Here is a 115,343-nt window from a genome sequence, read left to right on the forward strand (position 1 = left end):
TGTTCGAGGGCGTGCCGACTTATCCGGACGCTGGCCGTTTCTGGAAGATGATCGACGATCACAAGGTCACCGTGTTCTACACCGCGCCGACGGCGATCCGCTCGCTGATCAAGGCGGCCGAAGCCGACGACAAGGTCCATCCGAAAAGCTATGACCTGTCGAGCCTGCGCATCATCGGCACGGTCGGCGAGCCGATCAATCCGGAAGCGTGGATGTGGTACCACAAGCACGTCGGCCACGAGCGCTGCCCGATCGTCGACACGTGGTGGCAGACCGAAACCGGCGGCCACATGATCACGCCGCTGCCGGGCGCCACGCCGACCGTGCCGGGCTCGTGCACGCTGCCGCTGCCGGGCATCACGGCCGCGGTGGTCGACGAGACGGGCCAGGACGTGCCGAACGGGCAAGGCGGGATTCTCGTCGTCAAGCGGCCGTGGCCGGCGATGATCCGCACGATCTGGGGCGACCCGGAGCGCTTCAAGAAGAGCTATTACCCGGAGGAACTCGGCGGGCGGCTGTATCTCGCCGGCGACGGCACCGTGCGCGACAAGGAGAGCGGCTACTTCACGATCATGGGCCGGATCGACGACGTGCTGAACGTGTCGGGCCACCGGCTGGGCACGATGGAGATCGAGTCGGCGCTGGTGTCGCACGAGCTGGTGGCCGAGGCGGCGGTGGTGGGCCGTCCGGACGACACGACGGGCGAGGCGGTGGTGGCGTTCGTCGTGCTGAAGCGTTCGCGTCCGGAAGGCGACGAAGCCGCGGCGCTCGCGAAGACGCTGCGCGACTGGGTCGGCAAGCAGATCGGGCCGATCGCGAAGCCGAAGGACATCCGCTTCGGCGACAACCTGCCGAAGACGCGCTCGGGCAAGATCATGCGGCGCCTGTTGCGCTCGCTCGCGAAGGGCGAGGCGATCACGCAGGATACGTCCACGCTCGAGAATCCGGCCATCCTCGAGCAGTTGAACCGCTCGATGTGACACCGCCCGCCACGGCGGGCGTATCGCTTCACCGCGGTGCCTCGGCACGACCGCAAGCCCGCTCCCGAGCCGGGCTCGCGGCCGCCTTCGCGCCGGCGAGAAGCATCGCCATGCGTTCCCAAACGGCACGGCATGCAGGCGGCTCGCATCGCTTCCGCCATGGAAGTTTTAATTAGTCGTACGTATTACAACACTCACAAAACGGAGACAAACGATGAAGAGCAAGACATGGACGATTTGCGCGGCGCTGCTCGGCGCGGCGGCAAGCACGAATGGTTTCGCGCAGAGCAGCGTCACGCTGTACGGCGATCTCGACGCCGCGTTGCTCTATACGAGCCGATCGCTCGATTCGGCAACCGGCGGCAACGCCGGCCGCCAGTTCGCGCTGACCGACACGGGCATGACGCCGACCAACTTCGGCATCACGGGCACCGAGGATCTCGGCGGCGGGCTGCACGCCAGATTCAAGCTGGAAAGCGGCTTCAACATCACGGACGGCGCGTTCGGCCATTCGAACGGCAACTTCTTCGGCCGCCAGGCGTGGGTCGGGATCGACGGCGGATTCGGCGAAACGAAGGTCGGCCTGCAGTTCTCGCCGTTCGTGCTCGCGATACTCGGATCGGATCCGCGCAACGTCTCGCACTTCGGCGCCGCGCTGGTTCCGTATGTCGACAACGTGCTCGTCACCGGCCTCTTCAACCCGAACGCGATTTCGTACACGAGCCCCACGATCGCCGGGCTGACGGCCAGCGCGATGTTCGGTCTCGGCGGAAAGGCCGGCGACTTCCAGGCAGGGCGCCAGTATTCCGGCAGTCTCACCTATACGAACGGCGGCTTCATGCTCAACGCGGCGCTCTACGACGGCAACGGCGGCACGTCGCCGACGCCGGTGCCGAGCACGGTCGCGTTCGTCGGCCGCACGATCGGCACCGCCTATACGTTCGGGCCGGTGACCGGCAAGGCATCGTTCACGAGCTACAAGGTCGCCGGCTCGTTCAGCAACAACGTGTATAGCGCCGGCCTCGACTATCGCGTCACGCCGGCTCTCGACCTGAACACCGGTGCGTGGTACACGACCGACCGCAACGATTCGCACAATCATTCGCTGCTTGCCGCGATCGGCGCCGACTACAGCCTGTCGAAACGAACGGGCCTGTATGCACAGGTTGGCGTGGTCAACAACCACGGTGCGATGAACACGGGCCTCGGCATCACGGGCGGCGCGCTGTACGGGTTGCCGGGCACGACGGTCGGCGTCAACGCCGGCATCCACCACGTGTTCTGACGCAGCGCTTGCGGGCGGGCGCCGCCGCGCGCCGCCCGTCCGGCCCCACATCGGAGCGGCGCCACGGAAACGTGGCGCGAACGCATCCCACCCGGCATCGGTCCGGCCGTCCGGCATGCCGATCTCGATGTTTACCCGACCTCAAGTCCGCGGCCGTGCGGCCGTCAAGTCAGGAACGCACGCACAACATCCGCCGGGAACTCGGCGCGCGTGCCCTCAAGGAGACCCACCAACGTGAACTTCTTCGGAATCGGCCGCGGCCGCCGTTCGTCGCGCGCGCTCGTCGGCGACATCGCCGAACAGGCCGGCAGGCTCGGCATCGAGATCTGCGACGTGTCGGGCCACGTCGAGGAAGTCGCGGCCCGCGTCGCGCGGCAGGCGCAGGTGTGCCATACGCTGCGCGAATCGGCCGCACTCACGCTGCGCGGCAACCACCGGATCGCCGAGACCGCGCAGCAGGTGCGCGACGTCAGCGCGAATGCGTCAAATGCGGTCCGGCAGTCGCAGCAGACGATCGAGGCATCGCTCGCCGACATTCACGGTCTCGTCGAGGGCGTCACCACGATCAGCGACCAGATGGGCGCGCTGCGCGACGCGCTCGATCACGTGCGGGCCGTGTCCGAGGAAATCTCCGTCATCGCGCGACAGACCCACCTGCTCGCGCTGAACGCCGCGATCGAGGCCGCGCGCGCCGGGGAGTCGGGACGCAGCTTCGCGGTCGTCGCGGCCGAGGTCAAGAACCTGTCCGCGAAGACCGGACAGGCGACGGCCCAGATCGAGACGACCCTCGCGCGGCTCGCCGAGCAAACCGAACACCTGATCGCGGAAGGCACCGACAACGCCGCCCGCGCGCATCGCGTGCGCGAGGGCACGCGCACGATCGGCGAGGTCGTGCACGCGACCGGCCACGCGATCACCGAGCTCGCCGGCGAGGCCGAACAGATCGCGTCGCTGACGGACGAGATCGAGGCGCAGTGCCACCGTCTCGACGAGCAGGTGGGCGAGATGGCGTCCGGCGTCGAGCACTCGGCCGACAACTTCTCGCAAGCCAAGGACCGGCTCGGCAATCTGCTCTCCGTTTCCGAGACGCTGATCGAGCTCACGGCCGCGACCGGCATCGAATCGCCCGACACGCGCCTGATCGACACCGCGCAGCGCACGGCCGCCGCGATCAGCAAACTCTTCGAGGAGGCGGTCGGCCGCGGCGATATCGCGCTCGACGCGCTCTTCGACGCGCACTACGAACCGATTCCGGGCACCGACCCGCAGCAGTTCACGACGCGCTTCACCGCGTTCACCGATCGCGTGCTGCCCGCCATCCAGGAGCCGGTGCTCGACATGGACGAGCGCGTCGTCTATTGCGCGAGCTTCGACCGGCAGTGCTACCTGCCGACCCACAACCGGAAGTTTTCGCTGCCCCAGCGCGCGGACGCCGCCTGGAACGCGGCGAATTGCCGGAACCGCCGGATCTACACGGACCGGACGGCGCGCATGTCCGTCTCGCACAGCAAGCCGTTCCTGTTGCAGACCTATCGGCGCGACATGGGCAACGGCCAGTTCGTGCTGATGAAGGACGTGTCCGCGCCGATCGTCGTCGGCGGGCGGCCATGGGGCGTCCTGCGGATCGGCTACAGCGTCTGAACCGGCGCGGGGGCCGCGCCTACTGCTCCAGCCCCACCCCCAGCGGCCGCTGGTCGCTGCGCCCGTGATCGTCGACCACGCGCACCGTATAGCTGCCGGCCGTGCGCGGCTGCCAGAACAGCGCGTCGCCCGGCGCGCTGCGGCCGACATACGCGTCGTTGACGAACCAGTAAAGCGCATGCGCGCTCGCATCGGCGCTCGCGTTGAACGCGATGCGGGTTTCGTCGGCGCTTTTCACGCGCATCGCATACGTACTGCCGCGCAGCGGCGACGTGATGCGCGGCGGATCGCCTTCCACCTGCCCGGCATCGCGGCAATCCGCATTCTGCGGCGGCCGCCGGCGCGGAATGCCGGCCTGCGCGAACACCTGCTGCAAGTCCGACGGCCAGAACTCGAAGACCTCCGTATGGGTGCGCTTGACGTCGTACGGCGGGCAGGCGGCCTTCCCCGTCGCGTCGTCGATCACGACGGGCCGGTGCACGGTGCTCACGCGGATCGGCGACGTGCCCGGGATGAACCACGTCCAGCCCTGCTGCGGGCACCATTCGTTCGGCAGATCGCCGCTCGCGAGACAGACCCGCACGCGCTTCAGGTTCGGCGGCACCGCGCGCGGCGGCTCGACGAGCGGGCGCTCGGCGTTCATCGCATCGACGACCTGAAAGAACAGCGGCGCGGCCGCATCGACACCGACGAACGCGGTATTGGTCGAATTGTCGAAATTGCCCACCCACACGACCAGCACGTACGGGCCGAACACGCCGGCTGTCCACGCGTCGCGGAACGACCACGACGTGCCGGTCTTCCAGTACACGGGCACGCTCGACGGCTGCGCGCCGCTCGTCTCGTCGGGGCGCAGATGCTGGCGCAGCATGTCCATCGTCATGTAGCTCGCTTCGGCGCTCAGCAGGCGCCGGCCGGGCAGCGCCGGTTCGTCCGCGCGCAGCCGCAGCGGCCTGAACTCGCCGCGATTCGCGAGCATTGCATACAGCGCCGCGAGATCCTGCATCGTCACTTCGCCGCCGCCGAGCACGAGCGCGAGCCCGTAGTGCTGCGCGCTCGCGAGCCGGCGCACGCCGGCGTCCTGCAGGAACCGGTACAGGTCGGGCGACTTGAGCTGCGACGCGACCCACACGGCCGGCACGTTGCGGCTGCGATTCAGCGCGTCGGTCGCCGTGATCGGCCCGAGGAAATGACCGTCGAAATTCTCCGGCGCATACGGGCCGAACGACGTCGGCACGTCGCGCAGCACGGTCTGCGGATGCAGCACGCCCTGGTCGAAGCCGAGTGCGTAGATGAACGGCTTGAGCGTCGAGCCCGGCGAGCGCCGCGCAAGCGTGCCGTTCACCTGCCCGTCGATCGTCCGGTCGAAGAAGTTAGCCGAGCCGACCAGCGCCTTCACGCCCATGTCGCGCGTATCGACGAGGATGGCCGCCGCGTTGCGCACGCCGCGCGTATCGTTGCGCGCGACGTAGCGCGAAATCTGCCGTTCGAGCGTGCGTTGCAGATCGAGATCGACGGTCGTCGCGAGCCGCGCGCCGCCGTCGCCGTCGCTATCGGCAGCCGCCGTGCCGCCCGACGTCGTGCGCCACGCGCCGCGCGCGGCGAGCGCCTGGTCGACCGCATGCGGCGCATCGAACGGCAGCGCGGACAGCGGCCGCATCGCGAGCGGCAACGCGAACAACGGCTGAAGCGACGCATCGCCCGGGTGCTTCGTCAGCCAGCGCGCATACAGCCGGTTGCGCGACGCGGCCAGCGCACGGTTGATCTCTTCCTGCCCGCCGCGCACGCGTCGCGCCGGGTCCTGCGGAATCACCGCGAGCGCGAGCGCCTCGGGCAGCGTCAGCGCGTCGGGCATCCGGTCGAAATAGACGACGCTCGCGGTGCCCGCGCCTTCGACGTTGCGGCCGTACGGCGCATCGTTCAGATACGCTTCGAGGATCTGCCGCTTCGAGTAGAAGAGTTCGAGCTGCACCGCGCGTGCGACCTGCTCGAGCTTGCCGGCCGGCGTGCGCGTGTTCAGCTTCCACAGCGAGCGCGCGAGCTGCATCGTCAGCGTCGAGCCGCCCTGCGGATTGCCGCCGCGCACATACGTGATCCATGCGCCGCGCGCGAGCCCGTACGGATTGAAACCCGGATGCCACCGGAACCAGCGGTCCTCGTGCAGCATCACGGCTTCGACGAGCTGCGGCGACATCCGGTCGAGCGGCACCCACAGCCGGTAGCGCTCATCCTTCGCCAGCGTCAGGCGCAGCAACCGGCCGTGCGCGTCCGTCACCGCGACCGATGACGGTTTCCAGTCGCGCAGCGGCGGATGCGGCCACAGCCGGCACGCGGCCAGCGCGCCGAACACGAGCAATGCGCCCGCGAGCCAGTTCTGCCAGCGATGCAGCCAGCGGCCGGCGCCGTGGCGCGCGCGCCGGAGCATGGATGCGTCAACCACGCCCGGTCGCTCGTTGCTTTCGACGTGGCAGGCAACGCCGGCGCCCGCGCATCGTCATCGCACGCGTTCCACCGTCAGCGCCGTGCCGCCCGGCGCCTGCGCCTGCACGCGGCGGTCGTACATCGATTCGCCGTAGGCCGGCGGCGCGATGAAGCGGCCTGCGTTGCTCGCCTTGATCCGGTAGACGAACTCGCGCACGTCGGTCGTCGCGGTGCCGTAGATCACCACGCGATCCTCGCGGATATCCGCGAACTGCGGCTGCCACGTCGAGCCCTTCACGCCGATCGGCGAATGCCACGGCGCATCGGCCGCCGGCGCCGACGCACCGCCGTCTCCGTTGCCGTCTCCGTCCTGCGTATCGGTCACGGGCGGCGGCGCGATCACCGGATCGAAGCCGCCCGGCAGCAGGTCGACGATCGCGACGTTGCCGACGTTCGCCGAACCGGTCGCACGAATCTTCAGATGCACGTCGATCTCCTGGCCGAGCGTGATCTTCGCAAGCGGCTTGCCGTCCGTATCCGTGTAGTCGCGCACGATCTCCAGCCCGTTCTTGATCGCCTTCGTCGACGTGCCGCGGTCGTAGCCCGACTGGCTCGCCACCCACCACGCCGGCAGCGCGCTGGCGTTCACGAAATCGACGCGCGACGCGCCGGCCGCCCACGTGCCCGAGCGCACGAGGTTCGCCTGGATCGACGACACGTCCTTCGGCGCGGCGCCCGCCCGCACTTCATTGATCGCGAGCTGGTCGAGCTGGCCCGCGTTCGATGCCGCATACGCGTCGAGCGCGAGAATCGTCATCGCCGACGACAGCGTGTTGTAACGGTTGTCGACGAGCGGCGCGGCGAGGTTGTCCATCGCGCGCGGCGACAGCTTGCGCACGCGCTCCGGGAAGTGCTTCGCGAGCAGGTACAGCACGCTCGCGTCGCGCGTCAGCGGATCGATGTAGTAGCCCGTCGAGTCATCGCCGTCGGACGCGCGCTTGCGTTCGAGCAACGCCTGCGGGCCCGCGATCAGCGCGGCGGCCTCCTTGTCCTGCTTGAGCAACTGATACGACGCGGCGAGCCACGCCGCCGCGAGATCCTTGTTCCAGTCGTTCGGATAGGCCGCCTGCAGCCGCTTCTGCACGGCCGCGAGGCTGTTGGTCGTCACGTTGCCCTGGCGCGTCAGCAGGTACACCGCGTACGCGCGCTGCCGCAGCAGGTCGAGCGAGCCGAGCGAATCGTTCGCGGCGAGCCGCTGCAGATACGCGTTGCCCGCGTCGAGCATATCCTTCGGCACCGCGACGCCACGGTCGCGCGCATCGAGCAGCACGTGCATCGCATACGCGGACACGAACGGATCGGCATCGGGCGTCGCGCTCCACAGGCCGAAGCCGCCCTGCGCGTTCTGCCGGCCGCGCAACACGCCGAGGAACTGCGCGATCGCGCTCGCGTTGGCCGCATCGGCGCCGGCTTCGGGCGCATGCATCGCGCTCGTCAGCGCGCGCACCGACAGCCATTTCGCCGCGAACACGCGCGGCACGGCCGCGCTCACGATCTGCTCGCTGCAGAAGTGATCGAAGTTGACGAGATACGACGACAACCCTTCGGACAGCACCAGCGGCGCGGTCGAAATGCTCGCGTCGCGCGACGCATACGCGTCGTACATCGACCGCAGGTTCGGCACGCCCGCCTTCTTGCCCGGATCGAGCCGCGCGATGTCGAGCTGCGTGCGGAACGCGGCGGCCGGCCGCACCGACACGTCGACGCGCTGCTGCGCGCCCTTCGCGCCGTAGCGCGCGCCGAACGACAGCGCCCCCGAGCCCAGCGTGTCGGTCGCCCTCACGCGGAACAGCGCGACGCCTTCGTGCTGCGGCGCGAGCGCGACGTTCCGCGTCGCCGGCCCGATCACCTGCAACTGCGGGCCCGTCTTCAGCGTGACCGCGACCGGCACCGGCTGGTTGCCGACGCCCGTCAGGTTGTTCGCGACGCCGACGCTGACGTCGGCCTCGTCGCCCGGCGCGAGCGTCGTCGGCACGTTCGGCGACAGCACGAAATCGCCGCGCACCGTCGTCGCGCTCTCGAACGTGCCGACCAGATCGGGCGACACCGATACGGCCATCACGCGCAGCTTCCCGTTGAAGTAGTCGGGCACCGTGTAGCTCAGGCGCGTCTCGCCGTTCACGTCGACGATCCCCGACCAGTAGACGACCGGCTTGTCGCGCTTGCGCTTGAACGGGTTCAGCTGGCGGCCGATCGCGTCGTCGGCGTCGCCGCCGGGCGCGGCCATCGCCATCAGCTTCTCGAAGTCCGGCAGGATCAGGTCGAGGATCTGCGACGTGCCGACTTCGAGCATCCGCTTGCGGAAGAAGAACTTCAGCGGATCGCCGAGCTTGTAGCGCGCGACCTGCAGGATGCCTTCGTCGACCGCGAACACGACGACCTTCGCGGGCTTCGCCGAATGCACGGTGAAGTTGACGGTGTCGCCCGGCTTCACGAGCGCCGGCGCATCGACGCTCACCGCGTTGCGGCGTGCGTCGAGGTTCACCGAGAACGGCACGACGCCGTAGCTCAGCGGGCTCATGAAGATTTCGTCCGACGACGGATCGCGAATGTATTGCACGTTGATGTAGCCGTTGCCTTCGAAACCGGCCGGCACCGTGATGTGCTGGATCGAGCTCGTCGTGTCCGCGTGGAACCACGCGTGCGCATACACCTTGTCGCGCTCGATCGTGATCAGGCCGCTGCCCGCGTAAGGCGCGCGGATCGCGATCTCCACCTGCTCGCCCGGCTTGAAGTCGTGCTTCGCGAGGCTCACCTGCAGCTCGGCGTTGCGGTCGAGCGAACGCGTGACGTTCGCGGCGCCCGTGACCGAATACTCGATCCGGTTCACCGCGGCGCCATCGGCGCGGCGGATCACGAGCGCATAGCTGCCCGGCTTGTCGGTGCGCAGCGCGTAGTCGAGCCCGGCCGCCGAAATCGACAGCGGCTTCTCGTCGACCGGCACTTCCTTCAGCCGCGAATCGTATTTGTATGCGCCGGAATCCTGTTTGGTCAGCACCGACACGTAACGCTGCTCGACGAGCTGCGCGCGCAGGTCCTTCACGTCGATCGCCTTCGCGCCGGGGTCGATCGCGACGAGCCGCACCGTACGCGGGCTGCCGCGCTTCACGTAGCCGAGATCGTCGACCGACTTGTAGCCGACGAGCCAGTCGTTGTTCGACACGAGCGCCTGCGCGTTCGCGGCGACGTTACGGCCGCCTTCCGCTTCGTACGCCTTCGCCTGGAAGTAGAGCTGGTAGGTCGCGTCCGCGTACTTGTCGAGATCGAGATCGAACTCGGCATGGCCCTTGTCGTCGGTCGTGCTGTCCTGCAGCGTAGTCGTGTAGCCCTCCTTCGCGCGGCGTGCGTCGAAGAAGTGATACCCCTGCCAACTGCGGAACGACGGCCACACGGGGCGCAGCGTCAGCGTCGCCGCCACGCGGCGCTTCTCGGCCGGCGTGCCGAACAGGTTCTGCGCATCGACGATGCCTTTCAGCCCCTTCGGCTTCACCCACCCTTCGACGACCTGCTGCGACAGCTTCGCGTCGACCTTCATCCGGTCGGGCAGGAATTCCTTCACCTGCACCGTCGTGCTGCCGATCGGCTCGGCGCCCGGCTGGCCGTCCTTGACGATGTACAGGTTGACGGTCCACGCACCGGTCGGCGCCGTTTCGGCGGTCGTGTAGCCGAGTTCGGTGAAACCCGTCGCGTCGACGGTCACCGGTTTGCGCTCGACGGTCATCCCGCGCGGATCGACGATCTCCGCCTGCAGCGGCACGCCGGCCGGACTGCGTGCCCAACTGGCCGCGCGCACGATCAGGCCGATGTGGAACGGATCGCCGGGCCGGTACAGGCCGCGATCCGAGAACAGGTACGCGGACAGTTGCCCCTGGCCCGTCGCGTTGCGTTCGCCGTCGACGTCGAAGCGCGAGAAGTCGAGCTGGCGGTCGCGGCCGGCCACCGGCAGGAACGACAGGTCGGTGTCCTTCTTCACGACGTACAGCTGCGGACGCTTCTCGCGGTCGAGCCCCTTGAACGCGGGGAAATGCACGATGCCGTCGGCGCCGGTCGTCTGCGTGAACAGCGCCTGGCCGTTCACCGCGAGCACCGACACGGTTGCGCCCGCAACCGGCTTGCCCGACCGGATCGACTGGATGAACACGTCCTGGCTGCCGTCCAGCGCACGCTTGACCAGCATCCCGAGATCGGTCACGACGATCAGGCGCGTGTCGCCGAGCGCGTTGTCGCCGTCGTCGCCGTTGCCGCTGCTGTCGCCGGAATCGGCGTTGTCGGACTGATCCTGACTGCCGCCGTCGGACGATGCATCGCCGTCCTTCGCATCGTCGGCCTTCTTCTCGGCGGCAGGATCGTACTTCGACAGGTGCAGCAGGAACACGCCGCGCTTGCCGCCCTTCAGGTACTGGCCGAGATCGATGCCTTCGTAATGGGCTTTGCCAGGGTCTCCGGCCGGGAATGCGCGCGTCTGCACGAAGCGCTCGACGATGTGATCCTCGCTGAACGAATACGACAGCTCGGGCCGCGCGTACGTGCCGTTGTTGAAGCTCACGAGATGCTGGATCTGGTCGGGCAGCACGCGGCCGATCTCGATCTTCATGCCCGGCAGGTTGCGCGACACGACCGACAGCCGCTTGCTCCCGCTCATCGACAGCAGCGAGCCGTCGGCCATGAAGCGCAGCAGCTTCGGATAGTCGGGCACCGTGAATACGTTCGTCACCGCCTCGCCGAGCCGATAGCCGCCCGCCGATTTCAAATCGCGCTCGAACCGCACGACGACGCGCTCGCCCGGCGTCGCGTGGTACTTGAAGCTTTGCAGCGTCGCGAAGTCGTCCTCGGTCGGTACGACTTCGAGCGGCAGCGGCTTCGACTGCTTCAGCACCGCGTCGCTGACGTCGGCCAAATTCCATTCGTACGGCGGATCGTCGTCCGGCTGATCAACGCCCGGCTTGCGCTTCGGCAGCACCCACGCCTTCGCGCGCGCGGCCAGCTCGGCGCCGCGCACGCCGTCGGAAGTTTCGGCGACGAGCACCTGCTCGGGCTCGTAGCGCTCGTTGTCGACCAGGGTCGGCGCGATATTGTCGATCGACAGACTGTACAACCCCGGCACGCCGACCGACGCGTGCAGCACGTCCGGCGTGCCGTTGCCGCCGCGCGCACTCTTCACGCCCTTGTCGACGTCGAGCCGCACCGACAGCGGATCCTTCGGAATCTCGAGCGGCTGCGAGTGGACCCACGCGCTCGTCTTCATCTTGTCGTAGTTGACCGTGTAGCGCAGCGGCGACACGGTCTTGCCGTCGCGGCCGACCAGCACGAGGCCGATGCGCTTCTCGAACTCGGCCGGATCGACCGGGTAGTTGAAATGCAACTGCAGCAGCGCCTGCTTCTCCGCCGGATTGTCGGGATTCTGGTAGAACTCGTTGTTGCCGAACGTCGCGGCGAATGCCGGTACGTCGAACGCGAAACGGTCGTCGCGCATCGTCACCTGCGGCGCGAACACCCGATGCACGGCGAAGCGCACCTCGACGTGTGCGCCGACCGGCCAGTCGGCCGCCGGCGTGAAGCGCAGCGTCTTGTCGTCGGCCCACTCCCACGCGCCCTTCAGCGCGGGCGTCATCTCGATGCCGTCGCCGGCCGGCTTGCCGACCCGTTCGATCGGCGCGGCCGATTGCGAGAACGCCACCTCCAGCGGATGCACGGTGATCTTCGGCTTGTCGGTGTCGTCGACCTCGTAGGTCGTGATCGCCGGCGCCTTCACGGTGAAGCCGACGGTTTCGGGCTCCGGCGGCTTGGGGCGATGCTTGAACCAGTAGCCGCCGTAACCGAGCGCGGCCGCGAGCAGCACGATGCCGCCGGCATGCCAGGGGCGGCGGCGCACGGCCGCGGCGGTGACGCCCATCCACGCGGGCGCCGTCCACGACACGTTGCCGACCAGCGGCCGCAGTGCACAGCCGAGCAGCCACCAGACGAAACCCGCCACGCGAATCGGCAGGAGCAGCAGGAAGCGCAGCAAATCCATTTTGTTATTTCCTTGTCAAGGACATGCTGCCAAGCGGCAACCTTCCCCGAATTGTTATGGGTCTGTGACGGCGCGGCCCGGTTGCGCCGTGAATACTTGATATGTTCGACCGGATGCTGGGCGCCATTATCGACCAGACCCGAAACGATGGAAATATCGGCGTGCCGGCGCGCAACGCCGGCCGACCACCAGCCGGGCGGGCGGATTTCGGGGGGCGGCGGGCCGCCGTCCAACCTCTGCACGCGCTCGCGCCGCGTTCGCTAGAATGCGCGGCTCGGCAGGATCGAATCGAAATGAAAGGAAACCGCTTGAAACTCCCGTTCGAATGGCGGATCGGGCTGCGCTACGCGCGCGGCGGCCGGCGCTCGGCCGGCGACGGCTTCGTGTCGTTCATCGCCGGCGCCGCGATGGCCGGCATCGCACTCGGCGTGGCCGCGCTGATCGTCGTGCTGTCGGTGATGAACGGCTTTCGCACCGAGGTGCGCGACCGGATGCTGTCGGTGCTCTCGCACGTGGAAATCTTCTCGCCGTCCGGCTTGATGCCCGACTGGCGGCTGACCGCGCACGAATCGTTGCAGAATGCTGCGGTGCGTGCCGTCGCGCCCTATGTGGACGCGCAGGCGCTGCTGACGAACGCGGGCAACGTGACGGGCGTCGCGCTGCGCGGCATCGATCCCGTGCTCGAGCCGCGCGTGTCCGAGATCGCGCGCAAGCTGAAGACGGGGCGCCTCGACGCGCTCGTGCCGGGCGAGATGGGCATCGTGCTCGGCGCCGCGCTCGCCGACGCGCTGCACGTGACGATCGGCGACCGCGTCACGTTCTTCGCGCCCGGCAATACCGCGCGCCTGGGCGATGCGCTGCCGCGGTTCCGCCAGTTCAACGTGGTCGGCACGTTCGAATCGGGCCACTACCAGTACGACAGCTCGCTCGCGTACATCCACATCCGCGACGCGCGGCAACTGTTCAACGTGCCCGCGCCGACCGGCATCCGGCTGCGCGTCGACGATCTGCAGCGCGCGCCCGACATCGCATTCGCGCTGTCGCGCACGCTGTCGGGCAGCCTCTATATCCGCGACTGGACACGGCAGAATCGCACGTGGTTCGAAGCCGAGCGGCTGCAGAAACGGATGCTGTCGCTGATCCTGATGCTGATCGTCGCGGTCGCCGCGTTCAACCTCGTGTCGTCGCTCGTGATGACGGTCACGCAGAAGCAGGGCGACATCGCGATCCTGCGCACGCTTGGCGCGCCGCCCCGCGCGATCGTGAAGATCTTCGCGATCCAGGGGATGACGATCGGCCTCGCCGGCACGCTGGCGGGCGTCGCGCTCGGCTGCGCGATCGCGGTGAGCATCCCGGTGGTGCTGCCGGCGATCGAGCAGGTGCTCGGCATCCGGTTCCTGACGCCGTCCGTGTATTTCCTCAGCTCGCTGCCGTCGAGGCTCTCGGCGATCGACGTGATCGAGATCGCGGCGGCCGCGTTCCTGATGTCGTGCGTCGCGACGCTGTACCCGAGCTGGCGCGCCGCGCGGGTGCGGCCGGCCGAGGCGCTGCGCGACGAGTAGGCGCGACCGGCGCGGCGTTACGCGATCTCGTGGAAGCCGACGCTGTTGCCGCCGTCCGGCGCGTACGCGGCGAGCACGTCGAAGCCGACGTTGACGAGTTCCACGCGCATGCCGTAGGACTTCTTGCCGGACGAGTCGACGAAAATCGCCGCGCCCGACGACAGCTGGCGTGCCGTGTCCAGCAGCGCAAGCGTACCGCGCGCGCTGCCGGCGGAGGGCGCGATCGTCAGCGTCGTGCCGTCCCGCGTGGTGAAGTGGCCGCCGGGCGGCACGGGCGGCGGGTTGTCCGCCACCGACCGGTTGAGCAGGCTCATGAAGTGAAAGCGCGCATCGGCGCCCTGGCTCGCCGCCGCGCGATCGCCGTCCGTGAACGTGTCGCCGCGCACGGCCGCGCCTTGTGCGGCGATATCGACGGCCTGCTCGTGAAAAGCGCGCGTCGCGAGCACGAGGCCGGCGTTCGCGTTCAGCGTCGACTCGATCCATGCGCGATCGCCGTCCGTCAGCGTCTTCGACACGACCTTGATCCGGCCGTCGTCGGTCATGAAGTCGAATGGTGCATCGGCCAGATCCGGGCGCTTCGCCACGATGTCCTGGAGGCTCGTCGCGAGCGCGTCGGTGACGCCGCGCAGCTTCATCGACAGGTCGCCCACCATCGACAATTGTTTCGTCATCGCCGCCTGCATCGCTTCCGGATCGAGTGCCCGGACGCTGAGCGGCTTATCCTGCGGCGCTCCGGACACGGTCGTGTCCGTCTTCCGGCGCCCGTCGAGCGCCGCCTGCGCCATTTGCGCGAGCGAAAGGCCGCCCGCCGCCGTGACCGGAATCGTCATTGCCCTCTCTCTCGTTTTGAGCCTGTTTTTCACTGCTGTTTTTCACTGTTTACGGATGGATTTCGGGGAAGTTGAGATCGCCCGCCGCCCGCATATCAAAACTTTGTTTGACCCAAACTAAAAAAGTTTGACACGAGCATTTCACTGAGATAACTTTTGCGCAAGCTTCCGGAAAGCAATCCGGCCAGCGTGCCGACTCGCGTCGCGCTTTCCTGCCGTTGCAGCACCGCCGTTCGCAACATTCCCGCCTCATCGCATCGTGCCGTTCCGTTTCATCCGAAACCTGAAGGAAGCTCGGGCATGCCCGCATTTGATTCGCACTCCTGCATTCACAGCGTTCGCAGCGACCCGCTGCACTGACGATTGCCGTTCGGGGCGATGCACTCGCCTCGGTACCCGCCGGATGCGCGCCGCCTGACGCGCACCGGCATCAGACGAGCGTCCCGTACGTCTCGCCCGCCGTTTTTTGATGGTGCAGTTCCGCTTCATCCGACGCAGCACCCGGCCAGGCCGCAGGGGGCGTATCGCGAGCCGGCCGGTTCCAGACAAACACAAGAGACGAGGTCGATTCAATGAACATTCATCGAACCGGAGTGCGGCGCGCATGGCTGCCCGCGCTCGTGGCGGCCGCGACGCTCGCCGCGTGCGGCGGCGGCGACGACGGCGGCAGCGTGGCGGGCGTGTCAGCGCTCGCGCAGGGCCAACAGGCAGGGGCCGCCGCCGCGGCCGATACACCCGATACGCAATCGTTCGGGTCGCACTTTTCGCCGTCCGGCGTCCCGTACGCGAATCCCGCGAGCAACGGGCGCTACAAGCCGGTGATCAGCAACGGCCAGGTGCAGCCGTCGCTGTCGGGCGGCACGATCGAGGAGAACGCGTGGGTCGACACGCCGGTCGATTCCGACGGCGACGGCACGCGCGACCGCATCCACGTGCGCATCGTGCGGCCGTCCGAAACCGCGAACGGCGCGCGCACGCCGGTCATCGTGCTCGCGAGCCCGTATTACGCGGGGCTCGCCGACAGCCCCGACCACGACGTCGACGTCGAACTCGACGGCACGCCGCATCCGGCCGCGGCGGCCGGCGCCGCGGCGTCGGCGTCCACCCGCATCCTGGCCGCCGCGCCGCAGTCGCGGATGCTGCAGCAGGTCGAGGCCGCCGCGGCCGGCCGCTCGTGGATCGAAAGCTACTTCGTGCCGCGCGGCTTCACGATCGTCTACGCGGATTCGCTCGGCACCGCCGGCTCCGACGGCTGCCCGACGATCCTGACGCGCGACGAATCGGTCGCGATGGCATCGGTGATCCGCTGGCTCGGCCGCGATGCGACCGCGAAGGACGCGAGCGGCAAGACGGTCGTCGCGAACTGGTCGACCGGCCACGTCGGCATGTACGGCGTGTCGTACGACGGCACGCTGCCGAAGATGGTCGCGAGCCTGCGCACGCGCGGGCTCGACGCGATCGTGCCGATTGCCGGGCTGTCGAACATGTACGGCTACTACCGCTCGGGCGGCCTCGTGCGCGCGCCGGAAGGCTATCAGGGCGAGGATGTCGACGTGTACATCAAGGCGCTGCTGACGAACGCGCATCCGGAGCGCTGCACGCACCTGATCGACGAAGCGCTGCAGCAGGAAGACCGCAAGACCGGCGACTATTCGCCGTTCTGGGCCGCGCGCGACATTCCGACCGCGTTCGCGGTCGCACCGGCGCTCGTCGCGCAGGGGCTCACCGACGACAACGTGCGCGTCGACCAGTCGACGTCGTGGTATCTGGCGATGCGACGCCAGGGGGTGCCGACCCAGCTGTGGCTACATCGCCTGAAACACACCGATCCAACCCGTGTGCCGGCGATGGCCGACGCATGGACCGCGGAGGTGAACCGGTGGTTCACGCGCTACCTGATCGGTTACGACAACGGCGTCGAGCACGATCCGCGGGCGGTGATCGCGCAGGCGGACGGCACGCTGCTGAAGGAAGCCGACTGGGCCGCGCGGCACGCCACGCCAGTCACGTACTTCGCGGGCGGCGACGGCGCCGGCACCGGCACGCTGCTGCGGCTGCCGAGCGGCGGCCCGCTCGCACGCTTCACCGACGATGCGCGCATTCCCGCGCTCACGCTGGCGAACACGCCGACGGGCGAAAACCGCAGCCGCTTCGAGACGGCCCCGCTGACGGCCGCGACGCGCCTGTCCGGCGCCGCGACCGCGCGCGTCAGGCTGACCTTCACGGGCGTCGCGAACGTGACGGCACTGCTGGTCGACCGCGCGCCGGACGGCACGGCGACGATCGTCACGCGCGCGTGGACCGACCCGCGCAACCGGTTGTCCGAGTGGGTGTCGCAACCCGTGCTGCCCGGCATGCCGTACGACCTGAAGCTGACGTTCATGCCGCGCGACTACAAGCTGGAAGCCGGCCACCGGCTGGGGCTCGTCGTCCTCTCCAGCGACTACGAGGCGACGCTGCGGCCGACGCCCGGCACGGGCCTGACGCTCGATCCGGCCGGCACGTCGGTGACGGTGCCGCTGGCTTCATCGGCGGCGGGCGCCTAGTCGTGCGCCGGCTGCCGGCGTAACGACACCACCTCCCCCGCCTGCATGCGCGTCGATGCGGGCGGGGGAATCGCTGCACGAAGATAGTGCAAGGTCGATCGTCGTGAAATCGTGCCGAGCGACGAGCACGACCCGTTCGGCCGGGTCGATCTCGACGCCGACAAGCCCGCGAACCTGCCGGATTTCTACCGGGTATTCAGCAAACAGGCGGACTGACTCGACGCCGCCGCCCGACGCTCACACCGGCGTCAACACCGGCTGCCCGGCGAAATGCCGCGCCGCATTGTCGAGAAACTGCCGCACCGAACGATCGAGCGCCTCGGGCGACCAGCCGCCCATGTGCGGCGTCAGCACGACGCTGTCGAGCTCCGTCAGCGCACGCGGCGGCTCCGGTTCGCCTTCGTACACGTCGAGCCCCGCGCCCGCGATGCGGCGTTCGCGCAGCGCATCTGCCAAAGCAGCGGTATCGACAACGCTGCCGCGCGACACGTTGACGAGAAAACCGCCGGGGCCGAGCGCGTCGAGCACGGTGCGATCGATCAGGTGCCGCGTGCCCGCGCCGCCCGGCGTCGCGACGATCAGGAAATCGGCCCACCGCGCGAGTGCGTCGATCCGGTCGAAATAGCGGTACGGCCCCGGCTTCTCCGACCGGTTGTGATAGCCGATCTCGATGTCGAAGCCGGCCGCGCGACGCGCGCACTTCTCGCCGATCTTGCCGAGCCCGACGATGCCGAGCTTCTTGCCCGACACGTTCGGCGGCATCGACAGCCCGTCGCGCCACACGCCCGCGCGGGTTGTCGCATCGAGCTGCACGACGTTGCGCACCGCCGCGAGCAGCAGCGCGAACGCGTGATCGGCGACGCAGTCGTCGTTGGTGCCGGCGCCCGTGACCACGGCAATGCCGCGCGCCTTCGCGTGCGCGACATCGATATGCTCGTAGCCCGCGCCGAGCGCGCTGACGAACGTGAGCCGCGGCAGCCGGTCGATCTCGGCGGCGGTCAACCCCGTGCTGCCGTTGGTCAGCACCGCTCGAATCGTGCCGCCGTGTTCGGCGATCGCGCGTTCGCGCTCGTCGGGCGTCGGGGCGTAACGCACGTCGAACGACGCGGCGATCTCGCGATGCGCGTCGCCGCGCAGGGCGATGAGGACCAGCAGCTCGGGCTTCATGTCAGCAAATGTCCGCAGGCGGGGAACGAATTTCAGTGTAACAAGCCCGCATGACGGGTGCGGGTTATCCCCACACCGGCTGTGGACACGCCGCCGCACGCGGTTTGCCAAAGCCGGCTCAGTCAAGTAACTTTCGGCGTACGCCCCCGTCCTGGAGATTGGCCCCGATGAAGCTCGCCCTGCCCGCCCGGATCCTGGGCCTCGCGTTCGCCGCCGCCATCGCGGCGCCCGGCGCGCACGCCGACACGCCCGTCGTGGTGTCGTCGAAGATCGACACCGAAGGCAACCTGCTCGGCAACCTCATTTCGCAGGTGCTGAAGGCCCACGGCATTCCTGTCACCGAAAAGATCGCGCTCGGCACGACGCCGATCGTGCGCAAGGCGCTCACGAGCGGCGAGATCGACATCTACCCCGAATACACGGGCAACGCCGCGTTCTTCTTCAACAAGGCCGACGACCCGGTGTGGAAGAACGCGAGCCAGGGCTACGACACCGCGAAGAAACTCGACTACGCGGCGAACCATCTCGTCTGGCTCGCACCGGCGCCCGCGAACAACACGTGGGGCGTCGCGCTGCTCGCGCCCGTCGCGCAGTCGCAGCACCTGAAGACCTTCTCCGACTTCGGCAAGTGGGTGGCCGGCGGCGGCAAGGTGAAGCTCGCGGCGTCGGCCGAATTCGTGAACAGCGCGTCCGCGCTGCCGTCGTTCGAGAAAGCGTACGGCTTCAAGCTGAAGCCCGAGCAGCTCGTCGTGCTGTCCGGCGGCGACACGGCCGCGACGATCAAGGCCGCCGCGAACCAGACCGACGGCGTGAACGCCGCGATGGTCTACGGCACCGACGGCGGCATCGCCTCGAGCGGCCTCACGGTGCTCGACGACGACAAGCACGTGCAGCCCGTCTACGCGCCGGCGCCGGTGATCCGCGAAGCCGTGCTGAAAACGCATCCGCAAATCGCCGAGTATCTGAAGCCCGTGTTCGCGAGCCTCGACCTGAAGACGCTGCAATCGCTGAATGCCCGCATCCAGCTCAACGGCGAGCCGGCTGGCGGCGTCGCGAAAAGCTACCTGAAATCGAAGGGTTTCGTGAAATGACGGAGGGCGCGGCAGCGTCCGCGCGGCGCGTCACGCTCGACAAGGTCGGCATCCTGATCGGCGTCCTGACGATCGTCGCCGTGTTCGGTCTGTCGTTCGCGGTGCTGCGGCCGAACCGGATCGCGGCCGGCACCGGGCTATCGGTGTTCGCCGCGCTGCCGGCGATGCAGGGCGCGGCGCTCGCCGCGCTATGGACCGTCGGCGCGCTGTGGGCGATGGCGGCGAGCCGTCCCGCGTGGCGGCTCGCGGCCGGGTGCGTGGGGCTCGCGACGCTCGCGTATGCGGTCGGTGCGGCCGCCACGCATGTCGTCGCACCCGACGACATGCTGGCCCGTGTGTCGCCCGACGCCGGCGTCTGGCTGCTACTGTTCGCGTGGGCGGTGCTCATCGCCGACGCGCTCGCGCGCCTCGCGTTCGGCCCGTGGCGGCGCCTCCTCGCGCTCGCCGTCGCGATCGCGGCGGTTTCCGTGCCGCTCGCGAGCGGCTGGTGGGACGGCCTCTCCGTGATGCGCGAATACGCGGTGCGCAGCGACGATTTCTGGCGCGAAGCGATCCGTCACGTGTCGCTCGCGGGCGGCTCGGTCGCCGCCGCGCTCGTCGCGGGCGTGCCGCTCGGCATCGCATGCGCGCGCGTCGCGACGGTGCGCACCGTCGCGATGCCCGTGCTCAATATCGTGCAGACGATCCCCAGCATCGCGATGTACGGGCTGATGATGGCGCCGCTCGGCCTGCTCGCCGCGCACGTGCCGCTCGCCGCCGCACTCGGCATCCGCGGCATCGGCGTCGCGCCGGCCGTGCTCGCGCTGTTCCTCTACTCGCTGCTGCCGATCGCATCGAGCGTCGTGGTCGGCCTCGGACAGGTGCCGCCGCACGTGACCGAAGCGGCGCGCGCGATGGGCATGACACGCGCGCAGCGGCTGCTGCGCGTCGATCTCGTGCTCGCGCTGCCGGTGATCCTGAGCGGCGTGCGCATCGTGCTCGTACAGAACATCGGCCTGACCGCGGTTGCCGCGCTGATCGGCGGCGGCGGATTCGGCACGTTCATCTTCCAGGGGATCGGGCAATCGGCCGCCGATCTCGTGCTGCTCGGCGCGATCCCGACGATCGCGCTCGCACTGACGGCCGCCGTCGTGTTCGAAGCCGCGACGTCGCTCGCGAAGGGGCGTGCAGGATGATCGAGATCGAACGGGTCGGCAAACGCTTCGGCGACGTAGTCGCCGTCGACGACGTATCGCTGACGATGCAGCGCGGCACGATCACCGCGCTCGTCGGCGCATCGGGCAGCGGCAAGTCGACGCTCCTGCGCATGATCAACCGGCTGATCGCGCCGACCAGCGGCACGATCCGCATCGACGGCATCGATACGGCGACCGTTGCACCCGAGCAGCTGCGCCGTGGCATCGGCTACGCGATCCAGGGGCACGGGCTGTTTCCGCACTGGAGCGTCGCGCGCAACATCGCGACCGTGCCGCGCCTGCTCGACTGGCCGGCCGCCCGTATCGACGCGCGCGTGAACGAACTGCTCGACCTGTTCCATCTCGCGCCGGCCGAATTCGCGAGCAAGCTGCCGCACGAACTGTCGGGCGGCCAGCAGCAGCGCGTCGGCGTGGCGCGCGCGCTGGCGGCCGAGCCCGCGATGCTGCTGATGGACGAACCGTTCGGCGCGCTCGATCCGATCATCCGCAACAAGGCGCAGGACGACCTGTTCGCGCTGCAGCGCCGCCTCGGCATCACGGTCGTGATCGTCACGCACGACATCGAGGAAGCGCTGAAGCTCGGCGACACGATCGCGGTGATGGACGGCGGCCGGCTGCTGCAGGTCGCGCCGCCTGCCGAGATTCTCGGCAGGCCGGCAGCGGGTGTCGTCGAGCAGCTCGTCGCGGGCGTCGACCGTCCGCTGCGCCTGCTCGCGCTGACGCCGATCGACGCAGTGGCCGAAGCCGGCCACGCCGACGGCGAGCCGATCGCGGCGACGCGCACGCTGCGCGATGCGGTGTCCGAATTGTTGTGGCGCGGTGTCGATGCGCTACCCGTCGACGATGCAGCCAACGGCAACGCACACGGCCCCCGCCGCATCACGCTCGACGCGATTCGCTCGCACGCGAGGCAGCCCGCATGACGACGCTCGGCAGCGTGCGGCCCAAGCGGTCTTCGCTTCCCGCGTACGTCGCCCGCGCGGCCGCGCTCGCGCTGCTGCTCGTGCTGCTGTTGCGCCCCGCGTGGCTGCAGGGTCTGTTCGCGCCGTTCGCGGACAACGGCGCGCCGGTGATCTACGATCGCGCGAGCCTGCTCGATCTCACGCTCGCGCATCTCGGCACGGTCGCGCTGTCGAGCCTGATCGGCACGATCGTCGCGGTCGCGGCCGGCATCGCGGTCACGCGGCGGTTCGGTGCGGATTTCCTGCCGCTCGCGCGCAGCGTCGTCGATATCGGCCAGACCTTCCCGCCGGTCGCCGTGCTCGCGCTCGCCGTGCCGGCAGTCGGCTTCGGATTGAAACCCGTGCTGATCGCGCTCGTGCTGTACGGGCTCCTGCCGATTTTCGAAAGCACGATCGCGGGGCTCGAGGACGTCCCGCGCGACGTCGTCGACGCCGCGCGCGGGATGGGAATGAGCGGCTGGCAGCAATTGGTGTCCGTCGAGCTGCCGCTCGCGTTCCCGGTGATCGTCAACGGCATCCGCCTCGCGGTCGTGATCAATCTCGGCACCGCGACGATCGGCTCGACGGTCGCCGCGCGCGGGCTCGGCGACGTGATCATCGCGGGCCTGCAGACATCGAACACCGCGTTCGTGCTGCAAGGCGGCGTGATCGTCGGCTTGCTCGCGGTGCTCGTCAGCGACGCCATCGGCGCGATTGCGCGGGTGGCGAGCGCGCGGCGCGCCTAGCATCCGTCACGGAATTTTTCGAAGGAGCCACCATGTCTGTCCTGGACGCCGGCCCGTTTTTTCATGGCACGAAGGCGAATTTGCGGATCGGTGATTTGCTGACAGCGGGCTTCAGATCGAATTATCGGGACGACGTGGTGATGAATCACGTTTATTTCACGGCCCTGCCCAAAGGCGCCGGCCTGGCTGCGGAAATGGCCAAGGGCGACGGCCGGCCGCGCGTCTACATCGTCGAGCCCACCGGGGAATTCGAAAACGACCCCAACGTCACGGACAAGAAATTCCCCGGCAATCCGACGCGATCGTATCGAAGCACACTGCCTTTGAAGATCGTCGGCGAACTCGATAGCTGGGAACCCTACGATCCGGCGTTCATCCAGCAACTCAGAAGCCGAATCGAAACCGGCATCGGCGAGATCATCAACTAGCGATCCGTTCGGCCGATTCGCGAACAAAGCCGGGACGGCGGCCAACGGAACACGCGAGGCAACGACACGCCCACGTACCGTGGGAGGAGTCGCACGACAGGACGAAAGCGCCGGGTCTATCCGGACTCCGATGCGTGTGCGTGCAACGATCGGCTCGTCGGCCCCGCCCGAATCGACACAAGCCTACATCGCGCTTTCATTCGAGCCGGCGCTCGACCATCGGCGACGATTGGCCGATATACTGTGCGCCTCCCATTTCCCCGCATTCCACCATGCGACGACGGTTTCTCTGGCTGATCGTGCTCTCGTTCGGCATCGCGCAACAGGCATGGGCGCAGCAAGCGCCCGCAGTGCCTGCATCCGCGTCCGACGCGCTGGCATCGGCGCCGACTGCCGCCTCCGCGCCGCTCGCGAGCGACAACGATCAGCCGAACGAAGCAAACCGCCGCATCACGTCCTACCTGACGAAGAAATTCGGCGTCGCGAAGGAACGGGCCGCGAAGCTCGCCGATATCGTGAGCGTGACCGCGACGAAATATTCGCTGCCTCCGGCCCTCGTTTACGCGATCATTTCGATCGAATCGCGCTTCCAGGAAAAGGCGCGCGGCCAGCACGGCGCGACCGGGTTGATGCAGGTCGTGCCCGCCGCGCACCGCGGCATGCTGCGCAACGTGAAGGATCTCACCGAGCCGAATGCGAACGTCGAAGCCGGCTCGCGCATTCTGTCGGGCTACGTGAAAGCGGCCGGCGGCAACGTGCAGGCCGGGCTGAAGAGCTACAGCGGCGGATCCAGTGCGTATGCGGCGAAGGTCATGCAGCGGGTCGAATCGTTCCGGTTCGTGCTCGAACCCGAGGACGGCGCGAAAGCCACCACCGATACGAACGCGCACATGGTGCCGGTCAGCGATCCGTCAGGTTCTGCGCCCGCCGCGAACCGCAACGCGAAGTAAGCAATGGGCACTCGCGTTCGCCCTGCCCCGGCCCGACGCTACGCGGCCCGACTGCTCGCCATTGCCGCGCTGTCGGCCCCTGCCGTATCGGCATTCGCTGCCGTTGACTGCGAGCAAGCAGGACTGACGATGGAAGCCGTACGGCGTTGCGTACTCGATCAGCAGCAGCGGCAAGTCGACAGTGCGTACCGGTCGCTTGTTCACAAGCTGCGCCAACGCGACCCTGACGCTGCCGCTCGACTCACGAAATCGCAGACGAGCTGGGCCGGCTTTGCAGACGATACTTGCGACTACGTGAAAGCGGCCAATCCTCGGCAAATGATCGCGGACGACGCATGGATGAACTGCCGGGTCGATTTCGATCAGGCGCGCGTGCGCATCCTGAAGAAGTGGGAAACGGAATTGACGCAGCCGAACTGAACCGCCGCCCCGTACCGTATCGCCCGTCATTCCGGCACGCAACGCGCGCACCGGCGATCGGTGTCGATACGGCATCGGCTCCCCGCATGTCGAAGCAGTACGGCTCGTCAGTCAGATCGCCAATTGTTCTTATATTTCAGGAATAAAAACACCAAAGACCGGCAGCACCTCATTATTCTCATATTTCAGGAACTATAAACGCGTGCGGCGGCACATCCGTGCCGCCGCGCCCGCCGGGTTTGCCGGATCACCTCTCTCGTGCCTTGATCCGGCCCCCTCTGATCAAAGCTGCCCCGCCGCCCCCGTCCACCGCAGGTAATCCCCCCGCGTCCAGTCGAGCGACACGCCCACGCGCTTCGTCCCCGGCCGGATCTTCGGCTTGTACATCGACAGCGTCAGCGATTCCAGCGCCGGCCATTCGCGGAACGACAGCACCGCGAGATCGGCGACGAGCGTCTCCAGCAGCCGCGTATGCGGCTTGTGCGACAGGAACGACGCGACGCGCGCGCAATAGCCGTCGTAATCGATCCACTCGCCCTGCTCGCTCGGCTCGCAGCGATACCCGAGCCGCGCATCGATCACGATCGGCTGCGGCGCTTCATGCTCGTGCGCGTGGATGCCGATCCGCGCGGGCACCTTCAGTTCGTCGACGAACACGCTCCAGCCGCGCCCGCGCAGGCGCGGCGCGTCGATCGCCACGAACGGTTCGTCGAACGGCTTCATGATGCGAGCGGCGCCGCGGCGTCGAGCATGATGCGCACGAAATAGTCGGCGAAGCTGCGACGCAGGACGATCTCGAACGACTCGTCGCCGGTCGGGATCAGCGTGATCGGCGACTTGAAGTAGTGCGACTGCGCGCACTGGCCCGGCTTGAACACGCGCGGATGCAGATCGAGCGGGCAGCCGCGCGCGATCACGTCGCGCACGCGTTCGCCGACGACCTCGACGACCGTGTAGCCGCTACCGACGTCGACGGCCGCCGCATACGAGCCCTGCACGGCCTCCGCCAGCTTCGCTTCGAGCACGCCGGCCTGAACCGGCCCGTTCGACCGCACGAGCCATTCGTCGGGGCCGAGCCACAGCACGTCGTACTCGGCGCCGCGCGCCACCGTGTTCGGCTCCGCGGGCGGCCGGCAGCCGACCACACGCTCGAACGCGGCCACGAATGCCGGGTCGCTCAACTCGCCGCGCACGTTGACGAGATCGAGGAACGGCCGCTCGCGCAGCGCGAATTTCTTCGATGCGCGCGCCTGGTGCGCCTTCAGCACGTCGGCGGCGCCGACGAACGGCGATTCAAGCGTCACGCCGCCCGCACCCGCCACCTGCGTCTGGTTTCTCGTTTCATTCCACATGCTGACGCACCCCTTCGGTATCGTAGAAAACCGGGCTCGAGATCTTCGCGGTGATGCGCTTGCCGTTGGCCAGCGGAATCACGACGCTCTCGCCCATCTTGTTCAGGCCGCCCTTCACCACCGCGAGCGCGATCGAGCGCTTCAGGATCGGGCTGTAGTAGCTCGACGTCACGTGGCCGATCATCGGCGTCGGATCGACCGCCGACACCTGCGTGTCCTTCGCGATGATCTGCGCGCCTTCCGGCAGCACGAACTGTTCGTCTTCGGTCAAGAGGCCGACGAACTGCTTGCGGCCTTCCTTCGCGGTATCCGAGCGCGTCAGCGAGCGCTTGCCGAGGAAGTCCTTCGACTTCGCGACGAGCCCGCCCATCCCGAGGTCGTACGGCGTGATCGAGCCGTCGGTATCCTGGCCGACGATGATGTAGCCCTTCTCCGCGCGCAGCACGTGCATCGTCTCGGTGCCGTACGGCGTGATGTCGAACTCGGCACCGGCCGCCATCAGCGCTTCCCACACCGCGCGGCCCGCATTCGCCGGCACGTTCACTTCGTAGGCCAGCTCGCCCGAGAAGCTGATCCGCATCACACGCGCCTTCGCGCCGGCGACGGTGCCGTTGCGGTAGCTCATGAACGGGAACGCTTCATTGCCGAAATCGATGTCCTGGCACACCTTCTGCACGACCTTGCGGCTCTTCGGGCCGACCACCGCGAACGTCGCCCAGTGATCGGTGACGGACGCGAGCCGCACCTTCAGGTCGGGCCATTCGGTCTGCAGCCAGCGCTCGAGCCACGTCAGCACGCGCGCCGCGCCGCCGGTGGTGGTCGTCATCATGAAATGCTGATCGGCGAGGCGCACGGTCACGCCGTCGTCGAACACCATTCCGTTTTCGTCGAGCATCAACCCGTAGCGGCACTTGCCGATTTCGAGCTTGTTCCACGGGTTCGTGTACATCCAGTTCAGCAGCTTCACCGCATCCGGACCCTGGATGTCGATCTTGCCGAGCGTCGACGCGTCGAGAATGCCGACGCCGTTACGCACCGCGAGGCATTCGCGCTTCACGGCCGCATGGAGATCCTCGCCGTTCTTCGGGAAATACCACGGCCGCTTCCAGTTGCCGACGTCCTCGAACATCGCGCCGTGCTCGACGTGCCATTCGTGCACGGCCGTCTTGCGGATCGGGTCGAGGAAATCGCCCGTCTCGCGGCCCGCGAACGTGCCGAACGACACGGGCGTGTAGTTCGGGCGGAACGTCGTCGTGCCCGTTTCCGGAATCGTCTTGCCGAGCGCGCCCGCGAGGATCGCCATCCCGTTGATGTTGCCGAGCTTGCCCTGGTCGGTGCCGAAGCCCATCGCCGTATAGCGCTTCACGTGCTCGACCGACTCGAAGCCTTCGCGCGCGGCGAGCAGAATGTCGGCGGCCGCCACGTCGTTCTGGAAGTCGACGAACTGCTTCGGTCCGCGCGCGGCCGCCTCGCGGCTGCCGACGAGCCACAACGGCTGCAGCGCGCCTTCGACGGCTTCGGCGACCTGCGGAGCGGCCGGACGCTGCGCGGCCGTGAAGCCCGCGGCCTTCGCCGCTTCCACGCCCGCATCGACCGCGAGCCGCAGCGCACGGGCCAGCCCGAATTCGCCGGCCGCCGCACCGATGCTCGCCTCCGCCTGCACGGGCTTGCCCGGCAGGAAGCACGCCTTTTCGTCGTTCCAGCACGCCTTGCCGCCCGATTGCGCGAACAGGTGCAGCACCGGGCTGAAGCCGCCCGACATCGCGACGAGGTCGCACGGCAGCGTCTGCAGCTTGCCGCCGGTCTGGCCGTTCGAGTAGGACGCGACGTCGACCGACGATACGCGCCACTTGCCCGATGCGGCCGTGACGACCGCGCCGCTCATCACCGTCACGCCCTGCCGCTTGGCCGCGGCCGGCAGCGCGCCGTTCGACGACGCGCGCGAATCGACGACCGTCACCTTCGCCCCGCACGCCTTCAGGTCGAGCGCGGTCTGGTATGCACGGTCGTTGTTCGTGAACACGACCGCGTTGCGGCCCGGCAGCACGCCGAAGCGATGCACGTAGGTGGATACCGCACCCGCCAGCATCACGCCCGGCAGGTCGTTGTTGCCGAATACGATCGGCCGCTCGTGCGCGCCGGTCGCGAGAATCACGCGCTTCGCGCGGACCTTCCACAGCAGCTCGCGCGTGCCCTTGCGCATCGACACCGGCAGGTGATCGGTCAGGCGCTGCGTGACCGTCACGAGGTTGTGGTCCTGATAGCCGAACGCGGTGCTGCGCGACAGGATCGTCACGTCGGGCAGCTTGCGCAGCTCCGCCTCGATCTTCTCGACCCATTGCAGCGCGGGCTTCGCGTCGATCTCCGCGCGGCACGACAGCAGGCTGCCGCCGAGTTCGCGCTGGTCGTCGACGAGGATCACGCGCGCGCCGGCCGTGGCGGCCGCATGCGCGGCGGCGAGGCCCGACGGGCCACCGCCGACCACGAGCACGTCGCAGTGCGCGTAGCACTTGTCGTAGCGATCGGCGTCGAGCACTTCGGGCGCCTTGCCGAGGCCGGCCGCTTCGCGGATCTTCTCTTCGTACTTCGGCCACATGTTGCGCGGCCACATGAACGTCTTGTAGTAGAACCCGGCCGGCATGAAGCGCGAGAACTTCTGGTTGATCGCGTACTTGTCGTTCTCGAGCGTGGGCTCGGCGTTCACGCTCGTCGCGACGAGCCCCTGGTACAGCTCGATTTCGGTCGCGCGGGCGTTCGGCACGGTGTACGGGCCGGACTCGAGCTGCACGACGGCATTCGGTTCCGCCACATCCGCCGTCACGATCCCGCGCGGACGGTGGTACTTGAAGCTGCGCGCGACGAAATGCACGCCGTTCGCGAGCAGCGCGGACGCGAGCGTGTCGCCCTGGAAGCCCTGGTACGTGCGGCCGTTGAACGTGAACGTCAACGGAATCGCGCGATTGATCCGGCCACCGGTGCCGAGGCGGTCTTTCTGGCTCATTTGCTCGTACCCTCTTCGTGTGCGTTACCGGCAGCCGCGCCGCTGATGGCAGCCCTGCCGAACTTTTCGTAGCCCTTGATATCGTAGGTCACCGTATCGCGCGTGACCTTGAACCAGCGGCGGCAGCCCTGCGTGTGCAGCCACTGCTCCTTGTGCAGCCCACGCTTGTTCTCGCGCATGAACACGTATTCGCCCCATTCGCGGTCGGTCATGTTCTCGTTCGCCACCGGGCGCACGATGTCGGCTTCACCGCCGCATGAGAACTCGGATTCGGCGCGCGGCCCGCACCACGGACATTCGATCAGCAACATGTTTCTTTCTCCAATGGTGGTCAGTGCGCGACGGCGGCAGCGCCGTGCTCGTCGATCAGATGGCCCGTATAGAAGCGGTCGAGCGCGAACGGCGCGTTCAGCGGATGCGGTTCGTCGCGGGCGATCGTGTGCGCGAACACCCAGCCCGAGCCGGGCGTCGCCTTGAAGCCGCCGGTGCCCCAGCCGCAGTTGAAATAGAGGCCCTTCACGTCGGTCTTGGTGATGATCGGGCACGCGTCCGGCGACACGTCGACGATGCCGCCCCACTGGCGGTTCATCCGCACGCGCGAGAACACCGGGAACATCTCGACGATCGCCTGCAGCGTGCTTTCGATGATGTGGAAGCTGCCGCGCTGGCCGAAGCCCGTGTACTGGTCGATACCGGCGCCGATCACGAGATCGCCCTTGTCGGACTGGCTGATGTACGCGTGCACCGCGTTCGACATGATCACCGAGTTCACCACCGGCTTGATCGGCTCGGACACCAGCGCCTGCAGCGGGTGGCTTTCGATCGGCAGACGCACGCCGGCCATGTCGGCGAGCGTCGTCGTGTTGCCGGCGGCCACCACCGCGACCTTCTTCGCCTTGATGAAACCCTTCACCGTGTCGACGCCGACCACCGCGCCGCCTTCGCGGCGAATGCCCGTCACCTGGCAGTTCTGGATGATGTCGACGCCGGCGCGGTCCGCGCCGCGAGCGAAGCCCCAGGCCACCGCATCGTGACGCGCGACGCCCGCGCGGCGCTGGATCGATGCGCCGAGCACCGGGTAGCGGCTGTTCAGGTTGATCGTCGGCTCGATTTCCTTGATCTGCGCGGGCGTCAGGAATTCGGCGTCGACGCCGTTCAGCCGGTTCGCGTTCACGCGGCGCTCGGTGTCACGCACGTCCTGCAGCGTGTGCGCGAGGTTCATCACGCCGCGCTGGCTGAACATCACGTTGTAGTTCAGATCCTGCGACAGCCCTTCCCACAGCTTCATCGCCTTCTCGTACAGCGCGGCCGATTCGTCCCACAGGTAGTTCGAGCGCACGATCGTCGTGTTGCGCGCGGTGTTGCCGCCGCCGATCCAGCCCTTCTCCAGGATCGCGACGTTCGTGATCCCGTGCTCCTTCGCGAGGTAGTACGCGGTCGCGAGGCCGTGGCCGCCGCCGCCGACGATCACGACGTCGTATTCCTTCTTCGGCTCCGGGCTCTTCCACTGCTTTTCCCAGTTCTCGTGATACGAGAGGCCGTTGCGGAACAGGCTGAATATCGAGTAGCGGCTCATGTTTGGATCCTTCGTTAGCATTCGATGACGTTCACGGCGAGGCCGCCGCGCGACGTTTCCTTGTATTTCGTCTTCATGTCGGCGCCGGTTTCGCGCATCGTCTTGATCACGGAATCGAGCGATACGTAGTGCTGGCCGTTGCCCTTGAGCGCCATGCGCGACGCGTTCAGCGCCTTGATCGCGCCCATCGCGTTGCGCTCGATGCACGGGATCTGCACGAGCCCGCCCACGGGATCGCAGGTCATCCCGAGGTTGTGCTCCATGCCGATCTCGGCCGCGTTCTCGACCTGGTCGGGCGTGCCGCCCATCACGGCGGCGAGCGCGGCGGCGGCCATCGAGCACGCGACGCCCACTTCGCCCTGGCAACCGACTTCCGCGCCGGAAATCGACGCGGTTTCCTTGTAGATGATCCCGATCGCCGCGGCCGTCAGCAGGAATTCGACGATGCCGGCTTCGTTCGAGCCCGGCACGAACTTCACGTAGTAGTGCAGCACCGCGGGAATCACGCCGGCCGCGCCGTTGGTCGGCGCGGTGACCACCCGGCCGCCGGCCGCGTTCTCTTCGTTCACGGCCATCGCATACAGGTTGACCCAGTCGAGCATCGACAGCGGGTCGCGCAGCGACTCTTCCGAACGCGCGCGCAGGTGGCCGTTCATTTCGGCCGCGCGGCGCTTCACGCGCATCGGGCCCGGCAGCTCGCCCTCGACCTTGCAGCCGCGCTCGACGCACGCGGCCATCGTGCGCCAGATCGCGAGCAGCCCGGCGCGCACTTCGTCGGCCGGCCGCAGCGCGGATTCGTTGCGCAGCATCAGCTCGGCGATCGACAGCCCATGTTCGCGGCACTGGCGCATCAGGTCGTCGCCGGTGCGGAACGGATACGGCACCTCGACCGCCGCGCGCACGCCGTTCACGCGATCGCCGTCGCGGTTCACGACGAAGCCGCCGCCGACCGAGTAATACTCTTTCTCGACGAGCAGCTGGCCGTGTTCGTCGAATGCCTGGAAGCGCATCCCGTTCGGATGCACGATGCCCGTGCCGCTCATCAGCTTGCGATAGAAGCCGATGTGTTCCTTTTCGTCGAAGCGCACCGTCTGCTTGCCGAGCAGCGTCAGCGTCTTCTCCGCGCGGATCGCGGCGAGCCGCGGCTCGATCAGGTCGGGATCGATCGTGTCGGGCAGATGGCCCTCGAGGCCGAGCAGCACGGCCTTGTCGGTGCCGTGACCCTTGCCGGTCGCGCCGAGCGAGCCGTACAGCTCGACCCGCACGCGGCGCACGAAGCCGAGCAGGTTCGCGTCCTCGACGTGCGACGCGAAGCGGCACGCGGCGATCATCGGGCCGACCGTATGGGAACTGGACGGGCCGATGCCGATCTTGAACAGGTCGAACGCGCTGACGTTCATCTGGCTTCCTTTGGGTTGCATGCGTGAAATGTCGTTGGGCCTCAGTACATCAGGGCGTAAAATCGGCCGATAGAACAAAAACGGCATCGGCGTGGGATAGCGCCGCCAAGCGCCGCGCCGGCCGCCCGGAAAGTGCGTTTTGGCGATGGTTCGCGACGAAAAACCACAAGTCCGGCCGCGGCCGATCGGCGACGCTGGCTGCATCCGTGCCGCCCCGGCAGCCGTAGCCCGCAAACAGAGTGAAACGAGTGAGACCGCCTGCCCGGCGTGACGAGATTGGCCGCGATGACCCCCGACGTACCCGCTTCCCCCCTCGCAGAACCCGCGCCGCGGCGCATCCGCTTCGGCATCGTGCTGCTGCCGAACTTCACGCTGACGGCCTTCTCGGGCTTCGTCGACATGCTGCGGCTGTCGGCCGACGACGGCGACTACAGCAAGCCCGTGCGCTGCGCATGGAGCGTGATCGGCGAGACGCTCGCGCCGGTGCGCGCGAGTTGCGGGATCCAGATCACGCCGTGGGAGACGTTCGACGCGGCCGAGCCGTTCGACTATGTGGTGGTGGTGGGCGGGCTGCTGCATTCGGGGCCGCAGGCCGGCCCTGAAACGCTCGACGTCATCCGCCGCGCGGCGGCAGGCGGCGCGACGGTCGTCGGTATCTGCACCGGCGTGTTCACGCTGATGCGCGCCGGCGTGCTCGACGGCTACCGCACCTGCGTGAGCTGGTTCCATTACTGGGATTTCATCGAGCGCTTTCCGTCCGCCGATCCCGACCTGCTGATCGCCGACCGGCTGTTCGTGATCGACCGCCGCCGGATCACGTGTTCGGGCGGCCGCGCGTCGATCGACGTCGCCGCCGCGATCCTGCTGCGCCATTTCGATCACGCCACCGTGCAGAAGGCGCTGCGCATCCTGCTCGTCGGCGAGATGCAGAAAGGCAACGCGCCGCAGCCGCATCCGCCGGGCCTCGAACCGGCGACGCATCCGAAGGTCAAGCGCGCGATTCTTCTGATGGAACAGCACGTGGGGCGTACGCTGCCGCTCGATGAACTCGCGTGCAAGCTCGACCTGTCGACGCGGCAGCTCGAACGGCTCTTCAAGGCCGAGACCGGCAAGAGCCCGCAGGCATTCGCGAAACAGGTGCGGCTGCGCACGGCCGCCTGGCTGCTGACGAGTTCGGACCGCACGGTCGCCGATATCGCGTCGAGTTGCGGGTTCGCCGATGCGTCGCACCTCGGGCGCGAATTCCGCAAGCAGTTCGGCGTGCCGCCGGCGACGTATCGCGAGCGCGGCGGCGACGTGGCCGAAGTCGCCGCGACGCCCGATGCGTCGGCCGACGCCGTCGAGGACGTCGCCGACTGACGTCCCCCGGGGCGCCCGCCCCTTTCCCGACCCATTGCGGAACCGCACACGTTCGCCTCGGTTTCGACGCTTTTGGAACCGGTTCCAGTCAATTTGGTCGACGTTGCTTGCCGTAAACGAGGGTTATCCCGGATGCTGATGTGTGTTCAAATTTGTATGATGACCACATCACCTTACAAACCTGAGCATCATGTTCGAGAAAATTCCGGCCCGCGCGATGAGCGACCATGTCGCGCAGCAACTGCTCAAGCAGATCGAAGTGGGCAGCTTCTCGGCCACCGGCAAGCTGCCGACCGAGGCCGTGCTCGCGCAGGAATTCGGCGTCAGCCGCACCGTGATCCGCGAGGCGATCTCGCGGCTGAAGAACGAAGGCGTGGTCGAGCCGCGCCAGGGCAGCGGCGTGTTCGTGAACCAGCACGGCGCGATCCGGCCGCTGCGGATCGACTACGCGGAAGCCGTCGAGGCGAGTTCGCTGCCGCACCTGCTCGCGGTGCGCCGCGCGATCGAGGCTGAAGTCGCGGCCGAAGCCGCGCTGCACCACACCGCCGACGACATGGCCGACATCGACGACGCGCTGCGCAAGATCGACGAAGCGGCGGCCGAAGGGCGCGACGGCGTCGCGGAAGACGTCGCGTTCCACCGCACGATCGCGGCCGTCACCGGCAACCCGTATTTCCTGAAGACGCTGCAGTTCCTGAACCAGTACCTCGAAGCCGGCGTGAAGGTCACGCGGGGCAACGAAGCGACGCGCGACGATTTCTCGCGGCAGGTGCGCGAGGAACACGCGGCGATCGCCGACGCGATTCGCGCGCGCGATCCGATGGCCGCCCGCAACGCGGCGCGCACGCACATGTACAACGCCGCTCGCCGCCTCGCGGAAGCCGGCATCTGCTGAAGCCGGCGGCGCCTGCCGAGCCGGGCGCCGCCGTTGTCCGGAACCTCTCCCGAATCAATCAAGGTTGACCATGTCACGAAATGTTGGAGTCATCGGCCTCGGCGCGATGGGCCTCGGCGTCGCACGCTCGCTGCTGCGCGCCGGCCTGTGCGTACATGCATGCGACGTGCGCGACACCGTGCTGCAGGCGTTCGCCGCCGAAGGCGGCATCGCGTGCGCGACGCCGGCCGAACTCGGCGCGCGGTGCGACGTCGTCGTCACGCTCGTCGTCAATGCCGCGCAAACGGAAACGGTGCTGTTCGGCGAACACGGTGCGGTCGCGGCGATGAAGCCGGGCGGCGTCGTGATCGCGAGCGCGACCGTCGCGCCCGAATTCGCGGTCGCGCTCGGCGCACGCATCGAAGCGGCCGGCCTGCAGATGCTCGACGCGCCCGTGTCGGGCGGCGCCGCGCGCGCGGCCTCCGGCGAGATGACGATGATGACGTCCGGCCCGGCCGCCGCCTATGCGGGCTGCGAGGACGTGCTCGCCGCGATCGCCGGCAAGGTGTACCGCCTCGGCGACGCACACGGCATCGGCTCGAAAGTGAAGATCATCAACCAGTTGCTGGCCGGCGTGCATATCGCGGCGGCGGCCGAGGCGATGGCGCTCGGCCTGCGCGAAGGCGTCGATGCCGATGCGCTGTACGACGTGATCACGCACAGCGCCGGCAATTCGTGGATGTTCGAGAACCGCGTGCCGCACATCCTGAACGGCGACTACACGCCGCTGTCGGCCGTCGACATCTTCGTGAAGGATCTCGGCCTCGTGCTCGATACCGCGCGCCGCAGCAAATTCCCGCTGCCCCTGTCGGCCACCGCGCATCAGATGTTCATGAGCGCGTCGAGCGCCGGCCACGGCGGCGAGGACGATTCCGCCGTGATCAAGACTTTCCCCGGCATCACGCTGCCGCCCGCCCGCTGATTCGAACGACGTTCCCGCCATGACCGCTTCCGTTTCCCGTCCCCTGCTCGGCTGCATCGCCGACGATTTCACCGGCGCGACCGATCTCGCGAACATGCTCGTCAAGAGCGGCATGCGCACCGTGCAAACGATCGGCGTGCCCGCCGATGGCGCGGCTGCCGACACGATCGTCGACGCCGACGCGATCGTCGTCGCGCTGAAGTCGCGCACGATTCCCGCCGCCGACGCCGTCGCGCAATCGCTCGCCGCGTATGAATGGTTGCGCGCGCAAGGGTGCCGCCAGTTCTTCTTCAAGTACTGCTCGACGTTCGATTCGACCGACGCAGGCAACATCGGGCCGGTGGCCGACGCGCTGCTCGATGCGGCCGGCGGCGATTTCACGATCGCGTGCCCGGCGTTCCCCGAGAACGGCCGCACGATCTATCGCGGCCACCTGTTCGTCGGCGACGTGCTGCTGAACGAATCGGGGATGGAGAATCATCCGCTCACGCCGATGAAGGATGCGAACCTCGTGCGCGTGCTCCAGCAGCAGACGAAGTCGCCGGTCGGCCTGATCCGCTACGACACGATCGCGCTCGGCGCGGCCGCGGTGCGCGCGCGGATCGACCAGTTGCGCGCGGAAGGTGCGCGTTTCGCGATCGCCGATGCGCTGTCGGACCGCGACCTCTACGTACTCGGCGAAGCGTGCGCGGGCCTGCCGCTCGTCACCGGCGGCTCGGGCATCGCGCTCGGCCTGCCCGCGAATTTCCGCCGCGCGGAGCAACTGCCCGAGCGCGACAACGCGGCGTCGCTGCCGCGCATCGACGGCTTGTCGGCCGTGCTCGCCGGCAGCGCGTCGAAGGCGACCAACGCGCAGGTCGCCGCATGGCGTGCCACGCGGCCGAGCTTCCGCATCGATCCGCTCGCGGCGTCGCGCGGCGAGCCCGTCGTCGATGAAGCGCTTGCCTTCGCGCGTTCGCACCTGCCCCAACCCGTGCTGATCTATGCAACGGCCACGCCCGACGAAGTGAAGGCCGTGCAGCAGGCGCTCGGCGTCGACGCAGCCGGCCATCTCGTCGAAAGCACGCTCGCGGCGATCGCGCGCGGGCTGCGCGAACTCGGCGTGCGCAAGTTCGTCGTCGCGGGCGGCGAGACGTCCGGCGCGGTCGTGCAGGCGCTCGACGTGAAGTCGCTGCAGATCGGTGCGCAGATCGATCCGGGCGTGCCGGCCACGGCCACCGTCGACGCCCAGCCGCTCGGCCTCGCGCTGAAATCCGGCAACTTCGGCGCGACGGACTTTTTCGACAAGGCGCTGCGCGCGCTGGACGGAGCCGCACGATGAGCCACGAAGCAAAACTGCGCGAAGAGATCTGCGTGGTCGGCGCGAGCCTGTATGCGCGCGGCCATGCGGTCGGCAGCGCCGGCAACATCAGCGCGCGTCTCGCGGACGGCTGGCTGATCACGCCGACCGACGCATGCCTCGGCCGGCTCGATCCGAACGACATCGCGAAAGTCGGCACCGATGGCCAGCCCGTCTCGGGCGGCAAGCCGTCGAAGACGCTCGCGCTGCATCGCGGCATCTACGCGCGCAACGCAGAGGCAAACGGCGTCGTCCACACGCACTCGACGCATCTCGTCGCATTGACGCTCGCGGGCGTGTGGCGCGACACCGACGTGCTGCCGCCGATCACGCCGTACTACGTGATGAAGGTCGGCCACATTCCGCTGATTCGTTACCGCCGCCCCGGCGACCCGGCCGTCGCGGCCGAAGTCGCGGCGCTCGCCGCCCAGGTGCGCGGCGTGCTGCTCGATCGCCTCGGCCCCGTGATGTGGGGGCCGTCGGTGTCGCACGCGTCGTACGCACTCGAGGAGCTCGAGGAAACGGCGCGGCTGTGGCTGATGACGCAGCCGAAGCCCGAGCCGCTGTCCGACGCGGCACTCGACGAACTGCGCCAGACCTTCGGCGCGCGCTGGTAACGCGGCGCGCACCCGTACCGATTCACATGCTCGCCGTGTGCGCGGGCCCTTCCGTCAGCACACACATACGATCCGGCGGCCTACGCGCCGCCGGCACACGACGTCCTTGGAGACACGACGATGACTGCTCTCGACGCGGCCGCAAGCCGCTCGCCCGCCGCGGCCGCCCAGTCGGGCGAACTCGACCGCACCTACAAGAAAGTGTTCTGGCGCATCGTGCCGTTCCTGATGCTCTGCTACGTGGTCGCGTATCTCGACCGCGTGAACGTCGGCTTCGCCAAGCTGCAGATGTCGCAGGATCTCGCGTTCAGCGAAACCGTGTTCGGGCTCGGCGCGGGGATTTTCTTCCTCGGCTACTTCCTGTTCGAACTGCCGAGCAACATGCTGATGCACCGCCTCGGCGCGCGCATCTGGATCGCGCGGATCATGATCACGTGGGGCCTGCTGTCCGCGCTGTTCGCGTTCGTGAAGACGCCGACGCAGTTCTACGTGCTGCGCTTCCTGCTCGGCCTCGCGGAAGCCGGCTTCTATCCGGGCGTGATCCTGTACCTCACGTACTGGTTCCCGTCCCATCGCCGCGCGAAGATCATCGCGGTGTTCATGTCCGCGATTCCGGTGTCGGGCATCTTCGGCAACCCGCTGTCGGGCTGGATCATGGAGCGCTTCCACGGCGGCTCGGGTTTCCACGGCTGGCAATGGATGTTCATGATCGAGGCCGTGCCGGCCGTGCTCGTCGGCATCGCGACGATCCTGTATCTCGACAACAGCATCCGCGGCGCGAAGTGGCTCGACGAGCGCGAGAAGCAACTGCTCGAGGACGAAATCGCCGCGCAGCCGCAGGAACAGCAGAAACACGGTCATTCGCTGAAGGCCGTGTTCTCGGACCCGCGCATGTGGTGGATGTCGCTGATCTACTTCGCGTTCGTCACCGGCCAGTACGGGCTCACGTTCTGGATGCCGACGCTCGTGAAATCGACCGGCATCACCGATACGCTGCAGATCGGCCTGCTGTCGGCGATTCCGTTCGTCGTCGCGATCGTCGTGATGAACCTGTTCGGCCACAGCGCGGACAAGCGCCGCGAACGCCGCTGGCACCTGATCGTGCCGGCGCTGATGGGCGCGCTCGGGTTTGCGGTCGCCGCGTCGTACTCGCACAATACGGCCGTGTCGATCGTGTTCCTGTCGCTCGCGGCGGGCGGCGTGCTGACCTGCGCCCCGCTGTTCTGGTCGCTGCCGACCGCGTTCCTCGCGGGCTCCGCGGCCGCGGCCGGGATCGCGATCATCAACTCGGTCGGCAACCTCGCCGGTTTCGCGAGCCCGTACGTGATCGGCTACCTGAAGGACGTCACGCACAGCACGTCGTCGGGCATGTACGTGCTGGCCGCGATGCTCGTGATCGGCGCGATCGCCGTGTGGCTCACGCCCGCGAAACTCGTGAACCGCTGATCCGCCGCCGGCCGATTCATCATTCGACGCGGGAGCGCACGGCGCCCCGCCCCATTCATTCACAGGATCTGCTGCCATGCCACGCTTCGCCGCCAACCTCTCGATGATGTACACCGAGCACGCGTTTCTCGAACGCTTCGCCGCTGCCGCTCACGACGGCTTCAAGGCCGTCGAGTACTTGTTCCCGTACGACTTCGCCGCCGAGGAGATCCGCGCGCGTCTCGACGCACACGGCCTCGAACAGGCGCTGTTCAACGCGCCGCCGGGCGACTGGGCCGCGGGCGAACGCGGCATCGCATCGCTGCCCGGCCGCGAGGACGAGTTCCGCCGCGGCATCGACCAAGCGCTCGACTATGCACGCGTGATCGGCAACAAAAAGCTGCACGTGATGGCCGGCATGGTGCCATCCGGCGCCGATCGCGCGCGCCATCGCGACACCTATCTGTCGAACCTGCGGCATGCGGCGCAAGCGGGCGCCGCGCACGGCATCACGATCCTGATCGAGCCGATCAACCAGCGCGACATGCCCGGCTATTTCCTGAGTCGCCAGGACGACGCGCAGGCGATCCGTGCGGAAGTCGGCGCGCCGAACCTGAAGGTGCAGTTCGACTGCTACCACTGCCAGATCGTCGAAGGCGATCTCGCGATGAAACTCGAGCGCGATTTCGCGGGCATCGGCCATATCCAGATCGCGGGCGTGCCGGAACGCCACGAGCCGGATGTCGGCGAACTCAACTACCCGTACCTGTTCGCGCTGATCGACGCGCTCGGCTACGACGGCTGGATCGGCTGCGAATATCGGCCGAAGGCCGGCACGTCCGAAGGCCTCGGCTGGCTCGAGCCGTACCTGTAATCCGAATTTCCAAGAGGCAAAGAACATGAAAGTACTGATCACCGGCGGCGCCGGCTTTCTCGGCCAGCGTCTCGCGCGCAAGCTGCTCGAGCGCGGCGAACTGACCGGCCCCGACGGCCGGACGGAGAAGATCGACGAACTGGTGCTGCTCGACGTCGTCCAGGGCAGCGATTTCGGCGATGCACGCGTGACGTCGATCGTCGGCGACATCGCCGATCGCGCGGTGCTCGAAAGCGCGATCGACACGCGCACGGGCGCGATCTTCCACCTCGCGGCGATCGTCAGCGGGCAGGCCGAAGCCGATTTCGATCTCGGCATGCGGATCAACCTCGACGCATCGCGCACGCTGCTCGAAGTGTGCCGTGCGCGCGGCCACCAGCCGCGCGTCGTGTTCACGAGCTCCGTCGCGGTGTACGGCGGCGCGCTGCCCGACGTGGTGCAGGACGACACCGCGCTGAACCCGCAATCGTCGTACGGCGCCGAGAAGGCGATCGCCGAACTGCTGCTGTGCGACTACGCGCGGCGCGGCTTCGTCGACGGCCGCGTGCTGCGGCTGCCCACCATCAGCGTGCGGCCCGGCCGCCCGAACGCGGCCGCGTCGTCGTTCGCGAGCGGCATCATCCGCGAGCCGCTGAACGGCGAGGAAAGCGTGTGCCCGGTGCCCGGCTCGACGCGGCTGTGGCTGCTGTCGCCACGCGGCGCGATCGACGCGCTCGTCGCCGGTTGCGAGATCGACGGCGCGAAGCTCGGCAACAAGCGCGTGATCAACCTGCCGGGGCTGTCGGTGTCGGTCGACGAGATGATCGCGGCGCTGCGCGAAGTCGCGGGCGACGAGGTCGTCAAGCTGATCCGCCATGCGCCCGACGAACGCGTCGAGAAGATCGTCGGCAGTTGGCCGGGCCGCTGGGATACGTCGCGTGCGCAAGCGCTCGGGCTGACGGGCGACACGTCGTTCGCGGACGTGATCCGCAGCCATATCGCCGACGAGCGGCACTGAATCCCGCCGCGTCGCGTCGGGCCGCGTCAGCGCGGCCCGGCGGATTCCCGGGCAGGCAACGGCGCGCGTTTCGTTTCACCCGGCCGGTTCGCCGAACCCGCCGCCCACTGCCATGCGAGCAGCCCCGGCAGATAGAACAGCAGGTCGCGCACGCGGCGCGCGCCGGCCAGCGCGAGACAGGTCGGCGGGTCGAACCCGAGCAGCCCGCCGATCAGCACGAACCCGCCCTCCTGCACCCCCAGGCCGCCCGGCATCAGGAACGCGATGCTGCTCACGAGCTGGATCAGCGCCTCGATCGCCAGTGCCTGCGCGAAAGTCGGATCGGCGCCGAGGAAGTACAGCGCCAGCCAGATTTCCAGCGCATAGCCCGCGAACTGCAGCGTCTGCCAGATCCCCAGATAGCGCACGACGACGCCCGTCTTTCTCCAGATCATCCGGATCGACTGGTCGGTGCGTGCCGATTCGCCGACCAGCGCCACCACCTTGCCGCTCGTGACGCGGTTCAGCACGCGCATCGCGCGTTCGAACGGCCGCGCATGCTGCACCAGCGCGAACAGCAGCAGCACCGGGACCAGCGCGGCCATGCCGATCGCGAGATTGGCCGCCACCCGCGCGGCATCGGACGACACGCGTTCGAGCACATAGCCGATCGCGACCAGCGCGAAGAACAACTGGCTGATCAGCGTGAGCTGCATGTCGGCGACGAGGCTGGCCACGGCGGTCGCCGGACGCACGCCCGCCTGCCGCAGCAACCCGAACGACACGATCTCGCCGCCGATGCGCGCGACCGGCAGCAACCCGTTGATCGATTCGCGGATCCACACGAGTTTCAGCATCGCCAGCAACGAAGGCCGGCGCGGGCCGCGGATCAGCATCCGCCAGTCCCACGCGTTCGCGAGCATCGGCAGGACGTGCGCGAGCGCGGCGACCAGCAGCCCGGCCCCGGCGCTCCGCAGGCGATGCAGGATGTCCTGCGGATGCTCGCGCCAGACCAGCCACACCGCGAGCGCCAGCCCGCCGAGCGCGACCGCCCGCCCCGCATGGCGAAGCCGTGCGTCGCCGCGCATGGCGACCGGGCCCGCCGCCGCGTCGCGGTTCGGCTCCGTCGTCATGACTCCCCCGCCGGCGACAGCAGGCCTTGCCGGTCGACGCGAAAGCGCGTGCCGCGCCACACGACATGCGACGAGAAGAAGCTCGATATGAAAACTGCGAACTGCAGGAGATCGACGAGCGGCAGCCAGAATGCGCCGCGCAGGCTCGCGCCGGTCGCGCGGCTCGTTCTCAGCATCAACCATGCGCGCGACGCCAGCGCCGCGACCGCGAGCGCACACGCGGCGGCCGTGCCGCCGGAGAACAGCACCGCCAGCAGCGCCAGCGGCACCGGATGCATCAGTACCGAGCCGAGATGACCGGGCCGATCCGCCGCGCGGATCGTGCAGCTCCAGCGCAATTCGTGTGCGTACAACCGCGCGAACGTCTCTTCGACACACGCATGCCCGACGACGAGCGACGGAATGACGACCTGCGCGCCCGCTTGCCGCACCGCTTCGCCGAGTGCGTGATCTTCCGCCAGGTGATGCGCGAAACGCACCAGCCCGCCGATGCGTTCGAGCGTCGCGCGCGTGATGGCGATCGTCTGACCGAAGCAGGGCCGCGCGCGCCCGATGAAGAGCCCGGTGATCACGCCCGGCAGAAAATGGTAGTTCGTCATCGCCGCGGCGACGCCGGGCCAGAATCCCGGCGATGCGACGCCGCGATACACGCTCGTCACGATGCCGACATCCGGCTGCTGTAGCGCACCGACCACGGCGCGCAGATAATCGCGCTCGACCAGCACGTCGCTGTCGGCGAGACAGAGCACCGAATACTCCGCGTGTTCGAGCATGTTCACGAGATTGGCGATCTTGCGGTTCGGCCCGTACAGCCGCGCATCGGCGACGACCTTGACGTTCGCGTCCGGATATCGCGCGCGCAGCGTCTCGACGGCCGCGAGCGCCGCGTCGCCCGCATCGTGCACGCCGAACAGGTGCTGCACCGGGCCCGGATAATCCTGCACGAAGTAGCTTTCAAGATGCTGTACGAGATCCCATTCGTCGCCGTGCAGCGGCTGCGCGACGGTGACGCCCGGATACGTGCGCGGCTGCGCCATCGCCCGGGAAAAGAACCGGCCGACCAGTACGCCCGCCGTGAGCGTGTACGCGATGCCCAGCGCCACGCCGAGCCCGCAGACGACCGACATTGCGTCGGCCAGCGCGTGCAGCACATGCAGAAAAACCATGCTTTCCCCCGGTGATGACCCGTACGACCGCAATTGCAAGGAACGGCGGCGCACACGCGGGCTCACCCGTGCACGCCGCCGTACCGGTTCCCGTTGAGCCGGATATGAAGGACGACCAGCCGACGGTACGCGCAATCGGATGACACGACTACCGTGCGGCGATCGATTCCGGTCATACGCACGTAATCGCACGCCATCGCGGCCTTGAACGCCGCGTCGGCAAGCTTACGGGCCGTCAGGATCGCGGTGGCGAGCGCAACGACGGTCCAGATGCGGAACGTCATCGTGGTGAAAAATGCTTCGGGTACGCGCCATGCAAGCAACGAAACCAGCACGAAGCATTGAATGAACATGCCGGCCAGTGCGGCGATCAGCAGGTGGGCGCGCCATTGCCCGATCGTCGAGGATGCCATCAGGATTGAACCTCCCGTACGGGCGACGCGCATCGAACGGACATCGGTCGAACGGGTCGCGGATTGGCGCTCGGGTGCGGGCGGCTCGCGCCGGACACGCCGGAGCGGTTCGGGATCGGGGGAAGCGGAACACCACCCGGGAAACGTCGTGGCCGATGGTAGCGGGATTGCCGGCGCCAAACCTTAAGCGTTCTTCAGAATCGTCCGACATTTGCGGTAGCGCAATTACAATCCGTTTCACGGTGCGCACGGTCACGCTCGTACAATCGCAGACGCCCGCACCCCGAATCGACCATGCGACTCCTCCTTGTTGAAGACGACGACCTGATCGGCAGCGGCCTCGAGATCAGCCTGAGCCAGGCCGGCTATCACGTCGACTGGTTGCGCGACGGGCATGCGGCCGCGACCGCGCTCGCGACGACGCGCTTCGCACTCGTCGTGCTCGATCTCGGGCTGCCCGGCAAATCGGGCACGGAACTGCTGCGCGCGCTGCGCGACGCCGGCGATACGGTCCCCGTGCTGGTGCTGACCGCACGCGGCACCGTGGCGGACCGTGTCCGCGGCCTCGACGACGGCGCGGACGACTATCTCGCGAAACCGTTCGAACTGTCCGAAGTGCTCGCCCGCTGTCGCGCACTCGTGCGGCGCTCGCAGGGCCGTGCCGGCGACGAGATCGTATGGCGCGACATCACGATCGACCTCACCACGCATACCGTGACGCGCAATGCAGCGCGCATCGCGCTCACGTCGCGCGAGTGGGCGATCCTCGTTCAGCTCGTCACGCACCCGGGCATGCCGCAGTCGCGCGCACGTCTCGAGGACGGCCTGTACGGCTGGCAGGAGGGCATCGAAAGCAATGCGATCGAGGTTCATGTGTCGAACCTGCGCAAGAAGCTCGGCGCGGAACTGATCCGTACCGTCCGCGGTATCGGCTACGTGGTCGAGCTTCCGTGATCGCCGGCTCGATACGACGCCGCGTGTCGCTGATGGCGATCGGCTGCGTGACCGTCGTCTGGCTCGTCGCCGTGTTCGGCAGCTTCCGGCACGCGACGCGCGAGATCGGCGAATGGGAAGACGCGCGCCTCGTCGAATATGCGTCGCTGCTCGTCGATCTGTCGGCGGCCGACCTCGACCGTCTCGCGCACTTCCCACCCGACGCCCGCGTCGAACTGGCCCGCGGCGATGCGAAATCCGGCCCCGATGCCGACGGCGATCGCCTGCCGCGCGACGTGCTGTTCGAGGTGCGCGACGCGCAAGGCAACGTCGTCGCGTCGAGCCTCCCGGCCGACGCTACCGGTTTGCCCGACCCGCGCGGCTCGACCGACGTACCGGAAACGATCGTCATCCGCGACGTGCAATGGCGCACGCACACGCTGCGCGCGCCCGAGTCGGGGCGCCGGGTGCGCGTGATGGAGATGTCGAATACGCACAGCGATCTGGCGACCGGTATCGCGCGCGGCATCGTCCAGCCGCTGGTCATCGCGCTGCCGGTGCTGGCGCTGCTGCTGTGGGTGATGATCGGACGCAGTCTCGCACCGCTGAAGATGCTGTCGACGCTGATCGGCGCACGCGATGCACGATCGCTCGAACCGCTCGGCATCGCGACCGTGCCGGATGAAGTACGCACGCTCGTCGACTCGATAGACCGCCTGCTCGCGCGGCTGCGGCAATCGATCGTCCGGGAGCGCGCGTTCACGTCCGACGCCGCGCACGAACTGAAGACGCCGCTCGCCGCGATCAAGGTGCAGGCCCAGGTGGCCATCGCGACCGACGATCCCGCCCACAAGCATCTGGCGATGCAGCGCGTCGTGCAGGGCGTCGACCGCAGTGCGCGGCTCGCCGAACAATTGCTGCTGCTCGCGCGGCTCGACGAGTACGAACGCATTCCGGCGCGTGTGCTCGTCGTGCGCGAACTCGTCGATGCCGCTGTCGACCGCCATCTGTCGAAAGCCGCGGACAAGGCCATCGACATCGTGCGCGGCGACCTGTCCGCGCGGACGATCGACGCCGATCCGATCCTGATCGGCATCCTGCTCGACAATCTCGTCGACAACGCGATCAAGTACGGTCGCCCCGGCGGCCGCATCGAGCTCGGCGTACACGACGACGGCTCGCTGCAATGCATCGTCGTGCGCGACGACGGCCCAGGCGTCGCGCCCGGCGAGCGCGAACGGCTCGGCGACCGGTTCTATCGCGGCAGCGGCACGCCGTCGCCCGGCAGCGGGCTCGGACTGTCGATCGTGATCCGCATCGCGCAATACTTCGGCGGCACCGTCCGGTTCGAATCCGGCATCGGCGGCCACGGCCTCGGCGTGGCGATCACGCTGCCGTCGACGGATGCGGGGCGAGCGGAGCCGCGCGCTTAACGTTTCGTTAAGGATTCGGCCGTAGAATCCGCCCGCACCATGCCATCCCCGTGGCCCGTCAGGAGTCTTCATGTCCGCACCCGCCCGTTATGACGCCGTTGCCCGTTCTCTTCACTGGCTGATCGTGGCGCTGGTCGTCGCGCAATATGCGATCGGCTGGACGATGCCCGACGTGCATCGCGACACGCAGCCGGTCGGCCTGATCGCCGCGCACTTGATCGTCGGCACGGCGCTGCTCGCGGCGATGGCGTGCCGCGTGCTGTGGCGTGCGACGCATCGCCCGCCCGCCAGCGATCTGTCGCCCGCGATGCGCGCGCTGTCCGGCATCACGCACGGCACGCTCTACCTGTTGCTGATCGCGGTGCCGCTGCTCGGCTGGATCAACGCGTCGTCACGCGCGTGGGCGGTAACGCTCGTCGGCATCGTTCCGTTGCCGGCGCTGTCGGCAGCCGGCTCCGGATTCGGTCACGCGATGGGCGACGTGCACGGCATTCTCGCGTGGGTACTGTTCGCCGGCATCTGCGTGCACGTGGCAGCCGCGCTGATGCACCGCTTCGTGCTGCGCGACCAGGTCGTGCAGCGCATGATGCCGTGGTGATCGATCGGGCCGCTCATCGGAACCGGTTGACGCGTTGATCGCGACGCCGCGCGAAGCGGCGTGCAACGACCGGCATCGCGGCCGGCGCCCGTCGGGCACGTCGCGCGGTGCGAAGCGCATGCGATTTGCCGTCCCGCGAACACGGCGGCCAGCCGTGACACACGACCATGTCGGCACCTAGTTGCTGGTTTGCGCCGGCATGCCGGCATCCGGTGCCTGCGCGGCCGACGTCGCCATGCGCGAGCGATCCTGCTCGGCAAGCTTCGCTTCCGCCGCCTGGATATCCGCCGGATACTCGCCTTCGTCGCCCTTCGCCGGGTCGTACCCGGCCGCTTCCAGACGCATCAACTCCTCGCGAACTTGCGCGCGCGTCAGCGGCCCGGCCGATTGCGCGAATGCCGCCTGACCGGCGATCGCTCCGGTTATCATCAGTAGTGCGATATATGTTTTCATCATGAACTCCTTCAATGTGACGTATCGATCAACGACGGAATAGGCGTGACCTGCGGATGCAGGCAGGTGGATCAGCTTCCGAAATAGATCGCGCAGAAGCTTGCGGGGCCGACGCATGCGGCGGCGCCTCGACGCGGCGACATCGCCGCCGGCTTGCCCGCTTCGGACGACATGGCCGGATCGCTGCCGACCGCCGTGCTGGCCTGGCGCTGCGGCATCCGCTCGGCCTGGTGCTGGAACAGCGGGCTCACGTCCGGATACGACGTATCGGTCACGAAGCGCAGCCCGTCGTTTTCGGCATCGATCAGTTCCTGCCGGACCTGCGCGCGCGTGAGCGCCTGTGCGGACGCTTGCGTCGCGACACCCGCGAAAGACATCGCCGCCACCGTGGCGGCCGCCAGCCAGTGCTTGTTCATGTTCCACTCCTTCAGAAGTCAACGAGACGACGTGCTACACCCGTATGACGACGGAGGGGGCGGGTTTATTCCCGGCTTGTCGGGCCACCTTTGCCGGACCTTCATCGAACTGTCATTCGTTCGTCAGCCGGCGTAACCTGACGTAACGCAGCGCCCGTCGCGCTTCGGGCAGACTGACCACCACTTCATCCGGACCGCCCATCGATCGACCATGTCCGCCGCTTACGACCATGCAGCCGCCCTGCTGCGCACGCTGTACGACCGCCATATCGACAGCGGCGCGGTGCTCGACACGGCCGCATTCCCGGATGCCGAGCGTTTCGTGCGCGCGTGGCCCGCGATCCGCGCGGAGGCGCTCGACGTAGCACGCGACATGCCGCGCATCCCGCGCTTTCACGAAATCATGCGCGAGCAGTACGACATCTCGGCCAACGATGCACGCGACTGGCGCATGTTCATCATGCAGGCGTACGGCCAGCCGTTCGCGCGCAACCTGTCGCGCTGCCCGACCGTCGCGTCGCTCGTCGCGGCGTCGCCGGACGTGCTGTCCGCGTCGCTGTCGTTCCTCGCGCCCGGCAAGCACATCCCGCCGCATCGCGGGCCGTTTCGCGGCATCCTGCGCGGTTATCTCGTGCTGTCGATGCCGAGGCGCGCGGACGGCACGCCGGCCGCCGTGCTGAAGGTCGACGGCCACGAATATCGGCTCGACGAAGGCCGCTTCCTGCTGTGGGACGACACGTTCACGCACGAGGTATGGAACGACAGCGACGCCGTGCGGATCGTGCTGCTGCTCGATATCCGCCGGCGCGGGATGCCGCGCTGGCTCACGTGGCTGTCGAACGCGGTGATCGGCGTCGTGCGGCTCGGGATCCGGATCAGGGGGCGCTCGATTCCGGTTTAGCCGCCGCGCCGCGCACGGCGCTCCGTTCCGCCTTTCGGCACCCGCTGGATCGCCTAAACTACAAGCCATCCCTTCGTGCGGCTCCTGCCAGCTACCGCCATGGCTCACCTCTTCTTCGCCGCATCGATCCAGCGGCATGTCGAAACGCCGGAGCGCGACATCGACGCGCATACGGTCGGCGAAGCATTCGACACCATTTTCAGCGAGCAACCGCGCCTGCGCGGCTACATCGTCGACGATCAGGGCGCGCTGCGAAAACACCTGGCGGTGTTCATCGACGGCCAGCCGATCCGCGACCGGCAGCGTCTGTCCGATGCGCTCGGCGACGCCAGCCGCGTATATGTTGTACAGGCGCTGACAGGCGGATAAAGGGATCGATGCACGGGCGCATCCCCCCATACCAAGCGCCGTCGCGCCAAGGCGGACCATCCGGAGACATGGCACATGAACGATCGACTGCTCGTCGCCACCCGCAAGGGCCTGTTCGTCCTGCAACCCGACGGTAAGGACGGCTGGACGCTCGGCGAACCGCATTTCATCGGCGAGCCCGTGAGCATGGTGCTCGCCGACCCGCGCGACGGCACGCTGTATGCGGCGCTCAATCTCGGCCATTTCGGCGTGAAGCTGCATCGGATGCGCGCCGGCGCCGCCGACTGGGAGGAATGTGCGGCCCCGGTTTATCCGCCCCAGCCCGCCGACGCCGACGTCGATGCGCCGCCCGCCCGTGCCGATACGCACACGGGCGGCAGCGACACCGACGACGAACCGCCCGGGTCGCCGCAGCCGCCGTGGACCCTTCAGCAAATCTGGTCGCTCGAAGCCGGCGGCACGGACGAACCCGGCGTACTGTGGGCCGGCACGATTCCCGGCGGCCTGTTCCGCTCCGACGACCACGGCGATTCTTGGGTACTCAACCGCGCGCTGTGGGATCGCCCCGAACGCGCCGAATGGGGCGGCGGCGGGTACGACGCGCCGGGCATCCATTCGGTGATGGTCGATCCGCGCGACAGCCGACACGTCGCCGTCGGCATCTCGTGCGGCGGCGTCTGGCAGACATTCGACGGCGGCGCAACGTGGCGCGTGACCGCGCAAGGCATGGAAGCCGACTACATGCCGCCCGAACGGCGCGGCGAGCCGAACATGCAGGATCCGCACCGCGTCGTGCAGTGCGCGGCCGATCCGGACGTGCTGTGGACGCAGCATCACTGCGCGATCTTCCGCTCGACCGACGGTGGCGAACACTGGCGCCGCATCGAAGCGCAACCGTCGAGCTTCGGTTTCGCGGTGGCCGTGCATCCGCACGAACCGGATACCGCGTGGTTCGTGCCGGCCGTGAAGGACGCGTGCCGGATTCCGGTGAACGGCCGGTTCGTCGTCACGCGCACGCGCGACGGCGGCCGCAGTTTCGAGAGCCTGTCGAACGGGTTGCCGGCCGCGCCCGCGTACGACCTCGTGTACCGGCATGGGCTCGCGGTCGACGATTCCGGCACGCGCCTCGCGATGGCGTCGACGACGGGCGGGTTATGGACGTCAGTCGATGGCGGCGACAACTGGCGACAGGTATCGGCGCATTTGCCGCCGGTGTATTGCGTCAGGTTCGGGTAGCGACGCGAGAATCGGCGGGCGCCATTCGCGCCACCGCATCGCGCGTCCGCGCGATTTCCGCTTCGAGCCAGTCGAGAAACCGCCTGACCTGCGGCTCGCGCTCCCGCCCCGGCCGGCACAGCGCGACGAAGCGCGCGCCGTCGAGCCGCACGGCGGGCTCGATCGGCATCAACGCACCGCGCTCGACGTGCTCGGCGGCCAGCACCGAACTGAGCAGCGCGATACCCTGCCCGTGCAGCACGGCCTGCAATGCGTAATGCTCGTCGTCGTAATGGCGAAACACCGCGCGTTCGAGCCACGCTTGCCGGGCCGCCGCACGACACCACGACGCCCAGTCGACCGACACGGGCAGCGGTGTATCCCACACGGTCTCGATCAGGTCGAGCGGCGCGTCGGTGCGATGCGCGTCGAAGCCGGCGGCCGCATACGCGCCGAAATACTCGTCGATCAACGCAATCTCGTGCAGCGCCGGAAACTTGCGCGACGTCGCGCGAATCGCGAGATCGATCCTTGCATCGCGTTCGAGATCGACGAGCGCGTTCCCCGTTTCGACCTTGATGTGCAGGTGCGGATCGACGCGGCGAAACGCACCGAGACGGGGAATCAGCCACATCGCCGCAAAGGCCGGCGTGGTGGTCAGCACGAGCGGGCGCGCGTCGGCCGCATCCGGACGCACGGCGTCGAGCCCGCGGCTCAATGCCAGCAACGCATCGTGACTCGCGCGAAACAGCCGCTCGCCTTCTTCGGTCAGCCGCACGCCGCCCGCGCCGCGCTCGAACAGCAGCACGCCGACGCGGCTCTCCAGCGACTTGATCTGGTGCGACACGGCCGCCGGCGTCACGGCGAGCTCGTCCGCGGCGGCTTTGAACGTGCCGAGCCGTGCCGATGATTCGAATACACGCAATGCGGTCAGGGGGAGTTTCGAGAACACGAAGCCTCGCGGGCCGGATGCGGCCGGGTTGAATTGGATTCAATCGGGATGAGATTAGGTGAATTGAAGCGGGCGCGCAACGCGGGTAGCCTTGCGGGACGTCGCGGCATGGCGCCGCGATGGTTGCAGTCGAACCGGAGGGACCCCGTGCAAGGCCTACCGCGCAGGATCACGCAGGCGGTGCTCTACGAAGCGATCGCCATTTCCTGCATTTCGCCCGTGATCGCGGCGCTCTTCAAGCAGGATCTCGTCTACTCGGGCGCGCTGTCGGCGACGATGTCGGCGATCGCGATGCTGTGGAACATGATCTTCAACGCGCTGTTCGAGCGCTGGGAAGCATCGCGCCGACAACCGGCGCGTACGCTCGGGCGGCGGATCCTGCACGCCACCGGATTCGAAGGCGGGCTGATCTTCATCCTCGTGCCGGTCGTGTCATGGTGGCTCAACATCTCGTGGTTCGATGCGTTCGTCGTCGATATCGGGCTGTTCGCGTTCTTCTTCTGCTACGCGTTCGTGTTCCAGTGGGCGTTCGATCGCGTGTTCGACGTGCCGGCGGCGACGAAGGGGTCGTGAGTCGGGCGCCTACGCCCCCGCGGCGATTTTCGGCAACTGCCAGCCGAAGCGCACCGCCGCCATCCGCAACGCAAAGCACGCGACGCCGCCGAGCACGGCCGCGACGACGGGCGGGCAACCGAGACGCCGGCACAACACGACGACGACCGCGCCGAGCAGCGCCGCGCTTGCATAGATATCCGTGACCAGCACGACCGGTATCCGCGCGAGCAGCAGATCGCGCACGACGCCGCCCCCGCAGCCGGTCACGGCGCCCATCAGCGTCGCAATGAACGGGTGGACGCGGAATTCGAGCGCCTTCACCGCGCCCGCCACCGCGAACAGCGCGAGGCCGGCCGCATCGAGCGTCGTCAGCAGCGCCGGCGAGAACGACGCGACCCGTGCATGAAACACGAACGCGAACAACCCGGCGGCGAACGCGAGCGCCGGATAACGCCAGTCGCTCACGGCGCTCGGCGGGCGGGCGCCGATCAACAGGTCGCGAATCACGCCGCCGCCGAGCGCGACGACGAGCGACAGCACCATCACCCCGAACAGATCGAGTCCGGCGCCGATCGCCGCATTGGCGCCTTCGATCGCGAACACCGCCGTGCCCGCGAGATCGGCGGCGAGCACGACTTGCCCGATGCGCTTCATGCGAATGAAGGGCCGAAGTATCGGACCGTCCGGTTGCCGCCTGCGTCGACCGAAGCGGTCGCGCCGTTCGGCCGCGTGCCGGCTGCGCGTAGCCGGCCGGATGCATCAAGCGGGTTGCGGGTCATTGCCGTCTCCTCGATCGGGGATCGAGCAGTCTAGCGCATCGCCCGCCGCCCGTCGGCGCGAGGGCGATGCACACAGCAAAAAGCCGGCGCAAGCAGGTCTCCCTGCTTGCGCCGGCTCGACGTTCACGTCAGGCTTCGGGCCGCGGCCGCAAAGCGCGACGCGTCACGCTCAATGCACGCCGAGGTATGCCTTCACCGCCGGCAGGCCCGGCTTGCCGTCGATCGTCGTCACGCCGGCCAGCCACTTGTCGAGCGATTGCGGATTCGCCTTCAGCCAATCGGCGGCGGCCTTGTTCGGATCCTGCTTGTTCATGATCGGCATCATCACGTGGTTCTCGATCGACGTCGTGAACTGCAGGTTCGACACGAACTTCGCGACGTTCGGGCAACGCTGCGCGTAGTCGGGCGGCGTCGCCGTCAGCACCTTCGCTTCGCCGTAGTTCGGCCCGAACACGTCGTCGCCGCCGGTCAGGTAGTCGATCTTCATCTGCACGTTCATCGGATGCGGTTCCCAGCCGAGGAACACGATCCACTGTTTGTCGCGCGCCGCGCGGTTCACCTCGACCAGCATCCCGGCCTCGCTCGACTCGACCAGCTTGAACTTGCCGAGACCGAACTGGTTGCCGTCGATCATCTTCTTGATCAGCGCGTTGCCGTCGTTGCCCGGCTCGATCCCGTAGATCTTGCCGTTGAGCTTGTCGGCGTATTTCTGGATGTCCGCGAACGACTTCAGGCCACCCTGGTACACGTAGTCGGGCACCGCGAGCGTGTATTTCGCGCCGGTCAGGTTGGGCGTCGCGAGCACCTTGATCGTGCCGGCCTTCGTGAACGGCTGGATGATCGGGTCCATCGTCGGCGACCAGTAGCCGAGGAACACGTCGATCTGCTTGCTCTTGATCCCCGCGAACGTGATCGGCACCGAGGCGATCGTCTTCGTCGGGTTGTAGCCGAGCCCCTGCAGCATCGTCGACGCGAGGCCCGTGGTCGCCGCGATGTCGGACCAGCCGACATCGGCGAAGCGCACGTTCTTGCAAACGGGCGGATCGGCCGCATAAACGGCCGACATCGGCGCGGTTATCCCGATCCCGCACACCGCTGCGATCAATAGGCGCTTCATCTTTCTTCTCCTCAAAGTGATGTCGTTTGCTTGAATGCGGGATCGTTTATTGAAGCCGCGCGCCGCGATCCCGGCGACGTCGCGTACCGATTGTTCGGCCCGTTCAGCGCCCCGGCAACCGGCGCTCGTAGCTCGGCGCATGGCCGAACTGCGCGCGGTATGCCTTGCTGAAATGACACGGCGAGTGAAAGCCGCAGACCGTCGTCACACGCGCGATCGATGCGTCGGTCGTACGCAGCAGGTCGCGTGCGCGTTTCAGGCGCAACGTCAGGTAATAGTGAGTCGGCGATACGTTCAGGTACACCTTGAACATGCGCTGCAGATGCCGCTGCGACAGCCGCACGAGCCGCGCGAGCTCCTCGAGCGACAGCGGCTCCTCGATGTTCGCCTCCATCAGCCGCACGACCTCGATCAGCTCCGCCCGCGAGAAACCGACCCGCGCATCGACCGGAATCGGCTGCGTATCGGTCGAACTGCGGATGCGCTCCAGAATGAACTGCTCGGATACCTGCGCGGCCAGTTGCTGGCCGAACCGCATGCCGACGAGGTTCAGCATCAGGTCGAGCGGCGCGGTGCCGCCGGTGCAGGTCAGCCGGTCGCGATCGACGACGAACAATTCGTCGGCGAAACCGACCTGCGGAAATTCGGCATGCAGCGCGGACAGGTTCTCCCAGTGCACGGTGCAACGATAGCCGTCGAGCAGCCCGCTCGCCATCAGCGCGTAGGCGCCCGTGCAGATGCCGCCGAGCGGCAGCCCGCGGGCCGCGAGCGCCGCGAGCGTATCGCGCGCGCCCTCGTCGACCGTGTCGCGGATGCGGATGCCGCCGCACACGATCATCACGTCGGGCAGGTTCTCGTAGTCGAGCGCCTGCGTGGGCCGCACCGCGATGCCGTTGCTGGCATGCGCGGGCGCGCCGTCGAGCGAGTAGATCGACCACTGGTAGTGTTCCGCCCGCCCGACGTAGTTCGCCATCCGAAGCACTTCGACCGCGCTCGAGAACGCGATCATCGAGAAGTTCGGCAGCGTCAGGAAGCCGAAATGGGCGAGGGACGAAACCGGTGAAACGCAGGCGGCGGGCGCGACAGCGACGGCGGACGTCACATCGGTCTCCTGGCGAGGAGGTTGCAGGGAGCCAGCCCCGCGGCGCAAGCCGCGGGAGCCGTTATCTCGATTCAGGGTCGCGGCCAGGGTATTTCCTGGCCGCCGAAGATCAGGCCTGCGCGGGCTCGGCCTTCACGCGAAAGAGCTGCTTGAGGCCCGAGAACAGCGGCGCCTTCACGGTGCCCGGCGCGCGGCCGAAGCTCTCGGTGATGCGGTCGAGAATGATCGCGAGCAGCACGACCGACAGACCGCTTTCGAAACCGAGGCCGATGTCGAGGCGCTGAATACTCGCGAGCACGTCGTTGCCAAGGCCGCCCGCGCCGACCATCGACGCGATGATCACCATCGACAGCGCCATCATGATCGTCTGGTTGACGCCCTGCATGATCGACGGCAGCGCGTTCGGGAACTGCACCTTGTACAGCAGTTGCCACGGCGTGCAGCCGAACGCCTGGCCGGCTTCGACGATCTCGCGGTTCACGTGGCGGATGCCGAGGCTCGTGAGACGCACCGCGGGCGGCATCGCGAAGATCACCGTCGACAGGATCCCCGGCACGCGGCCGAGACCGAACAGCATCGCGGCCGGAATCAGGTAGACGAAGGCGGGCATCGTCTGCATCAGGTCGAGGATCGGGCGCACGATCGCGGCAACCCACTTGCTCTTCGCGGCCCAGATGCCGAGCGGGATGCCGAGCACGAGGCTGATGATCGTCGACGACAGCGTGAGGCCGAGCGTGATGACCGTCTGGTCCCAGAAGCCGGTCGCGAAGATCAGCAGCAGCGACGCGGTGGTGAACAGCGCGAAGCGCCAGCCCACCCGCCACAGCCCGACGCCGATGAAGATCGCCATCATCATCCACATCGGAATTGCCTGCAGGCCATGCTCGACGAATGCCGCGAGCCCCTCGATCGCTTGACCGATCGTGTCGAACGTCTTCGCGTCGTGGTCGAGCAGGTAGTGAACGCCCTGGTCGACCCAGGTACCGAGCGGAATCATTTCAGACATGGGAGCCTCGCGAACGCGTGATGGCCTTCAGGATGAGCGCACGATCGACCGAGCCGCAGTAGCAGCCGTCGTCGTCGACGACGGGCAGTGCATTCGGGCTCGCGACCACGCGCGCGACGACGTGTTCGAGCGACGCATCGCGCCGGATGCTTTCGACCGGCCGCACGGACGGCGTGTCCTGACCGATCGCATCGCGCGTGACGAAGCCGCGGATCTTGCGTTGCGCGTCGAGCACGAACGCGTATTCGGCGCTGCCGTTCAGCGACGCGGCGACGTTCGCGGCATCGCACTTCGACATGGTCGGCACGGCGCCCGTCTGCATCAGGTCGCCGGCGGTGAGGTAGCGGCTGGTGTCGATGCCGTCGAAGAACGCACGCACGTAATCGTCGGCCGGGTTCGCGATGATGTCCTGCGGCGTGCCGACCTGCACGAGGCGGCCGCCTTCCATGATCGCGATGCGGTTGCCGATGCGCAGCGCTTCCTCCAGATCGTGCGACACGAACATGATCGTACGGCGCTGGTCTTTCTGCAGTTGCAACAGCACGTCCTGCATTTCGCGGCGCTTGAGCGGATCGAGCGCGGAGAACGCCTCGTCCATGATCATCAGCGACGGGTTCACGGCCAGCGCGCGGGCAAGGCCGACGCGCTGCTGCATGCCGCCCGACAACTCGGACGGCAGCTTGTGCGAAAACGGTGCGAGGCCGACCTGCTCGAGCACTTCCATCGCACGGCGCTCGCGCTCCTTCTTGCCCATGCCCCCGACTTCCAGCCCGAATGCGGCATTCGACACCACGGTGCGATGCGGCATCAGCGCGAACGACTGGAACACCATGCTCATGTCCTTGCGGCGCAACGCGGTCAGCGCCGAGCGGCGCGCCGACGCGACGTCGAGCCCGTCGACCAGCACCTTGCCGGCGCTCGGATCGACCAGCCGGTTCACGAGGCGGATCAGCGTGGACTTGCCGGAACCGGACAGGCCCATCAGCACGAAAATTTCGCCTTCCTGCACATCGAAGGAGACGTTGTGCACGCCGACGACCTGACCGGTGCGCTTGAGCACATCGTCCTTCGTCGCGCCGGCGGCGAGCATGTCGAGCGCCTGCTGCGGATTACTTCCAAACACCTTGCACAGACCTTCGACCACAACCTTGGGGGCATCCATCGAAACCTTCTCCTCGTGTAGCGGGGACTCGCGCTTGTCATAGCGTGCCTACATAGTTGCCAGAAAAAACCCCGACCTGCCGACGAATTACGACAAACGCTTGCGCAAATACGACACGGCCGCCAGCCCCGTCCGGCGGGCCGCGCCGCCGATTGCGGCGGCGCAATACGCGCACGGCCTGCAACGACGGGCATCGCCCGCCGGACTTGTGCGCAGCAGCGCGGCAAACGACACATGGGATTTTGCGCCAGGCCGCATCGGTCACGCGTCGCTTTCCGACAAGTTGACGTCCGTTCCGGCGCGGATCTGCTCAGACGAAAGCGCACACCGCATTCGCCAGTAAAAAGCATGACCGTGCAAAAAGCCGTATGACGACACCGAAAGGCGCACCCCGCGATACTGCGCCAAACCCGAAAATCGGAGCAGACGCGCTGTGATACATTCCCCGCAAACACGCCGATCGCGACGTTGCCGCGGGCCTTTCGCACGAGGGCCCAACCGCACGGCGCGCACATGCCGGTTCGCCTGCCGGCCGTGCTGAAACAGCCTCGATCCGGTGCGATCCCGATCGAAGGACGATAACGATAGTGAGAGGGAGCAAGGCGTTGAACTGGGCATTCGCCGTAATCGGTTTCGTCGTGGGCGGCATCGCCGCCTTGATCGGGGATTTCTCGGCCGGGAGCGGCTCGCTGCTCGGGGCCGCCGTCGGGTTCTGCGTCGGGCACGCGCTGCGGCAACGCAAGCTGCAGAACCAGCGCGGCGTGCCCGACGCATTTGCCGTCTCCGCGCCGCCTCCTGCCCCGTTACCACTCGCCGATCGCGTCGCGCGCCTCGAAGCAACCGTCGACACGCTCACGCGCGAACTCCACGCGCTGCGCGCTCAACTGGCGGGCGCGAAGGCCGGCGCGGCGACATCCGGCGGCAGCGCGCCAACGACTTCGGCCGACGCCGCCTCCGCGCCGCTGCCGACACACTTCCCGACACCACCCGCGCAACAACCGGTCGCCGCACGCACGGGCCCGCCGGCATCCCCGTCGACCCCGGCGCACACTACACCGCCCGCACCGGCAACCGCGGCACGCGCCGCGCCTGCGTCCGTTCACGCCGATACCACCGTCATCGCCCCCGCCCCCGCCGCCCCGCCCGAACCGCCCGCGCCGCGCGAACCCGGCATCGCCGAACGCGCCTTCGGCGCCGCGCGCGACTGGCTGCTCGGCGGTAACACGGTCGTGCGTGTCGGGATCATCGTGCTGTTCTTCGGCGTCGCGTTCCTGCTCAAGTACGCGGCCGACAACGACATGCTGCCGATCGAATTCCGTCTCGCGGGCACGGCGCTCGCCGCGGCCGCGCTGCTCGCGATCGGCTGGCGCGTGCGCGCGCGCCGCGCCGCATACGGCCTCGTGCTGCAAGGCGGCGGCGTCGGCATCCTGTACCTGACGATCTTCGCCGCGACCAAGCTTTATGCGTTGCTGCCCGTCGGCGCCGCGTTCCCGCTGATGGTCGCGGTCTGCGCGCTGAGCGCGTTCCTCGCGGTGCGGCAGAACGCGCTGCCGCTCGCGTTCATGGGCAGCGCGGGCGGCTTCCTCGCACCGATCCTGCTGTCGACCGGCCAAGGCAACCACGTCGCGCTGTTCAGCTACTACGCACTACTGAACGCGGGCATCTTCGCGATCGCGTGGTTCAAGGCCTGGCGCCCGCTGAATCTGCTCGGCTTCGTGTTCACGTTCACGATCGGCTCCGCGTGGGGCGTGACGGCCTATCGCCCCGCCCTGTTCGCGAGCACCGAGCCGTTCCTCGTCCTGTTCTTCCTGATGTATGTCGGCATCGCGCTGCTGTATGCGGTGAAACGCGAACTCGCGCTGCGACACTACGTGGACGGCACGCTCGTATTCGGCACGCCGATCGTCGCGACCGCGCTGCAGGCGTCGCTCGTGAAAGACCTGCCGTTCGGGCTCGCGTGGAGCGCGGTCGCGCTGTCGGCGTTCTACGTCGCGGTCGCCGCATGGCTCGCGCGGCGCCGCGACCGCCTCGGACTGCTGTTCGAATCGATGCTCGCGCTCGCGGTCATCTTCGCGACGCTCGCGGTGCCGCTCGCGTTCTCGGGGCCGACGACCAGCGCCGCGTGGGCCATCGAAGGCGCAGCCGTCGTGTGGCTCGGCGTGCGCCAGAAGCGCCTGCTGCCGTTCGGCTTCGGGCTGCTGATGCAGGTCGCCGCGGCCGGCGCGTTCTTCACGAGCCTGCTCGGCCCGGCCGACACGGCTGCGCTGCCGGTGCTCAACAGCCCGTATATCGCGATGCTGCTGATCGCGCTCGCCGGCCTGTTCACCGGCTGGTGGCTGCACGGGCGCGGCGAAGCGCGCGCATGGCACGCCTGGATGCCCGAGATCGGTGTCGCGGCCGCCGCGTGGGGGCTGCTGTGGTGGGTCAGCGGCGGGCTGCACGAGATCCTCATCCATGCGAGCCGTCACGTCGACCTGCACGCCGACCGCTTCGTCGTCGATACGACCGCGCTGTTCGCGGCCGGCACCGCGTGGCTCGCGCACGTCGCGCGCCGCCGGCTCGCGTGGCCACTCGCCGAATGGCCCGCGCTAGCGCTCACGCCGGTGCTGGCGCTGCTCGCGCTGCGCGCGTTCGATGCACACGAAGCGCCGCTGTCGGGCATGGGCGCGTTCGCGTGGCCCGTGGCCATCGGCGCGGCACTTGCACTGCTGTGGCGCCAGTCGCGCGGCATGGCCGACGCCGCCGACACGAGCGGCGCGGCGCCCTCCGTTGCAGCGCGCGTGCTCGCGCCACTGCATACGCTGACGTTCTGGACCCTGTGCGGGCTGCTGTCGCTCGAAGGTTTCTGGCGCCTGCGCGCGTTCGTCCCGGAAGGCGCATGGAGCTGGAGCGCATGGGCGTACGGCTTCGGCGCGCTGCTCCTGCTCGTGTCGGGCCCCGGTTCGCGGCTGCGCTGGCCCGTCGCGGCGTTCCCGCGCGCTTATCAGGTATGGGGAGCCGCGCCGCTCGCCGCGCTGCTGTGGCTATGGAGCATCGCCAGCACGGTGAGCGACGGCGACGCAGCGCCGCTCTTCTGGTTGCCGCTGCTCAATCCGCTCGACATCGCGCAGGGTCTCGTCTTCGTCGCTTTTGCCGCGTGGCTGCGTCGCCTGAAAACGCTCGGCATCACATGGCATCCGCGCGCCGTCGACTATACGGCGATCGCGACCGTGTTCCTGTGGTTCAACGCGCTGATGCTGCGCACGCTGCATCACCGCTTGCACCTGGGCTACGACATCGACACGGTGTTGTCGTCGTTCGGCATCCAGCAGGTATTCATGGTCGGCTGGAGCCTGTTCGCGTTCGCCGGGATGTGGCTGACGCGCCGCGACGGCATCGCTCGCCTGTGCGCGTTCGCGTCGCTGCCGCTGATCGTCGTGATGTGGGCGTGGACCTTCTACGCGAACTTCACGCAGGACGGTGGAAGCTGGGCGCGCGTACCGCTGTTCAATCCGCTCGATCTCGTGCTCGCGGTCGTCTATGCGCTCGCCGCGTCGTGGTTCGTGCGCGCGCGCAAGCTCGGCTGGTCGTTCGGCAAGTATCGCGTCGAACTGCTGGGTGCGGCCGGCGCGACCGGATTCCTGTGGCTGAACGCGATCCTGCTGCGCACGCTGCATCACTGGGCCGGCGTGCCGTACGAGTTCGGCGCGATGGCCGAATCGACGCTCGTGCAGGCATCGGTGTCCGTGTACTGGACGGTCTGCGCGCTCGCAATCACGATCTGGGCCACGCGCCGCGGGCTGCGACCGCTGTGGTTCGTCGGCGCCGCGCTGCTCGCGCTCACGGTCGTCAAGCTGTTCCTGTTCGACCTGTCGCACGTCACCGGCATCGAGCGCATCGTGTCGTTCATCGGCATCGGCGTGCTGCTGCTGTTGATCGGCTATTTCTCGCCGCTGCCGCCGAAGGCCGCCGCCCAACAGGACGGCCAGCCATGAAACGACTCGCCGCCCTGCTCGGGCTGAGCCTGCTCGCGTCGTTCGCGGCAGCCGACGGCGCACCGAACGCCGGACGCGCCACGCAGCGCTTCGCGCTCGACCTCGACGGCAGTGCAGCGTATTACCAGCTCACCGTGCCGCAGCCGGTGTATGCGGCGAGCCGGCGCGACGATCTCGGCGACGTGCGCGTCTTCAACGGCGCGGGCGAGCCGGTGCCGTACTCGCTCGATGCGCCGGCCGCGGCCGCACCCGCCGTGCCGCCGTCCCGCACGCCGGTGCACTGGTTCCCGCTGCCGCTCGCACGCGCCGAGAACGGCAACGCGTCGCTCGGCGTGACGGTCGGCCCCGACGGCGCGCTGCGCGCGGCCTTCGCGACGCCTTCGCGCACCCGGCACCGCGCGGACCTCGTCGACCTGTCGCATGCCGACGGCAGCATCGATGCGCTGCTCGTACACGTGGACGACGACAGCTACCAGGGACGCGTGTCCGTCGAGGCGAGCGACGATCTGCGCAGCTGGCGGCCGCTCGGCAGCACGCAGTTGCTGAAAGTGGGCCGCGGCAACGACATGCTGGTGCAGGAGCGCATCGCGCTCGACGGCGCGGCGCCGCGCTACCTTCGGCTTGACTGGCTCGACGACGCGCCGGCGATCGCGTCGATCGACGTCGAGACGCATTCGCGCGACGCACGCGGCACCGACACGGCGTCGGTGCCGCGCCAGTGGCGCGACGCCGTGCGGATACGTGCCGGCGCCGCGCCGGGCGAGTATCTGTTCGACACCGACGGCGCGTATCCGGTCGACCGCGTGCGCATCGACCTGCCGCAGCCGAACACCGTCGCGCGCGCGACGCTGCAAAGCCGCGCCGATACGCAGGCGCCGTGGCGCGACGTCGCGGCCGCCGTGCTGTTCCGGCTGCAGGGCAAGGGCGGCGAGCAACGCAATCCGCCGCTCGAGTTCATCGCGAATACGGATCGCGCGTGGCGAATCGTCGTCGACATGCGCAACGGCGGGCTCGGCGGCGGCCAGCCGGCCGTCGCGCTCGGCTGGCATCCGGCCGCGCTGACCTTTGTCGCGCGCGGCACGCCGCCGTTTACGCTCGGCGTCGGCGACGCGTCGCTCGTATCGTCGGCCGTGAGCCGCGACGCACTGCTGGTCGGCATGGCGCCCGAAGTGCGGCCTGCCCGCGTCGGCGCGGCGCTGCCGGTGTCGGCGGTCTCGCCGACGGCAACTGCCGATTTGGATAGCGGGCGCCGCTACGTGCTTTGGGGCGCGCTGGTGGTTGCGGTCGGCGTGCTCGGCGCGATCGCATGGCGCCTCGCGAAAGGCGGCGGCGGGACGCGCAGCCGCGACGGGTAATCCCGGGGTAACGCGGCAGGCGAAGGGAACGAATACCGTGCTTTCCGATGCCGCGTGCATGTCGCATGCGAGCGCATTGAAACATCGATCGTTGTTCGCGCAAGCAACGTGTCATGCAACGAAGCCGCGTGGTGATGCACCTACCCGGCGCGCACGCCGTTGACACGTGCCGCCCCGCGCCCCAGACTCGCCGCTCCGTTACCCCACCGCGAGCGCCCATGATCACCTGCTTCCTTCGCTACGTCATCGATCCGTACAAACTCGTCGAATTCGAAACCTACGGCAAGATGTGGATTCCGCTCGTCGAGCAGTTCGGCGGCACGCATCACGGCTACTTCCTGCCGTCCGAAGGCGCGAGCAACATCGCGCTCGCGATGTTCTCGTTCCCGAGCCTCGCCGAATACGAGCGCTACCGCGAACGCTCGAAGGACGATCCGGCCTGTCAGGCCGCGTTCCGCTACGCGGAGGAAACGCGGTGCATCGTCAGCTACGAGCGCAGCTTCTTCCGGCCGGTGTTCGAGTAACGGGCCGCGCCAGCGCGTATCGCCCCCCATTTTCCGGCCGAGGACGAAAAAAGCCCCGCCAGCATCCGCGCGGCGGGGCCAACCCATGTCAGTAGAGACATCATGGAGGAGACGAGCCCATCTTATCGACCGTGGCGCACCGTCCCAACCAAGCATTTCTGCTATCGATCTGCGGGACTGCGCGCACGATTGCCGTGGCGGCGCGGCATATCGATAGAACGAAAAGTCGTTTTCAGAGTGGCGACGGGGTCGTTACCATCTGGTTTTAAGCCTGTGCTTAGCCGGGCCAGCCATTCCGAGGAGCGCCCCTTGACTGCATTCGATCAACACCGCCGCCCGTTCGTCGTCGGCATCGGCGGGACCACCCGAGCCGCGTCGTCCACCGAACGCGCGCTGTCGTTCGCACTGCGCGGCGCGCAAGCCGCCGGCGCGCGCACGCGTCTGTTCGACGGCCCGTTCCTGCATACGCTGCCGCACTACGCACCCGAACACAAAACGCTGACCGACGCGCAGCGCGAGCTGATCGACGCCGTGCGCCAGGCCGACGCCATCATCATCGCCACGCCCGGCTATCACGGCGGCGTGTCCGGTCTCGTGAAGAATGCACTCGACACGCTCGAGGAGCTGCGTGCGGACGACCGCCCGTATCTCGACGGCCGCGCAGTCGGCTTGATCGTCACCGCGTACGGCTGGCAGGCGGCCGGCACCGTACTGACGTCGCTGCGCTCGATCGTCCATGCGCTGCGCGGCTGGCCGACGCCGTTCGGCGCAACCGTCAACACGCTGGAAACGCGCTTCGAAAGCGCCGACAACTGCTCGGATCCGAAGGTCGTCGCGCAACTCGAGACGGTCGGCGCGCAAGCCGCCGAATTCGCGCTCGCGTTCGCGTCGCATCGCGCGGCCTCGCATGCGGCATCGGTCGATGCGCTCGCACCCGTGCTGAAAGTCGCCAACCAGTAACCTCCGCATTCCGCCGCGCGCCTTCGGTCGACGAGCGTCGCCGGGATTGCGCGGCGCGTCTTCCGACGCGTGGCGATGTGCCGGGCGCCTCGTCGCCCCTGCCGAAGGCACTGTTCCCGCGCACCACCCCGATAACGATTCAGCCCGCCGCGTAATTTGCATTGGCCGAAAGATTGGTTCACGCGGCCGGTCGGTTTTCGTACGCTGAAAGTCCGCACTTTTTCCGCGCACGCCATGAACCGTACGATCCGCTACAAGGGCTATGAAGTCGCTCCCGCTGCCGCCCGGTTGCCGAACGGGCTGTTCGCCGCCAACCTGACGATCGAACGCGCGAGCGGCGGGCCGTCGCCGCGCTCCGTGTCATTCGACGCGATCGATTTCTTCTTCGAGGAAGAGCACGCCCTCGCCTACGCGTCGCGCTGGGGCCGCCTCTGGGTCGACACGAACGCGTGACACGCGCGGGCGGCGTGCACATGACCCGTCGAAAATACGCGATTACGGAAGCTGTGCAAAAATCTTTCGATCCGTAATCGCATAACAATAGTCATGACCGACACGCTGCAGGAAGAACATGCAGCCGCAGATCACGCGATGCGCAACTGGACCTTCGAGAGGCAAGGTCCGGTCCGAATCGGTTCCGATGCGCACAAGCAGATGTTCTGTCGGATGCTGCTCGACACACACAACCCGTACAAGCCGGCCGTGATCGACTGGCCGCCGCTCCAGCCGGCCGAACTCAGGCGGCTCACGTCGCTGCCGATCTGGGACATCGCGGTGCAAACCGAAGGCCGCGCGTCGATCCGCGTGGCGACTTACGCCGCGACGGTCGACGATCCGCTGCTGCGCCGCGCGCTCGAGATGGACGGCGGCGAGGAAGCCCGCCACAAGGTCGTGCTGTCGAAGCTCGTCGAGGCATACGGCATCCGGCTCGCGCCCGAGCCTACCCGGCGCCGACCGACCCCGAATGGTCGTGGATGATGACGGGCTTCAGCGAATGCATCGACAGCTTTTTCGCGTTCGGCCTGTTCCGCTCCGCGCAGCGCTCCGGCTATTTCCCGCCCGAACTGGTCGAGACCTTCGAGCCGGTGATCCAGGAAGAAGGCCGCCACATCCTGTTCTTCGTGAACTGGTTCGCATGGTACTGGCGCACGATGCCGTGGTGGCGCCGGCCGTGGTTCTTCGCACGCGTGGCGGCCGTGTGGGTGCAACTGATCCGCGATCGCATGAACATCGCGCGCGGCATCGATGCCGATGGCGCCGCGCGTGACGCAAATTTTCCGGCCACGGGCACCGCCGATATCGGCGATGCACTGAACCCGCGCGAGCTGATCGAGCTGTGTCTCGTGGAGAACGACCGGCGGATGGCCGGTTACGACAAGCGCCTGCTCCGTCCGATGTTCGTGCCGCGGATGGCGCGGTTCGCGCTGCGGTTTCTGAAGAAGTAAAGTCTCGGGCGCTCGCCGCCGGTCATGCGGCAAGCGCCGGTTTCGTCCATGTTGCTGGACCGAATGTGGCGTATCCGACACATTCAATCCTACCCTATTTTTCCTCGACACGTCGACGCGCAGACCGCATGAGCGTCAAATCGCCGCGCCATGGATCTGACATTTCAGGCCCCGTTGCGACGCCGACCCGCGGTCTTTGACGCCCTGTCGCCATCACGCGAAGTACCCGCCGCGAGCGCGTCAGCTCGGCTTCCGGCATGCGCAGCGATTCCGCCTTAACGCCGATATCCACATCATCGTCAATAGGACAAATCCGATAAATTGACGCGGATTGTTTCATTCTCGCCCTCTGTAGCATTTTTTTACAACTTTCAGGGGCCGGGCAGCCCGGAACGCCCGCCACACGGGCGCCTTGCGCCGACCGATATGCGCAAATCAGCACAATCCAATGTGCTCAACATCAGATAAATTTAATTATCAGATAATTAATAAATACAAATACAAGTCCATTCTAAACAAAAACATTAACAAGTTAATTAAAGACGCCAGACATTATCTCTCAGCATGCCAGTTTGCATTACAAACATGAAAGACTTTCATGCCACGCAAACGTTTGCTATTTCATTTGTCTTACTTTTTGGATGGCAAAGTGTGTGACCTGCCGCACAATCATGTCTTAACTCATTGATTTATATGAATATTTTTCAGACTCAAGGGGAGGTTTCCGACCATACATTGTACATTCCAGAATCTTTCAAATTCATTCGCACTCAATACATCAAAACACGATGCATTAACCATTCTTTAACTTTAAAAACGCTTCATTTATCACTGTTTGTCAATCTCTAAAATCCACCTCCAATAAACTCCGCCCATCAATTTTGAGATTCGCGCGAGCGCACGGAGTAATCCTCTAACAAAAGAGACCGGTGTGTGGCGTGCACATTTGGAGGTAGCAGGACATGAACCGCACATACCGCTCGATCTGGAACGAAGCGCTTGGCGCCTGGGTCGCGGCATCGGAACACGATTCGGCACGGGGCAAGCCGAACAAGTCGGCCGTGGTGGTCGCCGCCGTCGCGGCTCTGGCGATCAGCCTGCCCGGGTTGGCCGAAGCCAATACGCTCAACACACAGCAAACCTGCTTGACGGGAAGCAGCGGCGCGGTCGGCCGCGTCAACCCGGGCGGCACGCAAAACCAGGCCGGCGACGGCTCCGGAACGTACTCGGTCGTCGCCGGCTGTAACTCCAACGGCAACGGCTGGACGGGCGTCACGGTATATGGCTCGTTCGCGCAGGCGACCGGCAACGGCGCCGTCGCCACCGGCATGCAGTCGTCGGCCGGCCTCTGGGGCGTCGCGGCCGGCCTCGAAACTACGGCCAGCGGTGCCGGAGCGACCGCACTCGGCTTCGGCTCGACTGCAAATGCGCTGAACTCCGTCGCGATCGGCGGCGCGGGCGGCAACGGAACGACGCCGCTGTCGCAGGCAAACTCGACCATCGCATCGGGCGCGGGCGCAGTCGCCATCGGCAGCAACGCAACGAAGGGCGCGCAGTCCGCCGCGTCGGACGGCATCGCGATCGGCGGTCAATCGTCCGTCGCATCGACCGCCACGTCGGGTATCGCACTCGGCCGCGGTGCGACCGCCAATGGCGCGTACGGCATCGCGCAAGGTGACGGCGCGGTTGCGGGTGTCGCGGGGAGCACTTCGATCACGAATAACGTTGCAATTGGGGCTGCAGCCTCTGCGACGGGTGGCAATGCAGTTGCACTGGGTGGGGGCGCCAAGGCATCCGGACTCGACGGCACGGCACTTGGCTTCAACGCAAGCGCCACCGGATCCACAAGTTACGCGTCCGGTTTTGGTGCGGTTGCATCGAACACGGATGCGACGGCTATCGGCAACCAGGCCACGGCAAGCGGTCAGCAGGATACCGCCATCGGTGTGACGGCCGTTGCGTCGGGTGGGAACGGGGTCGCGCTCGGCAACAGGGCGGCCGCGACGGCCGCTAATGCAACTGCCGTTGGTGCGTCATCTGTCGCGTCGGCCGGACAAGCATCGGCATTTGGCCTCGGCGCCAATGCAACCGGAACGAACGCAACGGCGCTCGGTATCGGAACCGTCGCGTCGAATTTCGCTGCGCTGGCTGCCGGCAATCAGTCGACCGCGGCGGGTTCCGCCGCCGTGGCACTGGGAAGTACTTCAACGGCAGGGGCGAATTCGTCGGTTGCAATCGGCGACACCTCGAGCGTTTCGTCGACGGCCGGTTTGGGTTCAACGGCGATTGGTTACCGTTCGACCGTCAAGTCCGGGACCGGTGCCGTTGCGATCGGCAGCCAACAGACCGTGAGCGGTAACGGCGCGGTGGCGATCGGCGACCCGAACATTGCGAACGGCACGGGTGCCGTGACGATGGGTGCAAATAACGTCGCTGCAGGCAATGCGGCGGGGACGACAGCCGCGAACGGTGCCGTGGCAATCGGCAACAGCAACAGTGCGATCGGCCAGGGCTCGGTTGCACTGGGCAATAGCAGTACGACTACGGCGGCCGGGGGCATCGCGATCGGCGATACCGCGGTATCCGGTGCGACGAACGCACTGGCATTCGGGGCTGGCGCCAACGCGAACGTGACGGGCTCGGTCGCGCTCGGCTCTGGTGCGGCCACGACCGGTACCGCGAATACGGCGACGGGCGGCACCGGTGCTGTCAGCAGCACGACGATCGGAAGTCAGACATTCGGTACCTATGCCGGCGCGAATTCGGCCGCTGGTGTTGTGAGCGTGGGCGCCGCGGGTTCCGAGCGTCGCATCCAAAATGTGGCGGCCGGCTTGATCAGTGCAACCAGCACGGACGCAATCAACGGTAGCCAGCTTTACGCCGTGGCCAGCACCACGACGTCGAACATCGTCAGCTTGTCGACTTCCACGTCGACGGGTCTTTCGTCGGCTAATAGCTCGGTTTTATCGCTGTCCACGTCGACCTCGACTGGCATCAACTCGTTGTCCACTGGTCTCAGCTCGGCAAATAGTTCCGTCACGTCGCTTTCGACTTCCACGTCGACGGGTCTCTCGTCGGCCAACAGCTCGATCTCGTCGCTGTCCACGTCGACCTCGACCGGCATCAACTCGTTGTCCACCGGCCTGAGCTCGGCTAACAGCTCCGTCACGTCGCTTTCAACTTCCACGTCGACGGGTCTCTCGTCGGCCAATAGCTCGGTCACGTCGCTGTCCACGTCGACCTCGACCGGCATCAACTCGTTGTCCACTGGTCTCAGCTCGGCAAATAGTTCCGTCACGTCGCTTTCGACCTCCACGTCGACGGGTCTCTCGTCGGCCAATAGCTCGCTTACGTCGCTGTCCACGTCGACCTCGACTGGCATCAACTCGTTGTCCACTGGTCTCAGCTCGGCAAATAGTTCCGTCACGTCGCTTTCGACTTCCACGTCGACGGGTCTCTCGTCGGCCAACAGCTCGATCTCGTCGCTGTCCACGTCGACCTCGACCGGCATCAACTCGTTGTCCACCGGCCTGAGCTCGGCTAACAGCTCCGTCACGTCGCTTTCAACTTCCACGTCGACGGGTCTCTCGTCGGCAAACAGCTCGATTACGTCGCTGTCCACGTCGACTTCGACCGGCATCAATTCGCTGTCCACCGGCCTCAGCTCGGCAAACAGCTCGGTTACATCGCTTTCGACTTCCACGTCGACGGGTCTCTCGTCGGCAAACAGCTCGATTACGTCGCTGTCCACGTCGACTTCGACCGGCATCAATTCGTTGTCCACGGGCCTGAGCACGGTCTCGACGAAGACGGACAACCTCGGTAGCAGCACCGCCTCGGCACTTGGCGGCGGTTCGACGTACGACCCGACGACGGGCAAGGTCTCGGCCCCGTCGTACACCACGTACAACGCGAACGGCACGACGTCGACCGCCAACAACGTGGGCTCGGCGATCAACAACATCAACAGCCAGGGCATCAAGTACTTCCACGCGAATTCGACCGGCCCCGACAGCGCCGCAACGGGCGCCGACGCAGTCGCCATTGGCTCCGGCGCTGTCGCCAGCACGATCAACTCCGTCGCCATCGGCCTCGGCGCTACCGCCAGCACGAACAACTCCGTCGCGCTCGGCGCCAACTCAAAGACCGCCGCGGCAACCCCCACGAGCAGCGCGACCGTCGGCGGCGTGACGTTCAGCGGATTCGCTGGTGCCAATCCGGTCGGAGTCGCCAGCGTGGGTGATATCGGCAAGGAACGACAAGTCACCAACGTCGCCGCAGGTCAAGTGACCTCGACCAGTACCGACGCGATCAACGGCAGCCAGCTGTATTCGGTCGCTCAACAAGTCGGTACTGCGACCAGCGCCATTTCGTCGCTGTCGACTTCGACTTCGACCGGTTTGTCGTCGGCCAACAGCTCGATCACCTCGCTGTCCACGTCGACTTCGACGGGTCTGTCCACGGCCAACAGCTCGATCACGTCGTTGTCGACTTCGACCTCGACGGGTCTTTCGTCGGCCAACAGCTCCATCACGTCGCTGTCCACCTCGACTTCGACGGGCCTGTCGTCAGCTAACAGCTCGATCACTTCGCTGTCGACTTCGACCTCGACGGGTATCAATTCGCTGTCGACCGGCCTCAGCTCGACCGATAGCTCGGTAACGTCGCTGTCGACTTCGACTTCGACAGGTCTGTCCACGGCCAACAGCTCGATTACTTCGCTGTCGACCTCGACTTCGACCGGCCTCTCGTCGGCAAACAGCTCGATCACCTCGCTCTCGACTTCGACCTCGACCGGTCTGTCCACGGCCAATAGCTCGATCACTTCGCTGTCGACTTCGACTTCGACGGGCCTGTCGTCGGCTAACAGCTCGATCACCTCGCTGTCCACCTCGACTTCGACGGGTCTGTCCACGGCCAACAGCTCGATCACCTCGCTGTCGACTTCGACCTCGACGGGTATCAATTCGCTGTCGACCGGCCTCAGCTCGACCGATAGCTCGGTAACGTCGCTGTCGACTTCGACCTCGACGGGTCTGTCCACGGCTAACAGCTCGATCACGTCGTTGTCGACGTCGACTTCGACTGGCCTCTCGTCGGCGAATAGCTCGATCACTTCGCTGTCCACGTCGACCTCGACCGGCATCAACTCGCTGTCCACCGGCCTGAGCTCCGCAAACAGCTCCGTCACGTCGCTTTCGACCTCCACGTCGACCGGCCTGTCTACGGCCAATAGCTCGATCACCTCGCTGTCCACCTCGACCTCGACCGGCTTGTCGTCGGCTAACAGCTCGATCACTTCGTTGTCGACTTCGACCTCGACGGGTCTGTCATCTGCTAACAGCTCCATCACGTCGCTGTCGACCTCGACTTCGACGGGTCTGTCCACGGCCAACAGCTCGATCACCTCGCTGTCGACCTCGACTTCGACGGGTCTGTCGTCGGCTAACAGCTCCATCACGTCGCTGTCGACTTCGACTTCGACAGGTCTGTCCACGGCCAACAGCTCGATCACCTCGTTGTCGACTTCGACCTCGACCGGCCTGTCGTCGGCTAACAGCTCGATCACTTCGCTGTCGACTTCGACCTCGACCGGTCTGTCCACGGCCAACAGCTCGATTACTTCGTTGTCGACCTCGACTTCGACCGGCCTCTCGTCGGCAAACAGCTCGATCACGTCCCTGTCGACGTCGACTTCGACCGGTCTGTCCACGGCCAATAGCTCGATTACTTCGCTGTCGACTTCGACTTCGACGGGTCTGTCCTCGGCTAACAGCTCAATCACTTCGCTGTCGACCTCGACTTCGACAGGTCTGTCCACGGCCAACAGCTCGATCACGTCGCTGTCGACCTCGACTTCGACGGGCCTGTCATCGGCCAACAGCTCGATCACCTCGTTGTCCACCTCGACTTCGACGGGTCTGTCGTCGGCTAACAGCTCCATCACGTCGCTGTCGACTTCGACTTCGACAGGTCTGTCCACGGCCAACAGCTCGATCACGTCGTTGTCGACTTCGACCTCGACCGGCCTGTCGTCGGCTAACAGCTCGATCACCTCGCTCTCGACGTCGACCTCGACCGGTCTGTCCACGGCCAACAGCTCGATCACGTCCCTGTCGACCTCGACTTCGACGGGCCTGTCGTCGGCTAACAGCTCGATCACTTCGCTGTCGACGTCGACTTCGACCGGTCTGTCCACGGCCAATAGCTCGATTACTTCGTTGTCGACGTCGACTTCGACCGGTCTGTCCACGGCTAACAGCTCGATCACGTCTCTGTCGACCTCGACTTCGACGGGTCTGTCCACGGCCAACAGCTCGATCACGTCGTTGTCGACGTCGACTTCGACGGGCCTCTCGTCGGCGAATAGCTCGATCACGTCGCTGTCCACCGGACTGAGCTCGACCAACAGCTCGGTGTCGTCACTGTCGACCTCCACGTCGACGGGTCTGTCGTCGGCCAACAGCTCGATCACGTCGCTCTCGACGTCGACTTCGACGGGCCTCTCGTCGGCGAACAGCTCGATCACCTCGCTGTCCACCTCGACTTCGACCGGCATCAACTCGCTGTCCACCGGCCTGAGCAGCACGGACAGCACGATCCTGTCGCTGTCCACGTCGACCTCGACCGGCATCGGCTCGCTGTCCACCGGCCTGAGCAGCACGAACAGCTCGGTGTCGTCGCTGTCCACGTCCACCTCGACCGCGATCAACGCCGCGAAGACGCACTACTACAGCGTCAACGACAACGGCGTGCAGCAAGCCAACTACGCCAACGACGGCGCCACCGGCACCAATGCTCTCGCCGCCGGCGTGAACGCCAGCGCGGCGGGCGCGAGCAGCGTGGCAGTCGGCGACGGCTCGAACGCGCAGACGGCAGGCGCGGTCGCGATCGGTCAGAACGCGTCGGCAACGGGCGGCAAGGCGGTGTCGATCGGCTCCGGCAACACCGCGTCCGGCGACGGCGCAGTCGCGATCGGCGATCCGAACGTTGCGACGGGTACCGGCGCAGTGGCGATGGGTGCGAACAACACGGCGACCGGCGACGGCACGGTGTCCCTCGGCAACCAGAACACGGCAACCGGCGCCAGCGCGCTCGCCCTCGGCAGCTCGAACCAGGCCACCGCGGACAACACGATCGCGCTGGGCAGCCAGGCCACGGCCAGCGCCACCGGCGCACAGGCCTACGGCTCGGCCGCCAAGGCCACGGCAGCCGATGCGCTCGCCTTCGGCACGAACGCGCAAGCGAACGTGGCCAACTCGATCGCACTCGGCGCGAACTCGGTCACGGCCGCGGCGGTCGGCACCTCGAGCGCCACGATCGGCGGCGTCACGTACCCGTTCGCGGGCAGCGCGCCGGTCGGCGTGGTGAGCGTCGGCGCACCGGGCCAGGAACGCCAGATCACGAACGTCGCCGCGGGCCGGATCTCGGCCACGAGCACGGACGCGATCAACGGCAGCCAGCTGAACGCGACGAACAACGCGATCAACACGCTGTCGACGTCCACCGCATCGAACGTCGCGTCGCTGTCCACCGGCATCAATTCGCTGTCGACCGGCCTGAGCACGACCAACAGCAACGTGGCGTCGCTGTCCACGTCGACCTCGACCGCGATCAATTCGCTGTCGACGGGCCTCAGCACGACGAACAGCAACGTCACCTCGCTGTCGACGTCGACCTCGACGGGCATCGGTTCGCTGTCCACCGGCCTGAGCACGACGAACAGCAACGTGGCGTCGCTGTCGACGGGCGTGACGAACATCAACAACCAGCTGAACCAGCTGTCGACGACGCTCAACAACAACACGACGCGTGCGGCCAACAACAACGGCATCGCGGCCGACATGAACGGCAAGGGCACCGACGCCCCGGTCGTCACCGCCGGCTCGAACTCGGTGGCGATCGGTGCGGCTTCGAACGACGGCGGTCGCTCGAACGTGGTGTCGGTCGGCAGCGACACGCAGCAGCGCCAGATCACGAACGTCGCGCCGGGTACGCAAGGCACCGACGCGGTGAACGTGAACCAGTTGACGCAGGTGCAGACGACGCTGTCGACGGCACTGTCGGGCCAGCAGGCGCAGATCAACTCGCTGGGTTCGCAACTGCAGCAGACCGACCAGATGGCGAAGCAGGGTATCGCGGCCGTCGGCGCGATGGCGTCGATCCCGCAGCTCGATCGCGACGCCAACTTCGGGATGGGCGTGGGCACGTCGACCTTCCTCGGCCAGAAGGCGATGGCGGTCAACATGCAGGCGCGCATCACGGAGAACCTGAAGGCGTCGATCAACGGCGGTTTCAGCGGCGGTCAGAAGGTGATCGGCGCCGGCATGCTGTATCAGTGGAAGTAACGCGTCGCGCCGCCCGGCCGTTCGGCTCGCCGCCGGACGGCCCGCGGCTCCGACGGCAGGACGAGCCCGCTGCGCGCCGCGTGGCGGGCCTCGGTCAACCCAAGCTTTAAGGACGTCACCGTGAACAAACTCGCACTTGCGCTCGCGCTTTCCGCAACGGCCCTCGCCGCGTGCTCGACCGCATCCGGCCCGACCTTCAGCGCCTCCGAACTTCAGCCGCGCGACGGCGTGCGCACGTTCCAGGTGGACTGCCACGGCCTGCTGTCGGGCCCGCAGACCTGCATGAGGGCTGCCCGCAAGATCTGCGGCGACGAGCCCGTGCGCGCCGTGGACTCGGCCCGCGCGCTGCGCGACAAATCCGATCCGGCCACGCTGGTCTTCCAGTGCGGCGCCGCACCGGCCGAAGCGGCCTCGGCCGCCGAACCGGCCGCCGCCGCGGTCGAACGCGTGAACCTGTCGGGCGACGCGCTGTTCGCCACCGACCACGCGACGCTCGCACCGACCGCGCGCGAATCGCTGGACCGGCTGCTGAGCGAGCGCGCGGACCGCACGTACTCGCAAGTGTCGGTCACCGGCTTCACCGATTCGGTAGGCAGCGACGACTACAACCTCGCGCTGTCGAAGCGCCGCGCCGAATCGGTCGCCGCCTATCTGAAGGCGCACGGGCTGAAGACCGACTCGATGACGGTCTCGGGCCGCGGCAAGGCCGATCCGGTCGCCTCGAACGCGACGCCGGAAGGCCGCGCCAGCAACCGCCGCGTCGAGATCCGGCTGCAGCACTGAGCCGCCCGCGGCCGCCCCTGCGGCCGCGCGATCCGGCGGGCCGCCGCGCCGCGCCGGCATGCCGCCGGACGACCGGGCGCCGCTTCGCCGGCGCCCGCTCCCGTTGGGCGGCGGCTATGTCAAAGTTCGTCACGCCCTGCCAAAACCGGCGGTTTCCATGCCACAATCGCCGGCAAACAGTTGCCGGGGCAGCCTGCCCGACGCACGCCGTGCCTGGCGTGCCCGGCGACACGCCGGAATCCGGCTGCCGCCCGCGCGAATCCCGTCGCCCGATTCGCGCACAGCGGCGCACCGGCGCGAATCCAACCATGACGATCCACGGCGCCGCTGCCGGCCAGACGCTCGACGCGATGCCCGGACGCACGACGCCGCAGAGGAAACAACCGGTGACGGACATCAATGAAGCCGCCGCGAGCGGCACCCGCAAGCAACGGCCGGCGGTCGGCATCTCGCTGTTTGCGCGCGACGGCCAGGCGATCTGGGAAAACGGCATTCACCAGAACATCGCGTTCCTCGCGATGATGCTCAAGCGCTCGGATCGCGTCGGCCCCGTCTATTTCCTGAACGGCGGCGACGCCAACGCGCTGCCGGCCGGCCTCGAACTCGACGGCCTCGACATCCCGCTCGTGAAACCCGCCGACGTCACGCACGAACTCGACGTCGTGATCGAAATGGGCGCGCAGTTGCCGGTCGAATGGCTCAGGCACATGAAGGCGCTCGGCAAGAAGATCGCCGCGTTCTTCTGCGGGCACGTGTATGCGGGCCTGTGCGAAACGCCGATCTTCGGGAAACCGTCGGGGCACGTGTTCAACGGCGCACCGTTCGACGAAGCGTGGCTGCTGCCGCAATACGACAAGACCGCCGCGCCGATGCTGCAGACGATCCTGCGCGCGCCCGTCCATCTGATGCCGCATATCTGGTCGCCGTACTTCCTCGAGCGCCGCGTGGCCACGCTCGCCGACGAAGGCGCGACGTTCGGCTATCGGCCCGGCCAACGGCCGTGGAAGCTCGCGATGCTCGAGCCGAACATCTCGGTCGCGAAGTCCTGCCATTACCCGATGCTCGCGTGCGACGAGTTCTATCGCGCGCGGCCCGACGCGGTGCAGCACATGTTCGTCGTCAACTCGATGCACATGAAGGAACATCCGACCTTCGTGCACTTCGCCAACAGCCTCGATCTCGTCCGCCAGCACAAGGCGACGTTCGAACCGCGCATCGACCTGCCGGGCTTCATGGCGCGTCACGCGGATGCGGTCGTATCGCATCACTGGGAAAACGGGCAGAACTATCTGTATTACGACGTGCTGTACGGCGACTATCCGCTGATCCACAACTCGACGCTGCTCGGCGATGCCGGCTATTACTACCCGGACTTCGACTCGGCCGCCGGCGGCCGCGCGCTGCTCGAAGCGTGGCTGCATCACGACGAACGCCTCGACGACTACCGCGCGAAGGCGGCCCGGCTGCTGCAGTCGGTCTCGATCAACAACCCCGCGAACCTCGACGCGTTCGTCTCGCGTCTGGTCGCCTGAACCGGAGAATACGCATGTCGGACTCCAATGCCCGTCAAGCGCCCGGCGAGGGCAAGCGTCTCGTCGTCGGCGTGTCGCTGTTCGTGCGCGGCGCCGGCCAGTCGCTGTGGGAAAACGGCATTTTCCAGAACTGCCTGCTGCTCATTCTGTTGCTGCGCCAGTCGCCGCTCGTCGCCGAAGCCGTGATGGTGAACGGCGGCGAACACGTCGCCGATCCTCAGATGATGCTCGGCGAGTGGAACGTGCCGCTGCTGTCGATGGACGAAGCGCTCGAGCGCTGCGACGTGCTGATCGAAATGAGCGCGCAGTTCGGCGCGGACTACCTGCGCGCGTTTCGCGAGCGCGGCGGCAAGGTCGTCACGATGCGGGTCGGCAACGACTACGTGATCGATATCGAACGCGCGATGTTCGACAAGCCGTCGGGTTTCCTGTTCTCGGGCGCGCCGTACGACGCGGTGTGGACGATTCCCGAGTTCGAGCGCTCGTGCCTGCACTACTACCAGACGGGCCTGCGCGCGCCGGTCACGATCGTCCCGCACATCTGGCACCCGATGCTGTTCGACAAGGCGCGCGCGACGCTCGGCGCCGGTCTGACGTTCGGCTATCAGCCCGGCAAGCCGCGCTGGCGCGTGACGATGTTCGAGCCGAACATCTGCATGGTGAAGACCAGCGTCATTCCGATGCTGATCACGGAGGAGGCTTACCGCGCGAACCCGGCATTCCTCGAATTCGTGCGCGTGTGCAACACGATTCACCTGAAGGATCACACGACGTTCATCCACTTCGCGAAGAGTCTCGATATCGTCGAGCACGGCATCACGACGTTCGAAAGCCGCTATGCGGTGTACGAATTCATGGCCGCGTACGGCGATGCGGTGGTGTCGCATACGTGGGAAAACGCGCAGAACTACCTGTACTACGAGCTGCTGTACGGCGACTATCCGCTGATCCACAACTCGCCGTTCCTCGGCAAGGCCGGGTATTTCTATCCGGACTTCGACTGCCAGGCGGGCGGCCGCGCGCTGTTGCAGGCGTTCGCCGAACACGACGCGAACTTCGACGCATACCGCGAGCAATCGAAGCACGTGCTCGACTCGGTCAGCATCTACAATCCCGAGAACGTCGCGGCCTATACGGACGCGATCGCCGCCCTCTATCGCGACGCGTGACGCGCCGCCCTTTCCGGACCCAGACGATGACCGCACGCACGCCCCTCACTCGCGCAAAATGGCTGATCGGCTGCGCCGCCGCATCGATCGCGATCGGCGCGCACGCGCAATCCGCCGGCGAATCGGCCGACACGCTGCTCCGCGACTCCGATGCGGTGTTCAAGCAGCTCGACGCCGGCCAGTACGGCGCGGTATGGACCGACGCCGCACCGTTCGTGAAGACGCGCATCAAGCAGGATCAGTTCGCGGCGCAGATGCAGCAGGCACGCCAGTCGGTCGGCACGGTCAGCCATCGCGGCTGGGCACAGATCACGCGGATCCGCTACAGCAACGCATCGTCGATGCCAGACGGCCTGTATGCGAACGTCGACTACACGACGACGCTCGCGAGCGGTGCGACCGTTTACGAAAAGCTGAGCTTTCGCCTCGATGACGACGGCCGCTGGCACCTGACGGGCTATGTGCCGCGCCGGTCGCAAAACTTCACGCAATAAGCGGCGCCCGCGCCCGCTCACGGAGCCGATCCGATGAAACTCAATGTCGCGATAACGATGAACGTGCAGCGCGACGCGACGCAGTCGATCTGGTACAACGGCGCGAACCAGCACTGCGTGTACCTGTACATGCTGCTGAAGCAATCGCCGTTGATCGGCGAGGTCTGGCTCGCGCACGACGACGGCGTCACCGAGTATCCGCAGGCGCTGATGATGGACGCGTTCGGCGACGCGCTGCGGCCGCTGTCGGCCGTCGTTCACCAGACCGACCTGCTGATCGAGATGAATGCGTTCGTCGACCCGTCGCACACGGACGTCGTGCGCCAGCGCGGCGGCAAGTGCGTGTCGTACCGCTTCGGCAACGACTACGTGATCGCAGTCGAGACGATCAACTTCGAGAAGAACGACTGGCGTCCGAACCCGCACCGCGTGCAGTTCGACGAGATCTGGACCAATCCGCAGCACATGCATACGTGCGCCGCGTATTTCCGGGCCGTGTACCGCGCGCCGGTGATCGAGCTGCCGCATATCTGGTCGCCGTATTTCATCGAACGCAGCCTCGACGCCGACCCTGAACTGAAGGCGCGCTTCGGCTATCGCAATCATGGCCCGGCCAAGCGCATCGCGTTCTTCGAGCCGAACCTGAACGTCGTGAAGAGCGCGATCGTGCCGATGCTCGCCGCGAATGCGTGCTACGTCGAACATCCTGAGCTGGTCGAGCACGTGTACATGACCAACACGTTCGACAAGAAGGAAAACGTCGCCTTCAAGCATCTCGCGCTCGGGCTCGAAATGGTGCGCGACGGCAAGGCCACCGCCGACGTGCGCGCGCCGTTCGTCGCATGGGCCGCGCATCACACCGACATCGTCGTGTCGCACCACTGGGAAAACGGCCTGAACTACCTGCTGTACGACGCGCTGTACGGCAACTACCCGCTCGTGCACAACTCGCCGTTCCTGCGCGACGTCGGCTACTACTATCCGGACTTCGAGATCTTCGATGCAGCGGCCGCGATCGCGACCGCCGCGCAGACGCACGACGCACGGCTGGACGACTACGCGGCCGCCGCCCGCCGCTGCCTGCATCAGGTCGACACCCTCGCCGAGCACAACGTCCGCGCCTATTCCACGCAGATCCAGCACCTGTTCGCCGGCCGCCCGCTCGGCTGATGTTCTTCGCACGCGCCCGTGCGTTCCGCCATTTCGTCGTGCTCGATCCGATCCGCCACCCGTTGGTCATGACCGACACGGCGCGTGGCGGGCCCCCGCGCTGATCCGGGCCGCGGCACACGGCCCGCACGCGCGCCGGTTGCGTTACGCCAGTACCCGATCGCCGCATTGCGCGGCGAACGCGCGGCCATGCCGCCGCCCCATGCGCGCGAGCACCGCGAAACAACGGGCTGCCGATCGGTCTGCACCGCCCGATTGCCTGACGAGGCTGTCGGATACGCCGCGCGCGATCGCCGATTCGTCGCCGCACGCGCCGGCGATGACGCCCGCGTAATAGTGCCGGGCCGCCAGTTCGCGGCCGCCCGCGTCGAGCGGGCTCATCCGCTGAATGCGGCGCGCGACGATCGTGAGGCCGTCCAGATAGGACGCGAGATCGATCGGCACATCGCTCGATTCGGCGCCGAGTTGCCCCAGCATGTCGATCAGTTCGGCGATCGCGACCAGGTCGCGCGCATCGGCCGCCTGCGTGCCCGTTTCGCCTCCGGCTTTCGTTCCCGCCATGCCCACGCCCCTTTGCGATGCGTCCCGCTCCCGACGCACACCCGCGCGCCGCCCTGCCCGTTCCCGCGATCAAGCGGCGGCCGGCGATCGCCATGAAAACCGGATGCCCTGCGCCCACGTGACGCCGGCATCCATGATGATCTGTCGGTCGGTCTCGCTTTCCACGCCTTCGACGACGACGTGCCGCGCACTTTCATGCGCAAACGCGATCAGCCGGCGGAACTGGTAGCGCCCGATCGCGTTGCGTTTGATCAGCGACAGGATCGAGCGGTCGAGCTTCACGATGTCGGGATTGCCGACCACCAGATTGTTCAATGCACTGAAACCGACGCCGAAATCGTCGATCGCGATCCGGCACCCGGCCCGCCGGAAGCGATACACGAACGACCGGCCGGCGACCGGGTTCAGCGGCCCCGTCTCCGTGATCTCGACCAGCAGCCGCGCCGCCACCGACGGCTCGCGCTCGAGCCGCCTGAAAATCGCCAGCCACGCGTCGTCCACGACCGCACTCGCCGCCGCGACGTTGCAGCCGTACACGGCGCCCGGATCGGCGCGCAGCGCATCGATCGTGCGGCCGACCACCAGCCGGTCGAACCAGCGCATCAACCCGAGCGCTTCGAGGCGCGGCAGGAAGGCGAGCGGCGGCAGCGCATCGCGCTCGCCCCACCGCAGCCGCGCCAGGCATTCCTCGTACAGCACGCCGCCCGACAGGTCGGCGCGGCACACGGGCTCGTGCGCGAATCCGAGCCGGCTTTCGACGAAACTGCGTACCGACGCAAGGTCGGGATGATCGTCGGGTGCTCCGAACACGAGATCAATTTCGTCGCGATTCGCTTTCCGATTCGCCTCCTGGCGAGCTTCGACCGCATTCATCCGGCGCTCCGGCTAATGGCGAGCCGCCGATCACGGCTCAACCTCAACACATAGGCGGAACGAGCCAACCTCGACGCGCTCCGCCGCCCACCCGGCCCATCCTGTATGTCGATTTTTTCCGGGGAGCGTACTGTTCGCTTCGGCGCCGTCAAATTCGATATTTTTACGATATACGGTTACTCGAAATACACCATGCGTGCACGATCCCGACAGTGCGACAGGTTACACAACGAGAATTACCAGAACCCAAAATTCGGCTCGTTTATCTTTTTTATCTAAACGGTTTTATCCGGATTGTATTTTCCCGGATTTGCTCGACGCGCGAATCGGGACAACGCCAATTGCTCAGATAAATAGCGTGCCGCAAAGTGCCGCCCATGCTCGATATGTCGGTCGAAACTTCGATCTCCGCACATGCCGCTTCCCACGCACAACCTGCCGCCGCGCGTCATTCGATCACCGCAGCATTCAATTTTCACGTTTCAAACGATATTATTAAATTTCGAAACGGAATCAATCCCCGTTGAATCAATAATACCAACTTCAATTATATGAAGATTATCGATTGAAACATATTTAACAATCTTTCTGACTTGTTAACCTATAAACTTGTTTTCGACGGACTTCCCTCGGAGCCGTCAATTTCGTGCCTTCGAAAACCGTCGAACCCATCCGGTTCGGCGGTTTCTTTTTTTAACGGCATTATTTCGTCAGACATTAGGGCGGGACAAACCCGACGGCGGGGGCGGCGCAACGACCGTGCGCCGCGGAAACTCGGTCTCAGGCGGCCGGCGCGCCGATCAGGTTCGCGAGCAGCGCGTCGTACTCGGCGACGAGCGCCGGATTCGCCGACGTGTAACGTCCGAGGATCTCGCGCTGGCGCCGCGTATACGCTTGCCACTCGTCGTCGTGCGTATGCAGCGCGCGAAGCAGCGCATCGGCGCCCTGCTGCACGTCGTTGTCCGGATAGTAGTAGCCGAGATCGGGCGCGAGACTCGCGTTGTGCACGAGCGGATAACCCTGCCAGCACACGTCGAAATAGAAATAGTTCAGCGGGTTCGACCATTGGTGCGACACGACGATATCGGTCAGGTCGGCCAGGAACAGCGGCGTATCGAAGCGCCCGACGAAGCTCGCCTTGCCCGCGCGCACGATCTCCAGGTAGTTCATCAGCATCACGAACTCGGGGCTGTCGTGCGCGAGGCGATCGGCGTTCGTCACGTGCGCGAAGCAGATCGCGTCGGGGTCGCGACGATACGCTTCGTCGATGATCAGCATCGGATACACGCAGAACTTCACGACGTTGTGGTTCGGCTCCATCACCGTGAGCCGCTTGCCGGGCTCGCTGCGCGGCCGGTATTCACCGCGCTCGGGCAGCGACTGCGCGCGTTCGGTCAGGAACATGGGATCCCACACGAACGGCACGACGCGCCCCGGGCAGCGGCGCAGCGACTGCAGGAACGGCAGCGACGACGGCGCGATCTGCGGAATCGCCCATACCTCGTCGTAGCCGCGGTTGATGAACAGCGAATCCCACAGCCGACGGCCGAACAGCATCGACTCCATCGCGTTGATGTACTCGACGCCGCAGCAATAGCTGACCAGCTTCACGCCGCGCGCTTTCAGGTAGGCCGTCTGCTCGCCGTCGATCTGCCCGCCCAGTTCGATCACCACGTCGAGCGCGTCCTTCGTGTCCGCGAACGCGCGCGTGTCATAGACGTTGCAATCCCACGGCAGCGCATCGGTGAGCGGCACGTCGGTCGTGTTGACCAGCGTCACGCGGTAGCCGTGCGGCGACGCCATCAGCAGCTTCGCGAGGAACAGCGCGTTCTGCTTGATGCCGTTGATCCACAAGCTTTCGTCGGGGGCACGCAATCCGATCGTGATACCGATGCGCAGGCCGGTCAGGACAGGAGACGTCATCGTCGGCGGGATGGAAAGTTGAACGGAAATGGCATGGCGCAGTGTAGCGCGCGGAGCGCCGCCCGCGTCAAGCGGCGGCAACCCGGCATTTTAGCGAAGACAGCCCGCCGCACACTGTCAGGGATGGTCAGCGCCCACTTCGGCCGTGCCGATCCGCCCGATCGTTATGCGATACTCGTGCCGACCGGCGGCAGGCAGCCCGGTTGTCCCGGAGCACTCGAGCAAGCAGCACGCCACCTCGCCGCACCACGATCAAAACCAGGGCACACAGAATGGAACACGATGCCGCGCAAGGCTTCCAGCCCATCCATGACGCACCGCGGCGGCGCTCGCAGGCAAGCGTATCCGGATGGAGCGCCGAGCCGAAGAACATCGCGCGGATCGTGTGTGCGCGTCCCCGCGTTCGGAGCGCGCGATGATCGTCCTCAGTCATTTCAGCCAGCACGCGCCCGCAAGCCTCGATAACCACCGCCGGTACGCGCAGGCGCATGGCTATCGTCACGAGATCGTCGACGCATCCGGCATGCCGCAAGCGCTGCCGCTGCGGCCGCTGCATCGCTACGAGTCGCTGCTTCACGTGCTGCGCGGCGCGCAACCCGACGAACTCGTGCTGCTGCTCAGCGAAGACGCGGCGATCATCGAACCCGTCGCGCTCGATCGCCTGATGGCCGGACGCGACATGCTGTTCGTCGACGCGTTCGCATCGCCGCTGCCGCAGGTCGACGTGCAGATCTGGCGCAATACACCGGACGTGCGCGCGATCGCGATGCGGCTCGTGCAGCGCTGCAAGCTCGGCAGCGAACCGAGGCTGACGTCGGAAGCCGCGCTGTTCGCGGATCTCGATACGCATCGCTACATGACGCCGATCGACGGGCTGTACGCGGTCATGCCGTGCGGCCCCGACCTCGATCCGATGTGGAGCCGCGAACCGACGTTCGCGATCAGCATCGACGACACGCCGCACGATCCCGAACGGAAAGGCGCGACGCCGCGCTTTCGCGACGCGCTCGTCGCGTACGTCAATCGTTGCCGCGCCGCCGGACGACCGATGTTCGCGTTCGATCACGACGCCGCGGCGCCTGACGAAGCCGCCGAGCGCAGCACGTACAATCCCGGCCGCCCGATTGCGTTGATGATGCTGTACACGCCGAACATCGGCAGCTATGCGCGCATCGCCGAACGGAATTTCCGGCGCTACTGCGACGCGCACGGCTACACGCTCTACGTGCATCGCGACATTCCCGCCGAGATCGGGCTGAACGCGACGGGCAACTGGTTCAAGCCGTGGCTGCTGCACGCCTACCTGCAGCACCATGAATGGGTCGTGTGGCTCGATGCCGACGTGCTGATCGCGAACCGGCAGCAACCGCTGGAACCGCTGCTCGAAGGGCGCGACTGGCTGCTCGCACAGGACCTCGGCCAGTGGGCGTTCAATTCGGGCGTGATGGCGTTCCGCCGCACCGAACGCAACGACGCGATGTTGCGCGACCTGATGACGACGATCGCCGCGCTGCACGACCGCTCGAGCGTCTATGCGAGCGATGGCGACCAGTTGCATTTCATTCGCGCGATGGAGCGCAACGGACAGTTGCAACCCGAAGGCGTGGCCGATCTCGTCGGCCTCAACACGCCCTGGCTGTTTCGCCGTGCGGACAGCTACATCGTGCATTACTACGGCATGTGGTCGGCGATGCGTGCGCTGATGATGGCGCACGACGACGGGCTGTTGCCCTGACGGCGCCGCATCGTCATCGATTGGCAAACACGACGCGCCGGCCGGATTCGACCGGCCGGCGCGTCGTCGCATCGATGGCCGTCGTCAGATCGCCGCGATCGTCGGCGCGACGGCCGCGGGATCGGTCAGGCTCGGCTTGCCGGTCTCGACGTGCCCCGCGATGCGGCGCGTCCAGCCGGCATTGCCCGCCACCGCGAACTGCAGGTCGTACCAGTGGCTGCTGCACGACAGGTCCCAGTGCGCTTCGATGCGCTGGCCGGCCGGAACCGTCAGCGTGCGCGCCGCGCCGCCGTATGCGACATCGGTCGCGGTGACCGTCAGCGGGCCAGTGCCTGCATTGGCGATCGTCACGTACACATCGCCATTCGCGGTGTCGTAGCACGGCGTGATTTCGGGCTTGGCAGCGGCATCCGCAGCCGCCGACCCCGCGAAGCGCCGGAAATAGCCGTTCGGCCCCCACACGCTCACCAGGTAGTTGCCGTTCGCATCGAGCGCCCACGTATCGGTCAGCTGCTTGCCCGCTTCGACCGTATAGCGGCGCGGCATCGCGGTGGGGTCTCCCGTATAGACCCAGAAGTGCGCGCCCTGCGTACCGGTATTCGCGAACGTCAGCGCGTAGCCTTGCGCCTGCAACTGGCCGGTGACGTGCAATTCGTACGGCAGCGCGCGCGCCGGCCGCGTGCCCGGCTCCTGCGCGGTCACGACCTGCTGCGCGGTGCTGGCCGGCGCGGTCTGCGACGACGCGCGCGAGCATTGCAGGTCGGCCTGCGCGACATACGCCTGCGTGCTCGGCAGGCTCGGCAGCGTCGCATCCGATTTCGAGAAGTCGAGCGCCGACGTCAGGTCGCCGCAGATCGCGCGACGCCACGGCGAGATGTTGGTCTCCGTCACGCCGAAGCGCTTCTCGATGAATTGCAGCACCGACGTGTGATCGAACACCTGCGAGCACACGAAGCCGCCCTTCGACCACGGCGACACGACGAACATCGGCACGCGCGGGCCGAGGCCGTACGGCAGGTTGTCGGCCGTATACGTGCCGGCTTGCGTCGAGGTCACGACGTTGTGCCGCTCGAGCGACACGTCGACGGTGCTCATGCCGGAGCCCGGCAGCGTCGGCGCCGACGGCGGCACGACATGGTCGAAGAAGCCGTCGTTCTCGTCGTACATGATCAGCAGGACCGTCTTGCTCCACACGTCCGGATTGGACGTCAGCGCATCGAGGATCGTCGACAGGTAGTACGCGCCATACAGCGGCGTGAACTTCGGATGCTCGGAATACGCGGCGGGCGGCAGCAGCCACGACACTTGCGGCAGCGCATTCGCCTGCACGTCGGCCTTCAACTGCGTGATCGGACGCGTGCTCATCCCGCGCGTCTGCAGCGACGAACCGGCCGGCGCATTCACAAAGTTGTTGAAGCACGCCAGCATGTTGGTGCCGTAGTTGCCGGTGAAGTTGTCGAACCCGGTGCCCTGCTGATAGATCTGCCACGAGATGCCGGCTTTTTCGAGCCGTTCCGGGTAGGTCGTCCAGTTGAAGGGCGGCAGCTGCACCTTGTCGAACTGGTTGTCGATGTAGTCGGTATTGTCGAGCAACGGACCACCGCCCGTGCCGAGCGGATCGACCATGCCCGTCATCAGGTACATGCGGTTCGGGTGCGTGTTGCCCGGGATCGAGCAGAAGTAGTTGTCGCACACCGTGAACGCATCCGCGAGCGCGTAGTGAAACGGAATGTCGTCGCGAACGTGATAGCCCATCGTCATGTTCGACTTCTGCACGGCCCATTGGTCCGCGCGGCCGTTGTCGATCGCGCCGTGCGTCGTTGCCCACGTGTGCGGCAGGCCGCCGATACATTGCGCGTTGACGCCCGGATTGGTCGTGTCGTAGCGGAACGGTGCGATCACGCTCGACTTGTCCTCCTGGCGCGGCTGGAACCACACCGGCTTGCCGTTCGGCAGCGTGACCGGGAAACGGTCGTTGTAGCCGCGCACGCCGCTCAGATGACCGAGGTAGTGATCGAACGAGCGGTTCTCCTGCATGAACACGACGATGTGCTGCACATCCTGGATCGTGCCCGTCACGGTGTTCGGCTCGATCGCCAGCGCCTTGCGGATCGATTCCGGAAGCAGTGCGGTGGCGGCGGTCGCGCCGGCGAGGCCGGCCGAGAACTTCAGAAAATCGCGTCGCGAATGGATGGCCATGCTGGTTGCTCTTGATGGGTTTTCTGGTGGAAACGGCCGATATCAGGAAGCGGGCGACGAAGCAGGCGCGGTGAAACCCGGCGGGCAGCGCATCTGCGCGGTGGCGACCACGGCGCCGCCGCACGCGGCCTTCTGCTGCGCGACGGGCGCGGCGGGTGCGGTCAGGTCGTCGTTGCAGGCGCCGAGCAGGGCGGTCAGCGCGATCAGACCGGCGGCCGCGATAGGCCGTAGGGCCGACGTTCGCATAACGGTTCTCCGTGAGGATGACGACGTGACGCGGACGTGAACGCCGCGCCGGTCATATCGAAGCCGAGATGCTATGTTCGACTTGTTACACGACGGTGTCGAGCGGCGGGAAGATCGAGGTGCACGCAGGGCGCGGCACGCGGGGATGTGACGGAAACGTCGAAAGTCGTAAGTCGTTCGAAAGATTTGCGTGATTCAAGCGTACTGCTTCGTGCGTCCTCGATACCGAAGCCGCGTCGCGACGACGGCGAACGACGAAGCGCTTTCTTGCGAGCCGGCCGCCACAGCAACCGGCCCGCGTACGATAGCCAGGCTCGCTCAGCCTTCCGTCATCGTCAGCAACTGCGCGCCGTCCACGACCTGGTCGCCGACGCCGTACAGCACTTCCGCGACGATGCCCGCGCGCGGCGCGCCGATCGTGTGCTCCATCTTCATCGCTTCCATCACGATCAGCGGCGTGCCGGCTTCGACCTTCTGGCCCGGCTCGACCAGCACCGCGATCACCTTGCCGGGCATCGGCGCGGTCAAGCGGCCGCCGCCCTGCTCCGCGTCGCCGGCATGCGCGAGCATGTTGCGCCATTCGAACGTCTCGGCCGCGCCCTGCGTGAACACATGGAACGTGTCGCCGTCCGCATATACGCGCCCGCTGCCGCGCACGCCGCCGAGCGTCACCTCGAAATCGAGCGGCGTGGCGCCGCGCGTCCACGCGAACGGTTGCGCGGCCGCGTCGCCGATTGCGATACGCGTGCCGGCGCCGTCGTCCTCGTATGCGACCGTCACGTCCGCTTCGCGATCGGCCGCGTGCCATTCGAGCGTGCGGCGATAGCCGCCGTTCAGCCGCCAGTCCGGCAGCGCGCCCCACGGCGATGCGTGCCGCGCCGCACCGCGTTCGCGCGCAAGCAGCGCCGCGCATGCAAGCGCGAGCGTGGCGCGCGGCGGCTGTTGCGGCGCGAACAGCGCATCGTGATTGCGCTCGATCAGGCCCGTGTCGAGATCGGCCGTCGCGAACGGCTCGCACGCGACGATCCGCTGCAGGAACGCGGCGTTCGTATGCAGGCCGACCACTTCGCACGCGCGCAGCGCACGCAGCATCAGGCCCAGCGCTTCCGCGCGATCCGCGCCGTGGACGATCAGCTTCGCGATCATGGGATCGTAGAACGGCGTGATCGCATCGCCCTCGCGCACGCCGCTGTCGATGCGCACCGAAGCACCGATGTCGAACTCGACGCCGGCAGGCAGCCGCAGGTGCTTCAGCGTGCCCGTCGACGGCAGGAAGCCGCGCGCGGGATTCTCTGCATAAAGGCGTGCCTCGAGCGCATGGCCCTGTACCCGCAACGCCTCCTGCTTCAGCGGCAGCGGCTCGCCCGCCGCGACGCGCAGTTGCCATTCGACGAGATCGAGCCCCGTGATCATCTCGGTGACCGGATGCTCGACCTGCAGGCGCGTGTTCATCTCCATGAAGTAGAACGCTTCGCCCGTCATGATGAATTCGACGGTGCCCGCGCCGACATAGCTGACCGCGCGCGCGGCCGCGACCGCCGCTTCGCCCATCGCCTGGCGCACGTCGTCGTGCAGACCAGGCGCCGGCGCTTCCTCGAGCACCTTCTGGTGACGGCGCTGCACCGAGCAGTCGCGGTCGAACAGGTACACGGTATTGCCGTGCGTGTCGCCGAACACCTGCACCTCGACGTGGCGCGGACGCGTCAGATATTTCTCGATCAGCACGCGATCGTTGCCGAAGCTGCTCGCGGCTTCGCGCTGGCACGACGCGAGCGCCGCCCGGAAATCGTCGGAGCGCTCGACCACGCGCATCCCCTTGCCGCCACCGCCCGCGCTCGCCTTCAGCAGCACCGGATAGCCGATCGCGTCGGCTTCGCGATGCAGGTTGGCCGCATCCTGATCGTCGCCGTGATAGCCGGGCACGAGCGGCACGGCGGCCGCGTGCATCAGCGCCTTCGCGGCCGCCTTCGACCCCATCGCCGCGATGGCGTCGACCGGCGGACCGATGAACACGATGCCGGCCGCCTCGCATGCATGCGCGAAATCTTCGTTCTCCGACAGAAATCCGTAGCCGGGGTGAATCGCCTGCGCGCCGGTGGCGCGCGCGGCTTCGATGATGCGCTCGATGCGCAGGTAACTGTCTGCCGCGGCCGAGCCGCCGATGTGCACGGCCTCGTCGCATGCGGCCACGTGTTTCGCGTTCGCATCCGCGTCGGAATAGACGGCGACGCTCGCGATCCCGAGGCGTTTGCACGTCGCGGCGACGCGGCAGGCGATTTCGCCGCGGTTGGCGATCAGAATCTTGTCGAACATGGCTTCGATGTCGTCCGGTGGGTTGATGTCACGCGATCATTCACGCCACGACGGCGTGCGCTTGTCGAGGAAGGACGCGATCCCTTCCCGCGCTTCCGCGCCGGCACGGGTCTTCGCGATCCAGTCGGCGGTCTGCTCGATCAGCGTCGCGTCGAGTGCGCGGCCGGCCACGTCGGCGACGAGTCGCTTGCATGCCTTCACTGCGTCGGGGCCGTTCGCGACGAGCGTCGCGGCCAGCTTCGCGACCGTTTCGTCGAGCGCGTCGGCCGGCACCGCATCGTGAATGAAGCCGAGCGACGCGGCACGCGTGCTGTCGAACACCTCGGCCGTCGTGAAGTAGCGGCGCGCCGCGCGCTCGCCCATCGCACGGATGACGTACGGTGCGATCGTCGCGGGAATCAGCCCGAGCCGCGCTTCCGACAGGCAGAACTTCACGCCGTCCGCGGCGATCGCAATATCGGCCGCCGCGACGAGGCCCACGCCGCCCGCATACGCGTCGCCATGCACGCGCGCGATCACCGGCTTGCCGCAGCGATAAATCGCTTCGAGCATCCGCGCGAGCTTGCGCGCATCGGCGCGGTTCTCGTCGGCCGAGTAACCGGCCATCTTCTTCATCCAGTTCAGGTCCGCGCCCGCGCAGAATGCCGCGCCTTCCGCGGCGAGCACGATCGCGCGCACGTCCCGGTGCGCGTCGAGCCATTCGAACGCGGTGGTCAGCTCGGCGATCGCCGTCTCGTTGAACGCATTGCGCACGTCGGAACGCGCGAGCGTGACGGTCGCCACGCGGCCGGCTTCGCTTACCTTGATCGTTTCGTATCGCATCGGTCTGTCCTCCCGGGCGTTACATGCGGAACACGCCGAAGCGCGTGTCGTCGATCGGCGCGTTCATCGACGCGGCAAGACCGAGCCCGAGCACGTCGCGCGTCTGCGCGGGATCGATCACGCCGTCGTCCCACAGTCGCGCGCTCGCGTAATACGGATGGCCCTGGCGCTCGTACTGGTCGCGGATCGGCTGCTTGAACGCGTCCTCTTCCTCGGCCGACCACGAACCGCCCTTCGCCTCGATACCGTCGCGACGCACGGTCGCGAGCACCGACGCGGCCTGCTCGCCGCCCATCACCGAGATGCGGGCGTTCGGCCACATCCACAGGAAGCGCGGGCCGAACGCGCGGCCGCACATCCCGTAGTTGCCGGCGCCGAACGAGCCGCCGATGATCACCGTGAATTTCGGCACCTTCGCATTCGACACGGCCGTCACCATCTTCGCGCCATGCCGCGCGATGCCTTCGTTCTCGTACTTGCGCCCGACCATGAAGCCGGTGATGTTCTGCAGGAACACGAGCGGAATCTTGCGCTGGCAGCACAACTCGATGAAATGCGCGCCCTTCACGGCCGATTCGGAGAACAGGATGCCGTTGTTCGCGACGATCCCGACCGGATGGCCCCAGATGTGCGCGAACCCGGTGACGAGCGTCGTGCCGAAGCGCGCCTTGAATTCATCGAACGCCGAATCGTCGACGATGCGCGCGATCACTTCGCGCACGTCGAACGGCTTGCGCGTATCGACCGGAATCACGCCGTACAGGCTCTTCGCGTCGTAGCGCGGCGGCTTCGGCTCGCGCAGCGCGACCGGCGGCGCGATCTTCGGCGCGAGATGGCCGACGATGTTGCGCGCGATCGACAGCGCATGCGCATCGTTCCGCGCGAGATGGTCGGCCACGCCCGACAGGCGCGTGTGCACGTCGCCGCCGCCAAGATCCTCCGCGCTCACTTCCTCGCCGGTCGCGGCCTTCACGAGCGGCGGCCCGCCGAGGAAAATCGTGCCCTGGTCCTTCACGATGATCGACTCGTCGCTCATCGCCGGCACGTACGCGCCGCCGGCCGTGCACGAGCCCATCACGACGGCGATCTGCGCGATCCCCGCTGCCGACATCGTCGCCTGGTTGAAGAAGATGCGGCCGAAGTGATCGCGATCGGGAAACACGTCGTCCTGGTTCGGCAGGTTCGCGCCGCCCGAATCGACGAGGTACACGCACGGCAGCCGGTTTTCCGCGGCGATTTCCTGCGCGCGCACGTGCTTCTTCACGGTAATCGGATAGTAGGTGCCGCCCTTGACCGTCGCGTCGTTGCACACGATCACGCATTCGCGACCGGCGATACGGCCGATCCCGGTGATGACGCCCGCGCCCGGCGCGTCGTCGTTGTACATGCCGTTCGCCGCGAGCTGCGAGAACTCGAGGAACGGCGCGCCCGGATCGAGCAGTTGCGCGATGCGATCGCGCGGCAGCAGCTTGCCGCGCGACAGATGCTTGTCGCGCGCGGCCTGGCCGCCGCCCTGCGCGAGCTGTTCGATCTTCGCGCGCAGGGCGGCGACGACCGCCTCGAGCGCCGCGGCATTCGCGCGGAAGTCTTCCGAACGCGGGTTCAGTTTCGATTCGATGATCGGCATCGACAAGGCTCCGTTCGCGTGACGTGGGGCGTTACATCGTTTCCGCGAACAGCTCGCGGCCGATCAGCATCCGGCGGATCTCGCTCGTGCCGGCGCCGATCTCGTACAGCTTCGCATCGCGCCACAGGCGGCCGACCGGATATTCGTTGATGTAGCCGTTGCCGCCGAGGATCTGGATCGCCTCGCCGGCCATCCACGTCGCCTTCTCGGCCGTGTAGAGAATCACGCCCGCGCAGTCCTTGCGCACCTGGCGGATATGGTCGCTGCCCGCCGAGTCGAGATGGCGGCCCACTGCGTACAGGTACGCGCGGCACGCCTGGAACGTGGTGTACATGTCGGCGACCTTGCCCTGGATCAACTGGAATTCGCCGATCGACTGGCCGAACTGCTTGCGGTCGTGGATATACGGCACGACCGCGTCGAGACACGCGGCCATGATGCCCGTCGGGCCGCCCGACAACACCGCGCGCTCGTAGTCGAGGCCGCTCATCAGCACCTTCACGCCGCCGTTCAGTTGGCCGAGGATGTTCTCTTCCGGCACTTCGACGTCCTGGAACACCAGCTCGCCCGTGTGCGACCCGCGCATGCCGAGCTTGTCGAGCTTCTGCGCGACCGAGAAGCCCTTCATCCCCTTCTCGACGATGAAGGCGGTGATGCCGCGCGCATTCGCTTCGACGTCCGTCTTCGCGTAGACGACGAGCGTGTCGCAATCGGGGCCGTTGGTGATCCACATCTTCGTGCCGTTGAGCACATAGCGGTCGCCGCGCTTGTCCGCGCGCAGCTTCATGCTGACGACGTCGGAGCCTGCGTTCGGCTCGCTCATCGCGAGCGCGCCGATGTGTTCGCCCGACACGAGCTTCGGCAGATACTTCTGCTTTTGCGCATCGGTGCCGTTGCGGTGGATCTGGTTCACGCACAGGTTCGAGTGCGCGCCGTACGACAGGCCGATCGACGCCGACGCGCGCGAGATCTCTTCCATCGCGACCATGTGCGCGGTATAGCCCATGTTCGCGCCGCCGTATTCCTCGGCCACCGTCATGCCGAGCACGCCGAGATCGCCGAACTTTTTCCACAGATCCATCGGGAACTGGTCGGTGCGGTCGACCTCCGCCGCGCGCGGCGTGATTTCCTTCGCCGCAAACGTCGCGACGGCGTCGCGCAGCATCTCGATGTCTTCACCGAGCATGAATTGCACGCCGGGCAGGTTGATCATGTCTCCTCCGTCTCCAGAAAGTGTGTCGCACTCACCGATTTCTGAGCTTTACTCAAATCGAATGACTACGCCCATTCATTGATCCATAAAGCGGAAATTTTGCACAGTTTCGCGTCTCCACGGGTTCGGCGTCAATAGTTTTCTGAGTGATACTCAGATATGATGCGAGCATGACAGCCGCTTCCGCCGACACCATGACCGCCACCGCCAAAGCCGACCGCGCCGACACGCCGCGCGCCCCTGCCGGGCGCAAATCCCAGCAGCGCGTGCAGGACATTCTGCGCGCCGGCCGTGAAGTGTTCGCCGAAAAAGGTTACGAGCATGCGACGGCCGCCGAGATCGCGCAGCGCGTGGGCGTGTCGGAGGCGACGGTGTTCAGCTATTTCCGCGGCAAGCGCGAGCTGTGCGCGCGCGTGATCGCCGACTGGTACGACGAAATCATCGCCGCGTTCGAACACGGAATGCCGCGGGACGCGTCGGTGCAGCAGCAGTTCGCGTTCATCGTGCGCACGCACCTGCGGCTGATGCTCGTGAACGGTACGGGATTGTGCGCGCTGGTGCTGTCGGAAGGCCGCGCGAAGCAGCATGCGCTGAGCGACGAGCTCACCGCGCTGCAGCGCCGCTACACGGCGCCGCTGATGGACGTGCTCGCGCGCGGCCAGGCGGCCGGGCAGGTTCGCGCGGATCTGCCGCTGAGCCTGCTGCGCTCGATGGTGTTCGGGCCGATCGAGCACGTGCTGTGGGACGCGATCCTCGGGCACCGCAAGCTCGATACGGAAACGACGGCCACGCAGTTGATCGACATGCTGTGGGCCGCCGTGCAGCCGCCGGCGCCGGAACAGGCGGCGCTCGTGCGCTTCAGGAACGAAGTGGCCGAAGCCGTGCGGCGGCTGGAAGGCGAAGCGTCACGCGCGTGACGCCGCCGGGCAGCGCGGCGGCCGCCCCACCGCCGCTTCCGCACCGTCGCTCAGAGGTGGGCGCTGCTACGAATCCTCGCTGACGCGCAGCGGCGCGCGGCTCTGCTCGTTGTTCAAATGGACGAACTTGCGCAACAGGCGCATCAGTTCCTGCGAATCGTCGTCGCCCATCCCGTCGAACAGGCCGGCGCGCAGCTCCTGCACCGACGGAATCAGATGCGTGAGCAGTTCGGCGCCCGCCGGCGTCAACAGCAGGCGCCGCTGACGCCGCGGCAGCACTTCACGGACGATCAATCCCTTCGCTTCGAGCCGGACCGCGAGATCGGCAGTGGTCGACGTGTCGAGCGCCACGCGCTGCGCGAGCGTCACCTGATCGAGCCCCGGACACTCGTACAGCATCCGCAGCACCGCGTACTGCACGGGCGTCACGTCCCGGCCCAGCTTCTCGTAGAACATCGCAACCGCGATCTGGTGTGCGCGCCGGATCAGGTGCCCGGGTTCGTCGTACAGATCGAGCGGAAAAGCCGGCAGGCCGGCGGGATTCGTTTTTTCCATGAATGAGTCGATGACATAGGCGGCGCGCGCCGTTGCGCACGCCGACGGCATGGCGCCGTCTCGCGCCAGTTCCCGGGAAAACCAGTATACCGCTCGCCTTGCTCCCGCCAATCTCGATGAGTACACTGAATCTCATTCAGTACACGGAATTACGAATTGCCGCGTAACGGCGGCACCGCCCTGAAGGAGACGACGAACGTGTTTCTCAAGAACGCTTGGTATGTGGCCTGCACGCCCGATGAAATCGACGGCAAGCCGCTGGGCCGCAAGATCTGCAACGAGTCGATGGTGTTTTACCGCGCGGCGGACGGCCAGGTGGCCGCGCTCGAGGATTTCTGCCCGCACCGCGGCGCGCCGCTGTCGCTGGGGTTCGTGCGCGACGGCGTGCTCGTATGCGGCTATCACGGGCTGGAAATGGGTTGCAACGGCAAGGCGACCGGCATGCCGGGCCAGCGCGTCGGCGGTTTCCCGCCGGTTCGCAGCTTCCCGGCGGTCGAGCGGTACGGCTTCGTGTGGGCCTGGCCAGGGGACGCGTCCGAAGCCGATCCCGCCAAACTGCCCGCGCTGGCATGGGCCGAGGATCCCGCCTGGGCGCACGGCGGCGGCCTGTATCACATTCGCTGCGACTACCGGCTGATGATCGACAACCTGATGGACCTCACGCACGAGACCTACGTGCATGCGACGAGCATCGGCCAGAAGGAAATCGACGAAGCGGCGCCGAAGACGACCAGCCACGGCGACGAAGTCGTCACGAGCCGCTTCATGGAGAACGTGATGCCGCCGTCGTTCTGGCGGATGGCGCTGCGCGGCAACGGGCTCGCCGACGACGTGCCGGTCGACCGCTGGCAGATCTGCCGCTTCACGCCGCCGAGCCACGTGATGATCGAAGTGGGCGTCGCGCATGCGGGCCACGGCGGCTACGACGCGCCGGCGGACAAGAAGGCGTCGTCGATCGTGGTCGACTTCATCACGCCCGAGACGGACACGTCGATCTGGTACTTCTGGGGGATGGCGCGCAACTTCCGGCCCGACGATCACGCGCTGACCGCCGAGATCCGCGAAGGACAGGGCAAGATCTTCGCGGAGGATCTCGAAATGCTCGAGCGACAGCAGCGCAATCTCGAACAGTGGCCCGAGCGCAAGCTCCTCAAGCTCAACATCGACGCCGGCGGCGTGCTGTCGCGCAAGGTGATCGACCGGCTGCTCGCCGCCGAAAACGCGGCGAGCCCGCAGCGGCCCGTGATTCCGGTCGCGCCCGTCAAGGAGGCGTCATGAACGACGCGACATTGACGGTCCGGGTGGCCCGCAAATGGCAGGAAGCGCGCGACATCTGCGGCTTCGAACTGGTCAGCGACGACGGCTCGCCATTGCCGCGCTTCGACGCCGGCGCCCATATCGACGTGCATCTGCCGGGCGGGCTCGTGCGCCAGTACTCGCTGTGCAATCACCCGGAGCAACGCGATCGCTATCAGATCGCGGTGCTGCGCGATGCCGAAGGTCGCGGCGGATCGCGCGCGATTCACGACGAAGTCCGGCAAGGCGACACCGTGCGGATCGGTATGCCGCGCAATCAATTCCCGCTCGCATCCGACGCGCCGCATCATCTGTTGCTCGCCGGCGGAATCGGTGTCACGCCGATTCTCAGCATGGCGGAACGGCTGTTCTCGTCCGGCACGCCGTTCGACATGCACTACTGCGCGCGTTCGGCCGATCGCATGGCCTTCGCCGAGCGGATCAATGGGGCCGGGTTTCGCGATCGCGCCCGCTTCCACGTCGACGACGGCGACCCCGCGCAACGTTTCGACCTGGCTTCCGTGCTCGCCGGCGCGCCCGACGGCACGCACCTGTACGTATGCGGCCCGCGCGGCTTCATGGATGCAGTGCTGAACGCGGCACGCGAGCGCGGCTGGAGTGAAGCGCGACTGCATTACGAGTTCTTCGGCGGCGCGGTCGTGTCGTCCGGCGCCGATCGCGCATTCCAGGTGCGGATCGCGAGCAGCGGCAAGGTGATCGACGTGCCGGCCGACTGCACGGCCATCGCGGCGCTGGCGGCGAATGGCGTCGACGTGCTGACGTCGTGCGAGCAAGGCGTGTGCGGCACCTGCGTGACCCGCGTGCTCGAAGGCGAGCCCGATCATCGCGATGCATATCTCACCGACGACGAAAAGGCCGCCGGCGACCAGTTCATGCCGTGCTGCTCGCGGTCGCGAACCGAGCTGCTGGTACTCGATCTGTAGACCTGTAGATCGGTAGATGGACCGCCCGACACGCGGCGGCCAATCGCAATACTGGAACGATCAACGGCGCATCCTGGCCGGCCATCGATCAAGACACCTGAATTCCCGACCGATCAATGGCACTGCAACCCGGACCCGCTCGACCATCGCGCTCGGTGCGCGCCCATCGCTCGGCTCAATCGGCGAGCCGGCAATGCGACAGTTTCAACCCCGGCAGCACCGGCGCGTCGATATAGCCTTCGTTCACACAGCTGAACCGGAACGCCGCGGACGTGACGAACGGCTTGATCTCGCCGCCGGGAAATTTCGGCTTCAGCGCGCCTTGATCCGCCACGTCGAAATGCGTGTCGAACTGCTCGCCGTCGGCCGTCAGCGCACCGAAATACGTGCCATCCGGATCGCTGCCCATCCGGATCACGGCGCCGACGAACGTGACGCGCTTGCCGTCGTACTTCGCCTTCGCGGCGGCCATGTCCTGCGTATAGGCCTCGATCATCGCGCCGTAGTGCGCGTCGATCGCGGGTTCGGCGTTCGAAGCCGCACACGCGGCCTGGTCAACACCCGTCAGCAGCGCGCAGGCCGCAAGCGCGGCCGCCGCGAACGGCGCGGAAATCTTCTTCAAGGGTGGTCTCCCGTCCAGCGTGGTGGTTGAAGTCATCGAAGCCCGGCGTGATGCCGGGTGAATGCGCTTGCGTCGCTTCAATCGTTCGAATGGCGGTACACGGCTGCGATCACTTCATTGCCCGCGTGGTCGTGCGCGATGCGTGGCGTCGCGCTGAACGCGACGTGACAGGAAGATGGCATGGTGCGGCCCCCGGCTCTCTCGTTGAATTTCACTGCGTCTGATTTTGGCCGCTACGGTAGCAGACTGCCGGCAGGCCGGCAATCGAGCGGCGGGCGCTGCCCGGTCGACTCATTACAATTGCAAACGATTCTCATTACGGATATCATGCGCGTCCTGGTCCAACGCAACGCCGCGGCCCGCAACATGATCCTCAGCATTCCTCTTCCTGCATCGATTCATGCCATTCCGTCGAACGCCCCGCCGTGCCCGGACCTTGCGTCCGTGGCGCACACGCCTGCCGGTCCTGCTCACCCTGTGCGCCGCGAGCGGTGCACAGGCGGCCGGCGCTGAACCCGTTGCGCCCGCAACCGCCGCTGCGGCGGCCGCCGAACACGAACTCCCGGCGATCAGCGTCAACGCGTCGGCTGCCATCGATCCGACGATCGGCTATCAGCCGCGCACGACGAGCATCGCGGGCGGCGACGACCGCGCGCTGAAGGAGATCCCGCAATCGGTCGCGGTGGTCAGCAGCAGCGTGATGCAGGACCAGCAGGCGTGCTCGCTCGACGACGTGCTCGGCAACATCAGCGGTGTCACGCAGACGAACACGCTCGGCGGCACGCGCGACGCGTTCGTCAAGCGCGGCTTCGGATCGAACAACGACGGCTCGGTACTGGTCGACGGCGTGCGTACGCCGGTGCTGCACAGCTATCTCGCGACGATCGATCGCGTCGAAGTGCTGAAGGGCCCCGCTTCGCTGCTGTACGGGATGCAGGACCCGGGCGGCGTGATCAACCTCGTCACGCGCAAACCGGAAGACACGTTCGGCGGCTCGATCTCCGCGTCGCGCACGAACCACGGCGGCAGCAACGCGCAGTTCAATCTCACGGGGCCGCTCGGCAAGCCCGGGCAAGTCGCGGGCGGCACGCTCGTATTCCGGCTGACCGGCGAATACGACACGAGCCGCTACTGGCGTAGCTTCGGCCGCGAACGCAATGCGCTGATCGCGCCCGCGCTGTCGTGGCACGACGCGAACACGTCGATCGACGTCAGCTACCAGTACGTCGACTACACGACGCCGTTCGACCGCGGCACCGTGCTCGTGAACGGTCGCCCCGACGATGCGCTGCGCTATCGCCGCTACGAGGAAGCGTGGTCGCAAAGCACCGGCATCCAGGAAACGCTGCGGACGCGCATCGAGCACCGCTTCTCCGATGCATGGCGCGTGCGCGCGACCTACGGCTGGGGCCGCGACCGTTACGATCAGTTCATCACGCGCGCCACCGCGTTCAACAGCAGGACCGGCGCACTGACGCGCTCGTCCGATGCGAACCTCGGACGCAACGATTCCGATCAGATCGCGACGCTCGGCCTGCTCGGCAACGTGACGCTCGCGGGGATGCACCACGCGATCTACGTCGGCGGCGAATACGAGCGGCAGCGCAGCTTCCGCGGCGACACGATCCGCGGCAAGGCGACGACGGGCTTCAATCTCTACGATCCCGTGTACGGCCTGCTCGCGCCCGGCGGCATACCCAATACGAAGCAGAGCGATTCGCGCTCGGTCGTGCATGCGTATTCGACGATCGTGCAGGACTCGGTGAAGATCACCGAGCGCCTCACCGCGGTAGGCGGGCTGCGCTGGGAAAACTGGCAACAGGAATCGGGGATGGGCCGGCCGTTCGTGTTCGCCGACCGCTCGCGCGGCAGCGTCTGGCTGCCGCAGTTCGGGCTCGCGTATGCGCTCACGCCGGCGCTGACCGCGTACGCGAACGTGAGCCGCTCGTTCAAGCCGAACGTCGCGTCGAACGTCGCGGCGCCGCTTGCGCCGGAATACGGCCGCGTGCTCGAGGCCGGGTTCAAGTTCAGCCTGAAGCCCGCGATCACGGGCACGCTGGCCGTGTACCAGATCGACAAGCGCAACGTCGCGGTCACGGTCGGCGAGATCACGTCGACGATCGGCACCGCGCGCTCGCGTGGGATCGAACTGGACGTCGCCGGGCAAATCACGCGCCACCTGAGCGTGATCGGCAGCTACGCGTATACGAACGCGAACGATCGCGACAGCAACACGCCGCTCGTCAACGTCGCGCGCCACACGGGCAGCCTGTTCGCGGTATACGACACGGCCATCGCGAACCTGCCCGGGCGCTGGCGCTTCGGCGGCGGGGCGCGGCTCGTCGGCGCCCGCTCGGGCGACACGGCGAACAGCTTCACGCTGCCCGGCTACGTGACCGTCGACGCGTTCGCGGCGTACGAAACGACGATCGGCAAGTTTCCGACCCGCTTCCAGCTCAACGTGAAGAACCTGCTCGACAAGACCTACTACCCGTCGAGCAACAACAACCTGATCGTCGCGGTCGGCGAGCCGCGGCTCGTCACGCTGACGACGACTGTTTCGTTCTGAGCCGGTGGCGGCCGGCGTGCGCGCCCTGCCGCCCCGTCACTCCACCCGGGACGGACAGACCCGGTAGAACACGACGGCGCACAGCAACAGGAAGCCGGCGAGGATGTACATGCCGGTCCGGATACCCGCATAGCCGATGATCAGCGAGCCGAGTACGCCCGACAGGCTCCCGCACGAATTGATCAGCGCCAGGCCGGCGGCCGCTGCCGCGCCCGACAGCACGCGCCCCGGCAGCGTCCAGTAGATCGGCATCAGCGACAGGATGCCCGAGGTCGCGACCGTCAGCATGACCAATGAAAACCAGAAGCTGTCGTGTGCATAGGTCGCGAGAAACAGGCCGATAGCGGCCAGCAGAACGGGCACCACGCCATGCCGGCGCAAGCGGCCGGATTTCTCCGCGCGCCTGGCGTTCACGTACATGCAGATCGCCGCGACGCCAAACGGAATCGCCGTCAACAATCCGACACCGAAGCTGTTCGCGATCCCGGCATCGTGAAAGAGCGTCGGCATCCAGAACGTCAGCCCATAGAATCCCGTGTTGAACAGGATCATCACCACGATCAGCGCATAGATTTTCGGGGATCGGAACGCGTCGGCCACGCGATGCGACTTGAGCGCGGCCTCCTTCGCGACATTCGACTCGATGATCCGCTTTTCGCTCGGCGTCAACCAGTCGACGTCGGCCGGCTTGTTCCGCAGCAACATCAGGATGACGATGCCCAGCACCACGGACGGCAGGCCTTCGATCAGGAACAGCCACTGCCATCCCTTGATGCCCGCCACGCCGCCCAGCGTGTCCATGATCGCGCCCGACAGCGGCGCACCGAACATCACCGCGATCGGCAGCGCCATCAGGAACAACGAATACATTCCGCTCTGGCGCCGCGCCGGCAGCCACGTATTGGTGTAGTACATCACGCCCGGCACGAAGCCGGCCTCGCAGACACCCAGCAGGAAGCGCAGCGAATAGAACGCGGTCGGGTTCTTCGAGAACACCATCAGGATCGACACGATCCCCCACGTGATCATGATCCGCGCGATCCACGCCCGTGCGCCGACCCGCCGGAGGACCAGGTTGCTCGGAATCTCGAACAGCATGTAGCCCCAGAAGAACACGCTGGCGCCGAGCGCGAACGACGTGTTCGTCAGGCCGAAATCGGCCGTCATCTGCAATTTCGCGAAACCGATGTTGACCCGGTCGAGATAGGACATGATGAACCCGATGAAGAACAGCGGGACGATCCTGTGTATCACCTTCCGGTACAACGCGTCTTCCTGCTCCATCTCGATGCCTGCGTCCAGCGCAAGCGCGACATCCGCCTTCATGATCAGTTCTCCAGATGAAAACACGATCTATCCCGCGATCGGACCGATCTTCGCGCCCATGCCTTCCGCATGTTGCGCGCGCCGGCCAGGGGCGCCTGCCGGCGCCGCGTCAGGAAGCGGACAGCGCGCCTGCCTGTGCGAGCGAGCACACCTCGGCCCAGATGCCGTCATCGACGGCAATGCCGTGCTGCTTCTGTTCGATACGGGTCCGGAGCGCGCTCTGCCCGGGGTAGAGCACCTCGCGGCTGTCTTCCGCGTGCTCCGACCCATTCACGTAGTCGGCCACGCTATCGGCCACCGTGTTCGTGAACGCTTCGCCGCCGAGCTTGCGCGGGTCGATCAGGATGAAGATCTGCGAGCAGCCCGTACAGCTTCCCTGTTGCACGGCGTCGATTCCGTTCGTGGCGATCCCTTCCGACAACACGGCTGCCAGCACGTCGAGCAAGATCGCGAATCCCGATCCCTTCCAATAGCCCATCGGCAGAATCCGCATCGACGCTTCGATCGGACCGGGCTCGACGGTCAGCTTCCCCTCGCTGTCGAAGCCGGCGGGGAACGGCATGTTGTTTCCCTTGAGCCGGGTCGCTTGCAGTTTTCCGTACGAATACTGCGACATCGCCATGTCCAGCACGATATGGCCTTTCTCGCGCGGCACGGCCATCACGAACGGGTTGTTGCCGACGCGCGGATTCCTGCCGCCCCAGCCCGGCATGCACGATTCGGTGTTCGTCCAGCAGATCGCGATGTAGCCGCGATCCGCCGCATGCCAGCCATAGGTGCCGCCGCGCATCCAGTGGGTCGTATTGCGCAGCGCGACGATGCCGACGCCTTGCGCGTCGGCGATCTCCATCGCCCGCTCCGTCGCGGACAGCGCATTGAGAATGCCCGGGCCGCGATTACCGTCGAGAATCTCGATGGCGCCGAACTGCTTGACCGGCGCCGGTGCGCCCGCCAGGTTCACCCAGCCCTTCCTGACGTAGTCGACGAAGCGCGCGACACGATTGATGCCGTGGGAATTGACGCCGTCGCAAGTCGATTCGGCGTGGACCCGCGCGCAGATTCCGGCATCGCGTTCGTTCATGCCGGCATTCAAGAGTGCCAACTGAATGGCACCCTGCATTTCATCAAACGAAACTCGGGCCACGATGTCTGTCTCCTGATGTTTTATTGATTCCGTCTACCGACGGGCTGGCCGGTAACCGGCAGCCGGCATCAACCGCCCGCGAAGTCGAGCAGGATCTTGCAGCTTTCCGCGGGATTGCGCTCGGCCATCTCGAACGCCTGCGCGACGTCGTGAAAACTCACCTTGTGCGTGACGATGTGCTCGGGCTGGATCAGGCCGCGACCGATCCAGTCGATCACCTGCGGGAACATCGCGCAGTTGAGCCGCGACGCGGCGAGCGTCAGCTCCTTCTTCGTCAGCTCGGCCTGCACGATCGAGGACGGCTCCGACGAGAAGCCGAGCACGCCGATCCGGCCGGCCGGCGCGGCGATCTTCACGGCCTCCTCGAGAATCGACGGATGGCAGACCGCATCGAAGATCAGCGTCGGGCCGCCGTCGACGCCGCGCTTCTCCAGTGCATCGGGCAGCGACTCGACGCTCGTGTCGATGATCTCGTCCTCCGCCGCGCCGCACTTGCGCGCGAGCTGCAGCCGCGCGTCGAGACGGTCGGTGATGAACGCGCGAATGCCGTACACGCGCTTGAGCACCTGCAGGATCGTCAGCCCGACGGTGCCGGCGCCGTAGATCAACGCGACATCGCCCGGCAGCACGCCGGTGCGCGACGTCGCGTTCGCGGCCACCGCGAACGGCTCGACGATCGCCGCACACGTATCGGCAATCTCGTCCGGAATCCGGTACGCGTTGCCGGCCGGCACGCACGTGTACTCGCTGAAGCCGCCGTCGCGATGCACGCCGAGCACGGTCAGGTGCCGGCATACGTTGCGGCGGCCGATGGTGCACGCATGGCAATGCCCGCAGCTGATCACCGGATCGACCGCGACGATCTCGCCGAGCCGCGCGGCGTCGACGCCCGCGCCCACCGACTCGATCGTCCCGACGAATTCGTGGCCGATGATGCGCGGGTACGACACGAACGGGTTCTTGCCGTGAAAGATATGCAGGTCCGACCCGCAGATGCCCGCATAGCGGACCTTCACGCGCACTTCGCCGGCGGCGGGCGCGGGCAGCGGCACCTCGCGCACGCTCATGCTGTTCGGACGATCGACAACGACGCTCAACATTTCGGTTCTCTCCTTCGAATTTTCGTCGCTCACCAGTTCCACATCGAACCGTCGCGCAGCCGGGCGACCGGCAGGTACGCGCGCTCGTACGGATATTTCGCGGCCAGCGCCTCGTCGATGTCGACGCCGAGACCCGGCACGTCGTCCATCACGAGATAGCCGTCCTCGAAGCGGTAGCTGTGCGGAAACACTTCGTCGGTCAGCGGGCTGTGCGGCATTAGCTCCTGGATGCCGAAGTTCGGCGCCCACAGCCCGAAGTTCACCGCCGCCGCCATGCAGACGGGCGACAGGTCGGTCGCGCCGTGAAAGCCCGTGCGCACCTGGTACATCGCCGCGTAGTCGGCAATGCGCCGCACGTGCGTGATCCCGCCCGCATGCACGATCGTCGCGCGGATGTAGTCGATCAGCTGGTCGCGGATCAAATCCTTGCAATCCCAGATCGAGTTGAATACCTCGCCGACCGCGAGCGGCGTCGTCGTGTGCTGGCGGATCAGGCGGAACGCGTCCTGGTTCTCCGCGGGCGTCGCGTCCTCGAGCCAGAACAGCCGATGCGGTTCGAGATCGCGGCCGAGCCGCGCCGCCTCGATCGGCGTCAGCCGATGATGCGCGTCGTGCAGCAGGTGCGGCGCGTCGCCGACCGCGTCGCGCACCTTGCGGAACAGTTCCGGCGTGTGGCGCAGGTAGAGCGTAGTGTCCCACGGCTCCTCGGGCGGCAGCCCCTTCTCGGCCGGCTCGTACGCACCGGCCGTCCTGCCGACGCCGTACACCTTGTCGAGCCCCGGCACGCCCGACTGCACGCGAATCGCGCGAAAACCTTCCTCGATATGCGCGCGCACCGCGTCGACCGCTTCCTCGTGATCGCGCCCGTTCGCGTGGCCGTACACCATCAGCCCGTCGCGGCTCTTGCCGCCGAGCAACTGGTAGACGGGCATGCCGGCGAGCTTGCCCTTGATGTCCCACAGCGCCATGTCGATCGCGGCGATCGCCGTCATCGTCACGGGCCCGCGCCGCCAGTACGCGCCGCGATACAGGTATTGCCAGATGTCCTCGATGTTGCGCGGGTCGCGGCCGACGAGGCACGGGAACACGTGGTCTTCCAGATACGCGCGCACCGCGAGTTCGCGCCCGTTGAGCGTCGCGTCGCCGAGGCCGTAGATGCCTTCGTCGGTCATGATCTTCACCGTCACGAAGTTCCGTCCCGGACACGTGACGATGGTCTGCAAGCGTTCGATTTTCACTGCGCTCCTCCAGCAGGCGGTTCAGTCGACAAAGTAGTGGGGCGCGCGGCTGCGCACTTCCGGCAGATGCGAGCCGATCCGGTCGACGTGCGTCGCGACCGCCGCGCCGAGGAGCGCCATGTTGCGCGACGCGATGTGCGCGAGGATCTGTTCGTGCTCCTGCAGCGCGCGGCGCGCGTGATCCTCGACGCGATCGAGCAGCAGCCAGCGCACGCGGTCGAACTGGCGCTTCATCGGCTGCAGCATTTCCCATACGTGCGGCCGGCCCGCGAACGCGAACATCCGGCCGTGCATCGTCTCGTCGAGATCGAAGAACGCTTCGACATCGCGCGCGGCCACGGCGGCCCGCTGCGCGTCGATGATCCGCGACAGCTCCGCGAGCTGCTCCGGCGTGATCTTCTGCGCGAGTTCGACGTGGTTCGCGCATTCGAGCGTGCTGCGCGCGAACCGCCCTTCCTCGAGGATCGACACCGGAATCGGCGCGACCAGCGTACCGACCTTCCGGTAGATCTGCACGAGCCGCTCGTCGGCAAGCTGCGCGAACGCTTCGCGCACCGGCGTGCGGCTGACCTTGATCGTCGTGGAGATCACGGCCTCCGACAGCGCGGTACGCGGCGGCAGCGCGCCGCGCACGATCGCGTGGCGCAGCAGCGCGTGCACCTGCTCCGTGTACGACCGGCTCTCGTCCAGCGAGAACCCTTGCAACGCCGTGACGACGACGTCCTCTTCTTCCAGTGCTGCCGTTTCGCTCATGGTTGCCGATTGATCCGACTTGATATCGATATCTACCATGGTACAGAAGGCGTGATATCCAGGCGATCTAGCGTTTACACCGATAACTCTCGCGTAAAACTCGAAATAACCTGCACGCATCTCGTCATCTACCATGGTACAAACCGTCACCGACCGCCATGCCACCTGCTCCCGACTTCCTGCGCACCGCGCCGCCCGGCACGCGCCGCCCCGGTTATGACCGGCAGGCGGTCCGCACGGGGATCGTCCATCTCGGCCTCGGCGCGTTCCATCGCGCGCATCAGGCGCTCCATACGGAAACGGTGCTCGAACAGGGCGATCTCCGCTGGGGCATCGTGGGCGTCGAACTGCGGCGGCGCCATACCGTCGACCTGCTCGCCGCGCAGGATCACCTGTACACGGTGACCGAGCGCGACGGGGGCGGTGCGCGCACGCGCATCGTCGGCGCCGTGCACGGCGCGCTGTTCGCGCCCGAATCGCTGCCCGCGCTGCTGGCGCTGATCGCCGATCCGGCCGTGTCGATCGTCAGCCTGACCGTGACCGAGAAAGGCTATTGCCGACGCCCCGGCGGCGGGCTCGACGCCGACGATCCCGCCCTCCGGCAGGATCTCGCGACGCCCGACGCGCCGCGCACCGCGCTCGGCGTGATCGCGGCCGGCCTGCGCGTGCGGCCGGCGAACGCGCCGCTCACCGTCGTCTGCTGCGACAACATGACGTCGAACGGCGACACGCTGCGCGCGCTGCTGATCGACTACGCGGAACGCATCGACGGCGCGCTCGCGCGACGCATCCGAGACGACGTCGCGTTCCCGAACAGCATGGTCGACCGGATCGTGCCGGCTGCGACGCCCGAATCGCTCGACTGGACGCACGCGCATCTCGGCGCGCGCGACGCGGCCGCGATCGTCTGCGAGCCGTTTTCGCAATGGGTGATCGAGGATCGTTTCGCCGGCCCGCGCCCGCGCTGGGAAGACGCCGGCGCGCACGTCGTCGCCGACGTGCGGCCGTACGAAACGATGAAGCTGCGGCTGCTGAACGGCTCGCATTCGGCCATTGCGTATGCGGGGCAACTGCGCGGGCGCGCGACCGTGTCCGATGCGATGGCCGATCCGGCGATCGCGGCGCTCGTCGACGGCGTGATGACGCGCGATCTGCTCGCGACCGTCGACGTGCCGTCCGGTTACGACGCGCACGGCTATTGCGCGACGCTCGTGCAGCGCTTCCGGAATCCGACGCTCGCGCATCGCACCGAACAGATCGCGATGGACGGCACGCAAAAGGTGCCGCTGCGCTGGCTGCCGGCGCTCGGCGAAAGCGCGGCGGCCGGCATCGAACGTCCGTATCTGGAGCGCGCGCTGGCGCTCTGGCTGCATTACCTCGCCACCGCGCACGACGAATCGGGCCGGCCGCTGACGATCAGCGATCCGGGCGCGGCCGCGCTCGGCGCGACGCTGTCGGCGGCCGGCGATGCAACCGGCGCGGTTCGGGCCGCACTCGGCAGCCCCGCGCTCGCCGGTTCGGCTGCATGGCCGGAGGCGTTGATCGCGCGCGTCGGCACGCATCTGGCGACGCTGCGCACGCACGGCACCGACGCTTTGCTCGCGCCGTTGCACGCGCGCTGAACGACTGCCCACCCGGTTCGCCGCAACCCGCGCGAACCGCGCAATACCCCGCCCGCCGAGGTCCGTGCCGACGCGGCGATCGATCGACAAGACATGACGGCCGGCCCACCGGCACGAAGGAGACGGACATGAAGCAGAAGTCGCAGGCGTGGTTCACGGTGTTCCTGCTGTTCCTGGTGTATGGAATCAACTACCTCGACCGCGTCGCGCTGTCGATCGTCGCCCCGATCGTGCAGACCGATCTCGGCATCGACGCCGCGCAGATGGGCCTCGTGTTCAGCACGTTCTTCATCGGCTACGCGCTGTTCAATTTCATCGGCGGGCTCGCATCCGACCGGCTCGGGCCGAAGCTCGTGTACGTGCTGTCGGTCGGGCTGTGGTCGGTGTTCTGCGGGATGACCGCGCTCACCGTCGGCTTCGTGAGCCTGCTGATCGTGCGGCTGCTGTTCGGCATGGCCGAAGGGCCGCTGTGCTCGGCCGCGAACAAGATGGTCAACAACTGGCTGCCGCGCGACGGCGCCGCGACCGCGATGGGGCTGCTCAGTGCGGGCTCGCCGCTCGGCGGCGCGATCGCCGGGCCGATCGTCGGCCTGCTGGCCGCGCAGTTCGGCTGGCGGCCGGCATTCTGGATCGTCTGCGCGATCGGGCTCGCGTGGGTCGTCGTCTGGATGATGTCGACGTCCGACCGTCCGGCGACGCCGATCAACGACGCAGCGGGCGCGGGCGCGCCGATCCACGCAGCCGCGGCCGCCGCCGCGGCGACGCCCGCGCATACGCTGTCGCACTACGTGCGCCAGCCGCGCATCCTCGCGACCGCCGCCGCGTTCTTCAGCTACAACTACGTGCTGTTCTTCTTCCTGAGCTGGTTCCCGAGCTATCTCGTGCGCGCGCACCATCTGAACATCAAGGAAATGAGCGTCGCCACCGTCGTGCCCTGGCTCGTCGGCACGGTCGGCCTCGCGTGCGGCGGCGCGATCTCGGATGCGCTCTATCGGCTCACCGGCAACCTGCTGCTATCGCGCCGGATCGTGCTCGTGACCTGCCTGCTCGGCGCAGGCGCGTGCGTGGCGGTGGCCGGCGCCGTGCAGTCGACGCAAGGCGCGGTCGCGCTGATGTCCGTGTCGCTGTTCTTCCTGTACGTGACGGGCGCGATCTACTGGGCGATCGTGCAGGACGTCGTGCATCCGGCCCGCGTCGGCGGCGTCAGCGGCTTCCTGCATTGCATGGGCAGCCTGTCGGGCGTGATCGGCCCGGCCGTCACCGGCCTCATCGTCGAACGCAGCGGCTCGTTCGCGTCCGCGTTCGTGCTGGCCGGCGCGATCGCCCTCGCGGGCGCGGTGCTGGCCGGCGTGTTCGTGCGCAACGCGCGGCCGTCGGAAGTCCTGCGCGAACACACCGCGCACTGACGTCGCCGGGCGGCGGCTTGCCGCGCGACGCCGCCCTCGCCACGCTCGAAACGTATGCGTACTGGCTTGCAAAGGGCGCGCCGGTCGGCACGAAGCTGCCGGGCCAGGGGTTCCTGCCCGACTCGATGTACGGGTGCAGCGTAAACGGCCGCATGCTCGGCGCGCCATGACGCGCGGCCGGTGCGGCCGGCGCGCTCACGGGCGCCAGCGATACACGACGATGCTCGACCCGTTGTAGTTGTCCTTCGTGATCACGTATTCGCCGGTCGAGCGCAGGTACGCACGGACGCCGTACATCGAGTCGACGTCGTTGCCGACATCCATCGCCGCCGTGTTCGAGTTCGTCAGCGTGGTGACGAGCGCGCCGGTGTTCAGATCGAATATGTCGATGTTCGGCACCGTGTGCACGTAGCCGACGAACAGGTAGTGGCCCGCCGCCGCGATCGATTTCGGGTTCGCGCTCGTCAGGTTGATCACCGGGTTCGGCGTGCTCGTGTTGCCGTTCTTCCAACCCCGATAGACCTCGATGTGCCCGTTCATCGCGGTCCAGTCCCAGTTGCCCGCGAGGCCCTGCGCGAGGATCATCGTGTCGCTGTCGGCCTGGTAGATGATGCGCGTCACGGGCGCCACGCTGGCCGGCACGGCCGTCGTCACCGGCTTGCCCCACGACGGCTTGCCGGTCGCGTCGAAGCCCGTCATCGGGTAGCGCGTGATCACGTTGGAGCCGTTCAGTCCGGCCCACACGTCGCCGTTGCCGTCGATGTCGAAACCGGCCGTCACCTGCAGCGTCGTGTTGAACGGCTTACCGGGCAGCGAGCCGGCCGGAATCGCGATATATCCGCTCGCCGTGTTGAAGTAATAGAAGTTGAAGTTGCCCGGATTCTGGCCCGACGCAACGAGAATCCGGTTGCCGCCGACCGTCACGAGCTGGCCGAAGTGCTGGCCGCGCTGATAGTCGTTCATGTCGAGGCGCGGGTCCTTCGGATAAGTGAACGGGTCGACCGTGTTCGCGACGAACGTGCCGCCCGCGGTGCCCGTATAGACGTTGTTGCCGCTGAAGAACAACGTGCCGTCGGTCGCGGGGTCGGGCGCGGCGATTCCCTCGAAGTTCAGCGCCTGCAGCTTCCATTGCAGCGTGCCGATCGGGCTGTACGAATGCAGATCGGTGCTGCCGTTGCGGCCGAGATCCCAGCCGCCGCCCCATGCGTTGTTCAGCACGTACAGGTTGCCGGCGGCATCCTTGCCGAGCGCCGCGACGCGCGTGAAGCGCTTGTCGCCGACCTGCCCCTTGATGCCCGTCGTCGTGTCGAGATAGCCGCCCTGCACGCCGAACGTGCCGATCTGCACCGGTAGCCCGGGCAGCCCGCCGTACACCTTGATGTTCATGTCGGGCCCTTCGTCGCCCACCATCAACTGGCCCATCGACGCATCGAAGTACAGCGACGCCGGCCGCGCGCCGGCCGCCATCTGCAGCGTGTTCATCGCCGCGCCGGTCGCGCTGAATTGCGCGACGACGCCCGCGCTCTTGCGCGCCACCCACAGGTTGCCGGCCGCATCGAGCGCCAGCGCGCCGGGGCCCGTGACGCCGATGTCGCGCTGCCACACGCCGTCGGTCGTATAGACGCGCACGCGGTTGCCGTAGAAGTCGCTCACGTACAGCAGATTGCCGCCCGTCGCGAGGCCCGTGATCACGTCCGCATACTGGATGCCCGTCCACGTGCTGACCGGAATGCGCAGGTCGCGCTGGTTCGTGCTTCGGTTGTAGCGGCCCACCGAACCGCTGCCGAACGTGCGGTTGTAGCCGAGCGCGACGAACAGCGACGTCGAATTGCCGGTGATCGCGCCGCCCTGGAATTCGTCGTGGATGCCGATCGTGCCGAGCGGCTGGCCGTTCTGGTAGATCGCGACGCCGCCCGCGTTCTCGTCCCAGCGCGACGCCGTGTAGATCACGCCTTCGGGCGCGACCCACATCGAGCGCGCGCCGTTGCCGACGTGCGAGGCCAGCGTGCCGTACGTGTTGGCGAGCCAGTCGGTCGAGTATTGCGCCTGCGCATGGCTGGCCGGCACCAGCAGCGCCATGCACATTCCCAGCAACGCCGCGCGGATTTGTTTCATTGACATGAATAATGCTCCCAGACGAACAATGGTCGACACTGTAAATCGCGGCGCATGAAATATTGGTGATTCCGGCAATGCGCGCTCGCCGTTACCCCGAATTATTCACTCCGCGCCTTTTGCCGTCCGGCGCTTTTTCGTCAACGATCGAAAAATCCGCGAACCCCTCGCCACGACGGCCTGCCAGCCGTGCCGCCTCGGCGCGTTTCCCGGCATTTTCTTCCGGGTCACCGAATGCAAATGCGTCATTTTTTCTGATATGACCGCATTGCCTTTTCATTCGCCGGAAATCGTTCCAATTATTACAAATCGAAATTTAAATGAAAGAGAAAAAATATTATCCGGCGCGATCGGCTTTTTGCGATTTCGCGCACGGCTGGGAAAGCGGGGAAAAGGAGAATGAGGCGGAAACCGCGCGCCGGCCGTACCGGCGCGCGGCGGCGATCATTCAGCTCGCCGGGTCGAATGTGGGGCCGTCCCAGCCGCCGGCGTACTTCGGCCGCGCATCGACGACGTCGATCATGCGTTGCCGGTAGAACAGATTCATCGTCGGCTGCAGGTCGGCGGGCAATTGCCCGCCATGCGCACGCGCAGTCAGGCTGTTCGGCACGACGCGCATGCCGAGCCGGTTCGTGCCGAACACGATTTCGCCGCACCACGCGCGCCATGCGCGCGACATCGACTTCGACGGATGCGGGAACCTCGCGCGGCCGCCGTCGAGCGGATCATGTCGTCTCGTCGAAAAGGGAGGCGCCAGTACAGGCGCATGCAGACAATAGGGCCCGCGGCGGCCGCGAGCCCCCGTTGCACGCGCAACGACCGCTGCGTCAGAACTTCTGGCGCAGCCCGAGGCTCACGATCGCCTGCGACCGCGAATCGGACGAATGGCCGTTCGCCTTGTCCGACACCGACGCGGTCGCGGCCACCGGCCGGCCGAGCGCGTCGAGCGTCGTGCCGGACGCACGCTGGTATGCGCCGAGCAGGTACACGCTGGTGCGCTTCGACAGGTCGTAGACGGCGCCGAGCGTGACGTTGTGATACTGCGCGCGATTGCCGATGCCGTCGACGTCGCTGCCGCGCGTGTAGCTGTAGCCGGCGAACAGCTGCGTCTGCGGCTGCACGTTCCAGCGCGTGAACACGCCGGCGACGTTGAACGTCGCGTGGCCGCTGAACAGCGACTGCGCGCCGCTGCGGTACTGCACGTTGCTGTAGTTCACGCCGACGACGGCCGGGCCGAAATCGTACGTCGCACCGGTCGCGATCACCTGCTGCGACTGCGCGCTCGCATAGCCTTCGTTGATCGACGAATTGAACAGGCCGTCGTCGGTGCCTTGCCACTTGCCCGCCGTCGGATCGGTCGCGCCCGTCTTGCTGTTGTCCGAGCGCTCGTAGCCGACGCCGACGCGCAGCGGGCCGGCCGCGTACGCGGCGCCGACGCTCCACGTGTTGCGCTGCTTCATGCTGCCCGGCTGGCCGCCGAAGCCGTACAGCGCGCCGAACGTGAAGCCCGCGTAGTTCGCGCTCGTGTACTTGATCGAGCTGTCGACGCGCGCGGTCTGGTCGAGATCGTCGATGTCGCCCGGGTGCGCGCCGAAGCCGCCGATGAACGACGATGGGCCGACCGGGCTCACGAAATCGTCGAGCGACGTGTACTGACGGCCGAGCGTGATCGTGCCGTAGCGGTCGCTGCCGACGCCGACGAACGCCTGCCGGCCGAACTGGCGGCCGCCCTGGCCCGACCTGCCGTTGGTGATGTCGAAGCCGTTCTCGAGGACGAACAGCGCGCGCATCCCGCCGCCGAGATCCTCGGAACCCTTGATGCCCCACCGGCTACCGGACAGGTTGCCCGTCGTGAGCCCGACGCTCGAATGCCCGGTGTACGCGCCCGCGGCGCCGACGCGTTCGTTGCTGCGATAGGTCACGCCCGCATCGACGATGCCGTACAGCGTGACGGAGCTTTGCGCGGCGGCGATACCCGCGAGCGAGAGCAGCAGCGGGGCTGCGATCAGTTGCTTGTTCATGGTTTCATGTCTCCGGGCGGTGAACCCGTTGTTCTGGCTGTTGCGAGTAACGCGCGGGCGCCGACATCCGCCGGCGGTGCGAGGCCGGCGACGTTCGCGCGCGACGATGCGGCGGGCATGCCCGCCGCGGCCGGTATGGTAGTTGGAACCGGTTCCGTTCCAAAGCGGAATAATGACAACAGTTTTTTGTTGAAATTGAGATAGTCGGATACGCGACCGGGGGGCGCGGCTGGCGCGCCTGTACAGTCAGGAGCGACGCAGACGATAATCGGCTGCACGCCTTCCATCGGGAGCTTCTTCATGCATGAAACGACCCTGCTGATCTTCGCCGCCGTCGCGTTCGTCGGCATCGCGACACCCGGCCCGACCGTGCTGCTCGCGCTGACCAACGGCTCGCGCTACGGCGTGCGCCGCGCGGCCTACGGTTTCGCGGGCGCGATGCTGTCCGACTTCGTGCTGATCGTCGCGGTCGCGCTCGGCCTCGGCGCGCTGCTGATGGCGTCGGCGTTCTGGTTCTCGGTCGTGAAATGGCTCGGCGCCGCGTACCTCGCCTATGTCGGCATCCGGCTGCTGATGTCGAAGGGATCGCTCGACGTCGCGGCCGCGCAGGGCGCCACGGCCTCCGGACGCCACGTGTCGATCTTCGCGAAAAGCTTCCTGACCGCGGTGACGAACCCGAAAGGCTATCTGTTCTTCTCCGCGTTCCTGCCGCAGTTCCTCGATCCGCAGGCGCCGCTCGCGCCGCAATACGTCGCGCTCGCGGTCACGTTCGCGCTGCTCGACGGCGTCGTGATGTTCGGCTACGCGCTGCTCGGTGCACGCGCGGTGCGGCTGCTGAAGCGCTCGGGCGCGCTGTGGCTCGAACGCACGTGCGGCGCGATGCTGCTGGCGCTCGCTGGTTCGCTCGCGCTGTACCGACGCCATGCCGCGTAGGCGCCCGGTTCGATGAAAATCGCCGCCCCGCCCCGCTCCGGCTTCCCCGGCCTGTCGCTCCGGCAGCTCGAACGCGCGGACCTCGACGCGTGGTACGCGTATCTGTCGAATCCCGACGTCTTCCGCCACACGAGCTGGAACCTGCGCTCGCCCGAGGATCTGCTGCCGCTGTTCGACAACATCGAATCGGCCGATCCGGATTCGGTCCGGCGTCTCGCGATCGTCGACACCGCATCGGGCGCGCTCGCCGGGACGGTCGGGCTGCATACGGTGTCCACCGTGAACCGCTCGGCGGAGATCGCGTACGACCTCGCGCCGCCGCACTGGGGGCGCGGCATCGCGAGCGCGGTATGCGAAGCCGTCACCGCGTGGGCGTTCGCGCACGGCGGCTTCATCCGCATGCAGGCCGTGGTGCTGACCAGCAACGCAGGCTCCGCGCGCGTGTTGCAGAAGTGCGGCTACCGCTACGAAGGGCTGCTGCGCGCCTACAAGATGGTGCGCGGCACGCCGGGCGATTTCGCGATGTACGCACGGCTCGCGACCGACTGACGCGCCGCCCGCGGCCTCGCGCGCCGACGCCGCCACGCCGCCACGCCGCCACGCCGCCACGCGATTGGACGGCCCGCGCCGAATTGGCGACAATCGCCGTTCCCCTCATCGACGTTCCGCCATGAAAATCGCCGCGCTGTCCGACATCCACGGCAACCTCGCCGCGCTCGACGCGGTGCTCGACGACGTCCGCCGCCGCGGCGCCGACGTGATCGTCAATCTCGGCGACATCGTGTCGGGCGCGCTCCATCCGGCCGAGACGGCCGACCGCCTGATCGCGCTCGGCCTGCCGACCGTCAAGGGCAATCACGAACGGCAGTTGCTCACCTACGATCGCGACGCGATGCGGCTGTCCGATCGCTGGGCGCACGACACGCTGCGCGCCGGCCAGCTCGACTGGATCGCCGCGCTGCCCGAACGCCTGATGCTCGACGGCGACGTGCTGATGGTGCACGGCACGCCGGCCAGCGATCTCGTCTATTTCCTCGAAACGGTCACGCCCGACGGCTGCCGCGCGGCCACGCCCGATGAGGTCGCGCAGCGCGCGGGCGACACGGCGGCCTCGCTGATCCTGTGCGGCCACACGCACGTGCCGCGCACCGCGAAGCTCGACGACGGCCGGCTGATCGTCAATCCGGGCAGCGTCGGGCTGCAGGCGTACGCGGATGACCTGCCGCATCCGCACCGGATCGAGACCGGCTCGCCCCATGCGCGCTACGCGATGGTGTCGCGCACGGCGGCCGGCTGGAACGTCGAATTCCATGCGGTCGAATACGACTGGCACACGGCCGCCGCCATCGCGGCCTCGCGCGGCCGCGACGACTGGACCGTCGCGCTGCGCACCGGCCGCTGCTGACGCGCATCTGCAACGCGTGTGACGTCGCGCACATCGCACAGGTCACACACATCGGCACGCGCCTGAAACCGCGACGCTCGCGCGCCGCGTCGCGTCACCCCGCGCTCCTCAGCGTCAGCCTCGCTTCGAGCCCGCCACCGTCGGACCGGTTGTTCAGCGTGAGCGTACCGCCCATCGCAAGCGCCAGTTGCCGCGCGATCGCGAGGCCGAGCCCCGTGCCGCCCGTATCGCGATTGCGCGACGTCTCCACGCGCCGGAACGGCTCGAACACCGCGTCGAGCTGATCGTCCGGAATGCCGGGCCCGCGGTCGAGCACCGCGATCACCGCGCCGCCGTCCGGCGCCGCCCGCACGTCGATCTCGGCCGCGCCCGCGAACTTCAGCGCGTTGTCGACCAGGTTGCCGACGATGCGGCGCAGTGCCTTCGGCCGCGTGACGAGCGCGAGCGGCGCGCCGCTGTGCAGCGCGACGTCCTGCCCCGCATCCGTGTAGTCGTACACGATGCTGTCGAGCAGCGCGTCGAGATCGATGCGGCGTGCGGCCTCCTCGGTGCCGTGCAGCGTCCGCGCGTACGCGACGCCCTCCTTCACCAGATGCTCCATCTCCAGCAGGTCCTGGCGCAGCTTGGCGCCCTGCGTATCGTCGTCCATCACGTCGACGCGCAGCCGCATCCGCGTGATCGGCGTCTGCAGGTCGTGCGAGATCGACGCGAGGATCTGCATGCGCTCGGCCATGTACTGCGCGATGCGGTCCTGCATCGCGTTGAATGCCCGCGCGGCGCGCGCGACTTCCGACGGCCCCTCTTCGCTCAGCCGCTCGCCTTTCAGATCGGGGCCGAGCGCATCGGCGGCCTGCGCGAGCTGGTTGAGCGGCCGCGTCGCGAGCCGCACCGCGAGCCAGCAGCACGCGGCCAGCACCGCGAGCTGCACCACGAGCACGGCCGGCAGCCAGCCCGACAGCGGCACCGTCGACATCGGGTGGATGTCGATCGTCAGCGGCGACCCGTCGGTCAGCCGCAGATGCACCTGCAGGTGTTCGCTGTCGCCGGGGATCGAATTCGCGGTCAGCGGGTAGTCGCCGCCGATGCCGTCCGAGATCGAGCGCTCGACGCGCGCCGACAGCCGCGCCTCCGGCGGCGTGCCGGTTTGGCCGGGCCCGAGGATGAACGCATAGCTGCGCCGCGCGAGGCGCGGCAACCACGCGGCCCGCTCGGCCGGCGGCAGATGGTCGAGCAGCGCGACCGAACTCGCGACCTCCCGCTCGATGTAGCCCATCATCAGGTTCGTGGTCGCCTGGTCTCGCTCGGTCACGGTCAGCCAGAACGACAGCGTCTGCGCGAGCGCGAGGCCCACGCACAGGATCAGCGCGAGCCGTGCGAACAGCGAGCGCGGCCAGTGCCACGGCATGCGCGCGTTCATGGCGTACCGCCGACGGAGGTCACGGCCGACGAGAACACGTAGCCCTCGTTGCGCAGCGTCTTGATGTAGCGCGGTTCGCGCGCGCCGTCGCGCAGGCGCTGGCGCAGCCGGCTCACGAGCAGGTCGATCGAGCGGTCGAACGGGTCGGACTGGCGCCCTTGCGTGAGATTGAGCAACTGGTCGCGCGTCAGCACGCGCTGCGGGTTGTCGAGGAACACGCGCAGCAGCCGGTATTCGGCGCCGCTCAGCGCGACCAGCGTGCCTTCGGCGTCGAGCAGGTGGCGTCCGGTCGTGTCGAGCTGCCATTCGCCGAATGCGAGTATCGCGGCCGTTTCCGTCACCTGCATGCCGGGCGGCAGCATGCGCGCGCGGCGCAGCACCGAGCGGATCCGCGCGAGCAGCTCGCGCACCGCGAACGGCTTGGCCAGGTAATCGTCGGCGCCCATCTCGAGGCCGATGATGCGGTCGGTTTCCTCGCCGCGTGCGGTGAGCATCAGCACCGGCACCGTGCGGAACTTGCCGGCGCGCAGGTCCCGGCACAGCGTCAGGCCGTCCTCGCCGGGCAGCATCAGGTCGAGCACGATCAGGTCGGGCGCGCCGTCATCCAGCGCGTTGCGCATCTCCCGGCCGTTCGCGGCCAGCGACACGCGCATGCCGTTCTTCTCCAGGTAGTCCGCGATCAGTTCGCGGATCGCGCGATCGTCGTCGACGATCAGCACGTGGTCGATCTTGTCCATGAGTCGTTGTAGGTGTCGGTATCGGTGTCGGGGTTCGGGCGGGCGATGTCCGCTTTTATACCGCACGGCGGGCACGCGTTTGTATCCCAATGTATCGCGCCACCATGACGACACACAACATTGCATACGCGCGGCCGGCCGGACACATCGCAGATACGTCGGCGCCGCCTAATGGGGCCTGTCGAAACCCGTCCAGCCGCCG

At 67.2% G+C, this 115,343-nt stretch carries 92 protein-coding genes and 3 pseudogenes; 51 read left to right on the plus strand and 44 right to left on the minus strand.

Annotated features, from left to right (window positions below; genetic code table 11):
• From HWX09_RS31310 to HWX09_RS31320, 3 genes are all read left to right on the plus strand, one after another.
• On the plus strand, positions 1-980 hold a 980-nt coding region (locus HWX09_RS31310), incomplete at its 5' end, for an AMP-binding protein (protein ID WP_175888618.1).
• Positions 981-1,194: 214 nt separating this feature from the next.
• Complete coding sequence (locus HWX09_RS31315) at positions 1,195-2,265, plus strand: porin (protein WP_027781371.1); 1,071 nt, start codon at positions 1,195-1,197, stop codon at positions 2,263-2,265.
• Positions 2,266-2,499: 234 nt separating this feature from the next.
• Positions 2,500-3,906: a methyl-accepting chemotaxis protein gene (locus HWX09_RS31320; RefSeq protein ID WP_027781372.1), complete on the plus strand. Its 1,407-nt coding sequence runs from the start codon at positions 2,500-2,502 to the stop codon at positions 3,904-3,906.
• A gap of 19 nt (positions 3,907-3,925) precedes the next feature.
• Here the strand turns inward: HWX09_RS31320 and pbpC are convergent, their stop codons facing one another.
• Together pbpC and HWX09_RS31330 are read right to left on the minus strand one after the other, a co-directional pair.
• The gene (pbpC, locus tag HWX09_RS31325) at positions 3,926-6,346 is read right to left on the minus strand and encodes a penicillin-binding protein 1C (RefSeq protein WP_027781373.1); all 2,421 of its coding nucleotides are present in this window, start codon (positions 6,344-6,346) and stop codon (positions 3,926-3,928) included.
• Between the two features lie 54 nt (positions 6,347-6,400).
• Positions 6,401-12,400, minus strand: a complete 6,000-nt coding sequence (locus HWX09_RS31330; RefSeq protein WP_027781374.1) for an alpha-2-macroglobulin — start codon at positions 12,398-12,400, stop codon at positions 6,401-6,403.
• A 293-nt stretch (positions 12,401-12,693) separates the two neighbouring features.
• Between HWX09_RS31330 and HWX09_RS31335 the strand changes: the two genes are divergently transcribed.
• Complete coding sequence (locus HWX09_RS31335; RefSeq protein ID WP_080681184.1) at positions 12,694-13,962, plus strand: lipoprotein-releasing ABC transporter permease subunit; 1,269 nt, start codon at positions 12,694-12,696, stop codon at positions 13,960-13,962.
• Between the two features lie 17 nt (positions 13,963-13,979).
• On the opposite strand, the gene HWX09_RS31340 is transcribed toward HWX09_RS31335, so the two are convergent.
• Positions 13,980-14,792, minus strand: coding sequence for a hypothetical protein (locus tag HWX09_RS31340; protein WP_027781376.1), 813 nt, complete (start codon positions 14,790-14,792; stop codon positions 13,980-13,982).
• Between the two features lie 572 nt (positions 14,793-15,364).
• Between HWX09_RS31340 and HWX09_RS31345 the strand changes: the two genes are divergently transcribed.
• A complete protein-coding gene (locus tag HWX09_RS31345) occupies positions 15,365-17,338 on the plus strand; it encodes a Xaa-Pro dipeptidyl-peptidase (RefSeq protein WP_027781377.1) in 1,974 nt (657 codons plus the stop codon).
• A gap of 237 nt (positions 17,339-17,575) precedes the next feature.
• Here HWX09_RS31345 and HWX09_RS31355 read toward each other — a convergent pair whose 3' ends face one another.
• Positions 17,576-18,505, minus strand: a complete 930-nt coding sequence (locus HWX09_RS31355; RefSeq protein ID WP_027781378.1) for a 2-hydroxyacid dehydrogenase — start codon at positions 18,503-18,505, stop codon at positions 17,576-17,578.
• Between the two features lie 167 nt (positions 18,506-18,672).
• Here HWX09_RS31355 and HWX09_RS31360 point away from each other — a divergent pair, with 167 nt between their 5' ends.
• The 7 genes from HWX09_RS31360 (at position 18,673) to HWX09_RS31390 (ending at position 24,277) form a co-directional block, all read left to right on the plus strand.
• The gene (locus HWX09_RS31360; RefSeq protein ID WP_027781379.1) at positions 18,673-19,596 is read left to right on the plus strand and encodes an ABC transporter substrate-binding protein; all 924 of its coding nucleotides are present in this window, start codon (positions 18,673-18,675) and stop codon (positions 19,594-19,596) included.
• Positions 19,593-20,771 (plus strand): ABC transporter permease, encoded by a 1,179-nt coding sequence (locus HWX09_RS31365; protein ID WP_027781380.1) that lies wholly within the window; start codon positions 19,593-19,595, stop codon positions 20,769-20,771. Before HWX09_RS31360 ends, HWX09_RS31365 begins: the two co-directional genes overlap by 4 nt.
• Positions 20,768-21,715, plus strand: a complete 948-nt coding sequence (locus HWX09_RS31370; protein WP_027781381.1) for an ABC transporter ATP-binding protein — start codon at positions 20,768-20,770, stop codon at positions 21,713-21,715. The genes HWX09_RS31365 and HWX09_RS31370 overlap by 4 nt, the downstream gene beginning before the upstream one ends.
• Complete coding sequence (locus HWX09_RS31375; RefSeq protein ID WP_027781382.1) at positions 21,712-22,479, plus strand: ABC transporter permease; 768 nt, start codon at positions 21,712-21,714, stop codon at positions 22,477-22,479. Before HWX09_RS31370 ends, HWX09_RS31375 begins: the two co-directional genes overlap by 4 nt.
• A gap of 32 nt (positions 22,480-22,511) precedes the next feature.
• Positions 22,512-22,907, plus strand: coding sequence for an NAD(+)--rifampin ADP-ribosyltransferase (gene arr / locus HWX09_RS31380; protein ID WP_027781383.1), 396 nt, complete (start codon positions 22,512-22,514; stop codon positions 22,905-22,907).
• Between the two features lie 272 nt (positions 22,908-23,179).
• On the plus strand, positions 23,180-23,857 hold the full coding sequence (locus HWX09_RS31385; protein ID WP_027781384.1) for a lytic transglycosylase domain-containing protein: 678 nt from the start codon (positions 23,180-23,182) through the stop codon (positions 23,855-23,857).
• Between the two features lie 129 nt (positions 23,858-23,986).
• Entirely contained in the window at positions 23,987-24,277 is a 291-nt protein-coding gene (locus HWX09_RS31390; RefSeq protein ID WP_034185239.1) for a lysozyme inhibitor LprI family protein, read from the plus strand.
• Between the two features lie 282 nt (positions 24,278-24,559).
• Here HWX09_RS31390 and HWX09_RS31395 read toward each other — a convergent pair whose 3' ends face one another.
• From HWX09_RS31395 to HWX09_RS31420, 6 genes are read right to left on the minus strand one after another with little or no spacing between them, the layout of a single operon-like run.
• Positions 24,560-25,000, minus strand: coding sequence for a dihydroneopterin aldolase (locus tag HWX09_RS31395; protein WP_006749884.1), 441 nt, complete (start codon positions 24,998-25,000; stop codon positions 24,560-24,562).
• A complete protein-coding gene (locus HWX09_RS31400; RefSeq protein WP_027781385.1) occupies positions 24,997-25,629 on the minus strand; it encodes a sarcosine oxidase subunit gamma in 633 nt (210 codons plus the stop codon). Before HWX09_RS31400 ends, HWX09_RS31395 begins: the two co-directional genes overlap by 4 nt.
• On the minus strand, positions 25,619-28,630 hold the full coding sequence (locus HWX09_RS31405) for a sarcosine oxidase subunit alpha family protein (RefSeq protein ID WP_027781386.1): 3,012 nt from the start codon (positions 28,628-28,630) through the stop codon (positions 25,619-25,621). The genes HWX09_RS31400 and HWX09_RS31405 overlap by 11 nt, the downstream gene beginning before the upstream one ends.
• Complete coding sequence (locus tag HWX09_RS31410; protein ID WP_027781387.1) at positions 28,627-28,941, minus strand: sarcosine oxidase subunit delta; 315 nt, start codon at positions 28,939-28,941, stop codon at positions 28,627-28,629. The genes HWX09_RS31405 and HWX09_RS31410 overlap by 4 nt, the downstream gene beginning before the upstream one ends.
• Before the next feature lie 20 nt (positions 28,942-28,961).
• Positions 28,962-30,206 carry a sarcosine oxidase subunit beta family protein gene (locus tag HWX09_RS31415; RefSeq protein ID WP_006480591.1) on the minus strand — a complete coding sequence of 415 codons (1,245 nt, stop codon included), beginning with the start codon at positions 30,204-30,206 and terminating at the stop codon, positions 28,962-28,964.
• 14 nt (positions 30,207-30,220) lie between these two features.
• Positions 30,221-31,606 (minus strand): L-serine ammonia-lyase, encoded by a 1,386-nt coding sequence (locus HWX09_RS31420; RefSeq protein ID WP_027781388.1) that lies wholly within the window; start codon positions 31,604-31,606, stop codon positions 30,221-30,223.
• A gap of 285 nt (positions 31,607-31,891) precedes the next feature.
• Between HWX09_RS31420 and HWX09_RS31425 the strand changes: the two genes are divergently transcribed.
• The 8 genes from HWX09_RS31425 (at position 31,892) to denD (ending at position 40,073) form a co-directional block, all read left to right on the plus strand.
• Positions 31,892-32,965 carry a GlxA family transcriptional regulator gene (locus HWX09_RS31425; protein ID WP_027781389.1) on the plus strand — a complete coding sequence of 358 codons (1,074 nt, stop codon included), beginning with the start codon at positions 31,892-31,894 and terminating at the stop codon, positions 32,963-32,965.
• A 190-nt stretch (positions 32,966-33,155) separates the two neighbouring features.
• Positions 33,156-33,860 carry an FCD domain-containing protein gene (locus HWX09_RS31430; protein ID WP_027781390.1) on the plus strand — a complete coding sequence of 235 codons (705 nt, stop codon included), beginning with the start codon at positions 33,156-33,158 and terminating at the stop codon, positions 33,858-33,860.
• Positions 33,861-33,924: 64 nt separating this feature from the next.
• On the plus strand, positions 33,925-34,821 hold the full coding sequence (ltnD, locus tag HWX09_RS31435; RefSeq protein WP_329601513.1) for an L-threonate dehydrogenase: 897 nt from the start codon (positions 33,925-33,927) through the stop codon (positions 34,819-34,821).
• Positions 34,822-34,840: 19 nt separating this feature from the next.
• On the plus strand, positions 34,841-36,142 hold the full coding sequence (gene otnK, locus HWX09_RS31440; RefSeq protein ID WP_027781392.1) for a 3-oxo-tetronate kinase: 1,302 nt from the start codon (positions 34,841-34,843) through the stop codon (positions 36,140-36,142).
• Entirely contained in the window at positions 36,139-36,777 is a 639-nt protein-coding gene (locus HWX09_RS31445) for an aldolase (RefSeq protein WP_027781393.1), read from the plus strand. Before otnK ends, HWX09_RS31445 begins: the two co-directional genes overlap by 4 nt.
• Positions 36,778-36,897: 120 nt before the next feature.
• Positions 36,898-38,223: an MFS transporter gene (locus tag HWX09_RS31450; RefSeq protein WP_027781394.1), complete on the plus strand. Its 1,326-nt coding sequence runs from the start codon at positions 36,898-36,900 to the stop codon at positions 38,221-38,223.
• Between the two features lie 76 nt (positions 38,224-38,299).
• Positions 38,300-39,076, plus strand: a complete 777-nt coding sequence (gene otnI / locus HWX09_RS31455; RefSeq protein WP_027781395.1) for a 2-oxo-tetronate isomerase — start codon at positions 38,300-38,302, stop codon at positions 39,074-39,076.
• A gap of 25 nt (positions 39,077-39,101) precedes the next feature.
• Positions 39,102-40,073, plus strand: a complete 972-nt coding sequence (gene denD, locus HWX09_RS31460) for a D-erythronate dehydrogenase (RefSeq protein ID WP_027781396.1) — start codon at positions 39,102-39,104, stop codon at positions 40,071-40,073.
• A gap of 26 nt (positions 40,074-40,099) precedes the next feature.
• On the opposite strand, the gene HWX09_RS31465 is transcribed toward denD, so the two are convergent.
• The 3 genes from HWX09_RS31465 to HWX09_RS31475 all read right to left on the minus strand — a co-directional run bounded on the left by HWX09_RS31465 (position 40,100) and on the right by HWX09_RS31475 (position 42,797).
• Positions 40,100-41,185 carry a lysylphosphatidylglycerol synthase domain-containing protein gene (locus HWX09_RS31465; protein ID WP_027781397.1) on the minus strand — a complete coding sequence of 362 codons (1,086 nt, stop codon included), beginning with the start codon at positions 41,183-41,185 and terminating at the stop codon, positions 40,100-40,102.
• Complete coding sequence (hpnI, locus tag HWX09_RS31470) at positions 41,182-42,351, minus strand: bacteriohopanetetrol glucosamine biosynthesis glycosyltransferase HpnI (protein ID WP_027781398.1); 1,170 nt, start codon at positions 42,349-42,351, stop codon at positions 41,182-41,184. Before hpnI ends, HWX09_RS31465 begins: the two co-directional genes overlap by 4 nt.
• Before the next feature lie 62 nt (positions 42,352-42,413).
• Positions 42,414-42,797, minus strand: coding sequence for a hypothetical protein (locus HWX09_RS31475; protein WP_027781399.1), 384 nt, complete (start codon positions 42,795-42,797; stop codon positions 42,414-42,416).
• Positions 42,798-43,058: 261 nt separating this feature from the next.
• Between HWX09_RS31475 and HWX09_RS31480 the strand changes: the two genes are divergently transcribed.
• The 3 genes from HWX09_RS31480 to HWX09_RS31490 all read left to right on the plus strand — a co-directional run bounded on the left by HWX09_RS31480 (position 43,059) and on the right by HWX09_RS31490 (position 45,728).
• Entirely contained in the window at positions 43,059-43,718 is a 660-nt protein-coding gene (locus tag HWX09_RS31480) for a response regulator (protein ID WP_027781400.1), read from the plus strand.
• The gene (locus HWX09_RS31485) at positions 43,715-45,130 is read left to right on the plus strand and encodes an ATP-binding protein (RefSeq protein ID WP_027781401.1); all 1,416 of its coding nucleotides are present in this window, start codon (positions 43,715-43,717) and stop codon (positions 45,128-45,130) included. Before HWX09_RS31480 ends, HWX09_RS31485 begins: the two co-directional genes overlap by 4 nt.
• 70 nt (positions 45,131-45,200) lie before the next feature.
• Positions 45,201-45,728: a cytochrome b/b6 domain-containing protein gene (locus tag HWX09_RS31490; protein WP_027781402.1), complete on the plus strand. Its 528-nt coding sequence runs from the start codon at positions 45,201-45,203 to the stop codon at positions 45,726-45,728.
• 177 nt (positions 45,729-45,905) lie between these two features.
• Here the strand turns inward: HWX09_RS31490 and HWX09_RS31495 are convergent, their stop codons facing one another.
• Together HWX09_RS31495 and HWX09_RS31500 are read right to left on the minus strand one after the other, a co-directional pair.
• Positions 45,906-46,181 (minus strand): DUF4148 domain-containing protein, encoded by a 276-nt coding sequence (locus HWX09_RS31495; protein WP_027781403.1) that lies wholly within the window; start codon positions 46,179-46,181, stop codon positions 45,906-45,908.
• Positions 46,182-46,252: 71 nt separating this feature from the next.
• Positions 46,253-46,597 carry a DUF4148 domain-containing protein gene (locus tag HWX09_RS31500; protein WP_027781404.1) on the minus strand — a complete coding sequence of 115 codons (345 nt, stop codon included), beginning with the start codon at positions 46,595-46,597 and terminating at the stop codon, positions 46,253-46,255.
• A 211-nt stretch (positions 46,598-46,808) separates the two neighbouring features.
• Here HWX09_RS31500 and HWX09_RS31505 point away from each other — a divergent pair, with 211 nt between their 5' ends.
• The 3 genes from HWX09_RS31505 (at position 46,809) to HWX09_RS31515 (ending at position 49,103) form a co-directional block, all read left to right on the plus strand.
• Positions 46,809-47,498 (plus strand): aspartyl/asparaginyl beta-hydroxylase domain-containing protein, encoded by a 690-nt coding sequence (locus HWX09_RS31505; RefSeq protein ID WP_027781405.1) that lies wholly within the window; start codon positions 46,809-46,811, stop codon positions 47,496-47,498.
• 99 nt (positions 47,499-47,597) lie between these two features.
• Positions 47,598-47,867, plus strand: coding sequence for a MoaD/ThiS family protein (locus HWX09_RS31510; RefSeq protein WP_027781406.1), 270 nt, complete (start codon positions 47,598-47,600; stop codon positions 47,865-47,867).
• A 75-nt stretch (positions 47,868-47,942) separates the two neighbouring features.
• Entirely contained in the window at positions 47,943-49,103 is a 1,161-nt protein-coding gene (locus tag HWX09_RS31515) for a hypothetical protein (RefSeq protein ID WP_027781407.1), read from the plus strand.
• Here HWX09_RS31515 and HWX09_RS31520 read toward each other — a convergent pair.
• Positions 49,090-50,034 carry a LysR substrate-binding domain-containing protein gene (locus HWX09_RS31520; protein WP_027781408.1) on the minus strand — a complete coding sequence of 315 codons (945 nt, stop codon included), beginning with the start codon at positions 50,032-50,034 and terminating at the stop codon, positions 49,090-49,092. The genes HWX09_RS31515 and HWX09_RS31520 overlap by 14 nt on opposite strands.
• Before the next feature lie 147 nt (positions 50,035-50,181).
• Between HWX09_RS31520 and HWX09_RS31525 the strand changes: the two genes are divergently transcribed.
• Positions 50,182-50,607, plus strand: a complete 426-nt coding sequence (locus HWX09_RS31525) for a PACE efflux transporter (protein WP_027781409.1) — start codon at positions 50,182-50,184, stop codon at positions 50,605-50,607.
• A 9-nt stretch (positions 50,608-50,616) separates the two neighbouring features.
• Here HWX09_RS31525 and HWX09_RS31530 read toward each other — a convergent pair whose 3' ends face one another.
• From HWX09_RS31530 to HWX09_RS31550, 5 genes and pseudogenes are all read right to left on the minus strand, one after another.
• Positions 50,617-51,243: a trimeric intracellular cation channel family protein gene (locus HWX09_RS31530; protein WP_027781410.1), complete on the minus strand. Its 627-nt coding sequence runs from the start codon at positions 51,241-51,243 to the stop codon at positions 50,617-50,619.
• 294 nt (positions 51,244-51,537) lie between these two features.
• Positions 51,538-52,485: a choline ABC transporter substrate-binding protein gene (locus tag HWX09_RS31535; RefSeq protein ID WP_027781411.1), complete on the minus strand. Its 948-nt coding sequence runs from the start codon at positions 52,483-52,485 to the stop codon at positions 51,538-51,540.
• A gap of 103 nt (positions 52,486-52,588) precedes the next feature.
• Complete coding sequence (locus tag HWX09_RS31540; protein ID WP_027781412.1) at positions 52,589-53,587, minus strand: GlxA family transcriptional regulator; 999 nt, start codon at positions 53,585-53,587, stop codon at positions 52,589-52,591.
• Positions 53,588-53,696: 109 nt separating this feature from the next.
• Positions 53,697-54,593 (minus strand): choline ABC transporter permease subunit, encoded by an 897-nt coding sequence (gene choW, locus HWX09_RS31545; RefSeq protein WP_027781413.1) that lies wholly within the window; start codon positions 54,591-54,593, stop codon positions 53,697-53,699.
• A pseudogene (locus HWX09_RS31550) lies at positions 54,586-55,877 on the minus strand (glycine betaine/L-proline ABC transporter ATP-binding protein); the annotation flags it as partial. The pseudogene HWX09_RS31550 and the gene choW, both read right to left, overlap by 8 nt.
• Between HWX09_RS31550 and HWX09_RS31555 the strand changes: the two are divergent.
• From HWX09_RS31555 to HWX09_RS31615, 13 genes and pseudogenes are all read left to right on the plus strand, one after another.
• A complete protein-coding gene (locus HWX09_RS31555; protein WP_155257273.1) occupies positions 55,856-56,098 on the plus strand; it encodes a hypothetical protein in 243 nt (80 codons plus the stop codon). The pseudogene HWX09_RS31550 and the gene HWX09_RS31555 sit on opposite strands and share 22 nt — an antisense overlap.
• A gap of 262 nt (positions 56,099-56,360) precedes the next feature.
• On the plus strand, positions 56,361-59,729 hold the full coding sequence (locus HWX09_RS31560; RefSeq protein WP_027781415.1) for a DUF2339 domain-containing protein: 3,369 nt from the start codon (positions 56,361-56,363) through the stop codon (positions 59,727-59,729).
• Positions 59,726-61,084, plus strand: a complete 1,359-nt coding sequence (locus HWX09_RS31565; protein ID WP_027781416.1) for a DUF3999 domain-containing protein — start codon at positions 59,726-59,728, stop codon at positions 61,082-61,084. Before HWX09_RS31560 ends, HWX09_RS31565 begins: the two co-directional genes overlap by 4 nt.
• A gap of 218 nt (positions 61,085-61,302) precedes the next feature.
• Positions 61,303-61,608, plus strand: coding sequence for an NIPSNAP family protein (locus HWX09_RS31570; protein ID WP_027781417.1), 306 nt, complete (start codon positions 61,303-61,305; stop codon positions 61,606-61,608).
• Positions 61,609-61,917: 309 nt separating this feature from the next.
• Positions 61,918-62,568 (plus strand): NAD(P)H-dependent oxidoreductase, encoded by a 651-nt coding sequence (locus tag HWX09_RS31575; RefSeq protein WP_027781418.1) that lies wholly within the window; start codon positions 61,918-61,920, stop codon positions 62,566-62,568.
• A 234-nt stretch (positions 62,569-62,802) separates the two neighbouring features.
• A complete protein-coding gene (locus HWX09_RS31580; RefSeq protein WP_006480563.1) occupies positions 62,803-63,021 on the plus strand; it encodes a hypothetical protein in 219 nt (72 codons plus the stop codon).
• 93 nt (positions 63,022-63,114) lie between these two features.
• Positions 63,115-64,013 (plus strand): annotated as a pseudogene (locus tag HWX09_RS31585) (ferritin-like domain-containing protein).
• 962 nt (positions 64,014-64,975) lie between these two features.
• Positions 64,976-72,361: an ESPR-type extended signal peptide-containing protein gene (locus tag HWX09_RS31590; protein ID WP_155257325.1), complete on the plus strand. Its 7,386-nt coding sequence runs from the start codon at positions 64,976-64,978 to the stop codon at positions 72,359-72,361.
• Positions 72,362-72,481: 120 nt separating this feature from the next.
• The gene (locus HWX09_RS31595; protein ID WP_027781421.1) at positions 72,482-73,144 is read left to right on the plus strand and encodes an OmpA family protein; all 663 of its coding nucleotides are present in this window, start codon (positions 72,482-72,484) and stop codon (positions 73,142-73,144) included.
• Positions 73,145-73,530: 386 nt separating this feature from the next.
• Positions 73,531-74,676: a DUF2827 domain-containing protein gene (locus HWX09_RS31600; RefSeq protein WP_027781422.1), complete on the plus strand. Its 1,146-nt coding sequence runs from the start codon at positions 73,531-73,533 to the stop codon at positions 74,674-74,676.
• 14 nt (positions 74,677-74,690) lie between these two features.
• The gene (locus HWX09_RS31605) at positions 74,691-75,845 is read left to right on the plus strand and encodes a DUF2827 domain-containing protein (protein ID WP_027781423.1); all 1,155 of its coding nucleotides are present in this window, start codon (positions 74,691-74,693) and stop codon (positions 75,843-75,845) included.
• Between the two features lie 26 nt (positions 75,846-75,871).
• Positions 75,872-76,339: a DUF4019 domain-containing protein gene (locus tag HWX09_RS31610; protein WP_027781424.1), complete on the plus strand. Its 468-nt coding sequence runs from the start codon at positions 75,872-75,874 to the stop codon at positions 76,337-76,339.
• Positions 76,340-76,372: 33 nt separating this feature from the next.
• A complete protein-coding gene (locus tag HWX09_RS31615; protein WP_027781425.1) occupies positions 76,373-77,509 on the plus strand; it encodes a DUF2827 family protein in 1,137 nt (378 codons plus the stop codon).
• A gap of 144 nt (positions 77,510-77,653) precedes the next feature.
• Here HWX09_RS31615 and HWX09_RS31620 read toward each other — a convergent pair whose 3' ends face one another.
• The 3 genes from HWX09_RS31620 to HWX09_RS31630 form a co-directional block, all read right to left on the minus strand.
• Complete coding sequence (locus HWX09_RS31620; RefSeq protein ID WP_027781426.1) at positions 77,654-78,070, minus strand: hypothetical protein; 417 nt, start codon at positions 78,068-78,070, stop codon at positions 77,654-77,656.
• A 69-nt stretch (positions 78,071-78,139) separates the two neighbouring features.
• The gene (locus HWX09_RS31625; RefSeq protein WP_027781427.1) at positions 78,140-78,943 is read right to left on the minus strand and encodes an EAL domain-containing protein; all 804 of its coding nucleotides are present in this window, start codon (positions 78,941-78,943) and stop codon (positions 78,140-78,142) included.
• Between the two features lie 780 nt (positions 78,944-79,723).
• A complete protein-coding gene (locus HWX09_RS31630) occupies positions 79,724-80,866 on the minus strand; it encodes a DUF2827 domain-containing protein (protein WP_027781428.1) in 1,143 nt (380 codons plus the stop codon).
• Between the two features lie 415 nt (positions 80,867-81,281).
• Here HWX09_RS31630 and HWX09_RS31635 point away from each other — a divergent pair, with 415 nt between their 5' ends.
• Positions 81,282-82,601, plus strand: coding sequence for a hypothetical protein (locus tag HWX09_RS31635; protein ID WP_027781429.1), 1,320 nt, complete (start codon positions 81,282-81,284; stop codon positions 82,599-82,601).
• An 84-nt stretch (positions 82,602-82,685) separates the two neighbouring features.
• On the opposite strand, the gene HWX09_RS31640 is transcribed toward HWX09_RS31635, so the two are convergent.
• The 6 genes from HWX09_RS31640 to HWX09_RS31665 all read right to left on the minus strand — a co-directional run bounded on the left by HWX09_RS31640 (position 82,686) and on the right by HWX09_RS31665 (position 91,021).
• Entirely contained in the window at positions 82,686-84,800 is a 2,115-nt protein-coding gene (locus HWX09_RS31640) for a phospholipase C, phosphocholine-specific (RefSeq protein WP_027781430.1), read from the minus strand.
• A gap of 42 nt (positions 84,801-84,842) precedes the next feature.
• Complete coding sequence (locus tag HWX09_RS31645) at positions 84,843-85,046, minus strand: hypothetical protein (protein WP_027781431.1); 204 nt, start codon at positions 85,044-85,046, stop codon at positions 84,843-84,845.
• A 318-nt stretch (positions 85,047-85,364) separates the two neighbouring features.
• The gene (locus tag HWX09_RS31650) at positions 85,365-87,359 is read right to left on the minus strand and encodes an acetyl/propionyl/methylcrotonyl-CoA carboxylase subunit alpha (protein ID WP_027781432.1); all 1,995 of its coding nucleotides are present in this window, start codon (positions 87,357-87,359) and stop codon (positions 85,365-85,367) included.
• Positions 87,360-87,395: 36 nt separating this feature from the next.
• Positions 87,396-88,181 carry an enoyl-CoA hydratase/isomerase family protein gene (locus HWX09_RS31655; RefSeq protein WP_027781433.1) on the minus strand — a complete coding sequence of 262 codons (786 nt, stop codon included), beginning with the start codon at positions 88,179-88,181 and terminating at the stop codon, positions 87,396-87,398.
• 19 nt (positions 88,182-88,200) lie between these two features.
• Positions 88,201-89,808 (minus strand): carboxyl transferase domain-containing protein, encoded by a 1,608-nt coding sequence (locus HWX09_RS31660; protein WP_027781434.1) that lies wholly within the window; start codon positions 89,806-89,808, stop codon positions 88,201-88,203.
• 31 nt (positions 89,809-89,839) lie between these two features.
• On the minus strand, positions 89,840-91,021 hold the full coding sequence (locus HWX09_RS31665) for an isovaleryl-CoA dehydrogenase (RefSeq protein ID WP_027781435.1): 1,182 nt from the start codon (positions 91,019-91,021) through the stop codon (positions 89,840-89,842).
• Between the two features lie 170 nt (positions 91,022-91,191).
• Between HWX09_RS31665 and HWX09_RS31670 the strand changes: the two genes are divergently transcribed.
• Complete coding sequence (locus HWX09_RS31670; protein ID WP_027781436.1) at positions 91,192-91,938, plus strand: TetR/AcrR family transcriptional regulator; 747 nt, start codon at positions 91,192-91,194, stop codon at positions 91,936-91,938.
• 66 nt (positions 91,939-92,004) lie between these two features.
• On the opposite strand, the gene HWX09_RS31675 is transcribed toward HWX09_RS31670, so the two are convergent.
• Positions 92,005-92,493, minus strand: a complete 489-nt coding sequence (locus tag HWX09_RS31675) for a MarR family winged helix-turn-helix transcriptional regulator (protein ID WP_027781437.1) — start codon at positions 92,491-92,493, stop codon at positions 92,005-92,007.
• A 198-nt stretch (positions 92,494-92,691) separates the two neighbouring features.
• Here HWX09_RS31675 and HWX09_RS31680 point away from each other — a divergent pair, with 198 nt between their 5' ends.
• Positions 92,692-93,771 carry an aromatic ring-hydroxylating dioxygenase subunit alpha gene (locus HWX09_RS31680; protein ID WP_027781438.1) on the plus strand — a complete coding sequence of 360 codons (1,080 nt, stop codon included), beginning with the start codon at positions 92,692-92,694 and terminating at the stop codon, positions 93,769-93,771.
• The gene (locus HWX09_RS31685) at positions 93,768-94,733 is read left to right on the plus strand and encodes a PDR/VanB family oxidoreductase (protein WP_027781439.1); all 966 of its coding nucleotides are present in this window, start codon (positions 93,768-93,770) and stop codon (positions 94,731-94,733) included. Before HWX09_RS31680 ends, HWX09_RS31685 begins: the two co-directional genes overlap by 4 nt.
• A 175-nt stretch (positions 94,734-94,908) precedes the next feature.
• On the opposite strand, the gene HWX09_RS31690 is transcribed toward HWX09_RS31685, so the two are convergent.
• Positions 94,909-95,355, minus strand: coding sequence for a hypothetical protein (locus HWX09_RS31690; RefSeq protein WP_027781440.1), 447 nt, complete (start codon positions 95,353-95,355; stop codon positions 94,909-94,911).
• Between the two features lie 400 nt (positions 95,356-95,755).
• Here HWX09_RS31690 and HWX09_RS31695 point away from each other — a divergent pair, with 400 nt between their 5' ends.
• The gene (locus HWX09_RS31695) at positions 95,756-97,924 is read left to right on the plus strand and encodes a TonB-dependent siderophore receptor (RefSeq protein WP_027781441.1); all 2,169 of its coding nucleotides are present in this window, start codon (positions 95,756-95,758) and stop codon (positions 97,922-97,924) included.
• 36 nt (positions 97,925-97,960) lie between these two features.
• Here HWX09_RS31695 and HWX09_RS31700 read toward each other — a convergent pair whose 3' ends face one another.
• The 5 genes from HWX09_RS31700 to HWX09_RS31720 all read right to left on the minus strand — a co-directional run bounded on the left by HWX09_RS31700 (position 97,961) and on the right by HWX09_RS31720 (position 103,485).
• A complete protein-coding gene (locus HWX09_RS31700) occupies positions 97,961-99,250 on the minus strand; it encodes an MFS transporter (RefSeq protein ID WP_027781442.1) in 1,290 nt (429 codons plus the stop codon).
• A gap of 109 nt (positions 99,251-99,359) precedes the next feature.
• Positions 99,360-100,394, minus strand: coding sequence for a 3-dehydro-L-gulonate 2-dehydrogenase (gene yiaK, locus HWX09_RS31705; RefSeq protein WP_027781443.1), 1,035 nt, complete (start codon positions 100,392-100,394; stop codon positions 99,360-99,362).
• Between the two features lie 68 nt (positions 100,395-100,462).
• Positions 100,463-101,494, minus strand: coding sequence for a Zn-dependent oxidoreductase (locus tag HWX09_RS31710; RefSeq protein WP_027781444.1), 1,032 nt, complete (start codon positions 101,492-101,494; stop codon positions 100,463-100,465).
• Between the two features lie 29 nt (positions 101,495-101,523).
• Complete coding sequence (gene manD / locus HWX09_RS31715) at positions 101,524-102,732, minus strand: D-mannonate dehydratase ManD (RefSeq protein WP_027781445.1); 1,209 nt, start codon at positions 102,730-102,732, stop codon at positions 101,524-101,526.
• 21 nt (positions 102,733-102,753) lie between these two features.
• Entirely contained in the window at positions 102,754-103,485 is a 732-nt protein-coding gene (locus HWX09_RS31720; protein WP_027781446.1) for a GntR family transcriptional regulator, read from the minus strand.
• A gap of 158 nt (positions 103,486-103,643) precedes the next feature.
• Between HWX09_RS31720 and HWX09_RS31725 the strand changes: the two genes are divergently transcribed.
• The 3 genes from HWX09_RS31725 to HWX09_RS31735 all read left to right on the plus strand — a co-directional run bounded on the left by HWX09_RS31725 (position 103,644) and on the right by HWX09_RS31735 (position 106,683).
• On the plus strand, positions 103,644-105,107 hold the full coding sequence (locus tag HWX09_RS31725) for a mannitol dehydrogenase family protein (protein ID WP_027781447.1): 1,464 nt from the start codon (positions 103,644-103,646) through the stop codon (positions 105,105-105,107).
• Between the two features lie 128 nt (positions 105,108-105,235).
• Positions 105,236-106,513: an MFS transporter gene (locus tag HWX09_RS31730; protein WP_027781448.1), complete on the plus strand. Its 1,278-nt coding sequence runs from the start codon at positions 105,236-105,238 to the stop codon at positions 106,511-106,513.
• Between the two features lie 17 nt (positions 106,514-106,530).
• Complete coding sequence (locus HWX09_RS31735) at positions 106,531-106,683, plus strand: hypothetical protein (protein WP_155257274.1); 153 nt, start codon at positions 106,531-106,533, stop codon at positions 106,681-106,683.
• Positions 106,684-106,708: 25 nt separating this feature from the next.
• On the opposite strand, the gene HWX09_RS31740 is transcribed toward HWX09_RS31735, so the two are convergent.
• The 5 genes and pseudogenes from HWX09_RS31740 to HWX09_RS31760 form a co-directional block, all read right to left on the minus strand.
• Complete coding sequence (locus HWX09_RS31740; RefSeq protein ID WP_027781449.1) at positions 106,709-108,634, minus strand: hypothetical protein; 1,926 nt, start codon at positions 108,632-108,634, stop codon at positions 106,709-106,711.
• Between the two features lie 85 nt (positions 108,635-108,719).
• Positions 108,720-108,908 (minus strand): hypothetical protein, encoded by a 189-nt coding sequence (locus HWX09_RS31745; protein ID WP_175888617.1) that lies wholly within the window; start codon positions 108,906-108,908, stop codon positions 108,720-108,722.
• 168 nt (positions 108,909-109,076) lie between these two features.
• Positions 109,077-109,349 (minus strand): annotated as a pseudogene (locus HWX09_RS31750) (aldehyde-activating protein); the annotation flags it as partial.
• 106 nt (positions 109,350-109,455) lie between these two features.
• The gene (locus HWX09_RS31755) at positions 109,456-110,649 is read right to left on the minus strand and encodes a porin (RefSeq protein ID WP_027781451.1); all 1,194 of its coding nucleotides are present in this window, start codon (positions 110,647-110,649) and stop codon (positions 109,456-109,458) included.
• Complete coding sequence (locus HWX09_RS31760; protein WP_155257275.1) at positions 110,646-110,951, minus strand: hypothetical protein; 306 nt, start codon at positions 110,949-110,951, stop codon at positions 110,646-110,648. Before HWX09_RS31760 ends, HWX09_RS31755 begins: the two co-directional genes overlap by 4 nt.
• On the opposite strand from HWX09_RS31760, the gene HWX09_RS31765 reads away from it, so the two are divergent.
• The 3 genes from HWX09_RS31765 (at position 110,950) to HWX09_RS31775 (ending at position 112,987) form a co-directional block, all read left to right on the plus strand.
• Positions 110,950-111,582: a LysE family translocator gene (locus tag HWX09_RS31765; RefSeq protein WP_027781452.1), complete on the plus strand. Its 633-nt coding sequence runs from the start codon at positions 110,950-110,952 to the stop codon at positions 111,580-111,582. The two genes, HWX09_RS31760 and HWX09_RS31765, sit on opposite strands and share 2 nt — an antisense overlap.
• Before the next feature lie 12 nt (positions 111,583-111,594).
• Positions 111,595-112,131, plus strand: coding sequence for a GNAT family protein (locus tag HWX09_RS31770; protein WP_027781453.1), 537 nt, complete (start codon positions 111,595-111,597; stop codon positions 112,129-112,131).
• Between the two features lie 121 nt (positions 112,132-112,252).
• Positions 112,253-112,987, plus strand: a complete 735-nt coding sequence (locus tag HWX09_RS31775; RefSeq protein WP_027781454.1) for a metallophosphoesterase family protein — start codon at positions 112,253-112,255, stop codon at positions 112,985-112,987.
• A gap of 94 nt (positions 112,988-113,081) precedes the next feature.
• On the opposite strand, the gene HWX09_RS31780 is transcribed toward HWX09_RS31775, so the two are convergent.
• Positions 113,082-114,404 carry an ATP-binding protein gene (locus HWX09_RS31780; protein ID WP_027781455.1) on the minus strand — a complete coding sequence of 441 codons (1,323 nt, stop codon included), beginning with the start codon at positions 114,402-114,404 and terminating at the stop codon, positions 113,082-113,084.
• A complete protein-coding gene (locus tag HWX09_RS31785) occupies positions 114,401-115,141 on the minus strand; it encodes a response regulator (protein WP_027781456.1) in 741 nt (246 codons plus the stop codon). Before HWX09_RS31785 ends, HWX09_RS31780 begins: the two co-directional genes overlap by 4 nt.
• Positions 115,142-115,343 lie beyond the last annotated feature (202 nt).

Source organism: Burkholderia sp. BCC1208 (assembly GCF_902833095.1).
Taxonomy (GTDB): Bacteria; Pseudomonadota; Gammaproteobacteria; order Burkholderiales; family Burkholderiaceae; genus Burkholderia.

Excerpts from the sequence above, each read along its gene's own strand:
- HWX09_RS31685 (WP_027781439.1), top strand. The coding sequence starts at position 93,768 with ATGAACGACGCGACATTGACGGTCCGGGTGGCCCGCAAATGGCAGGAA.
- otnI (WP_027781395.1), top strand. The coding sequence starts at position 38,300 with ATGCCACGCTTCGCCGCCAACCTCTCGATGATGTACACCGAGCACGCG.
- HWX09_RS31725 (WP_027781447.1), top strand. The coding sequence starts at position 103,644 with ATGCCACCTGCTCCCGACTTCCTGCGCACCGCGCCGCCCGGCACGCGC.
- HWX09_RS31420 (WP_027781388.1), bottom strand. The coding sequence starts at position 31,606 with ATGAACGTCAGCGCGTTCGACCTGTTCAAGATCGGCATCGGCCCGTCC.
- HWX09_RS31765 (WP_027781452.1), top strand. The coding sequence starts at position 110,950 with ATGCATGAAACGACCCTGCTGATCTTCGCCGCCGTCGCGTTCGTCGGC.
- HWX09_RS31340 (WP_027781376.1), bottom strand. The coding sequence starts at position 14,792 with ATGACGATTCCGGTCACGGCGGCGGGCGGCCTTTCGCTCGCGCAAATG.
- denD (WP_027781396.1), top strand. The coding sequence starts at position 39,102 with ATGAAAGTACTGATCACCGGCGGCGCCGGCTTTCTCGGCCAGCGTCTC.
- HWX09_RS31495 (WP_027781403.1), bottom strand. The coding sequence starts at position 46,181 with ATGAAAACATATATCGCACTACTGATGATAACCGGAGCGATCGCCGGT.
- HWX09_RS31695 (WP_027781441.1), top strand. The coding sequence starts at position 95,756 with ATGCCATTCCGTCGAACGCCCCGCCGTGCCCGGACCTTGCGTCCGTGG.
- HWX09_RS31465 (WP_027781397.1), bottom strand. The coding sequence starts at position 41,185 with ATGACGACGGAGCCGAACCGCGACGCGGCGGCGGGCCCGGTCGCCATG.
- HWX09_RS31490 (WP_027781402.1), top strand. The coding sequence starts at position 45,201 with ATGTCCGCACCCGCCCGTTATGACGCCGTTGCCCGTTCTCTTCACTGG.
- HWX09_RS31335 (WP_080681184.1), top strand. The coding sequence starts at position 12,694 with ATGAAAGGAAACCGCTTGAAACTCCCGTTCGAATGGCGGATCGGGCTG.
- HWX09_RS31385 (WP_027781384.1), top strand. The coding sequence starts at position 23,180 with ATGCGACGACGGTTTCTCTGGCTGATCGTGCTCTCGTTCGGCATCGCG.
- choW (WP_027781413.1), bottom strand. The coding sequence starts at position 54,593 with ATGTCTGAAATGATTCCGCTCGGTACCTGGGTCGACCAGGGCGTTCAC.
- HWX09_RS31360 (WP_027781379.1), top strand. The coding sequence starts at position 18,673 with ATGAAGCTCGCCCTGCCCGCCCGGATCCTGGGCCTCGCGTTCGCCGCC.
- HWX09_RS31610 (WP_027781424.1), top strand. The coding sequence starts at position 75,872 with ATGACCGCACGCACGCCCCTCACTCGCGCAAAATGGCTGATCGGCTGC.
- HWX09_RS31565 (WP_027781416.1), top strand. The coding sequence starts at position 59,726 with ATGAAACGACTCGCCGCCCTGCTCGGGCTGAGCCTGCTCGCGTCGTTC.
- HWX09_RS31510 (WP_027781406.1), top strand. The coding sequence starts at position 47,598 with ATGGCTCACCTCTTCTTCGCCGCATCGATCCAGCGGCATGTCGAAACG.
- HWX09_RS31580 (WP_006480563.1), top strand. The coding sequence starts at position 62,803 with ATGAACCGTACGATCCGCTACAAGGGCTATGAAGTCGCTCCCGCTGCC.
- HWX09_RS31480 (WP_027781400.1), top strand. The coding sequence starts at position 43,059 with ATGCGACTCCTCCTTGTTGAAGACGACGACCTGATCGGCAGCGGCCTC.
- HWX09_RS31710 (WP_027781444.1), bottom strand. The coding sequence starts at position 101,494 with ATGTTGAGCGTCGTTGTCGATCGTCCGAACAGCATGAGCGTGCGCGAG.
- HWX09_RS31625 (WP_027781427.1), bottom strand. The coding sequence starts at position 78,943 with ATGAATGCGGTCGAAGCTCGCCAGGAGGCGAATCGGAAAGCGAATCGC.
- HWX09_RS31405 (WP_027781386.1), bottom strand. The coding sequence starts at position 28,630 with ATGAGCCAGAAAGACCGCCTCGGCACCGGTGGCCGGATCAATCGCGCG.
- HWX09_RS31635 (WP_027781429.1), top strand. The coding sequence starts at position 81,282 with ATGATCGTCCTCAGTCATTTCAGCCAGCACGCGCCCGCAAGCCTCGAT.
- HWX09_RS31355 (WP_027781378.1), bottom strand. The coding sequence starts at position 18,505 with ATGAAGCCCGAGCTGCTGGTCCTCATCGCCCTGCGCGGCGACGCGCAT.
- HWX09_RS31400 (WP_027781385.1), bottom strand. The coding sequence starts at position 25,629 with ATGTGGAATGAAACGAGAAACCAGACGCAGGTGGCGGGTGCGGGCGGC.
- HWX09_RS31535 (WP_027781411.1), bottom strand. The coding sequence starts at position 52,485 with ATGAAGCGCCTATTGATCGCAGCGGTGTGCGGGATCGGGATAACCGCG.
- HWX09_RS31630 (WP_027781428.1), bottom strand. The coding sequence starts at position 80,866 with ATGACGTCTCCTGTCCTGACCGGCCTGCGCATCGGTATCACGATCGGA.
- HWX09_RS31740 (WP_027781449.1), bottom strand. The coding sequence starts at position 108,634 with ATGTCAATGAAACAAATCCGCGCGGCGTTGCTGGGAATGTGCATGGCG.
- HWX09_RS31650 (WP_027781432.1), bottom strand. The coding sequence starts at position 87,359 with ATGTTCGACAAGATTCTGATCGCCAACCGCGGCGAAATCGCCTGCCGC.
- hpnI (WP_027781398.1), bottom strand. The coding sequence starts at position 42,351 with ATGGTTTTTCTGCATGTGCTGCACGCGCTGGCCGACGCAATGTCGGTC.
- HWX09_RS31745 (WP_175888617.1), bottom strand. The coding sequence starts at position 108,908 with ATGAAAAGGCAATGCGGTCATATCAGAAAAAATGACGCATTTGCATTC.
- HWX09_RS31395 (WP_006749884.1), bottom strand. The coding sequence starts at position 25,000 with ATGAAGCCGTTCGACGAACCGTTCGTGGCGATCGACGCGCCGCGCCTG.
- HWX09_RS31775 (WP_027781454.1), top strand. The coding sequence starts at position 112,253 with ATGAAAATCGCCGCGCTGTCCGACATCCACGGCAACCTCGCCGCGCTC.
- HWX09_RS31700 (WP_027781442.1), bottom strand. The coding sequence starts at position 99,250 with ATGAAGGCGGATGTCGCGCTTGCGCTGGACGCAGGCATCGAGATGGAG.
- HWX09_RS31415 (WP_006480591.1), bottom strand. The coding sequence starts at position 30,206 with ATGAGCCGCTACTCGATATTCAGCCTGTTCCGCAACGGCCTCTCGTAT.
- HWX09_RS31425 (WP_027781389.1), top strand. The coding sequence starts at position 31,892 with ATGACCCCCGACGTACCCGCTTCCCCCCTCGCAGAACCCGCGCCGCGG.
- HWX09_RS31755 (WP_027781451.1), bottom strand. The coding sequence starts at position 110,649 with ATGAACAAGCAACTGATCGCAGCCCCGCTGCTGCTCTCGCTCGCGGGT.
- HWX09_RS31390 (WP_034185239.1), top strand. The coding sequence starts at position 23,987 with ATGGAAGCCGTACGGCGTTGCGTACTCGATCAGCAGCAGCGGCAAGTC.
- HWX09_RS31430 (WP_027781390.1), top strand. The coding sequence starts at position 33,156 with ATGTTCGAGAAAATTCCGGCCCGCGCGATGAGCGACCATGTCGCGCAG.
- HWX09_RS31660 (WP_027781434.1), bottom strand. The coding sequence starts at position 89,808 with ATGCCGATCATCGAATCGAAACTGAACCCGCGTTCGGAAGACTTCCGC.
- HWX09_RS31615 (WP_027781425.1), top strand. The coding sequence starts at position 76,373 with ATGAAACTCAATGTCGCGATAACGATGAACGTGCAGCGCGACGCGACG.
- HWX09_RS31720 (WP_027781446.1), bottom strand. The coding sequence starts at position 103,485 with ATGAGCGAAACGGCAGCACTGGAAGAAGAGGACGTCGTCGTCACGGCG.
- HWX09_RS31345 (WP_027781377.1), top strand. The coding sequence starts at position 15,365 with ATGAACATTCATCGAACCGGAGTGCGGCGCGCATGGCTGCCCGCGCTC.
- HWX09_RS31730 (WP_027781448.1), top strand. The coding sequence starts at position 105,236 with ATGAAGCAGAAGTCGCAGGCGTGGTTCACGGTGTTCCTGCTGTTCCTG.
- HWX09_RS31640 (WP_027781430.1), bottom strand. The coding sequence starts at position 84,800 with ATGGCCATCCATTCGCGACGCGATTTTCTGAAGTTCTCGGCCGGCCTC.
- HWX09_RS31675 (WP_027781437.1), bottom strand. The coding sequence starts at position 92,493 with ATGGAAAAAACGAATCCCGCCGGCCTGCCGGCTTTTCCGCTCGATCTG.
- HWX09_RS31410 (WP_027781387.1), bottom strand. The coding sequence starts at position 28,941 with ATGTTGCTGATCGAATGTCCGTGGTGCGGGCCGCGCGCCGAATCCGAG.
- HWX09_RS31665 (WP_027781435.1), bottom strand. The coding sequence starts at position 91,021 with ATGATCAACCTGCCCGGCGTGCAATTCATGCTCGGTGAAGACATCGAG.
- HWX09_RS31505 (WP_027781405.1), top strand. The coding sequence starts at position 46,809 with ATGTCCGCCGCTTACGACCATGCAGCCGCCCTGCTGCGCACGCTGTAC.
- HWX09_RS31780 (WP_027781455.1), bottom strand. The coding sequence starts at position 114,404 with ATGAACGCGCGCATGCCGTGGCACTGGCCGCGCTCGCTGTTCGCACGG.
- HWX09_RS31445 (WP_027781393.1), top strand. The coding sequence starts at position 36,139 with ATGAGCCACGAAGCAAAACTGCGCGAAGAGATCTGCGTGGTCGGCGCG.
- HWX09_RS31620 (WP_027781426.1), bottom strand. The coding sequence starts at position 78,070 with ATGGCGGGAACGAAAGCCGGAGGCGAAACGGGCACGCAGGCGGCCGAT.
- HWX09_RS31515 (WP_027781407.1), top strand. The coding sequence starts at position 47,943 with ATGAACGATCGACTGCTCGTCGCCACCCGCAAGGGCCTGTTCGTCCTG.
- otnK (WP_027781392.1), top strand. The coding sequence starts at position 34,841 with ATGACCGCTTCCGTTTCCCGTCCCCTGCTCGGCTGCATCGCCGACGAT.
- arr (WP_027781383.1), top strand. The coding sequence starts at position 22,512 with ATGTCTGTCCTGGACGCCGGCCCGTTTTTTCATGGCACGAAGGCGAAT.
- HWX09_RS31655 (WP_027781433.1), bottom strand. The coding sequence starts at position 88,181 with ATGCGATACGAAACGATCAAGGTAAGCGAAGCCGGCCGCGTGGCGACC.
- HWX09_RS31370 (WP_027781381.1), top strand. The coding sequence starts at position 20,768 with ATGATCGAGATCGAACGGGTCGGCAAACGCTTCGGCGACGTAGTCGCC.
- HWX09_RS31475 (WP_027781399.1), bottom strand. The coding sequence starts at position 42,797 with ATGCGCGTCGCCCGTACGGGAGGTTCAATCCTGATGGCATCCTCGACG.
- HWX09_RS31605 (WP_027781423.1), top strand. The coding sequence starts at position 74,691 with ATGTCGGACTCCAATGCCCGTCAAGCGCCCGGCGAGGGCAAGCGTCTC.
- HWX09_RS31315 (WP_027781371.1), top strand. The coding sequence starts at position 1,195 with ATGAAGAGCAAGACATGGACGATTTGCGCGGCGCTGCTCGGCGCGGCG.
- HWX09_RS31330 (WP_027781374.1), bottom strand. The coding sequence starts at position 12,400 with ATGGATTTGCTGCGCTTCCTGCTGCTCCTGCCGATTCGCGTGGCGGGT.
- HWX09_RS31770 (WP_027781453.1), top strand. The coding sequence starts at position 111,595 with ATGAAAATCGCCGCCCCGCCCCGCTCCGGCTTCCCCGGCCTGTCGCTC.
- HWX09_RS31785 (WP_027781456.1), bottom strand. The coding sequence starts at position 115,141 with ATGGACAAGATCGACCACGTGCTGATCGTCGACGACGATCGCGCGATC.
- HWX09_RS31530 (WP_027781410.1), bottom strand. The coding sequence starts at position 51,243 with ATGAAGCGCATCGGGCAAGTCGTGCTCGCCGCCGATCTCGCGGGCACG.
- HWX09_RS31570 (WP_027781417.1), top strand. The coding sequence starts at position 61,303 with ATGATCACCTGCTTCCTTCGCTACGTCATCGATCCGTACAAACTCGTC.
- HWX09_RS31590 (WP_155257325.1), top strand. The coding sequence starts at position 64,976 with ATGAACCGCACATACCGCTCGATCTGGAACGAAGCGCTTGGCGCCTGG.
- HWX09_RS31450 (WP_027781394.1), top strand. The coding sequence starts at position 36,898 with ATGACTGCTCTCGACGCGGCCGCAAGCCGCTCGCCCGCCGCGGCCGCC.
- HWX09_RS31365 (WP_027781380.1), top strand. The coding sequence starts at position 19,593 with ATGACGGAGGGCGCGGCAGCGTCCGCGCGGCGCGTCACGCTCGACAAG.
- HWX09_RS31375 (WP_027781382.1), top strand. The coding sequence starts at position 21,712 with ATGACGACGCTCGGCAGCGTGCGGCCCAAGCGGTCTTCGCTTCCCGCG.
- HWX09_RS31760 (WP_155257275.1), bottom strand. The coding sequence starts at position 110,951 with ATGAAGAAGCTCCCGATGGAAGGCGTGCAGCCGATTATCGTCTGCGTC.
- HWX09_RS31670 (WP_027781436.1), top strand. The coding sequence starts at position 91,192 with ATGACAGCCGCTTCCGCCGACACCATGACCGCCACCGCCAAAGCCGAC.
- HWX09_RS31500 (WP_027781404.1), bottom strand. The coding sequence starts at position 46,597 with ATGAACAAGCACTGGCTGGCGGCCGCCACGGTGGCGGCGATGTCTTTC.
- HWX09_RS31645 (WP_027781431.1), bottom strand. The coding sequence starts at position 85,046 with ATGCGAACGTCGGCCCTACGGCCTATCGCGGCCGCCGGTCTGATCGCG.